Origin of the sequence: Jatrophihabitans sp. (genome assembly GCA_036399055.1) — a bacterium.
Lineage (GTDB): Bacteria > Actinomycetota > Actinomycetes > Mycobacteriales > Jatrophihabitantaceae > Jatrophihabitans_A.
The window spans coordinates 1-87,523 of record DASWNX010000006.1; the positions used below are offsets into that span (position 1 = coordinate 1).

94 protein-coding genes, 1 tRNA gene and 1 riboswitch are annotated in these 87,523 nt (G+C 69.0%); of the genes, 41 read left to right on the forward strand and 54 right to left on the reverse strand.

Going from position 1 to position 87,523, the window contains the following annotated elements:
• Positions 1-298: 298 nt before the first annotated feature.
• The gene (locus VGB75_01925; GenBank protein HEY0165776.1) at positions 299-2,416 is read left to right on the forward strand and encodes a hypothetical protein; all 2,118 of its coding nucleotides are present in this window, start codon (positions 299-301) and stop codon (positions 2,414-2,416) included.
• A 207-nt stretch (positions 2,417-2,623) separates the two neighbouring features.
• On the opposite strand, the gene VGB75_01930 is transcribed toward VGB75_01925, so the two are convergent.
• The 3 genes from VGB75_01930 to flhA all read right to left on the reverse strand — a co-directional run bounded on the left by VGB75_01930 (position 2,624) and on the right by flhA (position 6,251).
• Positions 2,624-2,878, reverse strand: coding sequence for a hypothetical protein (locus VGB75_01930; GenBank protein ID HEY0165777.1), 255 nt, complete (start codon positions 2,876-2,878; stop codon positions 2,624-2,626).
• A 66-nt stretch (positions 2,879-2,944) separates the two neighbouring features.
• Positions 2,945-4,252, reverse strand: coding sequence for a hypothetical protein (locus VGB75_01935; GenBank protein HEY0165778.1), 1,308 nt, complete (start codon positions 4,250-4,252; stop codon positions 2,945-2,947).
• Entirely contained in the window at positions 4,230-6,251 is a 2,022-nt protein-coding gene (gene flhA / locus VGB75_01940; protein HEY0165779.1) for a flagellar biosynthesis protein FlhA, read from the reverse strand. Before flhA ends, VGB75_01935 begins: the two co-directional genes overlap by 23 nt.
• 240 nt (positions 6,252-6,491) lie before the next feature.
• Between flhA and VGB75_01945 the strand changes: the two genes are divergently transcribed.
• Complete coding sequence (locus tag VGB75_01945; GenBank protein HEY0165780.1) at positions 6,492-6,683, forward strand: hypothetical protein; 192 nt, start codon at positions 6,492-6,494, stop codon at positions 6,681-6,683.
• 58 nt (positions 6,684-6,741) lie between these two features.
• Here the strand turns inward: VGB75_01945 and VGB75_01950 are convergent, their stop codons facing one another.
• The 28 genes from VGB75_01950 to VGB75_02085 all read right to left on the reverse strand — a co-directional run bounded on the left by VGB75_01950 (position 6,742) and on the right by VGB75_02085 (position 29,526).
• On the reverse strand, positions 6,742-7,830 hold the full coding sequence (locus VGB75_01950; GenBank protein HEY0165781.1) for an EscU/YscU/HrcU family type III secretion system export apparatus switch protein: 1,089 nt from the start codon (positions 7,828-7,830) through the stop codon (positions 6,742-6,744).
• Positions 7,830-8,597, reverse strand: coding sequence for a flagellar biosynthetic protein FliR (gene fliR, locus VGB75_01955; protein HEY0165782.1), 768 nt, complete (start codon positions 8,595-8,597; stop codon positions 7,830-7,832). Before fliR ends, VGB75_01950 begins: the two co-directional genes overlap by 1 nt.
• Positions 8,598-8,605: 8 nt before the next feature.
• Positions 8,606-8,875, reverse strand: a complete 270-nt coding sequence (fliQ, locus tag VGB75_01960) for a flagellar biosynthesis protein FliQ (protein HEY0165783.1) — start codon at positions 8,873-8,875, stop codon at positions 8,606-8,608.
• A 62-nt stretch (positions 8,876-8,937) separates the two neighbouring features.
• Positions 8,938-9,807, reverse strand: a complete 870-nt coding sequence (gene fliP, locus VGB75_01965; protein HEY0165784.1) for a flagellar type III secretion system pore protein FliP — start codon at positions 9,805-9,807, stop codon at positions 8,938-8,940.
• Positions 9,804-10,286, reverse strand: a complete 483-nt coding sequence (locus VGB75_01970) for a flagellar biosynthetic protein FliO (protein HEY0165785.1) — start codon at positions 10,284-10,286, stop codon at positions 9,804-9,806. The genes fliP and VGB75_01970 overlap by 4 nt, the downstream gene beginning before the upstream one ends.
• The gene (gene fliN, locus VGB75_01975) at positions 10,283-11,068 is read right to left on the reverse strand and encodes a flagellar motor switch protein FliN (protein HEY0165786.1); all 786 of its coding nucleotides are present in this window, start codon (positions 11,066-11,068) and stop codon (positions 10,283-10,285) included. Before fliN ends, VGB75_01970 begins: the two co-directional genes overlap by 4 nt.
• Positions 11,065-12,018, reverse strand: coding sequence for a flagellar motor switch protein FliM (locus VGB75_01980; protein ID HEY0165787.1), 954 nt, complete (start codon positions 12,016-12,018; stop codon positions 11,065-11,067). Before VGB75_01980 ends, fliN begins: the two co-directional genes overlap by 4 nt.
• 119 nt (positions 12,019-12,137) lie before the next feature.
• Positions 12,138-12,659 (reverse strand): flagellar basal body-associated FliL family protein, encoded by a 522-nt coding sequence (locus VGB75_01985; GenBank protein HEY0165788.1) that lies wholly within the window; start codon positions 12,657-12,659, stop codon positions 12,138-12,140.
• 68 nt (positions 12,660-12,727) lie between these two features.
• Entirely contained in the window at positions 12,728-13,642 is a 915-nt protein-coding gene (locus VGB75_01990) for a flagellar motor protein MotB (protein ID HEY0165789.1), read from the reverse strand.
• 31 nt (positions 13,643-13,673) lie between these two features.
• On the reverse strand, positions 13,674-14,447 hold the full coding sequence (locus VGB75_01995) for a flagellar motor protein (GenBank protein ID HEY0165790.1): 774 nt from the start codon (positions 14,445-14,447) through the stop codon (positions 13,674-13,676).
• A complete protein-coding gene (locus tag VGB75_02000; GenBank protein ID HEY0165791.1) occupies positions 14,447-14,779 on the reverse strand; it encodes a flagellar FlbD family protein in 333 nt (110 codons plus the stop codon). The genes VGB75_01995 and VGB75_02000 overlap by 1 nt, the downstream gene beginning before the upstream one ends.
• Before the next feature lie 162 nt (positions 14,780-14,941).
• Positions 14,942-15,745 carry a flagellar hook-basal body complex protein gene (locus VGB75_02005; protein ID HEY0165792.1) on the reverse strand — a complete coding sequence of 268 codons (804 nt, stop codon included), beginning with the start codon at positions 15,743-15,745 and terminating at the stop codon, positions 14,942-14,944.
• Between the two features lie 91 nt (positions 15,746-15,836).
• Positions 15,837-16,271: a flagellar hook capping FlgD N-terminal domain-containing protein gene (locus VGB75_02010; protein HEY0165793.1), complete on the reverse strand. Its 435-nt coding sequence runs from the start codon at positions 16,269-16,271 to the stop codon at positions 15,837-15,839.
• 22 nt (positions 16,272-16,293) lie between these two features.
• Positions 16,294-17,889, reverse strand: coding sequence for a flagellar hook-length control protein FliK (locus tag VGB75_02015; GenBank protein HEY0165794.1), 1,596 nt, complete (start codon positions 17,887-17,889; stop codon positions 16,294-16,296).
• 8 nt (positions 17,890-17,897) lie between these two features.
• On the reverse strand, positions 17,898-19,022 hold the full coding sequence (locus tag VGB75_02020) for a transglycosylase SLT domain-containing protein (protein HEY0165795.1): 1,125 nt from the start codon (positions 19,020-19,022) through the stop codon (positions 17,898-17,900).
• Complete coding sequence (locus VGB75_02025; GenBank protein HEY0165796.1) at positions 19,022-19,456, reverse strand: flagellar FliJ family protein; 435 nt, start codon at positions 19,454-19,456, stop codon at positions 19,022-19,024. The genes VGB75_02020 and VGB75_02025 overlap by 1 nt, the downstream gene beginning before the upstream one ends.
• A complete protein-coding gene (locus tag VGB75_02030; protein ID HEY0165797.1) occupies positions 19,453-20,808 on the reverse strand; it encodes a FliI/YscN family ATPase in 1,356 nt (451 codons plus the stop codon). The genes VGB75_02025 and VGB75_02030 overlap by 4 nt, the downstream gene beginning before the upstream one ends.
• Positions 20,805-21,434, reverse strand: a complete 630-nt coding sequence (locus VGB75_02035; protein ID HEY0165798.1) for a FliH/SctL family protein — start codon at positions 21,432-21,434, stop codon at positions 20,805-20,807. The genes VGB75_02030 and VGB75_02035 overlap by 4 nt, the downstream gene beginning before the upstream one ends.
• The gene (gene fliG, locus VGB75_02040; protein HEY0165799.1) at positions 21,427-22,515 is read right to left on the reverse strand and encodes a flagellar motor switch protein FliG; all 1,089 of its coding nucleotides are present in this window, start codon (positions 22,513-22,515) and stop codon (positions 21,427-21,429) included. Before fliG ends, VGB75_02035 begins: the two co-directional genes overlap by 8 nt.
• Before the next feature lie 2 nt (positions 22,516-22,517).
• Positions 22,518-24,107 carry a flagellar basal-body MS-ring/collar protein FliF gene (gene fliF / locus VGB75_02045; GenBank protein HEY0165800.1) on the reverse strand — a complete coding sequence of 530 codons (1,590 nt, stop codon included), beginning with the start codon at positions 24,105-24,107 and terminating at the stop codon, positions 22,518-22,520.
• Positions 24,108-24,110: 3 nt separating this feature from the next.
• On the reverse strand, positions 24,111-24,458 hold the full coding sequence (locus tag VGB75_02050) for a flagellar hook-basal body complex protein FliE (protein ID HEY0165801.1): 348 nt from the start codon (positions 24,456-24,458) through the stop codon (positions 24,111-24,113).
• 1 nt (position 24,459) lies between these two features.
• Positions 24,460-24,873 carry a flagellar basal body rod C-terminal domain-containing protein gene (locus VGB75_02055; protein HEY0165802.1) on the reverse strand — a complete coding sequence of 138 codons (414 nt, stop codon included), beginning with the start codon at positions 24,871-24,873 and terminating at the stop codon, positions 24,460-24,462.
• A 4-nt stretch (positions 24,874-24,877) separates the two neighbouring features.
• Entirely contained in the window at positions 24,878-25,219 is a 342-nt protein-coding gene (locus VGB75_02060) for a flagellar basal body protein (GenBank protein ID HEY0165803.1), read from the reverse strand.
• 167 nt (positions 25,220-25,386) lie between these two features.
• Positions 25,387-25,689: a hypothetical protein gene (locus tag VGB75_02065; GenBank protein HEY0165804.1), complete on the reverse strand. Its 303-nt coding sequence runs from the start codon at positions 25,687-25,689 to the stop codon at positions 25,387-25,389.
• 25 nt (positions 25,690-25,714) lie between these two features.
• Positions 25,715-26,146, reverse strand: a complete 432-nt coding sequence (locus VGB75_02070; protein ID HEY0165805.1) for a flagellar export chaperone FliS — start codon at positions 26,144-26,146, stop codon at positions 25,715-25,717.
• A gap of 65 nt (positions 26,147-26,211) precedes the next feature.
• Positions 26,212-27,507 (reverse strand): flagellar filament capping protein FliD, encoded by a 1,296-nt coding sequence (fliD, locus tag VGB75_02075; GenBank protein ID HEY0165806.1) that lies wholly within the window; start codon positions 27,505-27,507, stop codon positions 26,212-26,214.
• A 100-nt stretch (positions 27,508-27,607) separates the two neighbouring features.
• The gene (locus VGB75_02080; GenBank protein ID HEY0165807.1) at positions 27,608-28,441 is read right to left on the reverse strand and encodes a flagellin; all 834 of its coding nucleotides are present in this window, start codon (positions 28,439-28,441) and stop codon (positions 27,608-27,610) included.
• Between the two features lie 137 nt (positions 28,442-28,578).
• On the reverse strand, positions 28,579-29,526 hold the full coding sequence (locus VGB75_02085; GenBank protein ID HEY0165808.1) for a sigma-70 family RNA polymerase sigma factor: 948 nt from the start codon (positions 29,524-29,526) through the stop codon (positions 28,579-28,581).
• A gap of 310 nt (positions 29,527-29,836) precedes the next feature.
• Here VGB75_02085 and VGB75_02090 point away from each other — a divergent pair, with 310 nt between their 5' ends.
• The 6 genes from VGB75_02090 (at position 29,837) to VGB75_02115 (ending at position 34,102) form a co-directional block, all read left to right on the forward strand.
• Positions 29,837-30,319, forward strand: coding sequence for a flagellar protein FlgN (locus tag VGB75_02090; protein HEY0165809.1), 483 nt, complete (start codon positions 29,837-29,839; stop codon positions 30,317-30,319).
• Between the two features lie 25 nt (positions 30,320-30,344).
• On the forward strand, positions 30,345-31,694 hold the full coding sequence (gene flgK, locus VGB75_02095) for a flagellar hook-associated protein FlgK (GenBank protein HEY0165810.1): 1,350 nt from the start codon (positions 30,345-30,347) through the stop codon (positions 31,692-31,694).
• On the forward strand, positions 31,694-32,575 hold the full coding sequence (gene flgL, locus VGB75_02100; GenBank protein HEY0165811.1) for a flagellar hook-associated protein FlgL: 882 nt from the start codon (positions 31,694-31,696) through the stop codon (positions 32,573-32,575). Before flgK ends, flgL begins: the two co-directional genes overlap by 1 nt.
• Positions 32,572-33,051, forward strand: a complete 480-nt coding sequence (locus tag VGB75_02105; protein HEY0165812.1) for a flagellar assembly protein FliW — start codon at positions 32,572-32,574, stop codon at positions 33,049-33,051. The genes flgL and VGB75_02105 overlap by 4 nt, the downstream gene beginning before the upstream one ends.
• A 46-nt stretch (positions 33,052-33,097) precedes the next feature.
• A complete protein-coding gene (gene csrA, locus VGB75_02110) occupies positions 33,098-33,385 on the forward strand; it encodes a carbon storage regulator CsrA (protein HEY0165813.1) in 288 nt (95 codons plus the stop codon).
• A 90-nt stretch (positions 33,386-33,475) separates the two neighbouring features.
• A complete protein-coding gene (locus tag VGB75_02115; protein HEY0165814.1) occupies positions 33,476-34,102 on the forward strand; it encodes a hypothetical protein in 627 nt (208 codons plus the stop codon).
• A 38-nt stretch (positions 34,103-34,140) separates the two neighbouring features.
• Here VGB75_02115 and VGB75_02120 read toward each other — a convergent pair whose 3' ends face one another.
• Positions 34,141-34,401, reverse strand: a complete 261-nt coding sequence (locus VGB75_02120; protein HEY0165815.1) for a DUF3618 domain-containing protein — start codon at positions 34,399-34,401, stop codon at positions 34,141-34,143.
• Positions 34,402-34,497: 96 nt separating this feature from the next.
• Here VGB75_02120 and bcp point away from each other — a divergent pair, with 96 nt between their 5' ends.
• From bcp to VGB75_02155, 7 genes are all read left to right on the forward strand, one after another.
• Positions 34,498-34,977, forward strand: a complete 480-nt coding sequence (gene bcp, locus VGB75_02125; GenBank protein HEY0165816.1) for a thioredoxin-dependent thiol peroxidase — start codon at positions 34,498-34,500, stop codon at positions 34,975-34,977.
• A gap of 13 nt (positions 34,978-34,990) precedes the next feature.
• Positions 34,991-35,063: transfer RNA gene (locus tag VGB75_02130), tRNA-Leu, on the forward strand.
• Between the two features lie 226 nt (positions 35,064-35,289).
• Positions 35,290-35,877: an ECF RNA polymerase sigma factor SigK gene (gene sigK / locus VGB75_02135; protein ID HEY0165817.1), complete on the forward strand. Its 588-nt coding sequence runs from the start codon at positions 35,290-35,292 to the stop codon at positions 35,875-35,877.
• Positions 35,874-36,611, forward strand: a complete 738-nt coding sequence (locus VGB75_02140) for an anti-sigma factor (protein ID HEY0165818.1) — start codon at positions 35,874-35,876, stop codon at positions 36,609-36,611. Before sigK ends, VGB75_02140 begins: the two co-directional genes overlap by 4 nt.
• Positions 36,612-36,667: 56 nt before the next feature.
• Entirely contained in the window at positions 36,668-37,435 is a 768-nt protein-coding gene (locus VGB75_02145; protein HEY0165819.1) for a 5-oxoprolinase subunit PxpA, read from the forward strand.
• Positions 37,435-38,064: an allophanate hydrolase subunit 1 gene (locus VGB75_02150; GenBank protein HEY0165820.1), complete on the forward strand. Its 630-nt coding sequence runs from the start codon at positions 37,435-37,437 to the stop codon at positions 38,062-38,064. Before VGB75_02145 ends, VGB75_02150 begins: the two co-directional genes overlap by 1 nt.
• Positions 38,061-38,948: a biotin-dependent carboxyltransferase family protein gene (locus tag VGB75_02155; GenBank protein ID HEY0165821.1), complete on the forward strand. Its 888-nt coding sequence runs from the start codon at positions 38,061-38,063 to the stop codon at positions 38,946-38,948. The genes VGB75_02150 and VGB75_02155 overlap by 4 nt, the downstream gene beginning before the upstream one ends.
• On the opposite strand, the gene VGB75_02160 is transcribed toward VGB75_02155, so the two are convergent.
• The 3 genes from VGB75_02160 to rph form a co-directional block, all read right to left on the reverse strand.
• Complete coding sequence (locus VGB75_02160; protein HEY0165822.1) at positions 38,936-40,486, reverse strand: Rieske 2Fe-2S domain-containing protein; 1,551 nt, start codon at positions 40,484-40,486, stop codon at positions 38,936-38,938. The genes VGB75_02155 and VGB75_02160 overlap by 13 nt on opposite strands.
• A 125-nt stretch (positions 40,487-40,611) precedes the next feature.
• Positions 40,612-41,229: an RdgB/HAM1 family non-canonical purine NTP pyrophosphatase gene (rdgB, locus tag VGB75_02165; GenBank protein HEY0165823.1), complete on the reverse strand. Its 618-nt coding sequence runs from the start codon at positions 41,227-41,229 to the stop codon at positions 40,612-40,614.
• Positions 41,226-41,951, reverse strand: a complete 726-nt coding sequence (gene rph, locus VGB75_02170; GenBank protein ID HEY0165824.1) for a ribonuclease PH — start codon at positions 41,949-41,951, stop codon at positions 41,226-41,228. Before rph ends, rdgB begins: the two co-directional genes overlap by 4 nt.
• A gap of 90 nt (positions 41,952-42,041) precedes the next feature.
• On the opposite strand from rph, the gene VGB75_02175 reads away from it, so the two are divergent.
• Complete coding sequence (locus VGB75_02175) at positions 42,042-42,488, forward strand: YjbQ family protein (GenBank protein ID HEY0165825.1); 447 nt, start codon at positions 42,042-42,044, stop codon at positions 42,486-42,488.
• A 61-nt stretch (positions 42,489-42,549) separates the two neighbouring features.
• Here the strand turns inward: VGB75_02175 and VGB75_02180 are convergent, their stop codons facing one another.
• The 6 genes from VGB75_02180 to clpS form a co-directional block, all read right to left on the reverse strand.
• Positions 42,550-43,236, reverse strand: a complete 687-nt coding sequence (locus VGB75_02180) for a rhomboid family intramembrane serine protease (GenBank protein HEY0165826.1) — start codon at positions 43,234-43,236, stop codon at positions 42,550-42,552.
• Positions 43,237-43,281: 45 nt separating this feature from the next.
• Positions 43,282-44,253 (reverse strand): pyridoxal-phosphate dependent enzyme, encoded by a 972-nt coding sequence (locus VGB75_02185; protein ID HEY0165827.1) that lies wholly within the window; start codon positions 44,251-44,253, stop codon positions 43,282-43,284.
• The gene (locus VGB75_02190; GenBank protein ID HEY0165828.1) at positions 44,250-44,564 is read right to left on the reverse strand and encodes a MoaD/ThiS family protein; all 315 of its coding nucleotides are present in this window, start codon (positions 44,562-44,564) and stop codon (positions 44,250-44,252) included. The genes VGB75_02185 and VGB75_02190 overlap by 4 nt, the downstream gene beginning before the upstream one ends.
• Before the next feature lie 68 nt (positions 44,565-44,632).
• Complete coding sequence (locus VGB75_02195) at positions 44,633-45,061, reverse strand: M67 family metallopeptidase (GenBank protein HEY0165829.1); 429 nt, start codon at positions 45,059-45,061, stop codon at positions 44,633-44,635.
• A gap of 26 nt (positions 45,062-45,087) precedes the next feature.
• Positions 45,088-45,537 carry a DUF2017 family protein gene (locus VGB75_02200; protein HEY0165830.1) on the reverse strand — a complete coding sequence of 150 codons (450 nt, stop codon included), beginning with the start codon at positions 45,535-45,537 and terminating at the stop codon, positions 45,088-45,090.
• 25 nt (positions 45,538-45,562) lie between these two features.
• The gene (gene clpS, locus VGB75_02205) at positions 45,563-45,868 is read right to left on the reverse strand and encodes an ATP-dependent Clp protease adapter ClpS (protein ID HEY0165831.1); all 306 of its coding nucleotides are present in this window, start codon (positions 45,866-45,868) and stop codon (positions 45,563-45,565) included.
• A 41-nt stretch (positions 45,869-45,909) separates the two neighbouring features.
• Here clpS and VGB75_02210 point away from each other — a divergent pair, with 41 nt between their 5' ends.
• Both VGB75_02210 and VGB75_02215 read left to right on the forward strand, forming a co-directional pair.
• Entirely contained in the window at positions 45,910-47,190 is a 1,281-nt protein-coding gene (locus VGB75_02210) for a nicotinate phosphoribosyltransferase (protein HEY0165832.1), read from the forward strand.
• Between the two features lie 60 nt (positions 47,191-47,250).
• A complete protein-coding gene (locus VGB75_02215; GenBank protein HEY0165833.1) occupies positions 47,251-47,826 on the forward strand; it encodes a dienelactone hydrolase family protein in 576 nt (191 codons plus the stop codon).
• Positions 47,827-47,842: 16 nt separating this feature from the next.
• Here the strand turns inward: VGB75_02215 and ctaD are convergent, their stop codons facing one another.
• Complete coding sequence (gene ctaD, locus VGB75_02220) at positions 47,843-49,582, reverse strand: cytochrome c oxidase subunit I (protein ID HEY0165834.1); 1,740 nt, start codon at positions 49,580-49,582, stop codon at positions 47,843-47,845.
• A 282-nt stretch (positions 49,583-49,864) separates the two neighbouring features.
• Here ctaD and VGB75_02225 point away from each other — a divergent pair, with 282 nt between their 5' ends.
• From VGB75_02225 to VGB75_02250, 6 genes are all read left to right on the forward strand, one after another.
• On the forward strand, positions 49,865-50,320 hold the full coding sequence (locus VGB75_02225; GenBank protein ID HEY0165835.1) for a PPOX class F420-dependent oxidoreductase: 456 nt from the start codon (positions 49,865-49,867) through the stop codon (positions 50,318-50,320).
• A 47-nt stretch (positions 50,321-50,367) separates the two neighbouring features.
• On the forward strand, positions 50,368-51,387 hold the full coding sequence (gene fgd, locus VGB75_02230; protein ID HEY0165836.1) for a glucose-6-phosphate dehydrogenase (coenzyme-F420): 1,020 nt from the start codon (positions 50,368-50,370) through the stop codon (positions 51,385-51,387).
• A gap of 4 nt (positions 51,388-51,391) precedes the next feature.
• Complete coding sequence (locus VGB75_02235) at positions 51,392-51,919, forward strand: GNAT family N-acetyltransferase (GenBank protein HEY0165837.1); 528 nt, start codon at positions 51,392-51,394, stop codon at positions 51,917-51,919.
• A gap of 233 nt (positions 51,920-52,152) precedes the next feature.
• Entirely contained in the window at positions 52,153-53,733 is a 1,581-nt protein-coding gene (locus VGB75_02240) for a right-handed parallel beta-helix repeat-containing protein (GenBank protein ID HEY0165838.1), read from the forward strand.
• A gap of 125 nt (positions 53,734-53,858) precedes the next feature.
• Positions 53,859-55,232, forward strand: coding sequence for an alkaline phosphatase family protein (locus tag VGB75_02245; protein ID HEY0165839.1), 1,374 nt, complete (start codon positions 53,859-53,861; stop codon positions 55,230-55,232).
• 124 nt (positions 55,233-55,356) lie between these two features.
• Positions 55,357-56,178, forward strand: a complete 822-nt coding sequence (locus tag VGB75_02250; GenBank protein ID HEY0165840.1) for a formate/nitrite transporter family protein — start codon at positions 55,357-55,359, stop codon at positions 56,176-56,178.
• Between the two features lie 64 nt (positions 56,179-56,242).
• Here VGB75_02250 and VGB75_02255 read toward each other — a convergent pair whose 3' ends face one another.
• The 5 genes from VGB75_02255 to VGB75_02275 form a co-directional block, all read right to left on the reverse strand.
• Complete coding sequence (locus tag VGB75_02255) at positions 56,243-56,506, reverse strand: hypothetical protein (protein HEY0165841.1); 264 nt, start codon at positions 56,504-56,506, stop codon at positions 56,243-56,245.
• 48 nt (positions 56,507-56,554) lie between these two features.
• Entirely contained in the window at positions 56,555-56,908 is a 354-nt protein-coding gene (locus VGB75_02260) for a zinc ribbon domain-containing protein (GenBank protein ID HEY0165842.1), read from the reverse strand.
• A gap of 7 nt (positions 56,909-56,915) precedes the next feature.
• Positions 56,916-58,208 (reverse strand): hydroxyacid-oxoacid transhydrogenase, encoded by a 1,293-nt coding sequence (locus VGB75_02265; protein HEY0165843.1) that lies wholly within the window; start codon positions 58,206-58,208, stop codon positions 56,916-56,918.
• Between the two features lie 113 nt (positions 58,209-58,321).
• Complete coding sequence (locus tag VGB75_02270) at positions 58,322-59,092, reverse strand: N-acyl homoserine lactonase family protein (protein HEY0165844.1); 771 nt, start codon at positions 59,090-59,092, stop codon at positions 58,322-58,324.
• Positions 59,093-59,220: 128 nt separating this feature from the next.
• Positions 59,221-60,390, reverse strand: coding sequence for an ATP-grasp domain-containing protein (locus tag VGB75_02275; GenBank protein ID HEY0165845.1), 1,170 nt, complete (start codon positions 60,388-60,390; stop codon positions 59,221-59,223).
• Between the two features lie 188 nt (positions 60,391-60,578).
• Positions 60,579-60,651: riboswitch (S-adenosyl-L-homocysteine riboswitch) on the forward strand.
• A 105-nt stretch (positions 60,652-60,756) separates the two neighbouring features.
• On the opposite strand from VGB75_02275, the gene ahcY reads away from it, so the two are divergent.
• Both ahcY and VGB75_02285 read left to right on the forward strand, forming a co-directional pair.
• Complete coding sequence (ahcY, locus tag VGB75_02280; GenBank protein ID HEY0165846.1) at positions 60,757-62,217, forward strand: adenosylhomocysteinase; 1,461 nt, start codon at positions 60,757-60,759, stop codon at positions 62,215-62,217.
• 253 nt (positions 62,218-62,470) lie between these two features.
• Positions 62,471-63,256, forward strand: coding sequence for a GAF and ANTAR domain-containing protein (locus tag VGB75_02285; protein ID HEY0165847.1), 786 nt, complete (start codon positions 62,471-62,473; stop codon positions 63,254-63,256).
• On the opposite strand, the gene VGB75_02290 is transcribed toward VGB75_02285, so the two are convergent.
• From VGB75_02290 to VGB75_02310, 5 genes are all read right to left on the reverse strand, one after another.
• Entirely contained in the window at positions 63,247-63,738 is a 492-nt protein-coding gene (locus VGB75_02290) for a hypothetical protein (protein ID HEY0165848.1), read from the reverse strand. The two genes, VGB75_02285 and VGB75_02290, sit on opposite strands and share 10 nt — an antisense overlap.
• A complete protein-coding gene (locus tag VGB75_02295) occupies positions 63,722-63,859 on the reverse strand; it encodes a hypothetical protein (protein HEY0165849.1) in 138 nt (45 codons plus the stop codon). The genes VGB75_02290 and VGB75_02295 overlap by 17 nt, the downstream gene beginning before the upstream one ends.
• A 142-nt stretch (positions 63,860-64,001) precedes the next feature.
• Positions 64,002-65,168 (reverse strand): aminotransferase class I/II-fold pyridoxal phosphate-dependent enzyme, encoded by a 1,167-nt coding sequence (locus VGB75_02300; GenBank protein HEY0165850.1) that lies wholly within the window; start codon positions 65,166-65,168, stop codon positions 64,002-64,004.
• Positions 65,169-65,434: 266 nt separating this feature from the next.
• Entirely contained in the window at positions 65,435-66,688 is a 1,254-nt protein-coding gene (locus tag VGB75_02305; GenBank protein HEY0165851.1) for a cation:proton antiporter, read from the reverse strand.
• Positions 66,689-66,924: 236 nt separating this feature from the next.
• Positions 66,925-68,364, reverse strand: a complete 1,440-nt coding sequence (locus tag VGB75_02310; GenBank protein HEY0165852.1) for a phosphatase PAP2 family protein — start codon at positions 68,362-68,364, stop codon at positions 66,925-66,927.
• Positions 68,365-68,536: 172 nt separating this feature from the next.
• On the opposite strand from VGB75_02310, the gene VGB75_02315 reads away from it, so the two are divergent.
• The 13 genes from VGB75_02315 to VGB75_02375 all read left to right on the forward strand — a co-directional run bounded on the left by VGB75_02315 (position 68,537) and on the right by VGB75_02375 (position 81,867).
• Positions 68,537-69,268 carry an HAD-IA family hydrolase gene (locus VGB75_02315; protein HEY0165853.1) on the forward strand — a complete coding sequence of 244 codons (732 nt, stop codon included), beginning with the start codon at positions 68,537-68,539 and terminating at the stop codon, positions 69,266-69,268.
• Positions 69,265-70,434 (forward strand): transaldolase family protein, encoded by a 1,170-nt coding sequence (locus VGB75_02320; protein ID HEY0165854.1) that lies wholly within the window; start codon positions 69,265-69,267, stop codon positions 70,432-70,434. The genes VGB75_02315 and VGB75_02320 overlap by 4 nt, the downstream gene beginning before the upstream one ends.
• Positions 70,431-71,156 (forward strand): hypothetical protein, encoded by a 726-nt coding sequence (locus VGB75_02325; protein HEY0165855.1) that lies wholly within the window; start codon positions 70,431-70,433, stop codon positions 71,154-71,156. Before VGB75_02320 ends, VGB75_02325 begins: the two co-directional genes overlap by 4 nt.
• Complete coding sequence (locus VGB75_02330) at positions 71,153-71,902, forward strand: SDR family oxidoreductase (protein HEY0165856.1); 750 nt, start codon at positions 71,153-71,155, stop codon at positions 71,900-71,902. Before VGB75_02325 ends, VGB75_02330 begins: the two co-directional genes overlap by 4 nt.
• Before the next feature lie 79 nt (positions 71,903-71,981).
• The gene (locus VGB75_02335; GenBank protein HEY0165857.1) at positions 71,982-73,136 is read left to right on the forward strand and encodes a hypothetical protein; all 1,155 of its coding nucleotides are present in this window, start codon (positions 71,982-71,984) and stop codon (positions 73,134-73,136) included.
• A complete protein-coding gene (locus tag VGB75_02340) occupies positions 73,133-73,906 on the forward strand; it encodes a class I SAM-dependent methyltransferase (protein ID HEY0165858.1) in 774 nt (257 codons plus the stop codon). Before VGB75_02335 ends, VGB75_02340 begins: the two co-directional genes overlap by 4 nt.
• Positions 73,907-73,937: 31 nt before the next feature.
• Complete coding sequence (locus VGB75_02345) at positions 73,938-75,257, forward strand: MFS transporter (GenBank protein ID HEY0165859.1); 1,320 nt, start codon at positions 73,938-73,940, stop codon at positions 75,255-75,257.
• 87 nt (positions 75,258-75,344) lie between these two features.
• Positions 75,345-76,346 carry a dihydroxyacetone kinase subunit DhaK gene (gene dhaK / locus VGB75_02350; protein ID HEY0165860.1) on the forward strand — a complete coding sequence of 334 codons (1,002 nt, stop codon included), beginning with the start codon at positions 75,345-75,347 and terminating at the stop codon, positions 76,344-76,346.
• A 3-nt stretch (positions 76,347-76,349) separates the two neighbouring features.
• Positions 76,350-76,985, forward strand: coding sequence for a dihydroxyacetone kinase subunit DhaL (dhaL, locus tag VGB75_02355; protein HEY0165861.1), 636 nt, complete (start codon positions 76,350-76,352; stop codon positions 76,983-76,985).
• A gap of 86 nt (positions 76,986-77,071) precedes the next feature.
• Positions 77,072-79,609: a phosphoenolpyruvate--protein phosphotransferase gene (gene ptsP, locus VGB75_02360; protein ID HEY0165862.1), complete on the forward strand. Its 2,538-nt coding sequence runs from the start codon at positions 77,072-77,074 to the stop codon at positions 79,607-79,609.
• A 119-nt stretch (positions 79,610-79,728) separates the two neighbouring features.
• Complete coding sequence (locus VGB75_02365; GenBank protein HEY0165863.1) at positions 79,729-79,950, forward strand: hypothetical protein; 222 nt, start codon at positions 79,729-79,731, stop codon at positions 79,948-79,950.
• 185 nt (positions 79,951-80,135) lie between these two features.
• Positions 80,136-80,849, forward strand: coding sequence for an endonuclease/exonuclease/phosphatase family protein (locus VGB75_02370; GenBank protein ID HEY0165864.1), 714 nt, complete (start codon positions 80,136-80,138; stop codon positions 80,847-80,849).
• 115 nt (positions 80,850-80,964) lie between these two features.
• The gene (locus tag VGB75_02375; protein ID HEY0165865.1) at positions 80,965-81,867 is read left to right on the forward strand and encodes a nuclease-related domain-containing protein; all 903 of its coding nucleotides are present in this window, start codon (positions 80,965-80,967) and stop codon (positions 81,865-81,867) included.
• An 88-nt stretch (positions 81,868-81,955) separates the two neighbouring features.
• Here the strand turns inward: VGB75_02375 and VGB75_02380 are convergent, their stop codons facing one another.
• The gene (locus tag VGB75_02380; protein ID HEY0165866.1) at positions 81,956-82,249 is read right to left on the reverse strand and encodes a DUF1918 domain-containing protein; all 294 of its coding nucleotides are present in this window, start codon (positions 82,247-82,249) and stop codon (positions 81,956-81,958) included.
• A 226-nt stretch (positions 82,250-82,475) separates the two neighbouring features.
• Here VGB75_02380 and VGB75_02385 point away from each other — a divergent pair, with 226 nt between their 5' ends.
• On the forward strand, positions 82,476-83,915 hold the full coding sequence (locus VGB75_02385; protein HEY0165867.1) for a hypothetical protein: 1,440 nt from the start codon (positions 82,476-82,478) through the stop codon (positions 83,913-83,915).
• Between the two features lie 623 nt (positions 83,916-84,538).
• Here VGB75_02385 and VGB75_02390 read toward each other — a convergent pair.
• Positions 84,539-86,215, reverse strand: a complete 1,677-nt coding sequence (locus tag VGB75_02390; GenBank protein ID HEY0165868.1) for a DUF262 domain-containing HNH endonuclease family protein — start codon at positions 86,213-86,215, stop codon at positions 84,539-84,541.
• An 843-nt stretch (positions 86,216-87,058) separates the two neighbouring features.
• Between VGB75_02390 and VGB75_02395 the strand changes: the two genes are divergently transcribed.
• Positions 87,059-87,475, forward strand: a complete 417-nt coding sequence (locus VGB75_02395) for a hypothetical protein (GenBank protein ID HEY0165869.1) — start codon at positions 87,059-87,061, stop codon at positions 87,473-87,475.
• Positions 87,476-87,523 lie beyond the last annotated feature (48 nt).

Consider the following 87,523-nt stretch of genomic DNA (forward strand, 5'->3'; position numbering starts at 1 on the left):
GTCTCCTCGCTGGCGGGCCAGACCATCACGGTCAGCTTCTCCGGCGTCGAGGACTCCTCACTGCAGACCTCCTTCGTCATCGATGACACCTCACTCACCCTGAGCTGATCACCGAACGACGCAGTGAACCAGCGACACCAGCGACACCAGTGATCCAGTAACACAGCACGTGATCCAGTAACACCGCAAGGCAGTCCGGGCCAGGCGCCGAATCGGCGCCTGGCCCGAACTCTGCGCCCACCGGCGCACCACCGGCGCCAGCACTAAGGTGACGCCTGACATCGAGATGGGAGCGCGGGTGACTGAACCGCAGCGGGGCAAGCGGCCCGAACGCGACAGCGCACCCGTGACCGCCTCCGTCGAACCGGCCGCGCCACGCTGGGCCGGTGAGCCGACCGGCGTGCCCGCGCTGGCGGGCCTGGTCCATGGCGATCCCGCTCAGCGGCAGGCCACCCCGCTCCAGTCCAGGGTGCTGCTCTCCCATGACCATCCACCGCCGCGCATCCCTGCGGTCCCGGCCCTGCGCCGGATGGCCGAGCGGCATGCCGAGGGCCACGCCGGACCGACGGTCATCCGGCGGGCCTGGTCGAAGAAACGCAGCCGTGGCGAGGTTCGGCTGTGGGAGCAGGTCGACCCGGCTACCGACGCACCCACCGGGTGGTACTCCCGCGACCACGGCCATACCCACCTGCCTGCCGACCAGCGTCCCTGGCGCAGCGGGGGTGACGGCCTGCTCTATCCCAACGTCGGCGGCGGGCCCGGCGCGCTGGCGGGCGGGGCGGCGCCGGCGGCCGCGCCGTCCTCGGCCGCCTCTGGCGCCTCATCGACTGCCGCGTCGTCAATGGCTGCCGCTTCCTCGGCTACCGCCGAGGCCGATCCGGACTCACGTGAGCTCGCCAAGCGGCCCCGGCCCGCTCCCCTGGAGAGCCGGGCGGCCCCGGCGTTCACCCTCGCGGCCTTCGACGGCCTGGTCAGGCCACCCCGGACCGGTGATCCCCGCTACAAGCACGCGTCCATGCCAGCCCGGCTGACTCCGGAGATGGCCCGCGATGCCCAGACCCAGGCCGGCAAGCGCACCGTGGAGTACCTGACGGCCACTCAGGACGGCAGCGGCAACCTCGCCGAAGCGGGCATCAACCGCGATCACTTCATCTCCAACTTCAGCATCGCCCGGCTGGTCACCGCGATCGTGCCGTACCTGGTCGCCAACCCCGCCGCCGATGATCGACCGTTCCGCGCCTGGATCAGAGCCCTGGTCGGGGAAAACCCGGGCACCCAGGCCAAGGTCGACACGGCGCTGACGACCGCGCTGACCACCGGCGCCTTCGGCAAGCTGACCACCCTGCTGGCGCAGGCGAGCAACAACCTGGTCTTCGGCCAGGCAGAGGCGAACCAGCATGCTGGACATGGCTTGGACATCCCACGCTATCGCGGCCGGATCGCCCCCTACGCGCAAGCGATCCTCGACGCCACCACCGGCCTGACCGCGCTGGTGCGCTCCACTGCCGATCCGCGCGCCGTGCTCGATGCCATCAGCCAATCGATGGACACCGTCACCGGCAGCTACGTGAGTTCTTCGACGCCGATCGGCGAGGAGGCCAGCCATCGGCGAGAACTCATCTCAGACGACCTCGGCCTGGGCTTCTACTCCAGTTCCCGGGTGCCGTTCACCCGTTCGAGCAGCATGTTCGGGCGCCCGCCGCGGCGCCGCCCTCGCGGGCCAGCCGGTGGCGCAGCAGCCGCGATGTCAGCCGCAGCTCCACCCGCCGCCTCGCCTTCCTCCGCCGCTTTGCCTTCCTCCGCCGCTGCGCCCTCGTTCACTGCTACGCCCTCGTTCACTGCTTCGTCACCCGCCGCGTCGCTGTCGGGGGCGCCGTCGCTGTCGGGGGCGCCGTCGCTGGGCTCCTCTTGGCCGCCTGCGCCACCGATGACTCAGCTTTCAAGCCTGGCGCAGCTGGCACTCGTGGGGCTCAGCTCACCGCCGGTGCTGATGCACCTGCCGAGTTCACCGTCCGCGCTCGCTCCATCGTCCTCGGCGGCTTCTGCGCCGTCGCCGTCGCTTTCGTCTGGGCTGTCGCTGTCGCCCTCGCCTGCGCTGTCGCCCTCGCCTGCGCCGTCGCCCTCGTCTGGGCTGTCGCTGGCACCCGCCGCCGCAGCCTCGAGCCACGCCCCAGGCCCGGGGGTGGCTGGAACCGCTCGTCAGCGCGTTCAGGCTGACGCTTTTCAGGCCCTGGACCAGCTGCGCGACACCTGGCGCATGCAGGAGGGTCGACCGGCAGCCAACCCACCCGGTTATCTGGATTTCCGCGAGGTGATCAACTCGATCTCAGTGGCGCCGGCGGAGGAAAGCATCGCTGACATCCAGCAGAAGGCACGCGGATGGCTTGCCAGCGCGACTAATCGATGGGGCCTGTGACGGCTGACGGGCCTGCGCCGACAGCGATACCGCTCGCATTCGAGGCAAAGACAGTCCGGAGCTTTACGAAGCCACCCGGTACGTGCAGAATCACCCGTGGCCTCGACGGGGGCTAAGACAGCCCGCGCACTCCACCCCCCGTGGGTGCGCTGGCTGTCGTCGGCTTCAGGCAGGACCGCCGGTGGCCAGTGCTGGCGCCGGTGCGGGTCAGTGCTCAGCGGCTTGCTGGGCGCGTCCCTCGACGCTGACGCCGAGCGCCGCGGCCACTTTTCGCCGGTGCGCCTGGCGGGTGTAGCTCGCTGTCACCAGCTGCAGCAGCGCCAGCATCAGCGCGGCCACCGGCACCGCGATCAGGAACCGGATCAGCGCCGCGGTGATCCCCATCGAACCAGCGGCGAACGCAGCCCACAGCGCCGGAGTGCTCAACAGCAAGGCCAGACCTAGCACGGCTGGACGCAACATGTCAGCGGCCCCTGTCCGGCGAGCTGCTCGGTCCGGTGGCTAACGAGCCAGCCGAGTCGACCCGCCTCATGCGCTTGCCCGGTGTCGGGCGCCGACGCGCAGCAGTCCGAACAGCAACCCGGTCCAGGCGAACGTGCTCGCCGCTCGGCCGTCGAGCAGGCCCAGCGGCAGGTCCAGGTCCCACACCGAGGCCGGGCTGGCGCTCAAGTGGGCCGAGTGCACCACCAGGGCGTCTACTTGGCCCAGCCGGTCCAGCTGCGCCCGGCTGTCCTCGGTCTTCCAGCGCGCGTCCACCACCGCCCAGACCGCCGTCGGACGCAACGCGGCCAGCATCTCAGCGGCCCACGGGTCATCCGAGCCGGCCTCGGTCGCGTCAGTGGCGATCACCACGACTGACGGCAAGTCCGCCCGGCTCGAGTCGGCACGCAGCCGCAGCGCTTCCTGCCGACCGCTGATCCGCGGGTAGTCCAGCTCGCCGCTGGTGTGCTCGGGCAGGCCAGCCACCCCGATGCTGTCACGCGGAATCCGCAGCATCGCCGCGCACGTGCGCGCGGCCTGCAGCGCAGGTCCGGACTCGCCGACCACGGCCAGCACCTCGCCAGCGCCTCGGGGCGGCAAGGCCGGCGCGGGCAAGTCCTCGAGGATGTTCTCCAGCGCCTCGTACAGGCTGTGGGTGTCGGGCCGCGGGTTCACCGACACCGGAACGCCGACCTGGCGTAACTGCATCAGCATGTCCAGGCGGGCCCGGGCATCGGGCCGTCCGAAGGCGGTCACGTTGCCCCTGGAAGCCTGCTGCGGATCAGTCGCGGGCGGGGCGTCCAGCGGCACCGATGACAGCCGGCCGGGGAGGTCGGCGGCGGCGCCCGCGGCCTGGAAGATCTGGCCGCCACCGAGCGTCGGCTCAGCTCCGAGCGTCGGCTCAGCGCCGTGCGTCGGCTCAGCGCCGTGCGTCGGCTCAGCGTCCACCGGCTCGCCGTCGCGCGGCTCGCCATCGGTCAGCGCGCGCAGCAGCTCGGCGAAGTCATGGGGTGGCGGTGACTGCTGCGGCAGCGGCGCCGATTCAGCCGTCCGATGCTGGTCGGCGCTCTCCAACGCCTCCACCGAGGCGAGCAGGTCCCCCAGCTCCGGCAACTCAGCGGCCGGCTCGTCGGCGACAGCCGGCTGGGCGCCAGAGACGGCGGCGACCTCCTCGACAGCCGAGTCGGCGCCGGCTGTGACCCGGTAGGCGACCCGGTGCACCTCACGGGCGAAGAAGCCGAACACCCCGCCGCGCCGCACCTGGTCCTGATACAGGATCTGCGCGCCCGGCTGGCTGTGCACCGTGTCCAGCAACCGTCGCAGGTCCGAGTCCTCACACACCAACGGTTCTGGCATTGGCGATCACCCCCACTGTGTCAACGATTGCGGCATTGCTTGAGACCTCGGAATAGGACAGCACCGGCAGGTCCGGGGCTGTCGAGGCGAGCAGTCGGCGTAGCGGCAACCGAATCTGCGGCGCGCACACCAGCACCGGGCGGATACCCCGCTCGAGCATCAGCTGGTACTGGCGGGCGGTGTCGGTGACCAGCGCCTCGACCAGCTCCGGGCCGGGCAGCAACTGGATGCCGGTGTCAGAGGGCCGGACCGACTCCAGCAGGCTCTGCTGCATGCGGGCGTCGAGCATCATCACCGAGAGGGTGCCGCCGACGGTCTGCGCGGCCGTGATCGCCGGGGCCAGCGCCAACCTGGCGGCCTCGATCAGGCGGTCGGGCTCGGTGCCGGCCTTGGCCGCCAGCGACAGGGCCTCGAAGATCCGGACCAGGTCACGGATGGAGACGCCTTCTTCCAGCAGGCCGTGCAGCACCCGCTGGATCTCTCCCAGGCTCAACATCGCCGGGGTCAGGTCCTCCACCACGACCGGGTGACTGCGCCTGAGCGACTTGGTCAGCGCCGCGACCTCCTCACGTCCGAGCAGTCGGCTGGCATGAGTGCGGACCACTTCTGACAGGTGGGTGATGATCACCGACGAGCGGTCGACCACGGTGGCGCCGAGCAGCTCTGCCTGGCCGCGCAGCTCGATGCCGATCCACTTGCCGGCCAGGCCGAACACCGGCTCTGAGCCGGCGGTGCCGGGCAGGTTCTCCAGGCCGTCGCCGATCGCCAGCACGGTGCCGGCCGGCGCCTGGCCACGCGCCACTTCGACGCCGTTGAGCTTGATCGCATAGGTCGAAGGCGGCAGGTCGAAGTTGTCTCTGGTGCGCACGGGCGGCATGACCACGCCCAACTCCATCGCCAGCTTGCGGCGCAGCGCGCGGACCCGGTCCAGCAGGTCGGCGCCGATTCCGTCGACGAGGGTGATCATGTCCGAGGACAGCGCCAACTCCAGCGGGTCGACCGCCAGGTCGTCGAGGATGGCCTCGGGGCTGTCCAGCGCCGGAGCGGTGGGCGCGGCGGCCGGACCACGCAACACCTCGGCCTCGGCCTTGGTGGTCGCCGCGATCCGCCGCGACATGATCAGCAGCCCGCCACCCACCACCAGGAACGGCAGCTTGGGCAGCCCGGGCACCAGGCACAGCGCCACCGCGGCGGCGCCGGCGATCTGCATCGCCCGTTGCTGGCCGCCCAACTGAGCGGCTACCACGGTGCCCAGGTCGCTGGAACCGCTTGCCCTGGTCACGATCAGGCCGGTCGCCACCGACAGGAGCAGCGCCGGGATCTGGGAGACGAGCCCGTCGCCGACGCTGAGCAGGCTGTACTTGGACACCGCCTCGCCGATCGGCATGTGCTCGGACAGGATGCCGATCGCGATGCCGCCGACCAGGTTGATCACGGTGATGATGATCGCGGCGATGGCGTCGCCCTTGACGAACTTCGACGCGCCGTCCATCGAGCCGTAGAAGTCAGCCTCGGAGGCGACCTCGATCCGGCGGCGACGCGCTTCGTCCTCATCGATCAGGCCTGAGTTCAGGTCGGCGTCGATAGCCATCTGCTTGCCCGGCATCGCGTCCAGGGTGAACCTGGCGCCGACCTCGGCCACCCGGCCGGCGCCGTTGGTGATGACGATGAACTGGATCACCAGCAGGATCGAGAAGATCACCAGGCCGATGACCAGCGAGCCGCCGATCACGAAGTGCCCGAAAGCGTTGATCACCTCGCCGGCGTAGCCGTCGCCGAGCACCGCACGGGTGGCGGAGATGTTGAGGGCCAGCCGGAACAGGGTGGCCACCAGCAGCAGCGAGGGAAAGCTGGAGAAGTCAAGGGGCCGCTCGACGTACATGCTGACCAGGACGATCAGCAGCGCGCCGGTGATGTTCAGGGCGATCAAGAAGTCAAGCACTCCGGCGGGGACCGGCACGACCATCATCAAGATGACCGCGACGACGCCGACCGGCACCGCCAACTTACTCAACCCTTTGGGTTTCACGCACACCTACAAGCTCATCGCGGCGACAAGGTCAGCTATCTGGAAGATCTGTGCGGACCGGTCCGTGGTCCGCGGCTTGTCGCCGTCCTGGCATGAGTTCTATCGGCATCGGCGATCTTGACCTGAGCCCGGCTGTGGAAGGGCTAATCCCGAACCCTGACGGGCCGATGTAGTCGGTGGTAAGTGGAAGCACGGGCGAGGGAGATACCGATGTCAGAGTCCAACCGGAAGCGGCTGGACGCCGATCTCAGCGAGGCATGCTGTGATCGGTGCAACCAGACGTTCACGCCGGCGGACGCCAGCGACCTGGTGCATTTCATGCGCCGCGACGGTGAACTGTGCGGGGGCACCGGTGTCTTCTTTCGTAAGTTCGTGATCCGCAACGACCCCAACCGCTGGTAGCACGCGGTCACATCCCCTGCGGCCGGCGCCTCGCCGGCCCGCCGGCGCGCTTCGGCTCTCAGACCGGTTGCATCCGGTGGGTGCCGGCTGCCGATCCCCGCCGCTTGAGGCGCATCACGAACGCCAGCACGGTCGCCACCCCCTGGTAGAGGTCCGCCGGTATCTCCTGGCCGATCTCACAGGTCTGGTAGAGGGTGCGGGCCAGCGCGACGTCCTGCACCATCGGCACCCGGCTGCGCTCGGCCAGCTCACGGATGCGGGCCGCGACATGGTCGCCTCCCTTGGCCACCACCCGCGGGGCGCCGCGTGCGGGGTCATAGCGCAGGGCCACTGCCAGGTGTGTCGGGTTGAGGATGATCACATCGGCGGTCGGGATGTCAGCCATCATCCGGTTACGGCTGATGGCCAGCGCGCGCGAGCGCTGCGCGCCACGCAGCATCGGGTCGCCCTCGCTGCTCTTCATCTCCTCCTTGACCTCGTGCTTGGTCATCTTCAGCTGCTTGTTGTTGCGCTTGCGCACCACCGCGATGTCGACGAAAGCCAGCAGCAACCCGGCGGCGGCGCCCATCCGCACCAATCGCAGCGCTGCGTCGATCGTGGTGTCGACGACCACCCCCAGCGGCAGCGACCCGGCCGACATCAGCGCGGGCACCAGCTTGCGCACCGAGTAGTAGGTGACCGCTGAGAGCACCGCCAGCTTGGCGAGCGACTTGAGCAGCTGCCAGACCCCCTGCGGGCCGAACATCCGCTTGAAGCCGCTGAGCGGGTTCAACCGCGAGAACTTCGGCGCCCACAGCTTCGGCGCCACCCAGATGCCGCCCTGCACCGCGGCCGAGGCCACCGAGGTCAGCAGGATCAGCAAAGCCAGCGGCGCGGTGCCCAGCACCGCGTCGATCAGGGCCTGGCGGGTCAGCGCGAGGGCCCTGCCGGTGTCGGGGGTGTTGATGATCGAGACGATCTGAACGAAGCATCTACGGGCGTTGTCCATCAACGAGCTGCCCACCGCGGGAATCACGAAGCTCGCCACTAGCACGCTCAACCACGAGCCGACCTCGGGGGTGTGCCCGACCTGGCCGTCCTTGCGGGCCTTCTTCAGCTTGCGCGGAGTGGCCTTCTCGGTCTTCTCACCCGCCGGTTTGCCCGCCATCAGCTGGCCGTCCCGATCCGCATCATCAGGGTGGCGGCCGAGTTGCCGAGCTCGGTGACGATCCGCGGCATCGTGGTGAAGGTGAGCCCGACCAGCCCCAGGGTCAGCATGATCTTCAGCGGAAAGCTGATCTGGAAGACGTTGAGCTGCGGCGAGATCCGGCTGAGCAGGCCCAGGGCGACATCGGCCAGGAACAGCACCGCGATCAGCGGCGCCGCGATCTGCAGCGCGGCCACGAACATCGCCGTCACCCCGCGCACCAGCTCCTCGTCCAGATGCGCCAGGGACATCGTGGCGTCCAACGGCAGCGAGGTGAACGTCCGCAGGAAGCCCTGCAGGATGACCAGGTGCGCGTTGGTCGCGAAGATCAGGGTGGTCGCCAGCAAGCCGTAGAACTTGCCGAACACCGAGGTCGTCGAGGCCGACAGCGGGTCATAGGCGAAGGCGAGGGAAAAACCGCCGGTCAGGTCGATCAGCGCGCCGGCGGCCTCGATCGCGCTGAACAGCAGCCGGGTGAGAAACCCCAGCGCAGCTCCGATGAGCACCTGGTGGACGGCGCTGGTGACCAGCGGGCCGAGCTCGGCAGCCGGGGCGTGCGCGCGGGCGGTGTTGGACACCGCCAGGGCCAGCCCCACGGCGAGCATCAACCGCACCCGGCGGGGCACCCCACCGGTCGCGAAGGGCGGTGCGATCGCCAGCCAGGCCGTGATCCGGATCGAGGCGAGCAACACCGTGACGATGCTCGCGGTGCCCAGCTCGATGCTCATGCCGGGGCTCAGCCGATCAGGTCGGGGATCTGGCTGAACAGCTGCTCGGTGAAGGTCACCATGGAATGCATCATCCAGCTACCCGACAGCAGCAGCGCGATGCCGACTGCTATCGCCTTCGGCACGAAGGACAGGGTGAACTCCTGGATCTGAGTCGCCGACTGGAACAGCGAGATGCCGAAACCCACCAGCAGCGCGGTCAGCAGCGTCGGGGCCGCGAGCTGAAAGGCGATCAGCATCGACTGCAGGCCCAGGTGCACGATGGCGGTGTCGGTCACGCGGCTTCTCCTCTCGGCTCATCGGTTGGCTGTCTACCCGTCTGGGACTGCTGAGGGAGCAGCTAAGTGGAGTAGCTGGTGACGAGGGCGTTGATGATCAGGCCCCATCCGTCCACCAGCACGAACAGCAGCAGCTTGAAGGGCAGCGACACTGAGACCGGCGGGAGCATCATCATGCCCAGCGACATCAGCGAGGACGAGACGACCATGTCGATGATCAGGAACGGGATGTAGACCACGAAGCCGATGATCATCGCCGAGCGCAGCTCGGAGAGCACGAACGCCGGTATCAGCGTGGTGAGCTCCAGCTTGTCAGGCGTCGGAGGGTTGGGCAGCTTTCCGGCCCGCAACATCAGCGCGATCTCTTCCGAGCGGGTGTGCTGCAGCATGAAGTCCCGGATCGGCGCCATGCCGTCCTTGAACGCCGTCGACTGGCTCTTGGTGTTGTTCAGGTAGGGCTGGACCCCCTGCGTGTTCACCTTCTTCACGACCGGGCTCATGATGAACAGGCTGAGGAACAGTGACATCCCGGCCAGCACCTGATTCGGCGGGACCCCGCTCAGGCCGAGGGCGTTGCGGGTCAGGCTGAGCACCACGAAGATCTTGGTGAAGCTGGTCATCAGCAGCAGGATCGACGGCGCGACCGACAGCAGCGTCAGCAGCACCAGGACGCTGACCGAGGTGCTGGGCTTGGGGTTGATGTCGAGGTTGATCGTGCCCTTGGGCCCGTCCGGGCCGACCGGCGCCAGCTTGGGGACGCTCAGCCGGACCCCGCCTGGGGTCAGCGCGGGCAGCGCGGCAGCGGTCACAGCCGCGGTGCTGTGCTTGCCCGTCGTCACCGGCGCGCTGGCGGCGGCCTGTCCCGCGCCTGCCAGCAAGGCGGAGCCGAGCAACCCGATGGCCAGCGCCAACAGCACCAGCAGCCTTCTCATCGCCGGACCGTCAGCTCACGAGCGGCGCTGACCAGCTGGCGCCAGGTCTTGGGCGAGAGCACCGAGCCGTCCAGGGCAGTCGCGCCGTGCCGCCGGCTCGCCGGCCGCAGCGCTTGATCCAGCGGTGACTCCGCGGCGTCATCGGCGTCCAGCGCCTCGGCCTGGGCGAGCTGCTTGGACGACCAGGGCCGGCCACGGCTGGGCTCGGTGGCCAGCGCCTCCTCGACGGCTGAGAGCTCGGTCTCGCCGATCAGCTGAACGCCCTGCTCGGTGACGCCGAGCACCAGTGCCCGATCCATGACCCGCAGGACGGTGACCGACGAGGTCCGGCTGAGCTGCTGCCTGGCCAGCACTGTCATGACTCGATCGGCTTTGCCGACGCCCATGGGCTTGCGAGCCCAGCGCGCCAGGAGCCACATCAAGCCCAGCACCAGCACCAGGGCGAGCAGCATCCGGCCGATGACGGCGACGGTGTTCACGACAGCGGGGGCACCGTCTCGTCGGAGACGATCTCAGTGATCCGCAGAGCGAAGTTCTCATCGATCACCACGACCTCGCCGCGGGCGATCAGATGGCCGTTGACCAGCAGGTCAGCAGGGGCGCCGGCGGCCCGGTCGAGCTCGACCACCGCGCCTTCGTTGAGGGCCAGCAGCTCGCTGATCGTCATCCGGGTGCTGCCGATCTGCGCGGTGACGTCCATGTTGACGTCGCGCAGCAGGTCCAGGCCGTTGCGAATGGCGGTCCTGGGCGCAGGCCGAGTGGCCGTGGCGCCGGCCCGAAGCTCTTCCTGGCTCGGGTAGTGCGGGGTGTTGAGCGTGGCGGGTGCGGGCTCCACGGTGACCACGATGCCTATCAGGGCACGCACCACGCCTTGATGCAGGAGCGGAACCACCCAGGCGCCCGGCTTGCCGAGCAGCGCGGCCAGCGCCGTGGCCGACTCCAGCGGCTGGCCGGGGCCGGTCACCACCGGCCCGGCGGACTCCGCCGCGGCGGCCAGCGCCGGGGCCAGTGCCGCCGAGACGTCGAGGGCGCCGAGCGGGGAGTTCTGCAGCGCGTCGGTCAGCGCGCGTTCCACCGCGATCAGCACGTCACCGCTGCGGGTGCCGGTGAACCGCGCGGTCACCGCGATGCCGTCGAAGCGAACCTGAGCGGGGTCGCTCGTCGGCTCACCGAGCTGCAAGGGGTCCGAGATCGGCAGGTTTGCCAGCGCGGCCTGAGCCGCCTGGCGGACGAGGTCGCTGGTTGCCATGGTTTGGGTCACGGGTTGTTCTTCCTGTCGTTGCCGACGACCAGGCCGGCAAGCCGGCTGCCCTGCCGTCCGGCAAGCGCGTGGGCGAAGGTGATGCCGCCGGACTGCACGACCAGCGGGGTGGTGACTCGGTGTCTGAGGTTGAGCACGTCGCCAGGCTCCAGCCGGACGATCTCCTCCGGGGTCAGTTGCACCGGGTGGAAGCTGAGGGCGACCTCGACCGGCACGTTGCCCAGCGCGGCCCGGACATGTTGGGCGGCCAGCTGCTGCGAATCGCGCTCGGCGGCGGTCTGGGCGCGGCCTTCCTTGCCGACCTGAAGGCGCGGCAGCAGCGAGGCGAACGGGATGCACAACGTCGAGACGCACACCTGGTTGCCGATCCGCATCTGGAAGGACCCGACGATGACGCCGTCCGAGGCGCCGGCGGCCTGCACGAATTGCGGGTTGAACTCGATGCTCCGCAGCACCGGGTCCAGCCCGATGGTGGGTTCGATGGCGTAGCGCAGCACCGACAGCATCTGCTCGATGAGGTTGCGCAGCAGGCCGCTCTCGAGGTCGGTGAGCTGCCGGGTCGGCTGCTCGCCACCCGGGCCGCCCAGCATGTAGTCGACGCAGGCCAGCGCGGTCGGCACCGAGAACTCGAACAGCGCGGTCCCTGGCAGCGGCCCCATGTCCAGCACCGACAGGATCGTGGTGGGCGACAGGGTGGCGATGTACTCCTCGTAGCTCTGGTGCTCGATCGCGACCAGGTTCACCTGGCAGAGCTGGCGCAGGCCGCTGGTGAGCAGCGTGGTGACCCGCCGGGCGTAGGTCTCGTAGCACATCTGCAACGCCCGGACGTGGTCGCGCGACAGCTTGGTCGGGCGCTTGAAGTCATACAGCAGCACCCCGGACTCGTCCTGGCCCTCGGCGGGTCGCCGGACCAGCCTGCGAACCGGGGCGATATGCGCCGAAGGAGTCATTGCCACATGAACAATGTTCGGCCGACACGGAGCAGACCTGAGGAACTGCGATCGGGTGAGATCTTTCCGGGGCTGGCGAGGCCAGGCCGACGGAAAGCAAGACGAGCCGGCGACAGGGTCTACTGCATGTAGTACTCCGTGTAGATGACGTCCATGAGCTGCTCGGGATAGATCTTCTGCAGCTTGGCCAGCAGCGCCACCTTGGCCTTGTGCCGCGCGGCGTCGCCGGTCAACTCGACGGTCGTGCGGTCACTGAACTGCTCGATCACCGCCTGAGCGGCCTCGGCGGTGTCCAGCTCCTCGGGCGCGCCGTGCACGGTCTGCAGGGCGAGCTTGATGCGCAGGTAGTGCCCGCCCGCGAGGTTGAGCGTCATCTCCTCCATCGGCACCATGACACCCGGCACCGGTTTGGCGTCATGGGCCGGCGCCGAGGGCGCCAGCACGGTGAACTTCGCCAGCGCGCCGAGCACCAGGAACACGACGGCCAGGATGATGATCTTCGTCTTCTTGGACTTCTTCTTGCCGGTTTCCTTGCCCTTGCCTTTGCCTTTGCCCTTCTCTGCCTCGCTCGCGCCGCCCTTGGACGTCTTGAGCCCGATGTCGTTGGCGATCCGGTCAGGCCGGTCAGTGGTGAGAGTCATGTCAAGCTCCTGCTTGGAGACGGTGGATGGCACGGAGGCCTGGTGCGGTTCGGGGTTCGGCTTGCGGCTCAGCCATGGCCGGTCCCCGGTGCGCCGGTGGCTGGTTTGCCGCTCGCGGGTGCGCCGGTTATGGGCGTGGCGGTCGCAGCCGTGCCGGCGCGCGCGCTGGCGGGCAGCTTGGACAGCACCACGATCTCCACCCGCCGGTTACGGGTGATCGAGCGCGGGTCGCTGGCCGCCAGCAACGGCCGCTGGTCTGAGAATCCGGCCGCGCTCAACCGGCTCGGCGCGATCTTGCCGCTCGTCACCAGGTGCCGCACCACGGACGAGGCGCGAGCCGAGGAAAGCTCCCAACCGCTGGGGTAGGGCGCGGTGCTGACGTTCTGCTGGTTGGTGTGGCCGTCGACCTGGATCTGGTTGTCAACCGGGCGCAACGGCGGAGCCACCGCACCCAGGATGGCGGTGCCCTCGGCCTCCAGCACCGCGCTGTTGCCGGAGAACACCAGCTCGTCGGTCACCACCGTGACCACCAGGCCCCGCTCGTTGATGCTGAATTCGGCGTGGCCGTCCAAGCCGTGCTTGTGCAACGAGGCCTTGATGGCCTTTTCGATCTTCTTGAACTCGTCCATCTCGCGCTGGGCAGCCTGCCTGTCCTGCGCGGCGACCGCCTTGCTCTGCTGCTTGGGCGGCATGAAGATCGGCGCCATCGGATCGGCTTTCTGGGCAGCGGCGTTGCCACCGACGATCCCGCTGCCGCCGCTGAGGATCGAGGGCTGGCCGTTGTCGAACGCCGAGGCCAGGCTGGACTTGAGCTGGGCGAACTTGGAGGTGTTCACCTGCGAGATGGCGTACAGCACGATGAACAGCACGAGCAGCAGGGTGAGCATGTCGGCGTAGGTGACCATCCAACGCTCGCTGTCCTCATGCTCCTCGACGTGACTGGAGCCCCGGCGGCGGCCGCCGGCCGAGCGCCCGGCGCTCACCGGTCACCGCCCGCGCAGGCGTAGACGGTCCTCATGCGACGTCACGCTCGGGTTCGCGATTGGTCCGCGGCAGCAGGCTCTGCAGCTTCTGCTCGACCAGGCGCGGGTTCGAGCCCGCCTGGATCGCCAGGATGCCCTCGATGATCACTTCCATCTGCTCGCACTCGGACTCGCTGACCCGCTTGAGCCGGTTGGCCAGGGGCAGCCAGAAGACGTTCGCGCTCAGCACGCCCCACAGGGTGGCGACGAACGCGCTGGCGATCTCGGCGCCCAGGTGCTCGGGCGAGGCCAGGTGTCCCAGCACCTTGACCAGGCCCAGCACCGTTCCGATGATGCCGATGGTCGGGGCGTAGCCGCCCATGTCGGCGAACAGCTTGGCCGCTGCCCGGTCGATGGAGCGCTTGGTGTCGACCTCGGTGCTGAGGATGATCCCGACCTCTTCGGCGTCGGTGCCGTCGATGGCCAGCTGCAGGCCGCGGCGCAGGAACTCGTCCTCGATATCGGCCGCTTCGTTCTCCAGAGCCAGCAGCCCTTCGCGGCGGGCCTTGCCGGCCAGCCGCACCAGCGTCTCCACCGCCTCGTCGGGCTTGACGGTCTTGGCGGTGATCGCGCGCACCAGCTGCTTGGGCAGTGAGCTGACATCGCGCATCACGGCCCCGGCGACCGCGGCGCCGATGGTGCCGCCGAAGACCAGGATCATCGGCGGCACCATGAAGATCGCGCCGATGCTGCCACCTTCCATGGTGACCGATCCGACGATCGCCACAACCGCCAGCACGACGCCGATGATCAGAGCGGGGTCCATCAGGCGTCCGTCTTCCGGATCGGCACCACGGGCGTCTGGCCCGGTGAGACGGCCGCCGAGAGCACCCTGATCCGGGCCTGACTGGCCGAAGGGCCCTGGTGGGCGTCGGGGTAGGAGGCGTCATAGGTCATCGCCTCAGCGCTGGCGATGATGCGGGCCCGGTACTCACGGATCAGCTCGACGAGTTCGTCCAGCGATTCGCAGATGACGTACTTGTTGCCGCCGATCAGGGTCACCACCGTGTCCGGAGTCGCCTCGGCACGTTCGATCAGGTCAGGGTTGAGGGTGAACACAGGTCCACCCAATCGGCGCAGCAGTATCATCGGATCCATCCAGGTGTTCGCCAGGACCCATCCGTGGGTCCTCCTTGGCATACTTATCGGCATCGACGCCAGTTTTCTGAGCCGCCCGGCCAGTGGCCGTGAGCGGTGTCCACGCTCTCCGAACATGACTTCGGGCCCGCTGCGTCGCAGCGGGCCCGAAGTCGTTCATGCTTAGTTCTTAAGGCTGATCAGGCTCTGCAGGATCTCGTCCGAGGTGGTGATCACGCGCGAGTTGGCCTGGAAGCCGCGCTGGGAGATGATCAGGTTCGTCAGCTCGGCGGCCAGGTCGACGTTGGACATCTCAAGGTAGCCAGGAGTCAGGCTGCCGCGGCCGCCGGTGTTCGCCCCGCCGATCTGGGGGGCGCCTGAGTTGGCGCTGGACTGGTACTGCGAGTCACCGACCTTGGTGAGCCCACCGGGGTTGTTGAAGGTGGCCATCGCGATGGTGCCCAGCGCGGTGGTGGTCCCGGTCGCGTCGACGCCGTTGACCACACCGGAGCTCGTGACGCTCCAGGACTTGTAGACGCCGCTGCTCAACGCCGACAGGTCCAGGTCGCCGCCGGTCGCGCTCTGCACGATGGCGCCGTCCGGGGAGACCAGGTGGCCGGCCGAGTCGAGGCTGAACGAGCCGGCCCGGGTGAAGGTCTGCTGACCGCCGTTGTTCATCACGAAGAAGCCGTCACCGTTGATCAGCAGGTCGCTGGTGCGTCCGGTGTACTGGCTGGAGCCTTGCGAGAAGTTGGTCGAGGTGCCTGCCAGCTGCACTCCGAGGCCGACCTGCATGGGATTGGTGCCGCCGTTGGCCCCGGCCGGCGCGCCGGCGCCGGAGATGGTCTGGCTGAGGGTGTCCCCGAACACCGTCGAGGCACTCTTGTAGCCGGCGGTGTTGACGTTGGCGATGTTGTTGGAGGTGACGTCCAGCATCTGCTGGTGGGCACGCAGGCCCGAGATGCCGGTGAAGAGCGAGCGAAGCATGGTTTTCTCCTTTGAAGGAAGGCTATTCGGATTCACATCAGTGGGTTCGACGGTTCGGTGCGGCCGAGCGGGCTGCGTCGGCGGGGCTAACTCATGGCGCGCCGGGGGCGTTGGCCAGCACCTGCTGGATCTGACTGAGCTCGACGTCGACGGACCCGATCCGCAGGGTCGGCTTAGCGGTCGAGATGGTCGCCGCGGACACCTGACCGGTGACCAGGTTCCCGTCCGGCGCCGCGTAGACGACGGTGTGCCCGACCAGGCTGCTGGCGGTCTGCGCCCGTTGCGCGGACAGCATGTCGACGTTGACCTGGGCGGTCTGCTCCGCGGCCTGCACCTGGGTCAGGGTCGCCGTCTCCTGCATGAAGGCCGCCGTGTCCATCGGCTTGCTGGGATCCTGGTACTTCAGCTGGGCCACCAACAGCTGCAAGAAGGCCTTCGAGCTGAGCGTGGTGTTGTCACTGGTCGCCATCCCGGGGGTGGCCGGGACCGGCAGACCCGTCGCGACCGAGGACACTGGTTGCGTCATCTGCTCTCCTGTTCTGAGGTGTTCACAGCCACCGGTCCAGACCGGAGCTCGCGTGCGTGGGCATCCGGTCACCGCTCATCCGCTGCCGTGGCGGCGCCTGGTGGGCGTCCTCGGCTGTCGCGGACCGGGTGGGGTCGTGGGGGTCGGCGCCGCCCTGACGGCGGTCGGCGAAGGCGCCGGCCGAGCCTTCAGAGCTCAGGTCCAGCGACAGCGTCACTGCGCTGAGGCCGGCGGCCTGCAGCTCTGAGCGCAGCTGGGGCAGCGCCTCACGCAACGTGTCGTGGGCACTCTCACTGGCGCTGGCGAGCTGAATCGTCATCACGTCACCGGTGATCCGCACGTTGAGGTTGACCGGGCCGAGCTCAGCCGGGTGCAGTGCCACGATCAACTGGTGGCTGCCGTCACCACTGGCGCGCAACGCGAGCACCGGGCCCGCGACCTGGCGGGACAGGGGCAGGTCAGCCATCTCAGCCGCAAGCTCGTGGCGGGCCGGGCCGGCGCTGTGCTCGGCCGGCGCCACGCTGATCTGCTGTCCGATCAGGAGGGGCTGCGCCACTGGCGCCTGCTGCACCGTGCCGGCGGCTGGCTGGGCGGTCATCGGCGCTGGCTCTGCCGCGACGCCGAGGGTCCCCGGGTGCGTTTCCGTCCCCGTCACCAGGCTGTCGGCCGGGCCGCTCATGGCCCACGCTGGACGCGGGCTGGCACCGCCGCCGCCCACGGAGGCGGTGGCGCTGCCGAGCCCCGGCGCGATTGCCAGGCCAGGGGCGGTGGTGGTCGGCGTCGCCTGCCCGGAAGCGGTTGCCAAGCCGCGCGGAGTCGCGGCGCCGGGCAGGGTCGCGGCGCCAGGCGCGGTGCTGGCGCCGGGCAGGGTCGCGGTGCCAGGCGCGGTGCTGGCGCCGGGCAGGGTCGCGGCGCCGGGAAGGGTCGCGGTGTTGACTCCGGTCGACGCGGCCGGATCGGTCACCGGGGCCGTTTGGAAGATCGCGGCCCTGGCGGCTGCCTGGGCAGGATCAGCTGCCTTCATCGCTCCGAGCGCCTTCTCCGGACCCGAGCCGTGGGCGTGACCGGCGCCAAGTCCGTTACCCGGTCCGTTGACGCGGCCGGGCCCGTGAGGCGGTTCGACCGCGCCTGCGTCGTCGCCGGCCTGCTCGACCTGGGCCGAGGCGGCTGCGAAGGCGGCCGCCGCCTGGGAGGTCGCCGCGGCAGCAGGCTGCTGAGCCGTGGCCTGCGCCTGGCCGGTCAGGCCGGCCCCGCCCATGCCAGCCGGCCCGGTGACACTGTGGGAACCGTCCGCCGGGTGAGCGTCGGCCCGTCCGGCCGCGACGTTCAGGCCGGTCGGCGCGGTGATTCCCGTGACCGGCAACGCCGGCGCCAGCAATGCCATGGCAGCCAGCTCGGTCACGCCGACTCCGCCGGCGACCACCTCGGCCGGCTCCGCCTCGTTGAGCGCCTTGGCCGGCCGGTCGGTCGCTGAGCCGCGGTCACCGGGGCGGCCGCCGACCGCCGGGATGCCGGCGAGCACACCGGCGAAGGCCTCGCCTGCCGAGCTGTCGGAGCCGGCGGCGTCGGATGTGACCGTGCTTCCGGACGGTGTCGCGCTGTTCGCAATGACGATCATCGATGTCATCAGCCTGCCCTCCCTGCCAACATCCCGGTGATCTTGGTGACGTAGTTTTGCGTTTCGTTGTAGGGCGGAACGCCGCCGTACTGCTCGACAGCACCTGGGCCGGCGTTGTAAGCGGCCAGCGCCAGCGGCACCGATCCGTAGGTGCGCAGGTAGTTGGACAGCAGCTGCGCCGCACCCTGCACGGCTTGGGCGGGAACCCATGGGTTGACCCCGAGTCCCTTGGCCGTGCCGGGCATCAGCTGCATCAGACCCTGCGCGCCCGCAGGGCTGACCGCGGCCGGGTTGCCACCGGACTCGGTGTGGGCCACGGCGGCCAGCAGGCCCTTCGGAAGGTGGTATCGCGCCTCGTTCTGGGTGAACAGGCTCGCGTACCGGTTCAGGCCGCTCAGCGCCGGCTGGCCGTTGAGTGAGCCCGGCGCCACGCCGTCAGCCCCGCCCACAGCGCCTGCCGGTCCGGTGCTCACGCCGGCCTGGTCAGCGCTCGGCACCACCCGCCGGATGCTGGTGGGAGTCTCGTAGACGCTCTGGATCTTGACCCTGTCCCCCGCTTGTGGAGCGGCGATCATCTTGTTGTCCCCGACGTAGAGCGCCACGTGATGCGCCGGTTCGCCGAACGCCAGGATGTCGCCAGGCCGCGCCTGGGCCAGGCTGGGCACCGCGACGCCGACGTGCGCCTGGTCGGAGGCGATCCGGGGCAACGAGATGCCGAGGTCGCCGTAGGCACGCTGGACCAGGCCCGAGCAGTCCAGGCCGGCCGGCGTGACGCCGCCGAAGACGTAGGGCACGCCCAGGTACTTCTTGGCCGAGTCGATGATGTCAGCGCCGGCCGGCCCGCTCGTCCCCGCGCCGATGCCGGCGCCGAGCCCGCTCATACCGCTGAGCCCGCTGAGCCCGCTGAGCCCGCTGCCGCCGGCGGCGCTGGCCAGCGCCACGGCGAAATCCGATGACCCGGTGCGAGCCGGCGACGTGCCCGACCTCGCCTGCGCCAGCGCGTCGACTGCTGCGGCGCTGCGGGCCATCACCGGCGCCGGCAACGACCGGGCTGTGGGAGTGCCGGGAAAGCCGGCCTGGATCTGGGCGATCCGAGCCAGCACCGACTGGATGCCGGACATCTCGACGCTCATCAGGACGTCCTCCGCAGCCGAGCACCATGCCGGCTGATCGACACCTCGTCGAGCTCGCGCTGAGCCAGGTCTGAGGCGGTGCTGACCCGCTCTGCCTCGTCACGCTCGTGCAGCTTCTCCACGGTCCGGCGCGACCGGGCCGCGGCGGTCAGGTCGGTCATCGCCGAGGACACCCGGCTCTCTGCGAACAGCACCCGGTTACGGGCGGCGGCCAGCGTTGCCGCGGCGGCTTGGTGGGCTGCCAGCGAGGCGTGGAAGGCGGGCACGCTCTGCTTCGGCGGCGAGGACATCCCAGCGACCCGCGCGGCGTGCTCGGCATGCTCGTGCGCGGCCTGGCCGGCGTCGCGGCGGGCGACCGCCACCTGCTGGGCCACCAGGTCTTCTTGGGCCTGCCTGGCTCGCAACACCGTCGGAATCCAGGACCGGGGGCTCATCGGGCAACCCCGGCTGGCACAGCCGGCTCGTCGGCCAGGATCACGCGCAAGGCCTCCCAGGCCGAGTCGGAGCTGCTCTGATCAGTCATGTCCTGCTGCAGAAAGGCTTCCAGTTGCGGCCAGATCGCCAGCGCCTGGTCGGCACGGGGGTTGGTGCCTGCGACATAGGCGCCGATCTCGACGAGCTCCTTGACGTCGCGGCGAGCGGCCAGCAGCTGCCTGGCCCGGCGGGCAAGTCGCTGCTGCTCACCGGTGGTCACCGCGGTCACCACCCGAGAGACCGACTCCAGCACGTCGATGCTCGGAAAGTGGCCGGCGGTTGCCAGCCGGCGGTCCAGCACGATGTGCCCGTCCAGGATCGAGCGGGCCGTGTCGGCGACGGGCTCGTTGTGGTCCTCACCCTCGACCAGCACCGTGTAGAGGCCGGTGATCGAGCCGTGCTCAGAGCCTCCGGCGCGTTCTAGCAGCCGAGGCATCAGCGCGAACACCGACGGCGGGTATCCCCGCGAGGCCGGCGGCTCTCCGGCGGAGAGCCCGATCTCACGTTGCGCGGTGGCCAGCCGGGTGATGCTGTCCATCAGCAGCAGCACGTCCTGGCCCTCGTCGCGGAACCACTCGGCGATCCGGGTGGCGACGAAGGCGGCCCGCAGCCGGACCATCGGCGGCTGGTCGGAGGTGGCGATGACCACCACGGCGTCGCGCAGCCCGTCCGGGCCGAGGTCGTTCTCCAGGAACTCCCGGACCTCGCGCCCACGCTCGCCGATCAGCGCCACGACCGTGATCTGGGCGGTGGTGCCGCGGGTGATCATCGACAGCAGGCTCGACTTGCCGACTCCGGAGCCGGCGAAGATGCCGACCCGCTGGCCGCGCCCGACGCTGATCAGCGAGTCGATCGCCCTGACGCCCAAAGGAAGTTGCTCATCGACCCGACGCCGGCTCAACGCTGGCGGCGGCGCCATCTCCACCGACACGCGGTCCAGCCCGGCGGGCAGCGGCAGGCCGTCCAGCGGTTGGCCGAGACCGTCCAGGACCCGGCCGCGCAGTCCGGCGCCGACGCCTACCCGCAGCGGCCCGCCAGTGGCCGCGACCCGGTCGCCGTTGCCGATCCCGTCCAGCGAGCCCAGCGGCAGGCAGGTGCAGTTCTGATCATCGACGGCGACCACCTCGGCCAGCACGGCCCGCGGGCCCTCGCCGATCGAGAGCAGGTCGCCGATCCGGCCGGTCAGTCCCGAGACGGTGATCGAAAGCCCGACCACTCGGGAGACATAGCCATAGACCCGGGGGCCGGCGAGCTCGGTCAACTCGGCGAGCCGGTGCCGGCTGCGGCTGGAGCCGAGAACGGGGGTGGTCATCGGTTGAGGTACTCCCGCAGCCGCGCGACGCCCTCGGAAAGCCGGGCGTCGATGGTGGTGCTGGCACACCGGGCCAGCGCGTCGCCGGCCTGCAGGCCGGGATCGGTCTCGAACGTGATGCCACGCCCGCTCGCGCCTTCCACCGAGCCGACCAGACCGGCTCCGGCCGGGCCGGTGAGGGTGTCGTAGTCCACCGGGTTCAACCAGACGGTGACCGGCTCGTTGGCCGGCGCCAGCCGAAGCACCCGGGCCAGGGCGGCCGGAGCGGCCACCTCGGGGTCGCGCAGCGCGCGCCCCAGCAGCGCCTCGGCCAACTCCACGGCGGCGGCCAGGATCTGGTCCTCAATCTGGTCGGTGATGACCATCGTCGCCTGGGCAAGCTCATCCGCGGCGCGGTGCAAGGCCTGTGACGCCGACTCGATCCGCTGGCGCTGAGCGGCCAGCGACAGCTCCCGGTCGGCATGCGCGGCGGCGAGTTCGACTGCGCCGGCCTCGGCTGCCTCGCGTGAACCCTGTGACCAACCCTGGGCATAACCGACCGCCCGGGCCTGGCCACGGGCCTGCTCGATCAGCCGGTCCGGAACCGCGACGTCGCTGATGAACTCGAAAGCAAGGGTGTCAGGCAACGAACTGGTCCTCTTCGCCGCGCCGGACGATGATCTGGCCGGCCTCCTCCAGCTCGCGGATCACCCGCACCACCTCGGTCTGAGCCTCTTCGACGCTCTGCACCCGCACCGGGCCCAGCAGCTCGATCTCCTCGGCCAGGGTGGCGGCGGCCCGCTCGGACATGTTGGCCATGATCTTGGCGTGCACCACGCTTGCCACGCCCTTGAGCGCGATGGCCAGGTTGGCCGTCTCGACCTGGCGCAGCACCAGCTGCACCGCGCGGTCTTCCAGGTTGATCAGGTCCTCGAACATGAACATCCGGCTGCGGACCTCTTCGGCCAGGACCGGGTCCCGGCTCTCCAGGCCTTCCATGATCAGTTTCTCGGTGCCCCGGTCGGCGCGGTTGATGATGTCGACCAGCGGCTGGACCCCGCCGACCGCGGCCAGCTCCGAAGGCATGATCAGATTCGCCATCCGCCGCTGAAGATTGGCCTCGATCTGGTGGATGATGTCAGGCGTCGTCTGGTCCATCGTCGCGATCCGGTGCGCGACGTCGGCCTGCAGCTCGCTGCCCAGGCCGGCCAGCACCTTCGAGGCGAGCGGCGCCGGAACGTGCGCCAGCACCAGGGCGATCGTCTGCGGGTGCTCATCGGCGATGAAGTTCAGCAACTGCCTGGCGTCGGCGTTGTGCAGGAACTTGAACGGCAGGTCGAACATGGTGCCCGCCAGCCGGTCCAGGATCGCGTCCGCACGCTGGTCGCCGACCGCCGCGCGCAGCATCGCGCGGCTCTGCTCGATGCCGCCGCGCACCATCGAGTCCCCCGACACCTGCAGGATGCCGAACTCGCGCAGCACCGCGGCCGACACCTCGGGGGGCACCTCGCCGGCCCGAGCGATCTCGGTCGCGACCTGTTCGAGCTCGGTGTCAGACAGCTGGCTCAGCACTTTGGCCGAAGCCTCGCGGTCCAACTGCAGGACCAGCACGGCCGCCTTGCGCCGGCCGGGCATGCCGCGGGTCAGATCGACGCTCGGCTCGGCGTTGCCGGCCGCCACCGCCAGACCGGTCCCGATCGAGGAAACGGTCGCCAGGGTCTCTACCATCGTCAGCTCTCCTTCGTGTTGAGCCAGGTGCGCAGCAAGCGGGCGACCTCTTGTGGCTGGCTGTCAGCCATCTCGGCCAGATCCCGCTGCCGGGCGGCGTTGATGGCGGCCTCCCGGCTCTGCGGCGGCACGATGTCACGCGGGGCGGGCGGCAATGACCCGGGTGAGTCGTTGAGGGTTGAGAGGAAGGTGTCCAGGTCATCGGTCGGCTCGGTCGGACGCCGCCGTCGCCGGTTGGCTATCACGGTCGCGATGATGACGCCGAGCACCAGCAGCACGACCAGGACGGTCTTCACCAGCGACATCAGCTCGGCGTGCCTGCGTGCCGAGGCGGCCGCGGCGGCCGCCTCGCTGGCCGCCTTCTGGGCCGCGGTCGCCGCCGAGGTGTCGAACGGAGCGCTTGCCAATGCGAGTGAGTCTCCGCGCTTGGCGTCCAGTCCGACCGCTGAGCTGACCAGCTCCCGGACCTGGGCCTCGTCCACCGGCGGGGCGTTCTTGTCCAGCAGCACGGCCACGCTCAACGTCCGCACCTTGCCCGGGGCGGCGTTGCGGGTCTCGGTGACCTGGCCGACCGCGTTGTCCCGGGTGGTGCTGGTCTTGCGGTAGCCGTTGCCGGCGGTGGCGCCAGGCGCCGCGCTGGGGCTGGGCGAGGCGGCCCCGAGCACGCCGCCCGCGCCGTTCTGGCCGGCGCCGTAGCTCTCGGTGGTGTTGGCCTCCGACAGCGGCGGGATGCCGGTGGCGTAGACGTAGCGGTTGGAGACCGTGTTGTTCTTGTCGAAGTCGAGGTCGGCGTTCACCGTGACCACCGCGTGGCCGGCGCCGACGAGCTGGTCCAGCATCTGCTGCACCTCGGTGCTGACCCGCTTGTTGTACTGGGCGATCGCCTCGGTGCGGGTGTCGGCTGCCGCGCCGCTGTTGGCGTCACCGGCGACCGAGAGCACCTTGCCGCTGGCGTCAGAGACACTGACCTGGTCGGCGGCCAGGCCGGGAACGCTGGAGGACACCAGGTTCACCACCGACTGGACCTGGCCCGAGGACAGCGTGGCGCCGGGGTCGGTCGTCAACAACACCGATCCGGTGGCCTTCTGGCTGCCGTCGGTGAAGACGCTCTGCTTCGGCATCGCCAGGTGCACCGCGGCCTCGCGGACACCGCTGATCGACTTGATGGTCTTGCTCAGCTCGCCTTCCAGGGCCCGCTGGTAGTCCACGTGCTGCTTGAACTCCGAGGTGGTGATGCCTTCCTTGTCCAGCAGGCTGTAACCGGAGGCGCCCGCCGACGGCAGGCCGGCGGCGCTCATGGTCAGCCGCAGGTCATAGACGTCCTTTTGCGGAACCAGGATCGAGGTGCCGTTGGCCGCCAGCTGGTAGGGCGTGCCGTTGGTGTTGAGCTTGTCGATGATCCCGCTGGCATCCGCTGGCGCCAGGTTGGTGAACAGCGGCGCGTAACTGGGCTTGGACGCCCATGACGAAAAGGTGAAACCGCCGATCACCAGGGCGAGCCCGACGACTACCGTGACCACCTTCTGTCCTGGCGTGAACGCCAGGAACCCGGCCCAGATCCGCCGCAACGTCGAGAGAAGTCTTTCCTGCATGTCTTAGGCCTGCATTCCCATGATCTGGTTGAACGCGTCAACACCCTTGGTGCGAACGGTCGTCGCCAGCTGTGTCACCAGTGAGGCCTGGGTGGCGGCGATGCTGTACTCGTGGATGTCGGTGAGGTCACCGGTCGCAGCTTGCACCGCGAGCCCGTCGGCTTTGCTCTGCGCCGACTGCACGGCGTTGAGGCCCTTCTCCAGCATCGCGGCGAAGTCGCCGGAGGTGCTGCCGACCGATCCCCCTCCGATGCCGGTGTCACCGAGTCCGGTGTCCCCGATTCCGGTGGTGGCGGTCGTGGCGAAGTTGGGCAGCGCGGCGCTGATGGCGCCGATCGCGGGCAAGGTCATGTCAGCGGTTCTTTCCGATGTTGATGGCGTCCAGGTAGGTGTCGCGGGCCCGATCCACGACCGCGGCGTTGGCCTGGAAGGCCCGCTGCGCCATGATCAGGTTGCCCATCTGCTCGCCCATGTCGATATCGGGCAGCCGCACATAGCCCTCGGCGTCGGCGAGCGGGTGGTTGGGTTGAAAGCTCAGCCGGCCCTCGGGGCTGCTCACCGGCAACGCGGTGACGGAGACTCCGGCGCCGACCCCGTCGGCGCGCCCGGCGACGTCCTGGGCCTGCACGTACTGCGCCTGGAAGGCGGCGCCGGAGGTGGGCTTGACCGTGTTGAGGTTGGCCATGTTGTTGGCGATGACGTCGATCCAGGTGCGAAACGTGCTCAGCCCGGTGCCCGAGGTCGAGATGGCGGAGAAGATCGGCATCCGCTCAGCCCTTCAACACGGTGTTGAGGAGTTCGAACTTCGCCGACATCGCGCCGCTGAGCAGCCGGAACTGCAGGGCGGTCTTCTGATCGGTGAGGGTCTCGGTGTCCAGGCTGACGTTGTTGCCGTTGATCCCGACCGGCGCGTCGCTGGGCGTGATGGTGACCGCGGCCTGAGCAGGCTCACCGGCCGAGACCGCCTGCCGCAGGTTGTCCTCGAAGGACAGCTGCCCGGCGCGGAAGTTCGGGGTCTCGATGTTGGCGATGTTGTGGGCGCTCACCCGCTGCCGAGCGGCAAGCGCGGTGAGAGCGGTACTGAGCGTGACTGACGCGACGTCGTCGAGCACGGCACGAAACCTCCGTTAATCGGGGCTTCGCCAATCCATGGCGGGGCTGTTTCGAGCAGTCCGTGCTCGGAAATCCCTATCGACCATGATCACAGAGAGTTAAGCGGATGTAAGAAACCTGTTCAAAACGGATTCCTACGCCCTTCAGGCCCTCAACGTTGAGGGGCCTAGGCCTTCAGGTCGACAAGTTGCGGCGCCGGGTCAGGACGGTTGGCTGAGCGGGGCCGGCTCGCGGCGGGCGCCCGGTCCAGCTCCAGTGAGATCTGGATCTGCAGCCGTAGCTGCTGATCGAGCAACGCCTGCGCGCGGGCGACCAGCTCGGCGGGAATGGGTGGCAGGACCGGTGGATGCCAGGGCGTCACCGGGGCCAGCAGCTCACCGCGCCGCAGGCCCTCCTGCAGCGCCGTCGTCTCCAGCTCGAGGTCGGCCAGCACCTGTTCCCAGGTGGGCGCGGCCGGAACCGGACCCACGCGCTCAGCCGAGCCAGCGAGCTGGCTAGCCAACGCGGACTGCTTCCCGGCCGTCGGCCGCTACCGCCCCGCTGGACGGCACGCCGCCCTGCAACTGGGCTTCGGCCTGCTGCCAGCTGGCGCGCAGGTCAGAGACGATCTTGGTGACGGCTGCCAGCCGGCCCGGCTGCGGCTCGAGCACCTCGCCGATCAGCTCGCGCAGCAGGTAGGAGTACAGCGACGCGAGGTCGCCGGCGCCTGACCAGGCTGCGACGTCAAGGCTGCCCAGCAGCTCGGCGACGATCTGCTGGGCGTGCTGCAGGTGGTCCCGGGCGGTGGCGTCGCCGCAGTCCTGAGCAGCCTGAGCACGCTGGATGTCCAGCCACAACCGGTCATAGAGCAGGACGATGCGCCGGGCCGGCGTCGCGGTGGCAACGGCGTCGGCGAGGTAGCGGGCGCGGGCGGCGTCAGCTGGCACGGGCGATCATCTCCTTCTTCGGTTGGCGCCGGCCCCGCGGGGGCGAGCGGTCAGGTCGTGAGGGGCTACTTGCGCGAGGCGGAGTTGGACTCGCTGAGCGCGGACAGCGCCGAGGTCAGGTAGCTGGAGGTGGCCTGCAACTTCTGCAATGCCACTTCCATGGCCGTGTACTTGGACTGCATGGCGGTTCGCTGGCCTTCCAGCCGGGTGTCCCAGTCGGCGATCTGCTTGTTCAACTGACCGACCTGGGACGTGCCGGAGTTGATCAACGGGCTCAGGGTGACAGTGGAGCTGTTCATGGCCAGGCTGGACAGGGCGCCGGCCAGCGAGGTCGCGGCAGCCGCCTGGGCCTTGGCCGGGTCGGCCGCGTAGCCGGCGGCGAAGGCGGTGGCGTCGAAGGCAAGCGTGCCGGTCGAGGTCAGCTGCACGCCGATCGGGGCGAAGCTGGTTCCGGTGTTGTCGCCTCGGCTCACCGTCGACAGCACGCTGTTGGTGATCGAGTTGATCTGGAAGTCGCTCTCCAGCACCCCGCCCTTGCCGGTGTGCTTGCCGAGTTCGGCGAGAGTGGCGTTCGCGGCGTCGACCAGGGCTTTGATCTTGTCGCTGATCGCGGTGGCGTCGCTGGAGACCGCGATCGTCACCCCCGAGACGACGGCGCCGACGCTGAAGGTCACGCCGGGCACGACGTTGTTGAAAGTGTTGCTGCTGCTGGAGATGGTGTATCCGCCGGCGTTGGGATCACCCACCGCGATCTTGGCGTCCCGAGCCGCGACCAGGGTCTGCGGAGCGGTGTCGAGGCCGTTGACCGTGAAAGCGCCGGCTGCGCCGGTGGCCACCGAGGTGAACTGCAGCAGCGGGCCGGCGTCGGTGTTGACCACCGAGGCGCGGATGCCCAGCGCGGCGTTGTTGACCGCGGTCGCAACCGAGGCGGCGCTGCCGTCGGCCAACGTCAGATGGTGGGTGACGCCGCTGGAGTCGACGACGTCGATGCCGTTGGGGGGCGAGGCGACCACGGCGCCCGCGGCTGCCACGGTGCTGATCTGGGCGGTGGCCAGCCGGATCACGTCGAAGGTGGTGGCTGAGCCTGAGGCCGCGGCCGAGGTCGTCGAGGCGATCACGGCCGTGCTGCTGGAGACCGCTTTGGTGGCGGCCCAGGTGCTGGCCTGCTTCACCGCGTCGGCGGCGGCCTGCAACGCGGTCAGCTTGGTGTTGATCGCCTGGTAGGCGGTGAGCACGCTCTGCTGCGCGGACAGCTGGTTCTTCAACTGCGTCTGCGGTTGCGCGGCCACTGTCATCAACTGCGAGATGAGAGAGGCCGTGTCGATACCGGAGGACAACCCGCCGATCGAGAACGCGCTCACGTGCACTCCTTACCTACCGAGGCGCTCCGGCCGGGGCTCTTGTTCGAGCCCCGGCCGGATCGCTTCAGCGGTGTTGCTGGTTGCTTGCTGGCAGGACTGCTTACTGCAGCAGCTTCAGGATGGCCTGCGGAGCCGAGTTGGCCTGGGCCAGCACCGAGGTGGCGGCCGAGGTCAGGATCTGAGCCTGGCTCATCGCGGTGACCTCCGTCGCCAGGTCGGCGTCGGTGATGTTGGAACGCGAGGCGGTCACGTTCTGGATCGTGGTCTGCAGGTTGCTGATGGTGTAACCGAGCTGGTTCTGGGTGGCACCGATCTGCGACCGTGAAGCTGACACCGAGGCGATCGCGGCGTCGATGGTGCCGATCGCGGACTGGGCGCCTGCGGTGGTGCCCACGTTGACACCCGAGACACCCAGGGTGGTGCTGTCCGAGGACGTCAGCGCCAGCGAGATCTGCTCACTGGCGGTGTTGTTGGCGCCGACCTGGAACACGCCGACCGCGGCGGTGTAGCTGCCGTCGAGCAGCTTGGTGCCGCCGAAGGAGGTCGTCGCGGAGATGTTGTTGAGCTGGGTGTTGAGGTTGGTGATTTCGGACTGGGCGGCGGCCTGGGCGGCGGCGTCTTGCGAACCACCGTTGGACGCCTGGACGGCGAGGTCGCGCTGACGCTGCAGGATCTTCTGCACGGTCGCCAGGGCGCCGTCGGCGATCTGGGCGACGTTGGTGCCGTCCTGGGCGTTACGCACGGCCTGGGTGAGACCGTTGATCTGTGAGGTCAGGCCCTGGCTGATCGACAGGCCGGCCGCGTCATCGGCCGCCTTGTTGATCCGCAGACCGCTGGAAAGCTTCTCGAAAGCGTTCTGCAGCGAAGCCTGGTTGGCGGACAGGTTGCCGTAGGCGTTGAGGGCCCCGACGTTGGTGTTGATGCGAAGACTCATTTGGTTTCCTCCTGAAACAGAGTCCGGGTGACCCTTAGCGGGCCGGCCGATCCATCCGTGGATCAGCTCGTCTATAGGTTCGGCAGCCGGGGCGGCGACTTGAGCGGTTAGCCGCTACTTTGTCGCGCGGGGCGCCGTCAGGCGATCGAAGAGCGGTCGAGCTGCTCGTGACGGCGCGGCGTCGCCGAGCCGTACTGCGCAGAGACCGTCTCGCCGAAGGCGTTTGACATCTTCAACCTGCTGGACAGGTTGCCGCGGGCGGCGACTGCCGCCGCGTAGCTGGCGACCCGGGCGCCGGCCCGGCCGGTCGGCTCGGCCGGCGTGGCGAGCTCAGGCTCGGCGCTGGCCAGGCCGTGGCGCAGCAGCTTGAGGGCCTCGGCGCGCAGCTGGGAGATACGTGACTCGGTGACGCCGAGCTCAGCGGCGATGTCTGCCATCTGCCGCTGCTCGAAGAAGTAGGCCTGCACGACGTGGCGCAGCCGCTCGGGCAGCTCGGCGATCGCGTCGTGGAGGTAACCCAGCTGCTCGCGGTCCAACACCAGTTGCTCGGGGCCGCGCTGGGCGTCGGGCACCATGGCGGCGCCGGTCTCGGGCGCGAAGCCCTGCAGGCTCAACACGCTGGCGCGGTGCACGTCGGCGTCGATGCTGCCGAGCTCGGAGACGCTGAAGCCCAGGGTGTCAGCGACCTCCTGCGGCCGGGGTGAGCGTCCCAGGGTCACGGCGAGCTGGTTGCGGGCGGCCTCGACCTCGCGGGCCCGGCCACGGACGGACCTGCTGGCCCAGTCCATCGAGCGCAGCTCGTCTACCAGGGCGCCGCGGATGCGGATCGCGGCGAACCGGGCGAAGGGCACCCCGCGCGACTCGTCATAACCCTGCGCGCTCAGCACCAGCGCGGTCATCCCCGCCGAGGTGAGGTCGTCACGGCCGATGTGGGCCGGCAGCCGGGTCATGGTCTCGCGGACGATGTGTCCGACCAGGGCCAGGTTGTCCCGGACCAGGGTCTCCACGCCGAGGGGGCACGCCTTGGCGGCTGAACCAGCCGACGCGATCATCGACGGTGCGGAGGCCTTGTGACTCATCGTCATCGTTACTCTTCTCGTGGCAGTGGTGCTGCTGGGCATTTACGTACTTTGCTGTCGCACCGAATCGATTCCGACTACTGGCGGTTAAGTTCGCCCCCGCTGACTTAACCCGGGCTTAATGTATTAGCTGCGTTAAGTTTCGGATACTCAGAGTCACTGTGATCTACGTCACTACGGCGTGTCGCTCGCGATGTCTGCTTTGACCCCTCAGCGGAGCCCAACCGTTCAAGTCCGGCAGCGGAGTGCCGATTAGTTGCGTTGAACCCGAGGGGAGTGTGAGGTAGTCATGTTGACGACTACGGGAAGTAAAACCATGGGGTTCTCCGAGGTATCGACGTTGCTGTGGCGCGAGCGCGATGCGCTGCAACTACTGCTCTTCAAGCTTGTCGAGGAGCAATTGATAGTCAGCGCTGGGCAGACCCGCTGGCTGGCTCAGGCCAACGACGAGATCGAAGCCGCTCTTGAGCAGCTGCGCGGAACCGAGGTGCTGCGGGCAGCAGAGGTCGACGCGATCGCCGACGACCTGCGGCTACCGGCCCCTCCCACGCTGGCTGAACTCGAGGCGCTTGCGCCGCAGCCCTGGGCGACGCTGTTCGGAGAGCACCGGCAGGCGTTGCTGCAACTGGTCGCCGAAGTGGAAGGCGCGACCGGTCACAACCGGGTGCTGCTGGCCGCCGGCGCCCGCTCGGTCCGCCAAGCGCTGCTCTCGGTCACCGAGACGGTGCAGACCTATGACTCCCACGGCTCGACCGCGGCCTCCCCCAACGGCCCGATGTTGATGGACGAGCAGGCATGAGCGAGCGTCACAGCGAAGGCTCGTCATGAGCAGCTCGTTCTCCGGCCTGACCAATGCCCTGGCTGCGCTCAACGTGCAGCGCTACGGCATGGAGGTCACCGGCCAGAACATCGCCAACGCCAACACCGCCGGCTACACCCGCCAGCGCGCCGAGCTGGCCGCGGTCGGCCCGGCGACCGGCGTGTCGGCCCTGTACGCCACCCAATCCCCGCACGGTTCGGTCACCGTCTCAGGAACCACCCGGCTCAACGATCCGATGATCGACGCCCGCGCCCGCGCCGAGCACGGTGACAACGGCTACCTGCAGACCACCACCACCGTGCTGTCCTCGGCCGAGGCGCTCTTCGACGAGCCGAGCGACCACGGCCTGGCCGAGCAGCTCAACGACTTCTGGAACTCCTGGGCCGCGGTGGCGAACAACCCCGGCGACCTCGCGGCCCGCAACGTGGTGCTGCAGAAGGCGGCCGGCCTGGCCAGCACCCTCAACCAGAGCAGCGCGGCACTGGACCGGCTGACCCAGTCGGTGTCACAGCAGGCCACCGCCGCCACCGTGAAGATCAACACTGCCGCCACCGCGCTCGCTCAGCTCAACGGCGACATCGCGGTGGCCACCGCCAGCGGCGCCAACGTCAACACCCTGGCCGACCAGCGCGACAGCCTGCTCATGACACTGGCCGACCTGACCGGCGCCCAGACCAGCATCGGGGCAAACGGCGCCGCCACCGTGACCGTCGGCGGGCAGAGCCTGGTCTCTGGCGTCACCGCCAGCGCCGTCTCCCTGAGCGGCAACCAGATCCTGGTGGGCGGCGTTCCGGCCGGCCCGGCCGGCGGCTCGTTGCAGGGGCTGGTCGACGGGCTGAGCACCGCCCTGCCCGGCTACGCCGCGCAACTGGACGCCGTGGCCGCCGCGCTGGCGAGCACCGTCAACGCCGATCAGGCCAGCGGCTATGACCTGGCCGGCAACCCCGGCGGGCCGCTGTTCGCCGGCAGCACTGCCGCCACCCTGTCGGTGGTGGTCACCAACCCCGCGAAGCTGGCCGCCTCCGGCTCCCCCGGCGGCAACCTGGACGGCTCGAAGGCACTGAGCATGTCCCAGCTGGGCAGTTCCAACGCCGGCGCGGACGCCGCCTACCGCACCCTGGTGGGCACCCTGGCCACCGACGTCCAACGAGCCACCCAGCAGGCAACCGTCCAGCAGGCGGTCACCAACAGCGTCGACGCGCTCGCGCAGTCCTCCTCCGGCGTCAGCTTCGACGAGGAGACCACGAACCTGCTCACCTATCAGCGGGCTTATCAGGCGGCTTCTCGGGTGTTGACCACGGTCGATGAGATGCTGGACACCCTGATCAGCCATACCGGAAGGGTGGGGCTGTGATGCTCAGGGTCACCGTAGGCTCGGCTTCGCAGGGCGCGCTGGCCGGACTGCAGGCAGGCGCCTCCCGGCTGGCCACGCTGCAGCAGCAGCTGTCCTCGGGCAGGCAGATCACCAAGCCCTCGGACTCCCCCACCGGCACGGTCACCGCGCTGCAACTGCGCTCCCAACTCAAGCAGCTCAACCAGCAGCAGGCCAACGCCACCGACGCCCTCGGCTGGCTGACCACGGTCGACAGCTCCCTGAACAGCGTCACCAAGCAGCTGCAGCAGGTCCGCTCGCTGGTGCTGCAAGGCATGAACACCGGCACCGGCAACACCACCTCAAACGAGGCGCTGGCTCAGCAGGTCGACCAGGCCCGGTCCTCGCTGCTGTCGCTGGCTAACTCCAGCTACCTCGGCCGTCCGGTGTTCGGCGGGACCACTGCCGGCGGCGTCGCCTTCGACACCTCCGGAAGCTATGTCGGTGACACCGGCACGGTCACCAGGACCGTCGGGGCGAACAACGCCATCGACCTGAACAACCCTGGGACGGCGACCTTCGGCGCCAACGGCAGCAACCTCTTCGACCTGCTCTCCGACATCTCGGCGAAGTTGCGCACCAATCCGTCTGGGCTGGGTGCTGACCTGCAGCAACTGGACGCCCGGCAGATCAGCATCACCAACGAGCAGTCACTGGCCGGCGCCAAGTATCAAAGGATCCAGAGCGTGCAGAACACCGCGAGCACCAATCGCATTCAGTTGAGAACACAGCTGTCGGAACTGCAAGAGATCGACCTGGCCGATATGGCGATACAGGTGACTTCAGCCAACGCCGCCTATCAAGCCGCGCTGGCCACCACGGCGAAGGTCAGCCAGATCTCGCTACTGGACTTCTTGAGGTGAGCGTGAAGCACAGCACCGTCGTAGGAGTGAGCGTCGAGCCAGGTGGCGAGGTGAGCGCTCTCAAGCCGCGCTCCCGGGCTGCCACCCTTCCGGACCGGATCACCTTCGCGACACCGATACCCGGTTTCGAGGACGAGCGCGACTTCACCGTCTCGGCCCTGGACGCCCATGGCGTGCTCTACGCGCTGCGTTCGGCCAAGACGCCCGGCCTGCGGTTCGTGGTCGCCGCGCCTGGGCGGTTCTTCCCCGAGTACGCACCGCTGCTGGACGCCTCCGACGTCAGCGCCCTGGGGGTGGGCGACGACGACGAGGTCGTGCTGCTGGTGATCGTCACCGTGACCGACGGCCTCAGCGACGCCACCGCCAACCTGCTGGCGCCGATTGTGATCGCCGCTGACCGCGGCACCGCCCTGCAACTGGTGCTCAGTGACGCCGATCTGCCCCTACGCGCACCGTTGTTACAGCAAGCAGGCTAGCGTTGTCGGTGCCGGACCCGGCCCACTTGCCCGCTGGAGCGTCGCCTTGCTGATTCTGACCCGCCGTGTCGGCGAGAGCATCGTCGTCGGCGACGACATCGTCCTGACCGTTTTCGAGGTCCGCGGCGACGCGGTCCGGATCGGCATCGAGGCCCCCCGGTCGGTCAAGGTCAACCGCAAAGAAATCTACGAGGAAATCCAGCGATCCAATGCCCAGGCAGTCTCGAGCACAGACGACGCGGTCGACGCGCTGCGCGGCGCCCTGGGCGAGTCGGGCTCGAGCACGCCGCCGGCCGGCGGCGACGCCGCCCCCGCAGCCGGCGAACGACCCTGACCGGTTCGGCGTGATCCGGCTGTTTCGCTGCGACAGCGCCCGAGTTGTCCCTAAGATTGCGCCCGTGAGCGCGGCAGCGGCCGGTAGGCCATGACCGACGTACCGGCAGACGGGACGGCGGTAGTGCTGCGCGACCAACAAGGCCGCGCCTACCGCAGCGAAGTCGCCCGCTCCCAGCCCGGCGTGCTGTTTCTGCAGCCACCCCGAGACCTGCCCGCCACCGGCGCCTTCGCGCTGGGCACCCGGTTGCTGGTCACCTGGCCGGACGAGACGTCACTGCGGGTGCTGCCGGTGATGCTGCTGAGCGTTGCCACCTCCGGCGAGGTCGGCATGCTGGCCGTCCAGGTTCAGGGCACCGCCTGGCGCGAGGAGCGCCGGCGCTACGCCCGGGCCAACCTCGACGCCAGTCTCAGCATCGGTTACGCCGGCGCCGACGGGCAGGACGTGCAGACCTCGGGCGAGCTCATCGACCTGAGCGAGGTCGCGCTGCGCGGCGTGGTGCCTCCCGAGCACCAGGCGCTGTGCCAGCCACGGACTCCGGTGCGGATGCGGATCGGGCTCGCCGACGACAGCTTCGAGATCGGCGGCTACATCCTGCTCGGCAAGCCGGCAGCCCGGGTGGACCTGGGCCTGGAAGTGGTCGTGCTGTTCCATCGCCCGGTGGCCCGCGTGGAGGACCTGCGCCGCCACCTCGGAAACCTGGTCGGAGGCGGCTGAGCCGCAACCGATGAGTGCGCCACCGGTCGGCGACAGGCCTACCGGTTGCGCCGATCGCGTCGATCGCGCCGGCTGCGGCGCAGGTTGCGGATCATCATCACGCTCAGCAGCAGCCCGGCGCCGCTGATGACGGCCTTGCCCTCGGGCGTCATCGCCTTCTGCTTGAGCGTGGTCTTGGCATCGTCGACGAGCCTCTTGGGCGCCAGCCGGACCGCGAGTTGGTCGACGGTGACCGCGAGCTGGTCTCGGGCCTGCTCTATCTCTGCTCGGATCTGGCTCGCGTCGCGCTGGGTCGCCACCGTGGCTCCTTCGTTACTCCGTCGGACCTGACAGGTCGCTGTCTGGCCAGCCTATCCACCCGGCCAAACCCGACTCCGGGCCGATACCGTGTACCCATGACCGAACGCCTCGCCGCCGGTGACCCCGCACCCGACTTCACCCTCGCCGACGCCGACGGAAAGCCGGTGTCGCTGTCGGAGCTGCGTGGCCGGCGGGTCATCGTCTACTTCTATCCAGCGGCCTCCACCCCGGGCTGCACCAAGCAGGCCTGCGACTTCCGCGACACCCTGGACAGCTTCGCCGACGAGGGGTTCGCGGTGCTCGGCGTCTCACCCGACAAGCCCGCCAAGCTCGCGAAGTTCCGCGACAACCAGCGGCTGAGCTTTCCCCTGCTGTCTGATCCCGACCGGCAGGTGCTGAGCGCCTACGGCGCCTACGGCGAGAAGAAGCTCTACGGCAAGACGGTGACCGGCGTGATCCGCTCGACCTTCGTCATCGACGCCGAGGGCGTCGTGGAGCTGGCCCAGTACGGCGTCAAGGCCACCGGCCACGTGGCCAAGCTACGCCGCGACCTCGGGCTGGCGGCCAGCAAGTAGGCTCTGCGGCGACGGGGCCGTAGCCCAAAGGCAGAGGCGCACGGTTTAGGTCCGTGACAGTGGGGGTTCGACTCCCCCCGGCCCTACTACTCCAGCTGACGACCCAACCGCGTCGTGAGACGTCCGGGACGCCCAGCACCGGCTCCCCGACACCCCCGCCGTCGACAGCACGGGCAACCCGGCAATCCGCCGGCGCAGGCGGCTCCGAACCACCTCCATGGCCCGGACCGCTCACCCTCGACTCGCCGGCGAAGCCGGGCGAGCAGGGTCAGCCGGCTCGGCACTGCTCAGGGTCGGCCTAGCATGACTGCCATGTGGTTCGAGCGCTCCTCCGGCGCCAAGGCCGAGCCTGCGGTCACGACCCTGGAAGACCTCGTGCGCGCCGCCTCGCGGGGCGACGAGCACGCCTTCGCCGACCTCTACGACCAGACCTCGCCGCGGGTGTACGGGATGGTGCTTCGGGTGATCCGCGACCCCGCCCAGGCCGCCGAGGTCACCCAGGACATCTACCTCGAGGTCTGGCGGCAGTCCGCCCGCTTCGACGCCGGCAAGGGCGGGGCGCTGCCCTGGCTGCTGATGATCGCCCACCGCCGCGCGGTCGACCGGGTCCGGTCGGCGCAGTCGTCGATGGTGCGTGATGACAAGTACGCCCTGCTGCACGAGGAGCGTCCCTACGACTCGGTCAGCGAGCAGGCGCACACCAACCTGGAGGCGCAACGGGTTCGCAAGGTCCTGGGCGAGCTGACCCCGGCTCAACGCGAGGCGGTCACGCTGGCCTACTTCGGCGGCTACACCCACACAGAAGTGGCCGAATTGCTTAAGGTTCCCCTGGGCACGGCGAAGACCCGGATTAGAGACGGTCTGATCAGGATGCGCGACGCATTGGGGGTGACGGCATGACCGACGAGCTGACCGGCCTGGTCGGCGCCTACGCACTCGACGCCCTCGACGACGACGAGCGTGCGGTGTTCGAGCGGCACCTGCAGACCTGCGCCGAGTGCGCCGAGGAGGTGCGGGGGCTGCGCAACGCCGCCGCCGAGCTGAGCCACCTCAGCGAGGTCAGCCCCCCGCCCCAGCTGCGGGCCGCGGTGTTGGGGGCTGTCGCGCAGAGCCGGCCGCTGCCACCGCTGGTCGACAGCGCGCGCGCCGACAACGTAGTGCCGCTGCGCCGGGACCGGGGCAAGTCGCTGTGGCAGGGGCTGGCCGCGGCCTGCGCGCTGGCCGCGATCACCGTCTCGGCCTGGGGCTTCACCGAGCACCGCGAGGCAGAGCGGGCGGCTGGCGTCCGCGCGTCGGCCGTCCAGCAACTGCTTGACGCGCCAGACGTCAAGGCCGCCACCACCACCATGAAGCAGGGCCAGGGCATCCTGATCTACTCCCGCAGCGAGCGCAAGCTGGTGCTGGTGGGGCGTGGCATGCCGACGTTGCCCAGCGACCAGACCTACCAGCTGTGGATGATGGACAAGAGCGGTGAGCCGGTCTCCGGCGGGGTGTTCCGCCCCGACCAGGCCGGCAACGTCGAGGTGCCGGCCTCAGGGAACCTCGACGGGGTGACCCGGATGGCGGTGTCGGTGGAGCCGGCCGGCGGCTCGGCTCAGCCGACTCTGGCGACCGTCCAGCTGCTCAACCTCTGAGCAGCCGCGCCTGGCAGGCAGTGCCGAACGAACCGCCAGCCGATAGCGTGAGTCTCATGCCGGACAGCCCACGGATCGATCTGAACGCCGACCTGGGCGAAGGTTTCGGCGTTTGGACCGCCGGGGCGGACGAGGCCATGCTCGACATCATCACCAGCGCCAACCTGGCCTGCGGCTTTCACGCCGGCGACCCGGTCATCATGCGAGGCGTCTGCGCCGAAGCCGTCCGGCGCGGTGTGGCCATCGGCGCCCAGGTGGGCTACCGGGACCTGGCGGGCTTCGGCCGTCGCCGGATCGACATCGCCCCGGACGACCTGAGCGCCGACGTGCTCTACCAGCTGGGCGCCCTGGACGCCTTCGCCCGGGCCGCGGGCGACCGGGTCCGCTACCTCAAACCGCACGGCGCGCTTTACCACGCCGCGGCCGCCGACGCGGGCCAGGCCGGCGCCGTCGTCAGGGCCCTGCTCGACTGGGACCGGCCGCTGCCGGTGCTGACGCTGCCCGGTTCGGCGCTGGCCTCGGCCGCCGCCGAGGCCGGCCTGCCGGTGGTGATCGAGGCTTTCTGCGACCGCGGCTACCAGGCCGACGGCTCGCTGGTTGCGCGCGAGCAGCCCGGGGCGGTGCTGCGCCAGGCCGACGAGATCGCCGACCGGGCGCTGGCGATGGTCACCGACGGTGAGGTCCGGGCCGTCGACGGCAGCCGGGTGGCCGTCCGGCCTCACTCACTGTGCGTGCACGGCGACACCCCCGGCGCCGTCGAGATAGCCGGTGCGGTGCGCGCTCGGCTGACCGGCGCCGGCGTCCGGCTGGCGGCTTTCGCCTGATGGCCGGCTGGACGCTGCTGCCCTACGGCCAGAGCGCCGTGCTGGTCGAGTTGCCCACCGCCCAGGACGTCCTGCCGCTGCGCGAGGCCCTGGTGGCGCAGCAGCACCCGGCCGTGCTGTCAGTGGTTCCGGCCGCCCGGACCGTGCTGGTGGAATTCGATCCGGGCGCCGCCCCGGTCGAGGAGCTGCGCGACCTCATCCAGCGCTGCCTGACCGGCCAGGCCGGCTCGACGGCCCCGCGCCAGCCTGAGCCGGTGGTCGAGCTGGCCGTGCGCTATGACGGCGCGGACCTCGCGTCGGTCGCCAGGCAGTGCGGCATGCCGGTGGCCGAGGTGATCCGGCGGCACTGCGCGGCCGACTACACCGTGCAGTTCTGCGGATTCGCGCCGGGCTTCAGCTACCTCAGCGGGTTGGACCCGGCGCTGCGGCTGCCCCGGCTGGCCAGCCCGCGGCCGGTCGTGCCGGCGGGCTCGGTGGCCATCACCGGCGAGTTCACCGGGGTGTACCCGCGCGAGTCACCAGGCGGCTGGCTGCTGCTGGGACACACCGACGCGGTGCTCTTCGACCTCGACCGCCAGCCTCCCACCCTGCTGCGGCCCGGCGCCGCCGTCCGATTGCGCCAGGCATGATCGAGGTCCTGTCCCCCGGACCGCTGGCCACCGTGCAGGACCTGGGCCGGCTGGGCTACTCCGACCTCGGCGTCAGCCGCAGCGGGGCGGCCGACCGCGGCGCACTGCGGCTGGCCAACCGGCTGGTGGGCAACGACGAGTCCGCGGCCGGCATCGAGATCACCTTCGGGGGGCTGGCGCTGCGGCTGGCCGACGCGGCCACCGTCGCCTTCACCGGTGCCCGGTGCGAGCTGTCGGGCCACCGCGGTGGCTGGAACGCCGCGCTGAGCTGCCCGGCCGGCAGCGTTCTCACCGTCGGCGCGCCGGCGACCGGCCTGCGCAGCTACCTGGCGATCCGAGGCGGTCTGGCGGTCGCCCCGGTGCTGGGCTCCCGGGCGACCGACACCCTCTCCGGCCTGGGCCCGGCCGTGCTGGCCGCCGGCCGGCGGCTTCGGATCGGGCCGACGGCGGCCGGCGAGCCCAGCGACTTCAGCGGCGCGGCCGGGTCGGGGCCGCCGGCCGGGACCCCCACGCTGCGGCTGGCCGCCGGGCCGCGAGCGGACTGGTTCACGCCCGAGTCGCTCAGCCGGCTGTTCGGCTCGCCGTGGCAGGTGCGCCCGGACAGCAACCGGATCGGCGTCCGGCTGGCCGGGAACGCGCTGGGGCTGCGCTCGGACGCCGAGCGCGCCGCCGCCGAGTTGCCGTCCGAACCCACCCTGCCCGGGGCGGTTCAGGTGCCTCCGGACGGTCAGCCGATCGTGCTCGGCCCGGACGCGCCGGTCACCGGCGGCTATCCGGTGATCGCGGTGCTGCCCGCTGCCGAACTGGACCTGCTGGCGCAGCTGCGGCCCGGCGCCGAGCTGCGATTCGCCGCGGTCCGGGCGCCGTCAGTTCATCCGGGCTGAGGCCGGTCCCCGGTGCGCAATGGCCGGCCGACCGAGGTGATGCACTTGCCGTCGGTGAGCCGCCACTTCCAGCCGTGCATCTGGCAGGTCAGCACCCCGTCGGCGACCTGGCCGAACCGGGTCAGGTCCGCCTTGAGATGCGGGCACCTTCGTTGGAAGGTCCAGCCGTTCATGGTGACCATCTCATCGTCATGGCGGGACTCGGCGAAGTAGCCCTCGGCGTAGTTCAGCCGCTCCTCGGACAGGCACTTGAAGAAGGTGTAGACGAACTCGTTGTACGGCCCGATCCGGGTGGCGGTGAACCGGCAGGACAGGAACAACGAGTTGACCCAGTCGATCTCGTGCTCGAAGATCAGCCTCTCGAGGTAGACGCGCTTGGTCTGGAACCGGTAGCGGACCTTCTCGTCCTGATAGGGGCGCACCTCGCGGGTGACGAAGTCGAGGATGAAGTCGAGGTCACCGCGCTCGTCGTCGGTGGCGGTGAACCTGACTCCGCCGTTGATTCCGGCCGCCATGTGATCGGCCTGTTCCAGCAGCGGGGTGAACCATGCCTTGAGCTCGGCCAACACGTCGATCTCGGGATGGGCCCAGGTCAGCTTCTGCTGCTCGACCTCTGGCTGGCGCCGCTGCTGCATGTCACGCAGGTAGGAGGCCTTGTCATCGAACAGCTTGTCCACCTCGGCGTCAGAGACCGGGTGCTCCAGCGGGCAGCCCGGCTCGTCGACGTGCGCCACCGTGCCCGGCAGCAGCAGCCGGCCGTTGTCCCGGCCCCGCTCGGCGAGCCAGTCCAAGTAGACCTTCTGGTCGGGGAAGATGTTGGACTCGTCGCCGAAGATGTCGTTGAAGCCCCACAGCTCCGGGTCCAGGAAGCAGGGCGGGCCCGCGGTCGGAAAGACGTAGCTCGCCTGCAGGTCATCGATGTAGCGCAGGCTTCTGTCGAACTGCCGCTCCCGCTTGGTCGCTCCAAGGGCCTGCTTGGCCCGCTTGGGCAGGTCATAGACCATCGGAAACCAGATCGCGCCGGAGAACTGCAGCAGGTGCACGTCGACGTGGCCGAGCTTGGTGAACGAGGTGAGGTCCGAGGGCCGGGCATCGTTCTGGTTGAGCAGGATGTGCTTGCCGTCGGACAGCCACAATGACGAGTCCCCGATCGGGCCGTCGGTCGGCGAGATCAGCGAATCGATCATCACCTGCAGCCCGTCGAGCTCGACGACCTCGTCGTTACGGGTTCTGACGAACGAGGTGAACCCCAGCTCGCGCAACTGGTCCTCGAGTTCGCTGGTCGGGTAGTTCGGCAGCAGGACGGTGGCCTTCTTGCTGATGTGCCGCTTGAGGTGCTCGGGGTCGAAGTGGTCGCGGTGCAGGTGCGAGACGAACAGGTAGTCGACGTCGCCGAAGGTGTCCCAGTCCAGTTGGGAATTGTCGGGAAAGGGAAACCACGACCCGAAGTAGGCCGGGTTCACCCAAGGGTCGGTGAGCACGCTGCCGAAATCGGTCTCGATCAGCACGCTGGCATGGCCCAGGCCGGTCACTCGCATGAAACTGTGCTCCACTCTGCCGCGCAGGCATCTCTTCGACTCCACAACGGTAGCCGCTGCCAGCCGACCGGCCCGACAAAAGCATCCGGCCAATCGCGTCTGAGCTGCCCACGCTGGTTCGGCGGCTACTCGCTGCCAGGACCGCCCAGTGCCCGCAGGATGAACGGCAGCAGCTCTCGCAGCGCCTGCCCCCGATGGCTGATCGCGTCCTTCTCAGCGGGCGGCAACTCGGCACTGGTCAGCTGCGAGCCGTCGGGCACGAAGATCGGGTCGTAACCGAAGCCGTGGGCGCCACGGGGTTGCCGGATCAACCGGCCGGTCATCCGGGCCTCGCGCACGATCTGGCTGCCGTCGGGAGTGACCAGCGCCGCCGCGCACACGAACGCCGCGCCCAACCGGTCATCGGGCGTGTCGGCCAGCTGCTCCAGCAGCAGGTTCAGGTTCGCGGCGTCGTCATGGCGGGCGCCGGCCCAACGGGCCGACAGCACCCCGGGCATGCCGTTGAGCGCGTCCACCGCCAAGCCTGAGTCATCGGCCACCGTGACCAGGCCGGTGTGCTTGACCGCCTCGACCGCCTTGATCAGGGCGTTCTCGGCAAAGCTGGCGCCCGATTCGGGCACCTCCTCGAAGGTCGGCACGTCAGCCAGGCCCAGCACCTCGACCGGCATCTGAGGCGCGAGGATGCGCCGCAGCTCGTCAAGCTTCTTGCGGTTGCGGGTCGCCAACAGCAGCCGGGCCGTCATCGACCCAGCGCGTCCTGCTGGCGGCCGGCCAGTTCAGCGCAGCCGGCCACGGCGAGATCGAGCAGCGCGTCGAGCTCGTCACGGCGGAAGGGCACGCCCTCGGCCGTGCCCTGCACCTCCACGAAGTCACCGTTGCCGGTGACCACCACGTTCATGTCGGTCTCGGCCCGGACGTCCTCCTCATACATCAGGTCCAGCCGCGGCTGGCCGTCGATCACCCCCACCGACACCGCCGACACCGTGTGGATCAACGGGTCGGTCCGGGCCAGTGACCCGCGCTTGCCGAGCCAGCCGACGGCGTCGGCCAGCGCCACGTAGGCGCCGGTGATGGCTGCCGTCCGGGTGCCGCCGTCGGCCTGCAGGACGTCGCAGTCGATGGCGATGGAGTTCTCGCCGAGCGCGGACAGGTCGACCGCGGCACGTAGCGAGCGGCCGATCAGCCGCGAGATCTCATGGGTGCGACCGCCGATCTTGCCGCGCACCGACTCGCGGTCGTTGCGGGTCAGGGTTGCCCGCGGCAGCATCGAGTACTCAGCCGTCACCCAACCCAGGCCGCTGCCCCGCCGCCAGCGCGGCACCCCCTCGGTGACCGAGGCGGCGCACAGCACTTTCGTCTCGCCGAACTCGATCAGCGCCGAGCCTTCGGCGTAGGCCTGCCAATTGCGGGTGATGGTGATCGGACGAAGCTGGTCGGCGGCGCGGCCGTCGGGACGGGAACTCATGCCGGCAAGCCTATCGAGGGACACCGACAGCGCCGCCGGCGACGGGTTGGCCCACCTCCGGGTGGGCAAGGGTGAGCCCGGCTGACCGGCGTGCTGAGCGGCGTGCTGACCGGCAAGGGCATCATGGCTGGCATGCGCACCGAGACCTTTCAGTTCCGCACCGGCGACCAGCCCCAGGTGTGCGACATCACCAGCACCTGCGCCGGCTTCCTGCAGGCCGGTGACGCCGGCCTGCTCAACGTCTTCGTGCCCCACGCCACCGCCGGGGTGGCGATCCTGGAGACCGGCGCCGGCAGTGACTCCGACCTGCTGGCGGCGCTGCGCGAGCTGTTGCCGGCCGATGACCGGTGGCAGCACCGGCACGGCTCCCCCGGTCATGGCCGCGACCACGTGCTGCCCGCGTTGATCGCTCCGTACGCCACGGTGCCGGTGTTAGGGGGCCGGCTGCAGCTGGGCACCTGGCAGTCCATCTGCCTCATCGACACCAACGTCGACAACGCCGTCCGGACGGTGCGGCTCAGCTTCATCACCGGCTGAGAGCAACCGCACCCTGAGAATCGCCCGGTGCGACGCCGGCGGTCTCAAGCGGGTTGAGCCGCTAACGCCGCGGTCGCAGGGCCCGGGCCGGTCGGTTGCGCCCGCCGCGGTGCAGGATGGCGCCGAGTCCGGCGCCGGCGAGGAACGAAGCCAGCTGGCTGGCCCAGAACTCGTGCTCGCCCACCCCGGGCTGCAAGCTGTGGAACAGTCCGGAGAACACCAACGCCGCCGCCACCGCCACCGCGATCCACACCACCCTGCGCCCGAACAGGGCGCGCGCCAGCAGGTAGCCCAGCCAGCCCAGCAGCACCCCGCTGACGCCGAGGATCACCTGATCGGAGGGCCCTGCCAGCCAGGCGACCAGCCCGCTGGTCAGCGCGGCCGCGCCGGTCACCAGGGCCAAGGGCCGAAGGCCGGCGGTCAAGGTCAGCCAGCCCAGCACCGCGAACGGAATGGACAAGGCAGCCAGCTGATCGGCGCCGGCATGCAGCGCCGGGGCGAGCACGATGCCGGCCAGGCCGTCGAGCCGGCGGGGCTTGATCCCCAGTTCCAGCAGCGGATGCCCTAGCGCGGCGTCGATGCCGAGCACCGCCCACAGCACCGCGAGCAAGCCGCCCATCACGACGACGGCGCCGCCGGCGCTGGTGGGGCGGACCGGTCGCAGCAGCTTGGTGTCGATCAGCTCCTGGCGCCGCTGCCGCTTGCGGATCTGGCGGGGCGAGGGCTTACCCGGTAGCGGTGTGCTCACCCTGGCCAGGTTACCGCCGGGCCGGCGTCGCAGTCCGAAGGCGGCTCAGGCCCAGAGCTGGCTTTCCAGCTTCTCCGCAGCCTGCTGCAGCGAGCCGGAGTAGGCGCCGGTCGACAGGTACTTCCAACCGCCATCGCAGACGATGAACACCACATCGGCTCGCTGGCCTGCTTTCAGAGCCCGGTCCGCGGTCGCCAGCGCCGCGTGCAGGATCGCCCCGGTCGAGATGCCGGCGAACAGGCCCTCCTGCTCGACCAGGTCCCGAGTCCGTCGTAGGGCGTCGTAGGAGGTCACCGAGAACCGCGAGGTCAGCACCGAATCGTCATACAGTTCCGGCACGAAACCCTCGTCGATATTGCGCAGGCCGTAGACCAGCTCGCCGTAGCGAGGTTCGGCGGCGATCACCTGGACGCCGGGCGCCTTCTCACGCAAGAACCGGCCGGCGCCCATGAGCGTGCCGGTGGTGCCCAGCCCCGCGACGAAGTGGGTGATGCTCGGCAGGTCGGCCAGCACCTCTGGTCCGGTCCCTTCGTAATGGGCCTGAGCGTTGGCCGGGTTGCCGTACTGGTAAAGCATCACCCATTCGGGGTTGTCCGAGGCCAGTTGCTTGGCCAGTGCGACCGCCTGGTTGGAACCGCCGGCAGCCGGCGAGGAGATGATCCGGGCGCCGAACATCTCCAGCAGCTGCCGACGCTCGGAGGAGGTGTTCTCCGGCATCACGCAGACGATCCCGTAGCCCTTGAGCTTGGCGATCATCGCCAACGAGATGCCGGTGTTGCCGGAGGTGGGCTCCAGGATCGTGCAGCCGGGCGTCAGCCGGCCGTCGGCCTCGGCTGCTGCCACCATGGCCAACGCCGCTCGGTCCTTGATGGAGCCGGTCGGGTTGCGGTCCTCCAGCTTGGCCCAGAGCCGGACAGCCGGCTGGTCGACGGTGGCCTCCCAGCGCGGTGACAGCCGCGGCAGGCCGACCAGCGGAGTGCCCCCGACGGCATCGGCCAGCGAGTCATAACGGGTCACCGTGCTGCGTCGACTCGCGATCCACCCAGTGCCCGGCTACCACCGGCGACCGCGGGCAGGATCGTCACCGCGTCACCGTCTGACAGCGCGGTGTCCAGCGACCCGGTGAACCGGACGTCCTCGTCGTTGACGTAGACGTTGACGAAGCGGTGCAGCGAGCCGTCGTCGGTGACCAGCCGGCTCTTGAGCCCGGCGTGCCGGGACTCCAGGTCATCGAGCAGAGCGGCCAGGTTGGCGCCCTCGCCGGGAACGGTCTTCACCCCGCCGGTGTAGGTGCGCAGGATGGTCGGGATCTTGACCTCGACGGCCATGGAGACTCCTCAAGATGTCGTTGTGCCGCAGTACACCGAACCCAACCACGGACGCGGCGGCAATATGCCTACGGCGCATCGGTTTCCGGTTTATCCACTTTCTCGACCGGCTCCTCGGTGACCACGCCCTCGACGATGCGGTAGGACCGGAACTCGACAGAGTCGGGGTCAGCGGTGGAGACCAGGACGTAATGGGCCTGCGGTTCGAAGGCCAGCGCGATGTCGGTGCGTGAGGGATAGGCCTCGGTGGCGGTGTGCGAGTGATAGATCACCACCGGCTCCTCGTCGGCCTCGTCCATCGCCTGCCACAGCTTGAGCTGCTCGCCGGAGTCCATCTGGTAGAAGGTCGGCGAGGCCGCGGCGTTGAGCATCTCGACCAGCCGTTGCGGTCGGTCCGAGCCGGCTGGGCCGGCGACCACTCCGCACGCCTCGTTGGGATGGTCACGCCGGGCGTGGGCGATGATCGCGTCGTAGATCGGCGCGGGCAGTCTCAACACAGTCGTCCACGATATCGGGCCAGCACTCACAGCACCTGCATGACCAGCATGTCCTGCACAGCCGTGAGCCAGAAGTAGACCTGCGCCGCGGGCTCGTCGTCATCCAGCTCGGCCTCGGCGGTGACGCCGAGCCGGGTGCCCAGCGCCAGCCTCAGGTCGTTGAGCACCCGCAACCAGCGATCGGTGGCCTCGGCGTCCAGCGTCACCCGCCCGCCGCCGGCGACGAGCTCGGCGCGGCAGGCCTGCAGCCGGCCGATCCGCTCGGCCCGCAGGTCGCTCTCGACCAGTTCCCGGTACTCCTGGGCGGCCTCCGGATCATCGGTGTAGCCAGCGGGATAGAGCCGCTGGATGACCGGGTCGTCCTGATCGGGCTCGGCCAGGACGTCGGCGAAGTCATCGAGCAGGCCACCGAGCAGGGCAGCCTCGCCGTCACCGATCTCCAGCCGCAGGGCGCCTGCCTTGCGCCGCACCCTCATCGCCGCTCCATCCCGCTGTGCCCGGTCATGAGTCACGCTGGACGGTCGCCCAGAGGCCGTAGCCGTGCAGGGTCGCCGTGTCGCCCTCCATCCGCTCCCGCGGACCTGAGGACACCACCGCCCGCCCCTTGTGGTGGACGTCGAGCATCAACGCGGTGGCCTTGTCCTTGGGATAGCCGAAGACCTTCATGAGCACGTGGGTGACGTAGGACATCAGGTTCACCGGGTCGTTCCAGACCACGGTCACCCAGGGACGGTCTGCCTCGGCAGCCTCGTCGGCCTGCTGGTCGGCGACCGCCTCCCGCTGCGGAGTGATGGTCGGGGTGGACATGCGTCCATGGTGGCATGGGCGGCTCTGACACGATCTGCAGCATGTCCACCGAGTCGACCGCCCTGCTCACCGACCACTACGAGCTCACCATGCTCACGGCCGCGCTGGCCGACGGAGCCGCCCAGCGGCGCTGCACCTTCGAGGTGTTCACCCGCCGGCTGCCCAACGGCCGCCGATTCGGTGTGGCCGCCGGGCTCGGCCGGCTGATCCCGGCGATCCAGGCATTCCGGTTCACCGCCGAGGAGCTGGAACGGCTGGTCGCTGAGGGCGTGATCGACGGCCGCGCCGCCGACTTCCTCGCCGAGTACCGGTTCACCGGCGACATCAGCGGCTACGCCGAGGGTGAGCCGTACTTCGGGCACTCGCCGATCCTGAGCGTGACCGGCAGTTTCGCCGAGGCGGTGGTGCTGGAGACGCTGATCCTGTCGGTGCTCAACCACGACTGCGCCATCGCCGCCGCGGCCGCCCGGATGGTGGTGGCCGCCGGTGACCGGCCGATCATCGAGATGGGTTCGCGGCGCACTCACGAGCAGGCCGCGGTGGCCTGCGCCCGAGCCGCTTACCTCGTGGGCTTCCAGGCCAGCTCCAACCTGGCGGCCGGGGCCCGCTACGGCATTCCGACCACGGGCACCGCCGCGCACGCCTTCACCCTGCTGCACGACAGCGAGCAGGCCGCCTTCGCCGCCCAGCTGGACTCGCTGGGCGCCTCGACCACCCTGCTGGTCGACACCTACGACATCAGCCAGGGAATCGAGAACGCGATCCAAGCCGCCGGTCCCAAGCTGGGCGCGATCCGGATCGACTCCGGCGACCTTGCCGTCATGGCCCACCAGTCGCGCGCCCAACTCGACCGGCTCGGCGCCACCGACACCCGGATCGTGGTGAGCGGCGACCTCGACGAGTACGCGATAGCCGCGCTGGCCGCGGCGCCGGTGGACACCTACGGGGCAGGCACGGCGGTGGTCACCGGCTCCGGCGCCCCGACCGCCGGCCTGGTCTACAAGCTCGTCGAGGTGCAGGGCCGTCCGGTGACCAAGCGCAGCGAGCACAAGGGCAGCGTCGGCGGCGCCAAGCTCGGTTACCGGCGGCACCGGGCCTCGGGGACAGCCACCGAGGAGCTGGTGGTGCAGCAGCGTGCCGGCTTCGAGCCGGCGGCCGGCGACCGGTTGCTGAGCGTGCCGGTGCTGCGCGAGGGCGAGCAGGTCGGGAGTCCCAGCCTGCAGGACTCGCGTCGGCACCACCGCGCCGCCATGACGGCGCTGCCCTGGGAGGCGCTCAAACTCTCCGCCGGCGACCCGGGGTTGAGCGTCACCTTCGGCTGAGCGTCACCTTCGGCTGAGCGTCCTGGTGAGATGCTGAGCGTCCTGAGAAGGGAGTCGGAGATGGCTGAGGTAGTGCTGTTCCACCACGCGCTGGGGCTGACCCCCGGCATCGTCGCCTTCGCCGACGAGCTGCGCCGCGCCGGGCACACCGTCCACACGCCTGACCTGTTCCAGGGGCGCGCCTTCGACACCCTGGAGCAGGGGGTGGCCCATGCCGAGCAGGTCGGGTTCGGACAGGTGATCGAGCGCGGCGCCCGGGCGGTCCAGGAGCTGCCCGCGGAGCTGGTGTACGCCGGCTTCTCGCTGGGGGTGCTGCCGGCGCAGTTCCTGGCCCAGACCCGGGCCGGGGCGCGCGGGGCGCTGCTGATGTACTCCTGCGTCCCGGTGTCGGAGTTCGGCTCGCAGTGGCCGGCCGAGGTCGCGGTGCAGGTGCACGGCATGGACGCCGACCCGATCTTCACCGGCGAGGGCGACCTCGACGCCGCCCGCGCTCTGCTCGAACAGGCCCCGGACGGGCAGCTGTTCCTCTACCCCGGCGACCAGCACTACTTCGCCGACAGCACGCTGCCCTCCTACGTCCCGGACGCGGCCGCGCTGCTGAGCCGGCGGGTGCTCAGCTTCCTCGCCGAGCGGTGACCAGGCCCGGTCGCGCTCAGCTTCCGGGGTCGGGGTCCCGGCGGCCCTGACGCTGGCCCTCGCCGCCGACCGCGGCCTGGCCGACTGTCTCCAGCTCGCGGTGCTTCTTGTCTGCGTGGGCCTCGCGTTCGAGCCGGTCGATCAGGTGCGGGTAGTGCGCCTCGAACGCCGGGCGCTCGGAGCGGATCCTGGGCATCGAGGTGAAGTTGTGCCGCGGCGGCGGGCAGGACGTCGCCCACTCCAGGGAGTTGCTGTGGCCCCACGCGTCGTCGGCGGTGGCCACCTCGCCGAAGCGGTAGGACTTGTAGACGTTGTAGAGGAACGGCAGCATCGAGGCGCCGAGCAGGAACGCGCCGATACTGGAGATGGTGTTCAGGGTGGTGAACCCGTCCCCGGGCAGGTAGTCGGCGTACCGGCGGGGCATCCCCTCGTTACCCACCCAGTGCTGCACCAGGAACGTCAGGTGGAAGCCGATGAAGGTCAACCAGAAGTGCAGTTTGCCCAGTCGCTCGTCCATGTAACGGCCGGTGAACTTGGGAAACCAGAAGTACACGCCGGCGTAGGCGGCGAACACGATCGTGCCGAACAGCACGTAGTGGAAGTGCGCCACCACGAAGTAGGTGTCCGAGACGTGGAAGTCCGCGGGCGGGCTGGCCAGCACGACGCCGGTCAGGCCACCGAACAGGAAGGTCACCAGGAACCCGATCGAGAACAGCATGGGCGACTCGAAGGTGATCGAGCCCCGCCACAGGGTGCCGATCCAGTTGAAGAACTTCAGCCCGGTCGGCACCGCGATCAGGAAGGACAGGAAGGAGAAGAACGGCAGCAGCACCACGCCGGTGGCGAACATGTGGTGGGCCCAGACGGTCAGCGACAGCGCGGCGATCGACAGCGTGGCCAGCACCAGGCCCTTGTAGCCGAACAGCGGCTTGCGGGCGAACACCGGGAAGATCTCGGACACGATCCCGAAGAACGGCAACGCCAGGATGTAGACCTCGGGGTGGCCGAAGAACCAGAACAGGTGCTGCCACAGGACCGCGCCGCCGTTCTCCGAGGCGAACACCTGCGCGCCCAGGTGCCGGTCGGCCCAGAGCACCAGCAGGGCGGCGGTCAGGATCGGGAAGGCCAGCAGCACCAGCAGCGAGGTCACCAGGATGTTCCACACGAAGATCGGCATCCGGAACATCGTCATGCCGGGCGCCCGCAAGGTGAGCACGGTCGTCACCATGTTGACGCCGCCGAGGATGGTGCCCAGCCCCGACAGCGCCAGGCCCAGGATCCAGAAGTCGGCGCCCATCCCCGGAGAGTGCGTCATGTCGTTGAGCGGCAGGTAGAACGTCCAGCCGCCGTCGGCGGCGCCGCCCGGCGTCAGGAAGCCCAGGCACGCGACGATCGCGCCGAACAGGTAGAGCCAGTAGGAGAAGGCGTTCAGTCGCGGGAATGCCACGTCCGGCGAGCCGATCTGCAACGGCAGCACCAGGTTGGCGAAGGCGAACACGCTCGGGGTGGCGAAGAACAGCAGCATGATCGTGCCGTGCATGGTGAACAGCTGGTTGTACTGCTCCGCCGACAGGATCTGCATGCCCGGTCGAGCCAGCTCCGCCCGCATCACCAGTGCCATCAGGCCCCCGAGCATGAAGAACGCGAACGAGGTGACCATGTACATCCGGCCGATCAGCTTGTGATCGGTGGTGCGCAACACCTGGAGGAACATCGAGCCGCTGGCGGGGCGATCGGCAGGGTAGGGGCGGCTCACAATCGGCGCCGGCTCGAGATCGAGCGGGCTGGCGGTGGAGCTGGCACCTGCAGTGGTCGTCAAAATCCTGCCTCCGGCTTAGGCATGCTGTCAGATTCCAGCCGTCCGCCGACCGCCGGTTTCCTACTCAGAGCAGGATAGCCACCGCCCCTACGCCCGAGCGCACCGGCCCGGCTCGGCGTTTCGCCGTCCTGAGCCGATCCGGCGCGCGAGCAGGCCGGGTGGCCGGTGGCCTACGGTGGAGGCGCCCCCTGACCGACGAGCCCCCGGAGAGTTGCGAGCATGACAGCCGTCCAAGGCACTGACCCACTTGTCGAGCTGCTCGCCGAGCGGCACTTCGGCGTGCTGGCGAGCATCAAGTCCGACGGCCGGCCGCAGCTGTCGAACGTGGTGTACGCCTTCACCCCCGACCCGTCCACGCCAGGCGCCGGCGTGGCCAGGATCTCGATCACCACCGGCCGGGCCAAGTACCGCAACCTGCTGCGCGACCCGCGAGCCAGCCTGCACGTCAGCGCGCCGGACTTCTGGTCCTACGCGGTGGCCGAGGCGCTGGCCGACCTCAGCCCGGTGGCAGCCGATCCGCAGGACCAGACCGTCGAAGACCTCGTCGCGCTCTACCGCGACATCCAGGGTGAGCACCCGGACTGGCAGGAGTTCCGGCAGGCGATGGTCACCGGCCAGCGGGTGATGCTGCGGCTGGCGGTCAGCCGGGTGTACGGAATGGCCGGCAGCGGCTGAGCCGGCTCAAGTCGCCGTCAACCGCCGTTTCACAGAGAGGCAGCGCCATGTCGTGGGAGACCGGATCGTTGAAGATCGGTTACAAGGCCTCGGCCGAGCAGTTCGGCCCTCGCCAACTGCTGGATTACGCGGTGCAGGCCGAGCAAGCCGGCCTGGACAGCGTGCTGATCTCCGATCACTTCCAGCCCTGGCAGCACGACGGCGGCCACGCGCCGTTCTCGCTGGCCTGGCTGGCCGCCGTGGGCGAGCGCACCTCGCGGGTCCAGCTGGGCACCAGCGTGCTGACTCCGACCTTCCGGTACAACCCCGCGATCATCGCGCAGGCCTTCGGCACGCTGGCCTGCCTCTACCCGAACCGGATGCTGCTCGGCATCGGCACCGGCGAGGCGTTGAACGAGGTGGCGGTGACCCGGGTGCAGTGGCCGGACTTCAAGCAGCGGTTCGCCCGGTTGCGCGAGGCGGTGCAGTTGATGCGCCGGTTGTGGACCGAGGAGCGGGTCAGCTTCGACGGCGAGTACTACCAGACCACCGATGCCACGGTCTATGACCGGCCCGAGCAGAGCGTCCCGATCTACATCGCCGCCGGCGGCCCGGTGGTCGCCAAGTACGCCGGACGAGCCGGTGACGGTTTCATCTGCACGTCCGGCAAGGGCCCCGAGCTCTACCAGGACAAGCTGATGCCGGCGGTCGAGGAAGGGTTGGCCGCGGCCGGCCGGGACGGCTCGCAGTTGGACCGGATGATCGAGATCAAGCTCTCATACGACCCCGACCCCCAGCAGGCCTTGGAGAACACCCGGTTCTGGGCGCCGCTGTCGTTGACCGCTGAGCAGAAGTCCGGCCTGCACGATCCGATCGAGATGCAGGCAGCCGGCGCGGCACTGCCGCTGGAGCAGATCGCGAGCCGGTGGATCGTGGCCAGCGACCCGCAGACCGCGGTCGCGGCGATCCGGCCGTACCTGGACTACGGCTTCAACCACCTGGTCTTTCACGCTCCCGGCCATGACCAGTCCCGGTTCCTGTCCTCCTTCAGCCAGCAGGTCCTGCCGCTGCTGCGCGAACTCGGCTGAGACGGTGCGCGGCGACGTCATCAGGGCGGTCGGCCAGCCCGACGTCGCCGCCGTCGCCGACCTGGTCCACGAGCTGGCCGAGTACGAGAGGGCGCCCCTGCGACACCGGCTCACCCGGAGCCGGCTGCGCAGGGCGCTGTTCGGCGCCGAGCCGGCGCTGTTCGGACATCTCGCCGAGGTGCGCGGCACGGTGGTCGGCTGCGCGCTGTGGCGCCTCGACTTCTGCGCTGGTGACGGCAGCTGCGGGATCGACGGCGGCCCCGCCGTCGACGGCCCCGGGATCTACCTCCAGGACCTGTACGTCCAGCCCGCTCACCGCGGCCGGGGGCTGGGGCGCGGGTTGCTCGCCGCGCTGGCCGTCGAGGCCTGCCAGCGTGGTCTGGTCAGGCTCGAGTGGTCTGTCCAGGAGTGGAATGTGCTCGCCCAGGGCTTCTACCGCGGCGTCGGCGGCCGGCCGGACGGCGCCCGCAGCGCCTGGAAGATGGGTCCGGACGCCCTGACCGCCCTGGCCGCGCGGTCCACCGCGGGTTAGCGGTCTGCACGAGGCAACGCCGCCTCGATGACATCGCGGGGTTCCTGACGCCGCGCCTGATCCTCACTCATGGGGCGTACTCCCCTTGCCGCAATCCTGCCTCCCGCTTGCGAGTGACTAACTAGTCACTTAGAGTCAGCATCAATTTGCTGTTAAATTTACCGCTTCGAGCAGGGATTTCCATGAGACGAGTTATCGCCGGTACGTCAACGGCTGTCCTAGTTGGCGGGCTGTTGTCCCTGATCGGCCCGACCGGCCAGGCGGGGGCGGCGACACTCTCCGTCCCCAGCAGCTACCGCACCATCGGCGCGGCCATCGCCGCCGCCCGCAACGGCGACACCGTCTCGGTGTCACCCGGCACCTACCGGGAGAACATCAGCATCGTCGGCAAGCGGATCACGGTCCGCTCGGTCTCAGGCCCTGGCGTCACGGTCATCGCAGGCAATCCCGGCCGCACGCCGGTGATGATCCAGAACATCCCGGCCGGGACCATGACCCTGCAGGGCTTCCGGATCGTCTCCGGATCGGCGCCGAGCGGCCAAGGCGGCGGCATCACCATCGCCAACTACGCCAGCCCGACGATCCGCGGCAACGAGTTGGTGTCCAACCGCTCCAATGACGGCGCCGGCATCCTGGTCTACAACAACTCGCACCCGACCATCACCGGCAACAACATCCACCACAACACCGCGGCCAGGTTCGGCGGCGGGGTCTTCGCCGTCATCAACTCCAACCCGAAGATCACCGGCAACACCATCAGCAGCAACCGCGCCTACGGCGGTGGCGGCGTGTACCTGGAGAACGACGTCTCGCGCCCGAGCGCCCGCTCCGCGCCGAGCGTGACCGGCAACAAGATCACCTCGAACGTGTCCAGCCAGGCAGGCGGCGGCATCATGCTGCGCACCGGCGTGAACGCGGTGATCGCCAAGAACACCATCACCGGCAACAGCTCGCCCTACGGCGGCGGCATCGAGGTCGAGACCACCGGCAGCACGCCCCGCATCACCGGCAACGTGATCACCGGCAACTCGGCCCTCACCTCAGCGGCGTGGCCGGGCAGCGGCAGCGGCGGCGGCATCGCGGTATTCGGCTGGTCGCGTCCGATCATCTCGCACAACAGCATCATCGGTAACCGGACCACCCGCTTCGGCGGCGGCATCGTGCTGGCCGAGGGCTCGGTGTCGACGGTGAACGCCAACAACATCGCCAAGAACACCGTCATCGACACCGGCTCAGGCCCGGGTGGCGGCGGCATCTACCTGGCCAACTCCGAGGCGACCATCCAGAACAACGCGCTGCGGCAGAATTCCGCGCCGCTCGGTGGCGGTGTCGCCTTCGTCGGAACCGGCTCGCTGGTGCTGGTCAACAACACCATCGTCTCCAACGCCTCCCGGGCCGGCAGCGCTGCCTCCGGCGGTGGCCTGTTCGTGGCGAAGAAGACCTCGGGCAAGGCCTCGATCGTCAACAACATCTTCACCGGGAACAACAACTTCCAGATCTTTGAGATGGGCGAGTTCGCCACCTACTCCAACAACCTGATCACCAACAGCGGCAACGGGATGTTCTACAGCTTCCCGGCCCACACCATCACCGACATCCGTAACTTCAACGGCAATCCCAACATCAGGCTGGCGGTCGGCAACGTCGGCTCCGCCCCGGCGTTCGTCAACGCCCCGGCCTTCGACTACCGGCTCACCAAGGGCTCGCCGGCCGTGGACGCCGGCCGGTCGACCGGGGCTCCCCTGCTCGACATCCGCGACCTGCCCCGCTACGGAACCCGGCCTGACATCGGAGCTTTCGAGTACCGCCCTTGATCACAAAGGCAAACACTCCTGGGCCTTAATGCCGCGATGTAGCCGGTAATTTCACGGGCCGGGCACTTGCGCTGGCATCGCGGCTGACGCACGGTAGGACAACCCGACTTTGGGAGGTCCTGGTTATGCCCGTGATTCGACCGATACGCCTGGTGCTGGCCGCCTCGATGGTGGCGCTGATGAGCGGCGCTGCCCTCGATGCGGCCGGCGCCGCCTCAACCGAGGCTGCTGGAGTTCCTCGTCCTGACCACGTCGTCGTGGTCGTGATGGAGAACCACTCCAACACCGACGTGATCGGCAATCCGGCGGCCCCGTATATCAACTCGCTCGCCGCGACCGGCGCCAACTTCAGCCAGTCCTACGCGATCACCCACCCGAGCCAGCCGAACTACTTCGCCCTGTTCTCCGGCTCCCTCCAGGGCGTTGACGACAACTCCTGCCCGCACACCTTCAGCACTCCCAACCTGGGTGCGGCGCTGATCGCCAATGGCCTGAGTTTCAAGGGATATTCCGAGTCGATGCCGTATGACGGCTACACCGGCTGCAGCAGCGGCGCCTACGTCCGCAGGCACAACCCGTGGGTCAACTGGACCAACGTCCCGGCCTCGTCGAACCTGACATTGAACGCCTTTCCCACCGACTACAACCAGTTGCCGACGGTGTCGTTCGTGATCCCCAACCTGGACAACGACATGCACGACGGCACCGTCGGCGAGGGCGACGCCTGGCTGAAGTCGCACATCGACGGCTACGCGCAGTGGGCCAAAACCCACAACAGCCTGCTGATACTGACCTTCGACGAGGATGACAACAACTCCGGAAACCGGATCCCGACGGTCTTCGTCGGCGCCCAGGTCAAGCAAGGCACGTATTCCGAGCGAATAAATCACTACAATGTGCTTCGCACCCTTGAGGACGCCTACGGCCTGCCGTACGCCGGCGCCAGCGCGAGCGCCACCCCGATCACCAACGTCTGGACGACCAGCCCCGATCCCGACCCCGACCCTGTTCCAGATCCGGGCTGCTTGGCGGCGCAGCTGATGGTCAACCCCGGCTTCGAGAGGGGCACGGTCGGACCCTGGGTCAGCGACCTCGGCGTGGTGGCACGCGAGACTTCCGAGCAGCCGGCGTGGGCCGGCAGCTGGCTGGCCACGCTGGGCGGCCAGGGCGTCGCTGACACCGACACGCTCAGCCAGCTGGTCACCATCCCGGTGAGCTGCCAGGCCCGCCTGAGCTTCTGGCTGGACATCGACACGGCCCAGCGGAGCACCTCGACCGCTTACGACACGCTGGCGGTGACGCTGCGGTCGCCGTCGGGCTCGGTGCTGGACTCGCTGGCCACCTACTCCAACCTCGATGCCGAGACCGGTTACCGCAAGCGCAGCTTCGACGTGTCCGAGCATGCCGGCCGCCAGCTGCTGGTGACCTTCACCGCGAAGGAGGACTCCAGCCGGGAGACGTCATTCTTCCTCGACTACGTGACGCTGTCGGTCAGCTGAGGCGTATGGACTGCCGGTATAACGGCACGCGGACACCACCGGCGTGCGGCCGGGCGTGGGTAGGCTCGCGGTAGCGGCGAGCGAACTCGGCGTCAGACGGCACGGCCTTGTGGGAGGTTCGCCCATGTCACGACCATCCGGCGGCGCCGGCGATGTCATCGCACCGGTCGGCGCCCGCGAGGAACCGGAGATCGAGGACGCCTTCGACCGGCTGGTCGCCGAAGGCGACAATCGGCTCTCCCGGCCGCTGTTGCCGTTGTTGGCGACCGGTTTTCTCGGCGGGATCGACATCGGGGTAGGCGTGCTGGCCTACCTGGTGGTCAAGCACGAGACCGGCGATCCACTGCTCGCCGCGCTGGCCTTCACGATCGGGTTCGTGGCCCTGCTGATGGCTCGCAGCGAGCTGTTCACCGAGAACTTCCTGGTGCCCGTCACCGCCCTGGTGGCCGGCCACGGCACCGTCTTGCAGTTGATCCGGCTCTGGGTGGTGACGCTGTTGATGAACCTGGCCGGGGGGCTGATCCTGGCCGGCATGATCGTGGTGGCGCTGCCCGACCTGCAACCGACCGCGATCGAGTCCGGCGGCCATTACGCCCATCTGGGGGTGTCGTGGCGCTCGTTCTTCCTGGCAGTGCTGGGCGGCACCGTCATCACCCTGCTCACCCGGATGCAGCACGCCAGCGACAACATGGGCGTGAAGGTCATTCCCGCGATCGTGATGTCCTTCGTCCTGGTGGGAGCGCAGCTGTTTCACTCGGTGCTCGACTCGATCCTGATCGCGGCCGGGCTGTTCAGCGGCGGCGCCGATTACAACTGGGGCCACTGGGTCGGCGCGCTTCTCTGGTCGAGTTTCGGCAATCTGGTCGGCGGCCTGGTGCTGGTCACCTCGGTGCGGCTGCTACGGGTGCCGCACCGGGTGCAGGAGGAGCGCCAGCACAACAGCTGACCCCAATGCGGGTCTGAAGGGCCGGACGGTTTCGGGCCGGGATGGTCAGGCCGGACGGTGCAGCTCAGGCCGGACGGTGCAGCGGAGTGACCGACGAGTCGTCGGCCAACGCGGCGTCGGCTGCCGGGTGCTCCACGACGGCGATCACCCGGCCGCTCATGAACCGCGCGGTCCGCACGGGGGTGCCGCCCCGAGTGACCTCGGTGACCTCGACCAGGCCGCGACCGTGGCTGACCTCGACCCGACGGCCCGCCCGGGTGGCGGTGATGGTGTAGGTCCGGCTGCTCTCACCGGCGTCTATGACGATCTCAACGCTGTCGCCTCGCATGACGCTCCTCCTGGGGAAACGCTGTTCTAAACCATGGCGCGGGCTCCACTATTCCAGCGGATCGCCCAGCCGCAGCGGAGCTGCCTCATAGCGTCCCTCATGGGCGATGACCGGCCGCTGGTCTGCGGCCAGCTCCGGGTACTTGGCCTCCAGCCGACTACGCGCCTGCGCCTGGGCGCGCAATTCAGCCAGGTAGCCGCGGTCGCCATGATAGGTGCCCCGCCAGGTCTGCGGCTGGCTGTCGTGCGCGGGTGGCACGGCGGCCACGCCCGACAGCGCGCATCCGGCCGGTAGTTTCACAGCGCGCGACCGGCACACCGGGCAGGCCGGCAGCTCCGCGGTGAAGGACTGGATCACTTCAAAACGGTGGCCCTGCTGGCAGCGCAGGTCATAGATCGGCATCGTTGACTCACCACAGGCTCATCGAACGGCGGAATATCGCGGCCAGATCCTCCTCGCCGACCGGCCGGGGGCAGGTCGCCAGCAGCCGCTGTTGCTTCATCGCACCGCCGACCAGGCCGTCGATGTCGCTCTCGTCGTAACCGACCCCGCCCACCCCGTTGGGCAGGCCGATGTCACGCATCAGGGCGGCCACCACAGCGGGTAGGAACGCTGAGGCGTCAGAGGGTTGATCGGCGTCGGGCGCCAGCAGCCGGGCAGCCCGGAGGTGGCGTTCGGGCTGGGCCGAGAAGGTGAACCGGAACGCCTCCGGAGCGGTCAGCGCCACGGACATCCCGTGCGGGACCATCGGTTCCTCCTGCGGGTAGTCCTTGGGACGGAAGTCCTTGACCCGGCCGGCGATCGGATAGGCATTGGCATGCGGGATGTGCACGCCGGCGTTGCCGAAGCCCATGCCCGCGAAGGTCGCGGCCATCGCCATCGCCAGCCGGGCGTCGCGATCCTCGCCATCGCGCACCGCAGGCCGGAACGATCCGGACAGCAGAGTCAGCGCTTTTTCCGACCACATGTCGGCGATCGGGTTCGACCCGCAATAGGGCACCCGTTGCTCAGCCCGCTTGTGCTCGTAGGTGGTGTAGGGGCGTGCGGTGTAGCTCTCCAGGGCATGGCAGAGGATGTCCATGCCGGCGGCCGCGGTCACACCGGCGGGCTGGGTCAGCGTCAGGTCCGGGTCGATGACCGCCAGAGTGGGTCGTAGCCGGACGTGGCTGATTCCGGTTTTCACCTTCATCGCAAGAACGTCAAGCACGCAGATGGTGGTCGACTCCGAGCCGGTCCCCGTGGTCGTCGGCACCGCGATCAACGGTTTCAGCGCGACGCTCGGGGCTTTGCCGGCGCCTACCGGCGCGTTGATGTAGTCCATCAGCTCGCCTGGATTGGTGTACAGCAGGTTGACCGCCTTGGCGGTGTCGATGCTGGACCCGCCCCCGACCGCCACGAAGGCGTCCCACGGCCCGTTGGCCTTGGCCCAGTCCACGGCGTGGCGCAGGCTCTGGTCGGTCGGCTCGATGTGGGACTCGTCGAAGACCTCGGCCTCGATGCCGAAGGCGGCCATCTGCTCGGCTATCCGTTGCGGCACGCCGGTCGCGCTGAGACCGCGGTCGGTGACCACCAGCGCCCGGCGAACGTCGTATTGGGAAAGGTCGAAACCGATCTCAGCGGAGGCGCCCGGCCCGAACTTCAGCTGCGGGCAGCCGTAGGTGAAGATGCTTTCCGGATGCGACGGCGCGGGATACTCGGTCATGAGCTGGCCTTATCGGTGAGGATCGCAGCGAGCGCCAGCGAGCGAGGACCGGAGCGGAGAAGGCCAGCGGGACACCCCGTCATGAGCTGGCCTTATCGGTGAGGATCGCGCTGCTAGGCATAGGAACCGGACGGGGCCAGTCGCATCGACCGGAGCTGGGCGGCGTCATGGCCGAACACCACTGTGGCGTCGGTCCTCTCGGCGATGCCTCGGATCTTCTCGACTGACTCGTAGAACGCGGCGAGGTCGTTGACGATGGCAGCCGGGACGGCGGGTGGGCCGTAGGAGTCCCCCATGTACACCGCGTCCGAGGTGAAGATCATGGTTCCGCTCTCCCGCAGCGACACCTGCATAGCCATCGTTCCCGGCGTGTGCCCGGGCGCCTGGATGAAGTTGACGCCGGGCAGGAACTCCGAGTCGTCGGACACCGTCTGAAACTCCAGGCCGTCGTAATCAGCCTTGAGATGAGCGCCGCTGAACTCGCCCTGATATCCGAACGCGAAGTCCTTCTCCGCCTCAGAGCAGACCAGGGTGGCGCCGGACCCGGCGAACATCTTGGCGTTGCCGGCATGGTCGAAATGCAGATGGGACAGCACCACGTGGCTGAGATCCTCAGCCTGCACGCCGAGCTGCCCCAACCTGGCGTCGAGGTGCTGTTCGTCGCTGACCTGGTCATAGGGGAAGAATTCCTGCAAGCCGGTCGGCGCCCACCTGGTCTCCCAGTCGCGCGGGCAACTGGTGTCCCAGAGCAGGGTGCCCTCGGGTGTCTCGACCAGGACTGCGTGGGTGGTGCAGGGATACCACTCGACGGGTCGGTCCTTCTCCGCTCGGGGGCGGATGCTGCGTCCGGGCTTGAGAAGCAGCCAGGTCAAATCACAGCTCATCGCACCGCAATCGAGGATATGCAGCCTGGTCGCGAACGCCATCGGATCCTCCTCGGACCGAGGTTGCCTCGGTTATCCAGACTGGACCGCTGGTCGCGGGCCTGTCAACGCCTCGACCGGCCCGCTAGTCAGCCGGCGACGTGGACCCGCTTGCTGACGGCGGCACGACGGTCGGTGAGCAGCCGCCGCGCGTGGGTCAACGCCGGCGCCGGGTCCCGCCACCGGCCCACGCTGTGCACGGCGCCGGCTCCGGAGTAGAGCGCGCCGGCCAGGTCACGGACCACCCCGCCGCGCCGCTCGACCAGCGCTCGGCGCAGGTCGCCCTCCCACCAGGAGTACCGCACTCCCCCGACGGCTGTCACCGGCTCCACCGGCGCCCGCCAGCGGCCGGTGGCCAGCGCCGCCCAGGTCGCCGGCAGGTTCGCTCCGGCTCGCACCGCCAGGGCCAGCGAGCCGTAGAACCGGCCGTTGAGATCGATCAGCCGAGGGACCCCGTCGGCCGGCACGATGAACTGCAACTCGGCCAGGCCGAACCAGCCCAGGGCTGCGAACAGCGCGGCGGCGCGTTCGGCCAGCTCGGGGTCGACCGGCACGCTGACCGCGCGGCAGCTTGCTCCGGCTCCGGGCGGCCAGACCCGCGAGGCGACCTGCATCGAATGGGCGGCGACCTGCCGGCCGCCAGCGGTCGTCACGGCGGCGTAGGCCATCAGGTAGCCGTCCAGGAATTCCTGCACCTCGGCCTCGCCCCCCACAGCGGCGATCTCAGAGACCCGGCGGCGAGTGGCGGTGGCGCCGAGGACCACGTTGGTGTCGATCCGTGGCGGCGCCCCGGCCAGGCCCGGGCGGGCGTGCATGCGGGCCTTCACCACGACCGGCCGGGTCTCATCCGACAGCGAGGCCGGGGCCAAGGTCTGCGGGACCCCGAATCCGGCAGCCACCGCGGCCTCGGCCAGCCGCGCCTTGTCAAGGGCGTCCAGCACGCTCTGGTGACCGGCGTGCGGCACCACCGCCGCAACTGCGTCGCGATGCTCGGACAGCGTCAGCACTTCGGCCTCGCCGGCGCCGAAGACCACCTCGTAACCGCCCTCGCGCACCGCCTGCTCCACCGCAGCCAGAAACGCCGGTTGGTCCTCATGCGCGGCGGGCACCGCGTGCCGGCGCGTGCACGCTCGCGACGAGGACGCCAGGCCGCAGCCGTCCGGCGCGCCCACGCCGACCTGCCAGCCGGCCTGCGCCAACGCGCGGACAGCCGCCAGCGCACCCCGGCTGAAACCCTGCTCGACCACCAATGCCCGCACGCGCACTCCCGCGTCTCACATACGCGCGGGACCGGTGGGCTCTGGCCAGCGCGCGTCGCTGGCCACCCTAGCGGCGCCGGGCAGCTCGTCGAGTCCCGCCAGCGACTGACAGGAAATATCGGCAGTTTCGACGATTGGGCGGGCGGGCTGACATGTTAAACTGGCTATGCGCCGAAGCTGGCGCGGTCCAGGTCGAGAGGCGCTGCGACGGACACGGTCCGCCACGCTCGATCTGTGATCACGTGAAGGGCGCCTCCCACTGAGGAGGTGCCCTTTGTTACGTCCTCCTCCACACGTAACCGGCTGTTCGGGCCGTCCCGCTGACCTGGGACCCCTACGGTCATCACTCGTCACCCGGAAGGAATCATGAGCACAAGACTGCAGAACGTTAACGGAATTGACTTCGCGATCGCCGACATCTCGCTCGCGGAGTACGGCCGGCACCAGATGCGACTGGCCGAGCACGAGATGCCCGGCCTGATGGCGATCCGTCGTGAGTTCGCCGACGCCCAGCCGCTGCGCGGCGCCCGGGTCGCGGGTTCGCTGCACATGACCATCCAGACCGCGGTGCTGATCGAGACCCTGGTGGCGCTCGGCGCCGAGGTCCGCTGGGTCTCCTGCAACATCTTCTCCACCCAGGACGAGGCCGCCGCGGCTGTCGTGGTCGGCCCCAACGGCACCCCTGACAAGCCCACCGGCACCCCGGTCTTCGCCTGGAAGGGCGAGACGCTGGCCGAGTACTGGTGGTGCACCGATCAGCTGTTCGACTTCGGCCAGGGCCGTGGGCCGAACATGATGGTCGACGACGGCGGCGACGCCACCCTGCTGGTGCACAAGGGTGTGGAGTACGAAGCAGCCGGCGCGGTGCCCCAGCCTGCCGAGGACGACCACGAGGAGCTGCAGCAGATCCTGAAGACGCTGACTGACAGCATGGCCCGTGACAAGCAGCGCTTCACCCGGATCGCCGCCGACATCAAGGGCGTCACCGAAGAGACCACCAACGGCGTCAAGCGGCTGTACAAGCTCGCCCAGGACGGCCAACTGCTGTTCCCGGCGATCAACGTCAACGACTCGGTCACCAAGTCGAAGTTCGACAACAAGTACGGCATCCGGCACTCGCTGGTCGACGGCATCAACCGCGCGACCGACGTCATGCTGGCCGGCAAGCTCGCCGTCATCTGCGGCTACGGCGACGTCGGCAAGGGCGCGGTCGAGTCACTGCGCGGCCAGGGCGCGCGCGTGGTGGTCACCGAGATCGACCCGATCTGCGCGCTGCAGGCGGCCATGGACGGCCTGCAGGTCGTCCGGGTCGAAGACGTCGTCTCTGAGGCCGACATCTTCATCACGACCACCGGTGGCCGGGACATCATCATGGTCGACCACATGGCCCAGATGAAGCACAACGCCATCGTGGGCAACGTCGGTCACTTCGACACCGAGATCGACATGGCCGGCCTGGGCCGCGTGCCCGGGATCAAGAAGGTCGAGGTCAAGCCTCAGGTGCACGAGTGGACCTTCCCCGACGGCCACGCCATCATCGTGCTGTCCGAGGGCCGGCTGCTCAACCTCGGCAACGCCACCGGCCACCCGAGCTTCGTGATGTCGAACTCGTTCACCAACCAGACCATGGCCCAGATCGAGCTTTACACCAAGCAGGGCGAGTACGAGAACCAGGTCTACGTGCTGCCCAAGCACCTGGACGAGAAGGTGGCCCGGTTGCACCTTGAGGCGGTCGGCGCGCGCCTGACCGTGCTGAGCAAGGAGCAGGCCGAGTACCTCGGCGTCGACGTCGAGGGCCCGTTCAAGTCCGACCACTACCGCTACTGATCCCGCCGCTGCCCAGTCGGCGCCGGTGAACGGCGCCGGCTGAGCCGCGAAGATCACCAGCAACGCAACACCGGCCCGAAGTCGCCACCGGCGGCTCCGGGCCGGTGCTTTTTCTCGGACAAGGCGCGCTCACGCCGAGGCCGTCCTCTGCCCGGCTGCCCCGTGCAGACACCCTTTCGCTAGTGTGGACACAAAGCCGACGGAGGGTTGAGAGCCCAACTCCCCCGCCGCAGTCACGGAAAGCTCCACGCCCATGACGCTGTTCGAAAGCCCCGGCGAGAGCGACCACCCCGCCTTCACCGCCAAATCAGACCTTGCCCGGTCCTTCCGGGCCGCCTGGGCTGGCGGCCGCGATCAGGCCACGGCGATCCCGGAGCTACTGCCGGTCAGGCTGGCACGGGCCTGCGTGCAGGTCCTGCCGGTCGTCGGAGCAGGGCTGAGCCTGCTCAATCACGACTTCAGGGTGCCGGTGGGCGCCAGTGACGAGGTGGCAAGTCACGCCGAGCGCTTGCAGTTCACCCAGGGCGAGGGGCCCTGCCTGGACGCGGCCCGCACGAGCCGGATCGTGATAGCCGCCGAGGCAGACATCCGACGGCAATGGCCGCTGTTCGCCGCCGAGTTCTTCAAGCAGACGCCCTACCGGGGAGCGCTGTGCGTGCCGCTGCGGCTGAGCGCCGAGACGGTGGGGGCACTGGACCTGTTCGTCATCAATCCCGAGGATCTGGCCCACATCAGCCTCGCCGACGCCGTCTCGGTCTGCGACCAGATCATCGATGCCCTGACCATCGCCCAGGCCATCACCGGTTCGGTGAACGCGTTCTCCGACGAGCCCGAACCGATCTGGCTGCAGAGCGGGGCGGTCCGCAGCCGCACCAACGTCTGGGTGGCGATGGGAATGCTGATGACGCGGCTGGGCGCCACCGCCCCGGACGCCCTGGCGGTGTTGCGCGGCTACGCCTTCAGCCACGACACCGTACTCGACGATGTCGCCGACGCCCTGGTCCAGGGCCAGCTGGAGGTGGAGCAGGTTCAGGCCTGAAGCGGCCGCACCCTCGGCATGGCCCGCCGCGCCGCGGCGAGGGCGAAGGCGGCGGTGAGCACGACGACGCTCTCCGAGGCGACCGAGAGCACGCCGAGTGGCTCCAGCCAGTAGCCGACATCACCGGCCAGCAACGGAAAGCTCACCAGCCGGGTGGCCGCGTAAGCCAGCACCGCCGACCCGCAGGTCAGGGCCGACAAGGCGTAGACCGCCGGGGGGTCCCAACTGACCGCGACGCTGGCCAGGCCGACGCACGCGGCCGTGAGCACCACGAACAGCACGCCGATGTAGGGCGCCTCCTCCAGGTGGACGGCGATGACGGGCAGGTGAGCCGCGGCAGCGGTCAGCATGGCCGGCACCATCAGCCAGCGCCAGCGTGACTGCTGGCGCTGGGATAGAAACGCCGGGACCGGAGCTCGCCGGGAGGCGGGGCGTCGAGCGCTGGTGCTCCGCGGCAGCTCGAACTCAGTGCTCGTGCTCACCGTGCTCACCATGCTCCCCGTGCTGCTCGGCGTGCTGATGGCTCGGGGCGTGGCTCGGCGTGGCGGCCGTGGTCGCTTGGGCGATACCCAGGCCGCCGACGACGGCGATCAGGGCAGACATCGCGAACACTCCCGCCCGTCGCCGTGATCTTGCGATGACTCTCATTGTCAGCTCCCCTGCGCCGGCCTCCGATGGGCCGCTTCGTCAGGGAATTCGGGACCAGCCGGCTGACGGATTGCCCCGGCGGCCGATCAGCGACCTCTCAGGAAGGGCCCGGCCCGCCGGAATGGAGCCGAGCGCGCAGCCGACGGCTGGCCTCGGTCAGCGTGCCGGCCTGCTTGCACAGGGCGAAGCGGACCACGGTGGCAGCCTCGGGCACCGGTTGGGAGTAGAAGACCGACAGCGGCAACCCGGCCACTCCCTGGTCCACGAGCATCCGGTCACACCAGCTGGTGGCATCCTCGCCGACGTCGGCGAGGACATAGAACCCGCTGTCAGGCATGGCGGCCGGGATGCCGAGCCCGGTGAGGGTGTCCACGAAAGAGCTCACCCGCTGGGACATGCCCGCCACCGTGCCGGCGATCAGGTTCTCGAAGTCAGGGCTGTCAAGCACCCGGGCGACCGCCAGCTGCAAGGGCGTCGGGGGGCAGAAGGTGACGAACTGGTGCGCGGCCCGGATCCGGCGCGTCAGGCCCGGGCCGGCGATCGCCCAGCCGACCCGCCAGCCGGTGACGGCCAGGGTCTTCGACGCCGAGGAGACCTTGACCCGCAGCTCGGGGTCTGCGATCACGTCCGAGACGCTGCGATGCGCGCGGGAGCCCAGGTTGAGGTGCTCGTAGGTCTCATCCGAGACCACCACGACGCCCCGGGCGTTGGCCAGCTCGGCGACCGCGTTCCACTCGTCCTCGTCCAGGGAGCGCCCGAACGGGTTCCACGGGCTGTTGACGACGATCACCTTGGTGGCGGGGGTGGTCACCGCCGCCAGCGCGGCGGCGTCCAGCCGGGCGTCGAGGCCGGGCAGCCGGATCGCCCGCACGACCCCGCCGAACGCGGTGATCACCGGGCCGTACTGCTCGTAGGCCGGCTCGACCACGATCGCCTCGTCACCTGGCCTGATCAGGGCCGCCATGGTGCTGTAGTACGCCTCGGTCGCTCCGGCGCACACGGTGATCTCGGTGTCCGGGTCGAGCGGGCCGTACTTTCTGGCCAGCGCAGCCCGTAGCAGCGGGTGCCCGGCGCTGGGCGCGTACTGGTGCTCTGCGCCCTCTCCCACCGCTGCCAGCGCCGCCAGCACCTCTGGCGGCGGCCCGTGGTCGAAGACGCCCTGCGCGAGATTGACCGCGCCGTGCCGCACGGCGGCGGCCGGAATCCGGACGAACACCGACTCCGTGGGGACGGCGCCGGCGGGCGGCTGGGTGATGCGAACCATCGGTGCTCCTCTGTGAGCGGTTAGGCCAGCGTCAGGCGCCGACGGCGGATCAGTTCAGCGGTCAAGGTGTCAGCTAGCACCACCAAGACCGTAGACGGTCGCCGACCGGAGATCAGACTGATGACCATCCCGACCAGCAGCAGGTCGAGCAAGGTCGTGGGCCACCGTAGACGCCGAAGGGCGATTACGCTCACCGCAGTTCGAACACACCCCCAGGGCAGTTCGCACACCCCAGGGCAGTTCGCACACACCCCAGGCGAGCCGACTCAGCGAGGGCTGTGCGCAGCCGCGAGTTCAGCGGTGTCCCGCTCGATCTGCTCGCGCGGGTACAGCACGCTCACCAGCGGGCCCGCCATCATGGTGGTGAGCACTGCCATCAGGACCATCAGCGAGTACAGCTGGTCGTCGAGGAAGCCCAGCTGCAAGCCGACGCTCAGGATCACCAGCTCGGTGAGCCCGCGGGTGTTCATCAGGGCGGCCAGCACCCCGGCCTCTCGCTTCGGCACGCCCTGCAGGCGTGCGCCGAGGTAGGCGCCGCCCATCTTTCCGGAGATCGCGACGAACATGATCATCGCCAGCTCTCCCCAGGCGGAAGAGCCCAGATCCGACAGGTCCACCTTGAAGCCGGCGACGACGAAGAAGATCGGCAGCAGCACCACCAACGTGGCAGGTTCCAGCCGCTTGGTGAGCTGGTGCCGCACTCCGTCGAGCCCGTCGCGGGGCATGATCGCGCCGAACAAGAACGCGCCGAAGATGAAGTGCACCCCCATCCACTCAGTTGCCCAGGCCGACAGGAGCAGGCCCACCACGACGGGCGCCAGAAGCTCCGACGCCGCCTTACTCCGGCTCAGGTGGGCCGCGGACAGCCGCGCGAGCAGGGGGCGGACCACCAGGAACAGCAACGCCACGAAGGGCGGCAGCAGCAGGGTGCGCCACTGACCGGCGCCGCCGCTGACCGTGACGGCGATCGCCAGCAGCGACCAGGCGAGCACGTCGTCGACCGAGGCGCTGGCCAACGCCACCGACCCCACATGGGTGCGGTTCATCCGCCGATCGGACAGGATCCGGGCCAGCACCGGAAACGCGGTCACCGACATGGACGCCCCGAAGAAGAGCACGAAGCCGAGCTTGTCGTTGTCTGCGCCGTGGGCGGAGTACAGCAGCGACAGCGCCAGCACCGACCCCATCGTGAACGGCAGCACTATGGAGCCGAGCGACACGCTGACCGGCACCCGCTTACGCCCGGCCACTATGGCGTGTTCCAGCTCGCAGCCCACGATGAACATGAACAGCGCGAGGCCGACGTTGGCCAGTGCGGCCAGCATCGGCCGGATCTCGGTGGGGAACAACGTCGCGGCGATCTGGCCGTTGAACAGCGTGGGTCCGATCGCGATCCCGGCGACAATCTCTCCGATCACCGGCGGTTGCCCGATCCGGCTGGCAAGCATGCCCAGCACCTTGGCCAAGACCAGGATGACGACCAGCCCTAAGAAGAGCACTTCGACTTGATGGGCTGTCATGGGGCCAAGCTCCTTCGCGCGCATCGGCGTGGGCAAGCGTTAGCCCCTTGCCGAATACGGTAAATGGCCCCCAAGTTGGTCACATCGCGCTGATGGTCAAATTTAGGAAAGGCGTTTCAAATCTATGAAAAGCCCGTCAAAGTTTATGAATTGGCAGCTGAAGCCAGCAGCTCAGCGGGAACCGAACTAGGCACAGCGGTGATGACACACTCAGATAACCCAGCGTTCACAAGGCATTACCGCGTAGGGAGCGCGTCGGCGCCGCCGCGATAGACGACTAGGGCCTCCCGGCGCACCGAGAACGTCACCTTGTTCGGCGCGTCGGTCACCTCGCCGTCGCGGGCGAGGTAGCCGGGCGGCCCGGAGGTCGTGACCGTGAGGCTCGGGGTGCGGGTCTCGACGTAGCGTGAGCTGCGATACAGGTCTCCGGTGAGCGCGCCGAGCAGCAGCCGCCACCGCGCGCCGGAGAGGGCTGAGTCGACCAACCGCACGTCCAGTTGACCGGAGTCCATCGCGCTGCGCCAGCGAGGCACGAAGCCGCGCGGAGAGTAGCCGCCGTTGCCGATGAAGATCATGACCAGCCGGCGCCGCACACCGTCGACCTCGGCTTCCAGCGGCGGGCACTTGCGCAGCACCTGGGCGATTGCCCACGCCGCGGCCACCGGCTTGCCGACCCGCTGCTCCCAACGCTCCCGGATCTTGACGAACTCCGGGTAGCTGCCGAGGCTGGCGGTGTTGAGGAACAGCTTTCCCTCGGCGTCACCGACATCGACGCAGATCGCCCGACCGGCGGCCAGCGCCTCGACGGCGTCCTCGACGTCGGTCAGCTCCAAGTCGGCGGCGAAGTGGTTGAAGGTGCCGGCCGGCACCACCAACAGCGGCACCCCGGCGTCCACGGCAGCCGTGGCCGCCGCGTTGATCGTGCCGTCCCCGCCGGCGACGCCGAGCACCTCGGCGCGCTTGGCGGCCGCCCGCATCGCTTCGACGACGTCATCGGCCTCGCCCAACTCCACGATCTCGGCGGCGGGCAGGGCCTGGCGCAGCTGTGCGGCCACCCCCTCGTTGCCGCCACCGCCGGACAGCAGGCTGACCACCAGCACCACTCCCTGCCCGGCCGGACGGGGCGGCTGCGGACGGGCCGGGGCGCTGTCGACGCGCACCGGCTCGGGGTGGCGCGCCGGCACGGCTGCCGCCCCGATGCCGGCCACGGCGGCGCCCAGGGCCGCCCCGGCAAGCACATCGCTGGTGAAGTGGACGCCGGTGAAGATCCGGGAGAAGCAGACCGCCCCGGCCAGCGCCCCGATCGGCGCCGCGAGCTCGGGGAACTCGAACCCGACCGCGACCGCGAAGGCCGCCGCGGAGGCGGAGTGCCCGGACGGAAACGAGCTGGACGTGGGCACGTGGTGAGCGATCCGGGCGGTGGGCACGTCACGCAGCAGCGGACGCCTGCGGGGCACGGCGCGCTTGCCCACCTGGTTGGCCAGCAGGCTGGCGACCGCGATCGACCCCAGTCCCCGGACCGCCGCGCGACGCGGCCTGGTGTCGCCACTGGCGAGCAGGGCGGCCGAGATCGCCATCCACAGTTTCGACTTGTCAGCCGCGCGGGTGAGCAGCGGCAGCCCTCGCTCAAGGACCGTCGGCAGCGGCGCCGCGCCGATCCGGGCGCTTACCGCCACATCCCAGCGGCTAACGGTCGAAAACGCTCCGTGATCCATCCGGCAAGCCTAGTGGCCCGAGCGCTTGGCGTGTGGTCGATGTGCTGTCAGCTGGGGCCTCACGCGCGCCTGCTGTCGAAACGATCATGGCAATTGTCTTGTTAAAGCCTGATTGACAAGGTTCTATAGATAAATGGAATTAGCCCGAATTGCCGCAGACACCGGTGGGCGAGGTTCCAGGCTGCCGAGCAGGCCGGCCGACGCGGCGATCGAGGCCGTCCTCTTCGACTGCGACGGCGTTCTCGTAGACAGTGAATCGCTGTCGGCTTCCATTCTCAGCGCGATGCTCGACGAGCGAGGAGTCACGCTCGGCTTCGCCGCGGCGCTGGACCTGCTGCGCGGCCGGAAGGTCGCCACCTGGGTCGCCGAGCTGTTCGCCGGGTCGGCGCTGGCGGGCTCGCAGGAGACGTTCACCCGCGACTACCGGGCCCGCGTCTCCACGGCCTACCGCCACGAGCTCCAGGCCGAACCGCACGCCCAAGAGCTTCTCGACGGAATGGACGTGCCGTATTCGATCGTGTCCAACGCGCCTGAGTGGAAGATCCGCGATGGCCTGACGTGCGCGCGGTTGGAGGCGGGCTCGGCCCATCAGCTCGTCAGCGCCTATGACCTGCAGTCATGGAAGCCGGAGCCCACCGTCTACCTGCACGCCGCGGCCGGGCTGGGTGTCGCGGCTGAACGCTGCCTGGCGGTCGAAGACAGCGACGCGGGCGTCCGCGCGGCGCACGCGGCCGGGATGCGGGTCATCCACTACACCCGCGACGACGCGGTCCCGACCCACCCGTTGGCCGTTGCCCGAAGCCGGCACCACGCGCAGACACAGCTCATCATCGCGTCCCTCGCCACCCAAGGAGCTGCCGTATGACTGGCCAGATCATCGCCTCGCCCACCGGCGCGCAGTCACCACAGGGCATCGGCGGCCATGCCGCCCTGGCAGGGCAGATTCGCGCTGCTCGAATCGCCAACCCGGCCATTGAATTCTGGTTCGACAGTCACCCGCGCATCCAGTCGCCGGACACGCCGGCCGGTGAGGCGGTCGCCGACACCCTCGGTCATTACGGCCCGTCCTCGGCAGGATCACCCGAGCTCGCGGCCGAGCTGACCGGTGTGACGACCAATCCCAACCTCATCGAGGAGTACGACGCCGTGGTCCGGCGACGCACCAGTGCCACCGACCCGCGCACAGCCGCGACGCGCGATCGGAGTTACCCCGCCCACATCGCCTCGGCGGCCGAGGCGATGCGCGAGCTGCACGACCGCTCTGCCGGACGGTACGGCTGGGTGTCGGCGCAGGTGTCGCCGCGTCACACCTTCGACACCCGCGCCATCGTCGAGGAGGGTCTGCGGCTGGCCGCGGTGGCCAGGAACGTGATGGTCAAGGTCCCCGGCTCCCAGCAGGGCTACCGGGCCATCGAGCACCTGGTCGGCTGCGGGGTCTCGGTGAACGGCACTCTGAGCTTCAGCCTCGCGCAGTTCGAGGCCTTCGCCACCGCTGTCGCCTACGGTCGCGGCCGGCTCAGCAGGTCCGAGAACGACGGCGTGCGAACGGTGGTCACGCACATGGCGGGCAGGGTCGGCGACGCCGTGCGCGCCTACAGCCGAGCCGAGGTGAGCCTGCGCAGCCTGCGAGTGGCCGAGGCCGCGCTGGCCCGGCGCGGCGCGGACCTGGTCGCCCAGATCGAGCCGCACAGCTCGATCCTGATGTCCAGCGTGCGTATCGACGCCGGAGCCGCCGAAGAATGCCTGCACATCAGCGCCACCCTCGACAAGCCGATCGCCTACACCATCAACCCCGGCACCTACGCGGCGCTCGAGCGGGTCGACATCGCCGCCGTCTTCCATCCCGGGACCGACCTGCTCGACGAGGTGGACGCGCTCGGCGCCGGCGCCGCCGCGCACGAGCTGATCCGCCCGCTGTTCAACCGCGCCCTGCCCGCAGCTGAGTTCTGGACCATGCCGCAGTTCCTGCAAACCCTGGCCGAGGCCAGCTCGTCGCACCTGAAGCTGATGGGCGGGGGGCACGCGGCATGAGACTGTCCCTGTGGAGCCATCCGCGCTCGCGATCGACTGCGCTGGAGCGCTATTTCGACAACCGGGGCGACGTCATCACCCACCATGAGGTGCTCGCCGACTACTACTACATCCACCGGCGCGCCGAACCCATCGAGCACGCCCAGATCGAGGGCGACACAGGGCGGACCTACGAAGAGGCCGCCCGCATCCTGCTCGGCCCGGCCGACCGGCCCGTCGTGCACAAGGATTTCCCGTACCACGCCATCGACGAGCTCTGCGCCGACTCGCGCTGGCTCGACGGCCACCATGCCGTCCTGGTGCGCGAACCCCGCGAGACGATCTACAGCAACCTCAAGCTCCGCACCCAGGTCACCGGCAAGAACCTCGGCTACGCCGACCTGTGGCGGTGGCACCAGCACCTCAGCGCCGCAGGCAGCCGGCTGCAGGTCATCGACGCCGAGCAGCTGAACGCAGACCCCGTCCAGACCGTCAGCTCTCTCTGCCGGTTCGCCGGGCTGCCCTTCGACGAGGGGGGCCTGAGCTGGCAGGCCGACATGAGCGACTCCTGGACCAAGTGGGCCGGCTGGCATGTCGAGGTGGCCCAGAGCCGCGGGTTGGGGCGCCCCGCGAGCGTCCCCGCCGACTGGGTGGTCCCGCCGGAGCTCGACGGCGTGTACGCCGAGGCCTGCGACGTGTACACCGCCCTGCGCAAGACGACACTCGGAGAGGTGAGGCTGTGACGACGGCAAGACAGAACTCGACCGGGCGGGGAACCTGCGTCGTGACCGGCGCCGCGAACGGCATCGGCCGGGCGCTGGCTCACCGGCTGGCAGACGCCGGCTACGAGCTGCTGCTGGTCGATGTCGACGGGGCCGGCCTGGACAAGGTCGCCGGCGAACTGCCGGCCCCGCCATGGACCGTGACCGCGGACCTGTCCGGGCGCTCGGGCGTCGAGCAGGTGTGCGAGGCGATCGGCAAGATCGACCATCCCGTCGCCCTGGTCAACAACGCCGGGATGTACCGCGGCAATCCGTTGCACACCTATGACGTGGCGATGATCGAGGGAGACTACTGGGTCAACGTGCTGGCCCCGATGCTGCTCACCCAGGCCTACGCGACGCCGCTGGTCGAGCGGGGCGAGCTTGGCTGCGTCGTCAACCTCTCCTCCACGGCTGGGGAGATCGGCAGCTCCGACGCCGTCTACGGATCGTCGAAGGCGGCCGTGATCGGCCTCACCAAGTCCCAGGCGATGAACTACGCACCCTGGGTCCGGGTCAACTGCGTGTCACCCGGCCTGGTGCGCGACACCGCTATCGAGGACCGGATCCCCGCCTACCGCCACGCCGAGTACGCCCGCCAGGAGCAGTTGAGCACCCGCCTGGACGCAGCCTCGGTGGCCGAGGTGATCGAGTTCCTGATCTCACCGGCCAGCCGCAACCTGACCGGCAAGGTCATCCCCGTGGACAACGGCGCCTATCCGCGCTGATCGAGCGGCGCCGCTCATCCGTCGCCGATGACCGCCGCCCTTCCGATCACCCCACTCAGCACAGCCGAAGGAGCACGTCATGCAGCACCTGAGCCCGGTGGGACACCACCGCGTCCTCATAGTCGGTTACGGCGATCTGGCGAAGAAGATCGCCAACGCCCTCGTCCTCGACCAGCGGTTGGACGCCATCGCCGTCACGTCCCGGTCGGAGGAGCAGATAACCCGGGACTCCAACCTGCTGAGGTTCACCGGCATCAACCACGGTTTCCGGGGTGAGGTGAGCGGGCATGTCGTGGACCTGCAGCAGCCGGCGTCGGCGGTCGAGGTCCTGGACCGGTTCCAGCCGACGATGGTGATCAACTGCGCCTCGGTCCAGTCCTGGCGGCGGCTCACCGAGCTGCCCGCCGCGCTGTACCGCGAACTCGACGAGGCCCAGTTCGGCCCGTGGCTGCCGATGCACCTGGCCCCCGTCCACACACTCAGCCAGGCGCTACGCGCGCATGCCGGCGCCCCTGTGCTGGTCAACTGCGCCTTCCCCGACGCGGTGGGGCCGGTGCTGGCGCCGCTGGGACTGGCGCCCACGATCGGCGCCGGCAACGTCGCCAACGTGGTGCCCGCTCTCACCTGGTCCGCGGCGCGGGTGCTGGGGCTGCCGATCGACGAGCTCGAGGTGCGGCTGGTGGCCCAGCACTATTACAGCCACCGGCTGCCGCGCGCCGGCGACGCGGGTGAGGCCGAGGCGGCGCTGGAGATCCGGCGCCGCGGAAAGGTCCTCGACACACGTTCGGACCTGGAGGCGATCCAGCATGGGGTCTCCACGTTCTGCCGCCGCACCGGCGGCGTCGACGGGCAGTCGCTGACCGCCTCGTCGGTGCTGTCGGTGGTTCGGGCGCTCATCGGCGACCGGCCGACGCTGGTGCACGCCCCGGCCCCGGGTGGGTTGCCCGGCGGGTACCCGGTGCTGGTGAGCCGGGCCGGCTTCGAGTTGAGCCTGCCGACGGGCATGGACCAGTCCGAAGCCGTCCGGATCAACGAGGTGGGCCAGTACGCCGACGGCATCGCCGCCATCGACCCGGTCACCGGCGCCGCTGCCATCCGGCCCGACAAGCTCGAGATCCTGCAGCGTCACTTCAAGGTGAACCCAGACCCGATCGAGCCGTCGACGGCCTGGCAGCGCGCGCATGAGATGCATGAGTCCTTCAGCGAGCTGCTGTCAGCCAGGAGCGCGGCATGAGGGCCGAACTCGCGACCGATCAGTACGGGCAGGGCTTTGCCGCCCGCTGGGACGAGCTGGTGGATTGGGACCGGCGGCTCGCGGTCGAGGGCGGTTTTCTGGATTGGATGATCGAATCCGCGCCGGGGCCGGCCCTGCTCGATATCGCCTGCGGCACCGGATTCCACGCCGCCCACTTCCTCGCCGCCGGTTATCAGGTCGACGCGATCGACGGCAGCGCCGAGATGGTGGAGCAGGCCCGGGCCAACCTGAAGGCGCCGCGTCCGGACGTGCGGGTCGAGCAGATGGCCTGGGATGACCTGCGACCGTTGTCGTCGCTGCGCTATGACGCGGTGATCTGCCTCGGCAGCTCGATGCCGCACGCCGGCGCAGAGCAGCGCCGGATCCTGCTCCGCCGGCTTCACGCCCTGCTGAACCCCGGCGGTGTGCTGCTGGTCGATCACCGCAATTTCGACTACATCGTCAAGCACCAGGCCATGCCACCCGGGCGCAGCGTGTACGCCGGAAACGTCAAGGTCACGCTGGAGGCCAGCGACGCGGCCACCACCACCTTCGGATACCGCTACATCGATGGGTTCTACCGAACGCTGACCGTCGAGTCGCTGAGCTTCGACGAGCTGCGCGATGATCTGCGGGCAGCGGGCTTCAGCCACGTCGACTCTTTCGGTGACCAGCGGTTGATCTCCTCGGCCGATGACTCCGGGTTCTTCCTCCACCGCGCGGTCCGCGCCGCGACCGGCTGGCCGTCCCCGGATGACTCGACCGACTGACCGTGACTTCGACGACGTAGAAGGAGCTCGCATGACCTCACGGATCGGCACCCCGGCGCAGCGCTGGTCGGCCGTGTTGTTGATCGCCGGATTCGTGGGAGTCACCTACGGCTTCGGCATCTACGTGTTCAGCCAGTTGCTGCCGACGATGTCTGACGACCTCGGATTCTCTTACGCCACCGCCGGCCAGATCACCGGCATCGGGCAGTTGCTGTTCATCGTGTTCGCCTTCGCCGCGACCTGGCTGAGCCACCGGTTCAACGGCGCCGTGGTGGTGGTGGGCTCAGCGGCGCTGTGCACGCTGTGCCTGATCGGCGTGGGGCTGACGAGCAGCACCGTGGTGCTCACCATCTGCCTGGCGATCGCCGCAGGCACGTCTGCCTCGGTGTACGTCCCGATCGTGGAGATGGTGCCGCGGCTGATCGAGGGCAACCGGCGCGGCACGGCCCTGGGCATCATCTCCAGCGGAACGACCTACGGGATCTTCGTCTCGGCCGCGGTCATCCCGGTGCTGACCGACACTGTCGGCTGGCGGGCGGTCTGGTTCGTGGTGGCCGGCGTCTCGGTCGCGCTCATCGTGGTCGCGGTCCGGCTGTTCTCGCGGCTGGGGCTGTTCCAGGACCTGCCGGATCCGGCGGCTGAGGACGCTGCCGCCGGCAGTGCTGGCGTGAGCGGCGGCGCCGCCGACCGGCCGCGAGCCCGGCGGTCGCTAGCTGCCGGTTTGGCGTTCATCAGCGTCTGGATGGTCGGGATCTGGGTCATCAAGTTCATGAACGGCTTCTCGTTCATGTCCTACCAGAACTTCCTGGCGCCGCTGCTGCGCGACCATGGCGGCCAGACGATCGGCTATTCCTCCGCGGTCTGGATGACGATCGCCGTCGTCGGCGCGTTCGCCGGCTTCGCCGTCGGCCGGCTCGGTGACGTCCTGGGCCTGCGACGCACGTTGACCATCTGCTACGGCCTGTTCCTGGCCAGCTGCCTGCTGCTCTACACCTCGCAGTCGGGGTGGTTGCCGTTCGTCGCGGCGATGCTGTTCGGGCTGAGCTTCTACCCGATCTACGGCCTGGTCCCCGCCTACGTCGGCAAGATCTCGACGGTGTCGCAGGCGACGCTGATCTTCGGCCTGGCCAACGTCTTTCAGGGCGCCGGCGGCGTCGTGGGCAACCTGACCGGCGGATCGGTGGCCACCGACACCGCGTGGCTGCCGAACTACTACCTGCTGCTCGGGGCTGGCGCGTTCGTGCTGGCTGCGGCGACCCTGGCGTTGCCCTCGGACCGCGCCACGCGTCGCGCCGACGCTGCGACCGGCTCCGGCACCGACACCTCCCGGGAGGCTGTCGAAGCCCACTAGCGACGCCGACCACGCGGTCAGCTGCCGGCCTGGCAGAGTGAAAGACGCCTGAGCGACACCACGAACTCGAGCAGGAGACTCATCAGCATGAAGAAGCTCATCAACGATCCGCAGGACGTCGTCGCCGAGGCGCTGCTGGGCATCGAGGCAGCGCATCCGGAACTCAACGTCGACCATCGCCACAAGATCATCTATCGGGGTGACGCGCCGCGGCCCGGCAAGGTCGGGATCGTCTCCGGCGGCGGCTCGGGGCATGAGCCGCTGCATGGCGGGTTCGTCGGGCTGGGCATGCTGGACGCGGCCTGCGCGGGTGAGATGTTCACCTCTCCGGTGCCGGATCAGGTGCTGGCCGCGACCAAGCTCGTCGACGGCGGCGCCGGCGTGCTGCACGTGGTCAAGAACTACACCGGCGACGTGATGAACTTCGAGATGGCCGCGGAGCTTGCGGCGGCCGACGGCGGCACGCAGGTCGTCTCGGTGGTCACCGACGACGATGTCGCAGTGCAGGACAGCACGTGGACCGCAGGCCGGCGCGGGGTCGGCGCCACGGTCCTGCTGGAGAAGATCGCCGGCGCCGCGGCCGAGCAGGGCCGGCCGCTGGATCAGGTGGCAGCGATCGCCCGCCGGGTCAACGCCAACGCCCGCAGCATGGGCCTGGCGCTCACCTCGTGCACGGTTCCGGCCGCAGGCAAGCCGACCTTCGAGATCGGCCCGGACGAGATGGAGCTGGGCGTCGGGATTCACGGTGAGCCGGGCCGCACCCGGGTGCCGCTGGCGCCGGCCCGTGACATCGCCGAGATGCTCCTCGAGCCGGTGCTGGCCGACCTGCCGTTCAGCAGGGGCGATCAGGTGATCGCCTTTGTCAACGGCCTGGGCGGCACACCCCTGATCGAGCTTTACGTCATGTACAACGAGGTGAACCGGATCCTGCTCGGCCACGGCGTGCAGGTGGCGCGCTCGCTGGTGGGCTCCTACATCACCTCACTCGACATGGCCGGCGCGTCGGTCACGCTGCTCAAGCTCGACGATGAGCTGCTCTCACTGTGGGACGCCCCGGTGCGCACCGCGCGACTGAGCTGGGGCGCCTGACTCATGGGCGGGACGGTCACGGTGGCGGGTGTGGGCAGCTGGATCCGAACCTTCGCCGAGCTCGTCGCCGAGCACAAGGACAGCCTGACCGAGTTGGACGCTGCGATCGGCGACGGTGACCACGGCGCGAACATGGACCGCGGCATGCGGGCGGTGGTCACCGCGCTGGAAGAGGCTGAACCCGCCACTGCGTCGGCGCTGTTCAGCAAGGCGGGCATGACGGTGGTCTCCACCGTCGGCGGCGCCAGCGGCCCGCTGTTCGGAACCCTGTTCCTCCGGATGGGAACGGCGCTCGGCGACAGCACCGAGATCTCACTGGCCCAGCTCGCGACGGCCTTGCGGGCCGGACTGGACGGGGTCCTCGCCCGAGGCAAGGCCGAAGCCGGGGACAAGACCATGGTGGACGCGCTGGCGCCGGCCGTGACGGCATTGGAGGAGGCCGCCGCTGCCCGGACGAGCATGGCCGAGGCGCTGGGGCTGGCGCTTTCCGCTGCCGAAGGCGGGCGGGACGCCACGACGCCGATGCAGGCCCGCAAGGGCCGCGCGAGCTACCTCGGCGAGCGCAGCGTCGGGCATCAGGACCCCGGCGCGACCACCGTCGCGCTGCTGATGGCGGCCGCCGTCCGGGCGTTGCCGTGAGCTCTGGCGGCGCTTCTGGTGGCGCTCCTGGCGGCGCTGGGAGTCCGGGCGGCGCTGGGAGTCCTGGCGGCGCTGGAAGTCCTGACGTGCCGCTGGTGGGGTTGGTGGTGGTCTCGCACAGCCGGGCGCTGGCCCGCGCGGCGGTGTCGCTCGCCTCGGAGATGTTGCACGACAGCCCGGTGCGGATCGCGGTGGCCGCCGGGCTGGACGAGGACACCCTGGGCACCGACGCCGTCGCCATCAAAGAAGCCATCGAGCAGGTGGACGGCCCCGCGGGCGTGGTGGTGCTGATGGATCTCGGCAGCGCGGTGCTCAGCGCCGAACTGGCCCTGGAACTGCTCGAAGATCCGGACGCGCGCGATCGCATCACGCTGTCGGCGGGGCCGCTGGTCGAGGGGTTGGTGGTGGCGGCCGTCGCCGCAGCCGGTGGAGCCCGGCGCGTCGAGGTCGCGGCCGAAGCGCAGAACGCGCTGCTGGGCAAGGCCGCTCAGCTGACCCCGTCGGGGGTTGCGCCTTCTACGGAGGTCGCGCCGACCACGCAGGCTGACGAGCCGGTGACGGTGACGGGCGAGTTCACCGTTGCGAACATTCATGGTTTGCACGCCCGACCTGCCGCCCGACTGGTCAGTGAGCTGCGCGGGCTGGACGCCCAGGTGCGGCTGCGCAACCTCAGCACCGGCGCCGGGCCGCTGCCGGCGGGCAGCCTCAGCAGGGTCGCCACGCTCGGTGCGCTGCGAGGCCATCGGGTAGAGGTGCTGGCCTCGGGTCGGCAGGCGACCGAGGCGGTCGAGCAGGTGCTCGCGCTGGCCGCGCGCCAGTTCGATGAGCCGCTGGACGACGCCACGGAGTCCGCGCAAGCGCCCGTGCCAGTGCAGTCAGGTCAGGCGCGATCAGGTCAGGCGCAGTCAGGTCAGGCGCAGTCAGGTCAGGCGCGGCGGGCCGGGCCGCTGCCGGCCTCGCCTGGAATCGGCATCGGCCCGGTGCGGCTGCTGACTTACGCGCCACCGGCTTCGGCGCCAGCGGCTGCCCGTCGCGGCCAGCCGAGCAGTCCGGCGGATGAGTGGCGCCACGTCGAGACGGCGCTGGCAGCGGTGCGAGGGGAGATCGGGCGACATCAAGCGCTCGCCCGCCAGACCGGGCCACAAGAAGCGCGGATCTTCGACGCCCACTTGTTATTGCTCGACGACGATGAGGTGATCGCCGACGTCAAGGCACGGCTGGCCTCTGGCGCGGACGCGGTGACCGCCTGGGTCGATGCCCTGGCGGTCGTGGAGCGGCAGTGGTCCGAGCTGGAAGATCCCTACCTACGGGCCCGCGCCGAGGACGTCCGCGCGGTCGGCGCGCAGGTGGTCTCCACCCTCGCCGGCGCCGCCCCGGTCGCGATGAGCGGGCCGGGTGTCCTGGTCGCGAAGGAGCTCACGCCCGGGCAGGCCGCCGAACTCGACCGCGACTGCGTGCAGGGCATCGTGCTCGCCGACGGCAGCCCGAGCTCGCACGCAGCGATTCTGGCGCGCTCACGCGGGATTCCGGCCGTCGTCGACGCAGGCTCGGACGTGCTGGGACTGGCTGAGGGCACTCTGGTCGCTCTGGACGGCAGCACCGGCGAGCTGATCGTCGACCCGCCGGCTGCGACGGTGGCAGAGTTTCGCCGGCGGGCGGCTGAACTGGCGGCTCGGCAGAGCGAGCACCGTGCCGCCGCCGGCACGCCGGCGCGCACTGCTGACGGCGCCCGGGTCGAGGTCGCCGCCAACGTGGGCTCACGCGCAGACGCGTTGACGGCGGCTGCTGACGGCGCGGACAGCGCAGGCCTGGTGCGCACCGAGTTCCTGTTCCTCGACCGCGAGGTGGCGCCGGATGTCGAGGAGCAGGTCGCGGAGTACCTGGCGATAGCCGAGGCTCTGCCAGGCCGCCGGATCACGCTGCGCACCTTGGACGTCGGTGGCGACAAGCCGCTGAGCTACCTGCCGATGCCGGCGGAGGACAACCCGTTCCTCGGCCACCGCGGCATCCGGCTCACCCTCGACCGGCGTGAGCTGTTGCTCGTCCAGCTCACGGCGATCTGCGAGGTCGCCCGGCAGGCGCCTGTCAACGTCCTGTTCCCGATGGTCAGCACCGTCACCGAGCTTCGGCAGGCGCGGCGCGTGCTCGACGAGGCGGCCGGTGTTCGCGGCCTGCCCGAAGGGCTGCGAGTCGGTGTGATGGTCGAGGTGCCGGCCGCGGCGCTCAAGATCGCGACTTTCCTCCCCCACCTGGACTTTCTCAGCGTCGGCACCAACGACCTGACCCAGTACACGCTCGCGGCGGAGCGGGGCAACGCCGCGGTAGCCGCTCTGTTCGATCCGCTGGACCCGGGCGTGCTCAGGTTGATCGGGCGGGTCTGCGAGGTTGCTGGGCCTGTTCCGGTCGCGGTCTGCGGAGAAGTCGCCGCCGACCCGGCTGCGGTCCCGCTGCTGATTGGGCTCGGGGCGCGGGAGCTGAGCGTCTCGCCGCGCTCGGTGCCGTCGGTGAAGGCGCGGGTCCGGGAACTCGACGTGGCCCGCTGCGCTGCCCTGGCGCGGACCGCCCTCGACCTGGAGGACGCCGCGGCCGTCCGGGAGCTGGTCGGGTCGGCGCTCTCCTGCTGACGCTGCCGAGCTAGGACCTGCGGTCAAGGGACGCCGAGCCTCCCCCGGGCAGTGCCAAAACTCTGCAGTTCGGCTTCTGCAGTTGGCTTCTGCGGGCGTTCTCGGACAGACTCGATGTCATGGCAAAGGACAAGGCTGAATCAGACACCAGCTCAGATGACCACGTGGCCGGCAGCAGGGCCACCGGCGGAGTGGAGAACCCCGACGCGCCCGATCAGGGCAGCACCACCGGGACCACCCCCTCGTCTGAGTTCGTCGGGCGGGTAGCCGGGATCGATGAGAGTGACGTCGGCGAGAGCGGCGCCGAGGCCCGGGCCGCGGCTGGCGAGGGCAACGACTAAGCCTTCTTCGTGGCGACAGCGACTACGCGTCCTCGCGGTCGGCAGCCAGGTCCTGTGGTTTGTCAGGCCGGCACCGGCACTTGAAGCCGTTCCGGAAGACGGGCGATCACGCCTTCCAAGGCGTCATGGCCGTGCCGAACTCCTAGTGACGCGTGAACGAACGACTCTCGTGACACGATGCGGGTGTGCGCGTGGCGACCTGGAACCTGGAGCGGGCCGCTCCTGAGAGCCAAGCTGGCGTTCTGCAGCTCGCGACGATCGAACAAGCCGCCGCGGACGCATGGGTGTTCACCGAAGCTCACGAAGCCCTTGCTCTCCCAGGCTACGAGACGACCAGCAGCCACCCGATGCTCACCATTGAGCCCGCCCGGTTCGCCACGATCGCCGCTCGCAGTCTGCGAGCGCTACCGCTCCCCGAGCTTCCGACCGGGGTGGCCGCCATCGTCGCCGCGAACGGACGGGACTGGCTCGTCGTCGGCGTTTGCATGCCCTGGCGACACGACGCGCCGGCCCTCCCGTCCGGCGCGGGTGGTGGCGCCACGACCGGCTCTGAGCAGTGGCGAGCTGTCTTGGCCTGCCTCGATAGCGCCCTGCGCCGCCTCCTCGCGCTCGTTCCGCACAAGCCACTCCTCCTCGCCGGCGACTTCAATCAGACACTCGAGGGCTATGTCGTCGGTAGCCGGCAGGGCAGAACGTTGCTCGCTGATCTGCTGTCCCGTCACGCCCTAAGCGCCTACACCGCGACCGAGCCGTCATCGCTCACCGGCTGCTACTCCATCGACCACATCTGTGGGCCGGACGACGCCGACGCGCGTGCCTGCACCTGGAAGCCGGCGCTGGCAGGCCGCTCGCTACGCCCGATCACCGACCATGCCGGCTACCTGGTCAGCCTGACGTAGCTCGCGCGGTCGCGCAGTCCCCCTGGCGATCTCATGCTTGCGAGTCAACGCGACCTAGGTCAGACTTCACGTCACGCTCACATTGTGGCAATACCCGAGGCGAGGGGGACTTGCTGTGCCGATCGACGTCTCGCCCTCCGGAGGGCCAGCGCGTCCTCTCAAGATCATGGCGCTGCGTCGCCCTGGCGCCTGTGCCTGCGGAACCGACCTTGCTGCCGGCGATCAAGCCGCGTGGGACCGAGCCACTCGAACGGTGCAGTGTTTGCCTTGTGCTCAATCCACGCCGCCGATGGCGGCGGACAGCGAGCCTTCCACCCCGGTCGAGCCCGCGGTCGAACTCGGTATTGCCGGCGGCTCAGCCCAGCAGGAGTTCGACCGGCGTCACGCCAAACGCGAAGAGCGCGTGCGCAGCGCCCATCCCCGGCTCGGCGGCTTGATCCTGGCGCTCTCCGATGACCCTCAGTCCACGACGGCGTGGAAGTCCGGCGCAGTGGGCGAACGCAAGCTCGGCGCCAAGCTGACAAGCCTGGGCGACACCGTCATCGCGCTGCACGATCGGCAAGTGCCTAAGAGCCGAGCGAATCTGGATCACCTCGTTGTCGGCCCAGCCGGTGTCTACGTCATCGACGCCAAGCGGTACAAGAACGCCAAGATCGCGGTGCGGCGATCGGGCGGCTTTCTCACACCCACCCGGACGCAGTTGATGGTCTCGGGAAGGGACAAGACCAAGCTCGTCGACGCGATGACGTGGCAGGTCGCCGCCGTGCGCGCCGCGCTGGCCGCAAGCCCCGAATTCGCCGATGCGCCGATAACCGCGGCGCTGTGCTTCATCGACGCTGAATTCCCGTTCTTCGGCACCATTGAGATCGGCGACGTGCGGGTGCGCGGGCTAGGCGGCACAGCCAAGCTTGTCTCGGCAGCCGGCCCGTTCGACGCTGCGACCCGCGATCGCCTCGCTCGGCGCCTCGCCTCAGAGCTACCTGCCAAGCCGCCGAGTAACCCTGCGAGCGGTGGCTGAAAGCAGCGTCGACACCGGCCGGCTCGGTACGGGCCAATGCCCACACCAATCAGGTGGTGAGACTGGCCTTCGTCGGCGAGGCGCCGTCTTACCGGTGGCTGACCCGCTGGTTCTGCTGCAGGTCCAGCTTTGAGAGTTCGGCTTCGCTCATCACCTGCGCGTCAGGGCCGGGGAACACCAGCGCCTGGGTGCCGGTGTCGGCCCAGCGGACCAGGTAGGGAGGCCTGCCCTGATGGCCGCGCACTTCCAGAATGCGACCCCGACGGGGTCGAAGGGAGTCTGTGCGTGCTCGAACCAGAAGCCAGTCGCCGGTGCTTGCCATCGTCGCCCCCGAGTCTCGTCCACCGATTCGCGGTGGTAAGCCGTGAACTACTTGAGCCATCCTGCTGGTCAGCAAGCCGTGTGTTGTCAGTCGAAGATCCCGATTCTCGCCGCCGCAGGACCGCTGCCAGTTTACGCCCGTGCGAGGCGGGAGTCGCTGCGTCCGGCCGACTGTGGATCAGCGCGGATAGGCATGTTTGGGACGTCCGTTTAGTATCAGCACTATTCACCCGATTATTAGTTTGCCTCGCGCCGCCGGCGCTTACGAGGTTGCCATAGGAGGAAACGTGCGACTTCGCGCACCCATTCTGATCTCAAGCCGGTCGCGGCGGACGTCACTGCGAGCGCTGGTGATCGCGATGTTCGTCCTGGCGACCCTGCCACTGATCGGAAACCGGGATGCCCAAGCCGTCGTCCCGCTCCTGACGAACACGCAGCGGCAGGCCTACCTGAACTACTACGCCCCGGTGATCTTCAAGCGGGGCGATGAGAACAACAGCCAGGAGGGCAGCGACTGGTTGTCGAACTACGACTTCGACCGCGACGGCGACTACTCGAACAACCGGCTGAACTGGCGCAACGTCAACCAGTACGCGATGTGGGGCGCCAACAGCCACTGGCGCATCCGGCCCACGCTGTACACCGCGCTGATCGAGTCGACCACCAACGGCGTCAAGAGCCTTGTGTTGATTTACCACGTGTACAACGCCGCTGATAAGGACTTCGCCGAGATCCACGACTGGGAGCGCGTCGAGATCGTCGTGCGTGGCGTCACCGGCACGCCCGGCAGCACGGGAGAGGCATTCGTCTACGCGACACTCACCAGCCACAAGGACCACGTCATGCGCCGGGCCTCTGACAGCGCGGTGAAGTTCATGCCCACCTCGACGGGTAGGCATCTGCTGCTGTGGCAGGCCGACGGCAGCAACTTCGACCAGCCGAACCCGCACGGCCACGAGTTGCGCTTCGCCACCACCCCGTGGAGCACTGTCGCCTCACGGATGGAAAGCACGGTCAAGGCCGAGGTCGACATCAACAACGACAACGAGAAGAACGTGCATTACGCGTTCGTCCCCGAGGGCTCCTCGGCGGCGGTCGCCTCCTGGCGGGCTCAACCGGTTAACCCCACCACCGCCTACAGCTTGGCCAGCAAGGTCGACAACGGCACGGCGGTGACCTGGCAGGCGATCAAGCGCGTCACCTACGAGCTGCAGGACCTTGCCGACGTCGTGCCGACGCACTGGCAGCACTCGAACTGGTACACCCACTGGCTCAGCAGCAAGTCCAGCGACGTCCTGCTGGAGGGCCCGGTGATCTCAGAGGCCGGAGCGGCAGAAGTCAGCGCCGGCCTGCAACGCTTCTACACCGCCTCACGTGACAGTGGAAAGTCCGACCTCACCGACGGCCGCGAAGGCATCCTGTCCAAGAACTGGTTCTACGGCGCCTATTCCGGCGAGGAGAACGCCGACGAGATCTCGGGCTCTGATGACTTCGGCGGTTATGAGGGTCTCGGTCTCGACAGCACCGGCCGCAGCCGAGGCGCCGCCAGCGGGGACTACGCCTCCCACAACGCCTACTGGCGTCAGCACGACTTCTTCCTCCACACCGGTGTCGTGGACACCGCGGACCGCCGGGAGGCGGGCACCTGGCTGATCGGCCAGTGGTTCACACCCGCCAACGGAGGCTTTGACGGCCGATGGGTTCAGTTGTTCGACGACCGGCCCTGACATAGCGCACCCTGCGAGCTCGCGCGGCGGCGCGAGTCCAGGGTGGGACGTATCAAGCAGGGGATGCGCGGACGGCCGTAGCCACGAATGCTCCTTGCTATCGGCACTCAAGCTGGTTGACGCCAGCTAGAGAGCTGGGCGCTGAGGTAGATGGGAGTGCGACCCATCTTCATTCCAAATTCTGGATCCATGAGTTGGACCTCCTCAGCCTAGCGGCTGCGCCGATCAGCTTGAGGAGACGTTCGCCAGCGCCAAGTCAGCGATAGGCGTCATCGTCGGTGAAAATCCCATTGTGTGCCCAGGTGTTGCAAACTCCGCGGACCTCTATCGCGAACGATTCACCGGCCTTGCCAAGCCTGGCTGAACGGGCAACCGGCCCTGCTTGTAACCACCGGTTACTTCACCCTCAGTCAGAATCCGAAACTGCACCTGGGGGTCGTGCGGATCGTAGAATTTGCCGGTTGGGCCGCCGTTCTTCAAATCTTTGCCTGGACGGGCTTCGTCCACTCAGCCCTGAGCGAGGTGCCCAGGTGCCCGATCACTGAGGGGATGAGGTCATCGAGCGCAGGCGCGAGAAACCTGGAACATCCGATTCAATGCGGTCACGGTTGCTCAGCGCCATGTCAGATCAGCTCCCATTCCTCGGCGAGCAGCGTTGTCAGAGTCTCCTGGCGCGCTTCGATCACCTTCGGGGTCCACGAGGCCTGCCCTATCACCTGGGTGGTGAGGGCGAACACCGCGGACCCGCTTGAGGTACTGAAGTACCGCTGCTTCTTCGTCACAAAGTCGAAGTTATTAGCCTGACTGTTCTTACGGTGGTTGAGCAACAGCAAATTGCCGAGCCGATGCGTGAGCCGCTCGCGCTCTTCCTCGGTGAAGTCGGATAGCCACTGGCTGTCCTTCTTGGGCTTCTGCGGGAGGACGTGCTCGATGGAAATGATCTTATGGTTGTACGTGGCACCCGGATCCTTGGCCAGCAGTTCGTCGAGTCTTAGCAGAACGTAGCGGGCTCGCCGGGCCTGCATTCGGTAGATCTCGCCACGCAGCGCACTTAGCGAGAGCTTCCTGTCCTCGTCACTCAGCGCGAAGGAGGGGGATTCCAGTGCTGCCCCGCCCTTGAGCTCCTTCAACAAGTCGAGATACACGCCTATTCTCGGGGTCGTATAGGTCTGGCGGAGGAGAAAACTGGCGGCCAACCGCTCAAGCTTTTTAAGAAAGGCTGTGAGGAAGGCGGCATCGTCGGCGTGCTCAACCATGGCCCATAGCGCGCACGGCCTCCAGTCCTTGTTATCGATCATGTCTAGGCGCTTCAACCATCGGTTCACCGGCTCCCAATTGTCACCAGGACCAAAATCGTAAGCGATCGTGCGCTCGAATGCCTTGGCGTAGGGCAATAACAAGTCGTCGACGAACGAGGCCGCCTTTCCGTCGCTCAAATAGGCGTTTAGCACCTGCTTCGGGAACTCCTGCAGCAATTCCCGGCGAGCGCGTTCCTCACTTACAACTGTTCGCACGTCGCGGAACAGTTCGGTGAAGTCGTCGCTTCCGAGTGCCTCCTCAGCGTTCTCCCATCGCTTCGAGTAATCGGAACCTTCCGGCACCTTTCCGATGACCTGCGACTTGAAGATGTCGGCCGGGGTGAGGTCGAGACCGCGGGCGTTCATGACGCTAAAAATCCGGTACGCACTGTCAAGGTTGGGAGTGCTCACGACCACCAAGTAAGTGCGGGTACTGGCGAGCGTAGCAAGACTGCGCCGCTTGGTGTCATCCCAATCCGCAAGACGTTTGGCTAGGGCAGCGGCATTGTCGCGGATTGCTCGCTGAGGCTCGGTCGTCGCTGCAGCGTCACTCAAACCTATGAGCGACTCGATGTTGCCGGGCTCCTGAACGTACTTTCGAAAGAACGACGCGTCCTGTTCACGCAAGGTGAGCCGAGGTTTGGCTGGAACGCCGTCTAGTTCGTTGCCGGGATCCATTACCCGCGCAGCGAGGTTCCGGGAGAACTCCTCGCCCTCTACCATGTCGCGAAGGACCGAAAAGAGGATGGTCAGTGTCGTGAGTCGTTGCTGTCCGTCGATTACGTGAAAGGCCGAGTCGTTCTGCTCTACCAAGACTAGCGAACCAAGAAAGTAGGGCTCAGCGTCGTCGCGCCCGAGGGTTTCCTCCAGGTCGTCGAGGAGTTGAAGAGCCTGGTCCATCCCCCAACGATAGGCGCGCTGGTACTCGGGGATTTGAAACTCAAAATCACTTGAGAAGATTTTCCGCAGGGGATGCTCGTGCGCTGTGAGGTTTTTCTGCATCAGTTCTCCACGTCAAAGTCGAAGGCTCCTTGCGTGGCGGCAGGTTTCTAGCTGCACGTATTACCTCCTGACCGCCAACTTGCCAACCGTAGTCGAGGTCCGACACATCAGCTTGTCGGGTTTCAAGAATTGCGTCCCAAGGTGTGTTCGCAGTGTCCCGTTCGGCTTCACCGAACGATCACGTCCCTTCGATGGCCTTCCCATCATCAACACCCCACATCGGATAGGCGTTGCAACGACTCCTTGAACCCAGGCGCGCGGAAAGCTGCGTTAAGCTTGCCGGGTATGAGCGATGGAGGGGTCGGACCCCTACTACCGACATCGAGCGGACCTTCGACGAACAGCACTTGGCGCCAACTGGCTACCACGCAATTCTCGGACCGCGGCTAGTGCCGCTAGCCACTACGAGATGGGTGAGCTGAGGGACTCAAACCCCTGACCCCCACACTGCCAGGGTGGACGACGCACCTTTACAGGCCCCGGATTTCCTGAGGTACAGGCATCTACCCGTACATACCCGGTGCGGTTGACTGCCGTTGAATGCAGGTCAGAGCCGTTGCCTGCAGATCAGCCCTCCAGCCGCGCTCCAGACCGAATGGTGTGAGAACCATCAGCCGACTTACGCCACGCCTGTCCGCCGGGGTCGGTCCCGGATCGGCAACGCGCGGCTTCGCCCTCGAAATCCTTAGCGGCGCCGGCGCCGCCTGCGTCCAGCGAAGAGCCGACGGCCTATTGCGCAAGCTCAACGCATCGTAATTACATTCGTATTTCTCGACTTGACTACGATTGGTCCTCGAAGATACCCTCGCATTCCGCGATGGCCTTTACGGGGAAGGCGAGACAATGCCAGTAACCGAGGAGACCGACGCGATCGAACTCCTGACCCAAGCCCAAGCACTGATCGACCAGGCCCGCGCGCGTTTGGTGCAGGCCGCCGGCGAGGAACCCTCGCAACCAGTGCTCGGGTCCAGAGACCTCGCCCGGGTGCAGCGCTTCGGCGAAGTTGCCCATCGGCACCTCCGCCTCATCGAGACCCAGGGCTCCATGACCCTCGGTGAGAGCCTTGCCATCCGCCGAGAGCTATTCGGCCCTAAAGTCCAGACAACAGCCAACCTGTTTGGGGTCAAGGGCTCCGGAGCGCTCTTTCACCGAGGCACCCCGCATGCCAAAAACCGGCATGACGCTGACCCGGTGCACCTGACCGAGGAGGGCAAGCGCATCGCCGGTCTATGGCGAGAATTCCATCCGGACGCCCCATGATCCTGACTGCCTGACCCCGTCCCGAGCCGCGGCCGATCGACCTTGACC

What these genes read in the sequence shown, in the direction of transcription:
- VGB75_02300 (HEY0165850.1), bottom strand. Translation starts at nt 65,168, where the DNA reads ATGGTTCGCATCACCCAGCCGCCCGCCGGCGCCGTCCCCACGGAGTCG.
- fliR (HEY0165782.1), bottom strand. Translation starts at nt 8,597, where the DNA reads ATGAGCATCGAGCTGGGCACCGCGAGCATCGTCACGGTGTTGCTCGCC.
- ahcY (HEY0165846.1), top strand. Translation starts at nt 60,757, where the DNA reads ATGAGCACAAGACTGCAGAACGTTAACGGAATTGACTTCGCGATCGCC.
- VGB75_01985 (HEY0165788.1), bottom strand. Translation starts at nt 12,659, where the DNA reads ATGACTCTCACCACTGACCGGCCTGACCGGATCGCCAACGACATCGGG.
- VGB75_02255 (HEY0165841.1), bottom strand. Translation starts at nt 56,506, where the DNA reads ATGCGAGGCGACAGCGTTGAGATCGTCATAGACGCCGGTGAGAGCAGC.
- fliG (HEY0165799.1), bottom strand. Translation starts at nt 22,515, where the DNA reads ATGGTAGAGACCCTGGCGACCGTTTCCTCGATCGGGACCGGTCTGGCG.
- flgL (HEY0165811.1), top strand. Translation starts at nt 31,694, where the DNA reads ATGCTCAGGGTCACCGTAGGCTCGGCTTCGCAGGGCGCGCTGGCCGGA.
- VGB75_02395 (HEY0165869.1), top strand. Translation starts at nt 87,059, where the DNA reads ATGCCAGTAACCGAGGAGACCGACGCGATCGAACTCCTGACCCAAGCC.
- fliF (HEY0165800.1), bottom strand. Translation starts at nt 24,107, where the DNA reads ATGCAGGAAAGACTTCTCTCGACGTTGCGGCGGATCTGGGCCGGGTTC.
- VGB75_02285 (HEY0165847.1), top strand. Translation starts at nt 62,471, where the DNA reads ATGACGCTGTTCGAAAGCCCCGGCGAGAGCGACCACCCCGCCTTCACC.
- VGB75_02315 (HEY0165853.1), top strand. Translation starts at nt 68,537, where the DNA reads ATGGAATTAGCCCGAATTGCCGCAGACACCGGTGGGCGAGGTTCCAGG.
- VGB75_02210 (HEY0165832.1), top strand. Translation starts at nt 45,910, where the DNA reads ATGTCCACCGAGTCGACCGCCCTGCTCACCGACCACTACGAGCTCACC.
- VGB75_02305 (HEY0165851.1), bottom strand. Translation starts at nt 66,688, where the DNA reads ATGACAGCCCATCAAGTCGAAGTGCTCTTCTTAGGGCTGGTCGTCATC.
- VGB75_02055 (HEY0165802.1), bottom strand. Translation starts at nt 24,873, where the DNA reads ATGCCGATCTTCTCCGCCATCTCGACCTCGGGCACCGGGCTGAGCACG.
- VGB75_02050 (HEY0165801.1), bottom strand. Translation starts at nt 24,458, where the DNA reads ATGACCTTGCCCGCGATCGGCGCCATCAGCGCCGCGCTGCCCAACTTC.
- VGB75_02245 (HEY0165839.1), top strand. Translation starts at nt 53,859, where the DNA reads ATGCCCGTGATTCGACCGATACGCCTGGTGCTGGCCGCCTCGATGGTG.
- VGB75_02145 (HEY0165819.1), top strand. Translation starts at nt 36,668, where the DNA reads ATGCCGGACAGCCCACGGATCGATCTGAACGCCGACCTGGGCGAAGGT.
- rph (HEY0165824.1), bottom strand. Translation starts at nt 41,951, where the DNA reads ATGAGTTCCCGTCCCGACGGCCGCGCCGCCGACCAGCTTCGTCCGATC.
- dhaK (HEY0165860.1), top strand. Translation starts at nt 75,345, where the DNA reads ATGAAGAAGCTCATCAACGATCCGCAGGACGTCGTCGCCGAGGCGCTG.
- VGB75_02085 (HEY0165808.1), bottom strand. Translation starts at nt 29,526, where the DNA reads ATGACGATGAGTCACAAGGCCTCCGCACCGTCGATGATCGCGTCGGCT.
- VGB75_01935 (HEY0165778.1), bottom strand. Translation starts at nt 4,252, where the DNA reads ATGCCAGAACCGTTGGTGTGTGAGGACTCGGACCTGCGACGGTTGCTG.
- VGB75_02030 (HEY0165797.1), bottom strand. Translation starts at nt 20,808, where the DNA reads ATGACCACCCCCGTTCTCGGCTCCAGCCGCAGCCGGCACCGGCTCGCC.
- bcp (HEY0165816.1), top strand. Translation starts at nt 34,498, where the DNA reads ATGACCGAACGCCTCGCCGCCGGTGACCCCGCACCCGACTTCACCCTC.
- VGB75_02010 (HEY0165793.1), bottom strand. Translation starts at nt 16,271, where the DNA reads ATGACGCAACCAGTGTCCTCGGTCGCGACGGGTCTGCCGGTCCCGGCC.
- VGB75_01945 (HEY0165780.1), top strand. Translation starts at nt 6,492, where the DNA reads ATGTCAGAGTCCAACCGGAAGCGGCTGGACGCCGATCTCAGCGAGGCA.
- VGB75_02390 (HEY0165868.1), bottom strand. Translation starts at nt 86,215, where the DNA reads ATGCAGAAAAACCTCACAGCGCACGAGCATCCCCTGCGGAAAATCTTC.
- VGB75_02260 (HEY0165842.1), bottom strand. Translation starts at nt 56,908, where the DNA reads ATGCCGATCTATGACCTGCGCTGCCAGCAGGGCCACCGTTTTGAAGTG.
- VGB75_02150 (HEY0165820.1), top strand. Translation starts at nt 37,435, where the DNA reads ATGGCCGGCTGGACGCTGCTGCCCTACGGCCAGAGCGCCGTGCTGGTC.
- fgd (HEY0165836.1), top strand. Translation starts at nt 50,368, where the DNA reads ATGTCGTGGGAGACCGGATCGTTGAAGATCGGTTACAAGGCCTCGGCC.
- VGB75_02340 (HEY0165858.1), top strand. Translation starts at nt 73,133, where the DNA reads ATGAGGGCCGAACTCGCGACCGATCAGTACGGGCAGGGCTTTGCCGCC.
- VGB75_01995 (HEY0165790.1), bottom strand. Translation starts at nt 14,447, where the DNA reads ATGGACCCCGCTCTGATCATCGGCGTCGTGCTGGCGGTTGTGGCGATC.
- VGB75_02365 (HEY0165863.1), top strand. Translation starts at nt 79,729, where the DNA reads ATGGCAAAGGACAAGGCTGAATCAGACACCAGCTCAGATGACCACGTG.
- VGB75_02345 (HEY0165859.1), top strand. Translation starts at nt 73,938, where the DNA reads ATGACCTCACGGATCGGCACCCCGGCGCAGCGCTGGTCGGCCGTGTTG.
- VGB75_02250 (HEY0165840.1), top strand. Translation starts at nt 55,357, where the DNA reads ATGTCACGACCATCCGGCGGCGCCGGCGATGTCATCGCACCGGTCGGC.
- VGB75_02080 (HEY0165807.1), bottom strand. Translation starts at nt 28,441, where the DNA reads ATGAGTCTTCGCATCAACACCAACGTCGGGGCCCTCAACGCCTACGGC.
- VGB75_02200 (HEY0165830.1), bottom strand. Translation starts at nt 45,537, where the DNA reads ATGAGGGTGCGGCGCAAGGCAGGCGCCCTGCGGCTGGAGATCGGTGAC.
- rdgB (HEY0165823.1), bottom strand. Translation starts at nt 41,229, where the DNA reads ATGACGGCCCGGCTGCTGTTGGCGACCCGCAACCGCAAGAAGCTTGAC.
- VGB75_01980 (HEY0165787.1), bottom strand. Translation starts at nt 12,018, where the DNA reads ATGACTCCTTCGGCGCATATCGCCCCGGTTCGCAGGCTGGTCCGGCGA.
- VGB75_01930 (HEY0165777.1), bottom strand. Translation starts at nt 2,878, where the DNA reads ATGTTGCGTCCAGCCGTGCTAGGTCTGGCCTTGCTGTTGAGCACTCCG.
- sigK (HEY0165817.1), top strand. Translation starts at nt 35,290, where the DNA reads ATGTGGTTCGAGCGCTCCTCCGGCGCCAAGGCCGAGCCTGCGGTCACG.
- VGB75_02225 (HEY0165835.1), top strand. Translation starts at nt 49,865, where the DNA reads ATGACAGCCGTCCAAGGCACTGACCCACTTGTCGAGCTGCTCGCCGAG.
- VGB75_02190 (HEY0165828.1), bottom strand. Translation starts at nt 44,564, where the DNA reads ATGGCCGTCGAGGTCAAGATCCCGACCATCCTGCGCACCTACACCGGC.
- VGB75_02380 (HEY0165866.1), bottom strand. Translation starts at nt 82,249, where the DNA reads ATGGCTCAAGTAGTTCACGGCTTACCACCGCGAATCGGTGGACGAGAC.
- VGB75_02155 (HEY0165821.1), top strand. Translation starts at nt 38,061, where the DNA reads ATGATCGAGGTCCTGTCCCCCGGACCGCTGGCCACCGTGCAGGACCTG.
- VGB75_02020 (HEY0165795.1), bottom strand. Translation starts at nt 19,022, where the DNA reads ATGAGCGTCGAGATGTCCGGCATCCAGTCGGTGCTGGCTCGGATCGCC.
- VGB75_02160 (HEY0165822.1), bottom strand. Translation starts at nt 40,486, where the DNA reads ATGCGAGTGACCGGCCTGGGCCATGCCAGCGTGCTGATCGAGACCGAT.
- VGB75_02270 (HEY0165844.1), bottom strand. Translation starts at nt 59,092, where the DNA reads ATGAGCTGTGATTTGACCTGGCTGCTTCTCAAGCCCGGACGCAGCATC.
- fliP (HEY0165784.1), bottom strand. Translation starts at nt 9,807, where the DNA reads ATGAGAAGGCTGCTGGTGCTGTTGGCGCTGGCCATCGGGTTGCTCGGC.
- VGB75_02090 (HEY0165809.1), top strand. Translation starts at nt 29,837, where the DNA reads ATGGGGTTCTCCGAGGTATCGACGTTGCTGTGGCGCGAGCGCGATGCG.
- VGB75_02320 (HEY0165854.1), top strand. Translation starts at nt 69,265, where the DNA reads ATGACTGGCCAGATCATCGCCTCGCCCACCGGCGCGCAGTCACCACAG.
- VGB75_02005 (HEY0165792.1), bottom strand. Translation starts at nt 15,745, where the DNA reads ATGCTTCGCTCGCTCTTCACCGGCATCTCGGGCCTGCGTGCCCACCAG.
- VGB75_02015 (HEY0165794.1), bottom strand. Translation starts at nt 17,889, where the DNA reads ATGATCGTCATTGCGAACAGCGCGACACCGTCCGGAAGCACGGTCACA.
- dhaL (HEY0165861.1), top strand. Translation starts at nt 76,350, where the DNA reads ATGGGCGGGACGGTCACGGTGGCGGGTGTGGGCAGCTGGATCCGAACC.
- VGB75_02335 (HEY0165857.1), top strand. Translation starts at nt 71,982, where the DNA reads ATGCAGCACCTGAGCCCGGTGGGACACCACCGCGTCCTCATAGTCGGT.
- clpS (HEY0165831.1), bottom strand. Translation starts at nt 45,868, where the DNA reads ATGTCCACCCCGACCATCACTCCGCAGCGGGAGGCGGTCGCCGACCAG.
- VGB75_02115 (HEY0165814.1), top strand. Translation starts at nt 33,476, where the DNA reads ATGACCGACGTACCGGCAGACGGGACGGCGGTAGTGCTGCGCGACCAA.
- flgK (HEY0165810.1), top strand. Translation starts at nt 30,345, where the DNA reads ATGAGCAGCTCGTTCTCCGGCCTGACCAATGCCCTGGCTGCGCTCAAC.
- VGB75_02325 (HEY0165855.1), top strand. Translation starts at nt 70,431, where the DNA reads ATGAGACTGTCCCTGTGGAGCCATCCGCGCTCGCGATCGACTGCGCTG.
- VGB75_02265 (HEY0165843.1), bottom strand. Translation starts at nt 58,208, where the DNA reads ATGACCGAGTATCCCGCGCCGTCGCATCCGGAAAGCATCTTCACCTAC.
- VGB75_02000 (HEY0165791.1), bottom strand. Translation starts at nt 14,779, where the DNA reads ATGGATCCGATGATACTGCTGCGCCGATTGGGTGGACCTGTGTTCACC.
- VGB75_02215 (HEY0165833.1), top strand. Translation starts at nt 47,251, where the DNA reads ATGGCTGAGGTAGTGCTGTTCCACCACGCGCTGGGGCTGACCCCCGGC.
- VGB75_01950 (HEY0165781.1), bottom strand. Translation starts at nt 7,830, where the DNA reads ATGGCGGGCAAACCGGCGGGTGAGAAGACCGAGAAGGCCACTCCGCGC.
- VGB75_02295 (HEY0165849.1), bottom strand. Translation starts at nt 63,859, where the DNA reads ATGTCTGCCCTGATCGCCGTCGTCGGCGGCCTGGGTATCGCCCAAGCG.
- VGB75_02140 (HEY0165818.1), top strand. Translation starts at nt 35,874, where the DNA reads ATGACCGACGAGCTGACCGGCCTGGTCGGCGCCTACGCACTCGACGCC.
- VGB75_02025 (HEY0165796.1), bottom strand. Translation starts at nt 19,456, where the DNA reads ATGAGCCCCCGGTCCTGGATTCCGACGGTGTTGCGAGCCAGGCAGGCC.